The 115,343-nt window shown below is 37.5% G+C and carries 97 protein-coding genes, 1 other RNA gene and 2 pseudogenes (1 of these 100 running past the window's edge); 46 read left to right on the forward strand and 54 right to left on the reverse strand.

What is annotated here, in order from left to right; all coding sequences use genetic code 11:
* The coding region (locus tag ABID23_RS02440; RefSeq protein WP_354188985.1) for a pertactin-like passenger domain-containing protein at window positions 1-2,665 on the reverse strand (2,665 nt) is incomplete at its 3' end.
* 594 nt (window positions 2,666-3,259) lie between these two features.
* Between ABID23_RS02440 and ABID23_RS02445 the strand changes: the two genes are divergently transcribed.
* A complete protein-coding gene (locus ABID23_RS02445) occupies window positions 3,260-4,549 on the forward strand; it encodes an MFS transporter (protein WP_354188987.1) in 1,290 nt (429 codons plus the stop codon).
* Here ABID23_RS02445 and ABID23_RS02450 read toward each other — a convergent pair.
* The gene (locus ABID23_RS02450) at window positions 4,546-4,809 is read right to left on the reverse strand and encodes a hypothetical protein (protein WP_354189197.1); all 264 of its coding nucleotides are present in this window, start codon (window positions 4,807-4,809) and stop codon (window positions 4,546-4,548) included. The genes ABID23_RS02445 and ABID23_RS02450 overlap by 4 nt on opposite strands.
* A gap of 168 nt (window positions 4,810-4,977) precedes the next feature.
* Window positions 4,978-5,424 carry a DNA polymerase III subunit chi gene (locus ABID23_RS02455; protein WP_354188989.1) on the reverse strand — a complete coding sequence of 149 codons (447 nt, stop codon included), beginning with the start codon at window positions 5,422-5,424 and terminating at the stop codon, window positions 4,978-4,980.
* A gap of 366 nt (window positions 5,425-5,790) precedes the next feature.
* Between ABID23_RS02455 and lptF the strand changes: the two genes are divergently transcribed.
* The 6 genes from lptF (at window position 5,791) to rsmA (ending at window position 13,310) form a co-directional block, all read left to right on the forward strand.
* Entirely contained in the window at window positions 5,791-6,966 is a 1,176-nt protein-coding gene (gene lptF, locus ABID23_RS02460; RefSeq protein ID WP_354188991.1) for an LPS export ABC transporter permease LptF, read from the forward strand.
* Window positions 6,963-8,054, forward strand: coding sequence for an LPS export ABC transporter permease LptG (gene lptG, locus ABID23_RS02465; protein WP_354188993.1), 1,092 nt, complete (start codon window positions 6,963-6,965; stop codon window positions 8,052-8,054). The genes lptF and lptG overlap by 4 nt, the downstream gene beginning before the upstream one ends.
* On the forward strand, window positions 8,055-10,421 hold the full coding sequence (locus ABID23_RS02470; protein ID WP_354188995.1) for an LPS-assembly protein LptD: 2,367 nt from the start codon (window positions 8,055-8,057) through the stop codon (window positions 10,419-10,421).
* 98 nt (window positions 10,422-10,519) lie between these two features.
* Window positions 10,520-11,476, forward strand: a complete 957-nt coding sequence (locus ABID23_RS02475; protein ID WP_354188997.1) for a SurA N-terminal domain-containing protein — start codon at window positions 10,520-10,522, stop codon at window positions 11,474-11,476.
* Window positions 11,476-12,489 (forward strand): 4-hydroxythreonine-4-phosphate dehydrogenase PdxA, encoded by a 1,014-nt coding sequence (gene pdxA / locus ABID23_RS02480; protein ID WP_354188999.1) that lies wholly within the window; start codon window positions 11,476-11,478, stop codon window positions 12,487-12,489. Before ABID23_RS02475 ends, pdxA begins: the two co-directional genes overlap by 1 nt.
* Window positions 12,480-13,310, forward strand: coding sequence for a 16S rRNA (adenine(1518)-N(6)/adenine(1519)-N(6))-dimethyltransferase RsmA (rsmA, locus tag ABID23_RS02485; protein WP_354189001.1), 831 nt, complete (start codon window positions 12,480-12,482; stop codon window positions 13,308-13,310). Before pdxA ends, rsmA begins: the two co-directional genes overlap by 10 nt.
* 47 nt (window positions 13,311-13,357) lie before the next feature.
* Here the strand turns inward: rsmA and gmk are convergent, their stop codons facing one another.
* The 7 genes from gmk to ABID23_RS02520 form a co-directional block, all read right to left on the reverse strand.
* On the reverse strand, window positions 13,358-14,017 hold the full coding sequence (gmk, locus tag ABID23_RS02490; RefSeq protein WP_354189003.1) for a guanylate kinase: 660 nt from the start codon (window positions 14,015-14,017) through the stop codon (window positions 13,358-13,360).
* Between the two features lie 57 nt (window positions 14,018-14,074).
* Window positions 14,075-15,184, reverse strand: coding sequence for an endolytic transglycosylase MltG (mltG, locus tag ABID23_RS02495; protein ID WP_354189005.1), 1,110 nt, complete (start codon window positions 15,182-15,184; stop codon window positions 14,075-14,077).
* 110 nt (window positions 15,185-15,294) lie between these two features.
* Entirely contained in the window at window positions 15,295-16,557 is a 1,263-nt protein-coding gene (gene fabF / locus ABID23_RS02500; protein WP_354189007.1) for a beta-ketoacyl-ACP synthase II, read from the reverse strand.
* Between the two features lie 100 nt (window positions 16,558-16,657).
* Complete coding sequence (locus ABID23_RS02505; RefSeq protein ID WP_273759517.1) at window positions 16,658-16,894, reverse strand: acyl carrier protein; 237 nt, start codon at window positions 16,892-16,894, stop codon at window positions 16,658-16,660.
* Window positions 16,895-17,157: 263 nt separating this feature from the next.
* On the reverse strand, window positions 17,158-17,895 hold the full coding sequence (gene fabG, locus ABID23_RS02510; protein ID WP_354189010.1) for a 3-oxoacyl-[acyl-carrier-protein] reductase: 738 nt from the start codon (window positions 17,893-17,895) through the stop codon (window positions 17,158-17,160).
* 19 nt (window positions 17,896-17,914) lie between these two features.
* Window positions 17,915-18,859, reverse strand: a complete 945-nt coding sequence (gene fabD / locus ABID23_RS02515) for an ACP S-malonyltransferase (RefSeq protein ID WP_354189012.1) — start codon at window positions 18,857-18,859, stop codon at window positions 17,915-17,917.
* A gap of 68 nt (window positions 18,860-18,927) precedes the next feature.
* Window positions 18,928-19,515: an undecaprenyl-diphosphatase gene (locus tag ABID23_RS02520; protein ID WP_354189014.1), complete on the reverse strand. Its 588-nt coding sequence runs from the start codon at window positions 19,513-19,515 to the stop codon at window positions 18,928-18,930.
* Window positions 19,516-19,857: 342 nt separating this feature from the next.
* Between ABID23_RS02520 and rpsF the strand changes: the two genes are divergently transcribed.
* The 9 genes from rpsF (at window position 19,858) to ABID23_RS02565 (ending at window position 28,766) form a co-directional block, all read left to right on the forward strand.
* On the forward strand, window positions 19,858-20,265 hold the full coding sequence (gene rpsF, locus ABID23_RS02525; RefSeq protein WP_354189016.1) for a 30S ribosomal protein S6: 408 nt from the start codon (window positions 19,858-19,860) through the stop codon (window positions 20,263-20,265).
* Window positions 20,265-20,513: a 30S ribosomal protein S18 gene (rpsR, locus tag ABID23_RS02530; protein ID WP_354189018.1), complete on the forward strand. Its 249-nt coding sequence runs from the start codon at window positions 20,265-20,267 to the stop codon at window positions 20,511-20,513. The genes rpsF and rpsR overlap by 1 nt, the downstream gene beginning before the upstream one ends.
* A gap of 152 nt (window positions 20,514-20,665) precedes the next feature.
* Entirely contained in the window at window positions 20,666-21,646 is a 981-nt protein-coding gene (locus ABID23_RS02535) for a hypothetical protein (RefSeq protein ID WP_354189020.1), read from the forward strand.
* Between the two features lie 26 nt (window positions 21,647-21,672).
* Window positions 21,673-22,269, forward strand: coding sequence for a 50S ribosomal protein L9 (gene rplI / locus ABID23_RS02540; RefSeq protein WP_354189022.1), 597 nt, complete (start codon window positions 21,673-21,675; stop codon window positions 22,267-22,269).
* Window positions 22,270-22,853: 584 nt separating this feature from the next.
* Complete coding sequence (locus ABID23_RS02545; RefSeq protein WP_354189199.1) at window positions 22,854-24,344, forward strand: replicative DNA helicase; 1,491 nt, start codon at window positions 22,854-22,856, stop codon at window positions 24,342-24,344.
* A gap of 7 nt (window positions 24,345-24,351) precedes the next feature.
* Window positions 24,352-25,740: a DNA repair protein RadA gene (radA, locus tag ABID23_RS02550; protein WP_354189024.1), complete on the forward strand. Its 1,389-nt coding sequence runs from the start codon at window positions 24,352-24,354 to the stop codon at window positions 25,738-25,740.
* A 129-nt stretch (window positions 25,741-25,869) separates the two neighbouring features.
* On the forward strand, window positions 25,870-26,445 hold the full coding sequence (locus ABID23_RS02555; protein WP_354189026.1) for a CvpA family protein: 576 nt from the start codon (window positions 25,870-25,872) through the stop codon (window positions 26,443-26,445).
* 75 nt (window positions 26,446-26,520) lie between these two features.
* Window positions 26,521-28,014 carry an amidophosphoribosyltransferase gene (purF, locus tag ABID23_RS02560; protein ID WP_354189028.1) on the forward strand — a complete coding sequence of 498 codons (1,494 nt, stop codon included), beginning with the start codon at window positions 26,521-26,523 and terminating at the stop codon, window positions 28,012-28,014.
* A 2-nt stretch (window positions 28,015-28,016) separates the two neighbouring features.
* Window positions 28,017-28,766 carry an SDR family NAD(P)-dependent oxidoreductase gene (locus ABID23_RS02565; protein WP_354189030.1) on the forward strand — a complete coding sequence of 250 codons (750 nt, stop codon included), beginning with the start codon at window positions 28,017-28,019 and terminating at the stop codon, window positions 28,764-28,766.
* A gap of 832 nt (window positions 28,767-29,598) precedes the next feature.
* On the opposite strand, the gene pssA is transcribed toward ABID23_RS02565, so the two are convergent.
* The 5 genes from pssA to cysS all read right to left on the reverse strand — a co-directional run bounded on the left by pssA (window position 29,599) and on the right by cysS (window position 35,475).
* Complete coding sequence (gene pssA / locus ABID23_RS02570) at window positions 29,599-30,438, reverse strand: CDP-diacylglycerol--serine O-phosphatidyltransferase (protein ID WP_354189032.1); 840 nt, start codon at window positions 30,436-30,438, stop codon at window positions 29,599-29,601.
* 8 nt (window positions 30,439-30,446) lie between these two features.
* Window positions 30,447-31,145, reverse strand: coding sequence for a phosphatidylserine decarboxylase (locus ABID23_RS02575; protein ID WP_354189034.1), 699 nt, complete (start codon window positions 31,143-31,145; stop codon window positions 30,447-30,449).
* 105 nt (window positions 31,146-31,250) lie between these two features.
* On the reverse strand, window positions 31,251-33,134 hold the full coding sequence (locus tag ABID23_RS02580) for an ABCB family ABC transporter ATP-binding protein/permease (RefSeq protein ID WP_354189036.1): 1,884 nt from the start codon (window positions 33,132-33,134) through the stop codon (window positions 31,251-31,253).
* A 119-nt stretch (window positions 33,135-33,253) separates the two neighbouring features.
* Window positions 33,254-33,925: a DUF421 domain-containing protein gene (locus ABID23_RS02585; protein ID WP_354189037.1), complete on the reverse strand. Its 672-nt coding sequence runs from the start codon at window positions 33,923-33,925 to the stop codon at window positions 33,254-33,256.
* A 41-nt stretch (window positions 33,926-33,966) separates the two neighbouring features.
* Window positions 33,967-35,475, reverse strand: coding sequence for a cysteine--tRNA ligase (gene cysS, locus ABID23_RS02590; protein ID WP_354189038.1), 1,509 nt, complete (start codon window positions 35,473-35,475; stop codon window positions 33,967-33,969).
* A 459-nt stretch (window positions 35,476-35,934) separates the two neighbouring features.
* Between cysS and ABID23_RS02595 the strand changes: the two genes are divergently transcribed.
* Entirely contained in the window at window positions 35,935-36,384 is a 450-nt protein-coding gene (locus ABID23_RS02595) for a TIGR02301 family protein (protein WP_354189040.1), read from the forward strand.
* 115 nt (window positions 36,385-36,499) lie between these two features.
* Here the strand turns inward: ABID23_RS02595 and ABID23_RS02600 are convergent, their stop codons facing one another.
* Complete coding sequence (locus ABID23_RS02600; protein ID WP_354189042.1) at window positions 36,500-37,828, reverse strand: dihydroorotase; 1,329 nt, start codon at window positions 37,826-37,828, stop codon at window positions 36,500-36,502.
* Between the two features lie 63 nt (window positions 37,829-37,891).
* Between ABID23_RS02600 and ygfZ the strand changes: the two genes are divergently transcribed.
* On the forward strand, window positions 37,892-38,758 hold the full coding sequence (ygfZ, locus tag ABID23_RS02605; RefSeq protein ID WP_354189044.1) for a CAF17-like 4Fe-4S cluster assembly/insertion protein YgfZ: 867 nt from the start codon (window positions 37,892-37,894) through the stop codon (window positions 38,756-38,758).
* Entirely contained in the window at window positions 38,758-39,375 is a 618-nt protein-coding gene (locus ABID23_RS02610) for a YfbR-like 5'-deoxynucleotidase (protein WP_354189047.1), read from the forward strand. The genes ygfZ and ABID23_RS02610 overlap by 1 nt, the downstream gene beginning before the upstream one ends.
* A 364-nt stretch (window positions 39,376-39,739) precedes the next feature.
* Here ABID23_RS02610 and panB read toward each other — a convergent pair whose 3' ends face one another.
* From panB to rpoZ, 11 genes are all read right to left on the reverse strand, one after another.
* Entirely contained in the window at window positions 39,740-40,555 is an 816-nt protein-coding gene (gene panB, locus ABID23_RS02615) for a 3-methyl-2-oxobutanoate hydroxymethyltransferase (RefSeq protein ID WP_354189049.1), read from the reverse strand.
* Entirely contained in the window at window positions 40,552-41,412 is an 861-nt protein-coding gene (gene panC, locus ABID23_RS02620) for a pantoate--beta-alanine ligase (protein ID WP_354189051.1), read from the reverse strand. Before panC ends, panB begins: the two co-directional genes overlap by 4 nt.
* A 43-nt stretch (window positions 41,413-41,455) precedes the next feature.
* Complete coding sequence (recO, locus tag ABID23_RS02625) at window positions 41,456-42,187, reverse strand: DNA repair protein RecO (RefSeq protein WP_354189053.1); 732 nt, start codon at window positions 42,185-42,187, stop codon at window positions 41,456-41,458.
* Between the two features lies 1 nt (window position 42,188).
* Window positions 42,189-43,094: a GTPase Era gene (gene era / locus ABID23_RS02630; RefSeq protein WP_354189055.1), complete on the reverse strand. Its 906-nt coding sequence runs from the start codon at window positions 43,092-43,094 to the stop codon at window positions 42,189-42,191.
* Complete coding sequence (gene rnc, locus ABID23_RS02635; RefSeq protein WP_354189057.1) at window positions 43,078-43,791, reverse strand: ribonuclease III; 714 nt, start codon at window positions 43,789-43,791, stop codon at window positions 43,078-43,080. The genes era and rnc overlap by 17 nt, the downstream gene beginning before the upstream one ends.
* Window positions 43,772-44,584, reverse strand: coding sequence for a signal peptidase I (gene lepB, locus ABID23_RS02640; protein WP_354189059.1), 813 nt, complete (start codon window positions 44,582-44,584; stop codon window positions 43,772-43,774). The genes rnc and lepB overlap by 20 nt, the downstream gene beginning before the upstream one ends.
* Window positions 44,585-44,665: 81 nt before the next feature.
* On the reverse strand, window positions 44,666-45,067 hold the full coding sequence (gene acpS / locus ABID23_RS02645) for a holo-ACP synthase (protein ID WP_354189061.1): 402 nt from the start codon (window positions 45,065-45,067) through the stop codon (window positions 44,666-44,668).
* On the reverse strand, window positions 45,064-45,666 hold the full coding sequence (locus ABID23_RS02650) for a DUF2062 domain-containing protein (protein ID WP_354189063.1): 603 nt from the start codon (window positions 45,664-45,666) through the stop codon (window positions 45,064-45,066). Before ABID23_RS02650 ends, acpS begins: the two co-directional genes overlap by 4 nt.
* Window positions 45,667-45,762: 96 nt before the next feature.
* Window positions 45,763-46,341, reverse strand: coding sequence for an orotate phosphoribosyltransferase (gene pyrE, locus ABID23_RS02655; RefSeq protein WP_354189065.1), 579 nt, complete (start codon window positions 46,339-46,341; stop codon window positions 45,763-45,765).
* A gap of 16 nt (window positions 46,342-46,357) precedes the next feature.
* A complete protein-coding gene (locus ABID23_RS02660) occupies window positions 46,358-48,583 on the reverse strand; it encodes a RelA/SpoT family protein (protein WP_354189067.1) in 2,226 nt (741 codons plus the stop codon).
* Between the two features lie 118 nt (window positions 48,584-48,701).
* On the reverse strand, window positions 48,702-49,100 hold the full coding sequence (rpoZ, locus tag ABID23_RS02665; protein ID WP_354189069.1) for a DNA-directed RNA polymerase subunit omega: 399 nt from the start codon (window positions 49,098-49,100) through the stop codon (window positions 48,702-48,704).
* A gap of 566 nt (window positions 49,101-49,666) precedes the next feature.
* On the opposite strand from rpoZ, the gene ABID23_RS02670 reads away from it, so the two are divergent.
* Complete coding sequence (locus ABID23_RS02670) at window positions 49,667-50,335, forward strand: uracil-DNA glycosylase (RefSeq protein WP_354189071.1); 669 nt, start codon at window positions 49,667-49,669, stop codon at window positions 50,333-50,335.
* 43 nt (window positions 50,336-50,378) lie between these two features.
* Here the strand turns inward: ABID23_RS02670 and smpB are convergent, their stop codons facing one another.
* Both smpB and dapA read right to left on the reverse strand, forming a co-directional pair.
* Entirely contained in the window at window positions 50,379-50,855 is a 477-nt protein-coding gene (gene smpB / locus ABID23_RS02675) for an SsrA-binding protein SmpB (protein WP_354189073.1), read from the reverse strand.
* Between the two features lie 17 nt (window positions 50,856-50,872).
* Window positions 50,873-51,757 carry a 4-hydroxy-tetrahydrodipicolinate synthase gene (gene dapA / locus ABID23_RS02680; protein WP_354189075.1) on the reverse strand — a complete coding sequence of 295 codons (885 nt, stop codon included), beginning with the start codon at window positions 51,755-51,757 and terminating at the stop codon, window positions 50,873-50,875.
* A gap of 229 nt (window positions 51,758-51,986) precedes the next feature.
* Here dapA and ABID23_RS02685 point away from each other — a divergent pair, with 229 nt between their 5' ends.
* Window positions 51,987-54,068, forward strand: coding sequence for a lytic transglycosylase domain-containing protein (locus ABID23_RS02685; protein ID WP_354189077.1), 2,082 nt, complete (start codon window positions 51,987-51,989; stop codon window positions 54,066-54,068).
* A gap of 118 nt (window positions 54,069-54,186) precedes the next feature.
* Here the strand turns inward: ABID23_RS02685 and ABID23_RS02690 are convergent, their stop codons facing one another.
* A complete protein-coding gene (locus ABID23_RS02690) occupies window positions 54,187-54,960 on the reverse strand; it encodes an energy transducer TonB family protein (protein WP_354189079.1) in 774 nt (257 codons plus the stop codon).
* Between the two features lie 237 nt (window positions 54,961-55,197).
* Here ABID23_RS02690 and ABID23_RS02695 point away from each other — a divergent pair, with 237 nt between their 5' ends.
* The 5 genes from ABID23_RS02695 (at window position 55,198) to ABID23_RS02715 (ending at window position 61,491) form a co-directional block, all read left to right on the forward strand.
* Entirely contained in the window at window positions 55,198-57,375 is a 2,178-nt protein-coding gene (locus ABID23_RS02695; protein WP_354189081.1) for a TonB-dependent hemoglobin/transferrin/lactoferrin family receptor, read from the forward strand.
* A 260-nt stretch (window positions 57,376-57,635) separates the two neighbouring features.
* Window positions 57,636-58,679, forward strand: coding sequence for a hemin-degrading factor (locus tag ABID23_RS02700; RefSeq protein ID WP_354189083.1), 1,044 nt, complete (start codon window positions 57,636-57,638; stop codon window positions 58,677-58,679).
* Window positions 58,680-58,694: 15 nt separating this feature from the next.
* A complete protein-coding gene (locus tag ABID23_RS02705; RefSeq protein WP_354189085.1) occupies window positions 58,695-59,597 on the forward strand; it encodes a heme/hemin ABC transporter substrate-binding protein in 903 nt (300 codons plus the stop codon).
* Between the two features lie 5 nt (window positions 59,598-59,602).
* Window positions 59,603-60,700, forward strand: coding sequence for a FecCD family ABC transporter permease (locus ABID23_RS02710; RefSeq protein ID WP_354189087.1), 1,098 nt, complete (start codon window positions 59,603-59,605; stop codon window positions 60,698-60,700).
* Entirely contained in the window at window positions 60,697-61,491 is a 795-nt protein-coding gene (locus tag ABID23_RS02715) for a heme ABC transporter ATP-binding protein (protein WP_354189089.1), read from the forward strand. Before ABID23_RS02710 ends, ABID23_RS02715 begins: the two co-directional genes overlap by 4 nt.
* Before the next feature lie 1,607 nt (window positions 61,492-63,098).
* Here the strand turns inward: ABID23_RS02715 and ABID23_RS02720 are convergent.
* From ABID23_RS02720 to ABID23_RS02735, 4 genes are all read right to left on the reverse strand, one after another.
* Window positions 63,099-63,485, reverse strand: a complete 387-nt coding sequence (locus ABID23_RS02720; protein ID WP_354189091.1) for a hypothetical protein — start codon at window positions 63,483-63,485, stop codon at window positions 63,099-63,101.
* A gap of 27 nt (window positions 63,486-63,512) precedes the next feature.
* Window positions 63,513-63,743 carry a hypothetical protein gene (locus ABID23_RS02725; protein ID WP_354189093.1) on the reverse strand — a complete coding sequence of 77 codons (231 nt, stop codon included), beginning with the start codon at window positions 63,741-63,743 and terminating at the stop codon, window positions 63,513-63,515.
* A gap of 241 nt (window positions 63,744-63,984) precedes the next feature.
* A complete protein-coding gene (locus tag ABID23_RS02730) occupies window positions 63,985-64,122 on the reverse strand; it encodes a hypothetical protein (RefSeq protein ID WP_354189095.1) in 138 nt (45 codons plus the stop codon).
* On the reverse strand, window positions 64,115-64,360 hold the full coding sequence (locus ABID23_RS02735) for a hypothetical protein (RefSeq protein WP_354189097.1): 246 nt from the start codon (window positions 64,358-64,360) through the stop codon (window positions 64,115-64,117). The genes ABID23_RS02730 and ABID23_RS02735 overlap by 8 nt, the downstream gene beginning before the upstream one ends.
* A 2,379-nt stretch (window positions 64,361-66,739) precedes the next feature.
* On the opposite strand from ABID23_RS02735, the gene ABID23_RS02740 reads away from it, so the two are divergent.
* On the forward strand, window positions 66,740-68,140 hold the full coding sequence (locus ABID23_RS02740) for an amino acid permease (RefSeq protein WP_354189099.1): 1,401 nt from the start codon (window positions 66,740-66,742) through the stop codon (window positions 68,138-68,140).
* Window positions 68,141-69,230: 1,090 nt separating this feature from the next.
* Window positions 69,231-70,655: an amino acid permease gene (locus tag ABID23_RS02745; RefSeq protein WP_354189101.1), complete on the forward strand. Its 1,425-nt coding sequence runs from the start codon at window positions 69,231-69,233 to the stop codon at window positions 70,653-70,655.
* 82 nt (window positions 70,656-70,737) lie between these two features.
* Here ABID23_RS02745 and ilvC read toward each other — a convergent pair whose 3' ends face one another.
* The 3 genes from ilvC to ABID23_RS02760 form a co-directional block, all read right to left on the reverse strand.
* Window positions 70,738-71,757 (reverse strand): ketol-acid reductoisomerase, encoded by a 1,020-nt coding sequence (gene ilvC / locus ABID23_RS02750; protein ID WP_354189103.1) that lies wholly within the window; start codon window positions 71,755-71,757, stop codon window positions 70,738-70,740.
* A gap of 918 nt (window positions 71,758-72,675) precedes the next feature.
* The gene (locus tag ABID23_RS02755; RefSeq protein ID WP_354189105.1) at window positions 72,676-73,410 is read right to left on the reverse strand and encodes a pyridoxine 5'-phosphate synthase; all 735 of its coding nucleotides are present in this window, start codon (window positions 73,408-73,410) and stop codon (window positions 72,676-72,678) included.
* Between the two features lie 78 nt (window positions 73,411-73,488).
* Window positions 73,489-74,610: an ATP-dependent DNA helicase gene (locus ABID23_RS02760; protein ID WP_354189107.1), complete on the reverse strand. Its 1,122-nt coding sequence runs from the start codon at window positions 74,608-74,610 to the stop codon at window positions 73,489-73,491.
* A 44-nt stretch (window positions 74,611-74,654) separates the two neighbouring features.
* Between ABID23_RS02760 and ABID23_RS02765 the strand changes: the two are divergent.
* Window positions 74,655-74,974 (forward strand): annotated as a pseudogene (locus tag ABID23_RS02765) (integrase); the annotation flags it as partial.
* Window positions 74,975-75,464: 490 nt separating this feature from the next.
* Here ABID23_RS02765 and ABID23_RS02770 read toward each other — a convergent pair.
* The 3 genes from ABID23_RS02770 to ABID23_RS02780 are packed head-to-tail and all read right to left on the reverse strand — an operon-like array spanning window position 75,465 to window position 79,531.
* On the reverse strand, window positions 75,465-77,300 hold the full coding sequence (locus ABID23_RS02770; RefSeq protein WP_354189109.1) for an FAD/NAD(P)-binding protein: 1,836 nt from the start codon (window positions 77,298-77,300) through the stop codon (window positions 75,465-75,467).
* Window positions 77,272-78,441 (reverse strand): YbfB/YjiJ family MFS transporter, encoded by a 1,170-nt coding sequence (locus tag ABID23_RS02775; protein ID WP_354189111.1) that lies wholly within the window; start codon window positions 78,439-78,441, stop codon window positions 77,272-77,274. Before ABID23_RS02775 ends, ABID23_RS02770 begins: the two co-directional genes overlap by 29 nt.
* A 25-nt stretch (window positions 78,442-78,466) precedes the next feature.
* Window positions 78,467-79,531 carry an NAD(P)H-dependent flavin oxidoreductase gene (locus ABID23_RS02780; RefSeq protein ID WP_354189113.1) on the reverse strand — a complete coding sequence of 355 codons (1,065 nt, stop codon included), beginning with the start codon at window positions 79,529-79,531 and terminating at the stop codon, window positions 78,467-78,469.
* Window positions 79,532-80,329: 798 nt separating this feature from the next.
* On the opposite strand from ABID23_RS02780, the gene ABID23_RS02785 reads away from it, so the two are divergent.
* The 5 genes and pseudogenes from ABID23_RS02785 (at window position 80,330) to ABID23_RS02805 (ending at window position 83,584) form a co-directional block, all read left to right on the forward strand.
* Window positions 80,330-80,749, forward strand: coding sequence for a hypothetical protein (locus tag ABID23_RS02785; RefSeq protein ID WP_354189115.1), 420 nt, complete (start codon window positions 80,330-80,332; stop codon window positions 80,747-80,749).
* 229 nt (window positions 80,750-80,978) lie between these two features.
* Window positions 80,979-81,437 (forward strand): annotated as a pseudogene (locus ABID23_RS02790) (tyrosine-type recombinase/integrase); the annotation flags it as partial.
* A gap of 129 nt (window positions 81,438-81,566) precedes the next feature.
* Window positions 81,567-82,016 (forward strand): Rossmann-fold NAD(P)-binding domain-containing protein, encoded by a 450-nt coding sequence (locus tag ABID23_RS02795; protein WP_354189117.1) that lies wholly within the window; start codon window positions 81,567-81,569, stop codon window positions 82,014-82,016.
* A 92-nt stretch (window positions 82,017-82,108) separates the two neighbouring features.
* A complete protein-coding gene (locus ABID23_RS02800) occupies window positions 82,109-82,369 on the forward strand; it encodes an NAD(P)-dependent oxidoreductase (protein WP_354189201.1) in 261 nt (86 codons plus the stop codon).
* A gap of 297 nt (window positions 82,370-82,666) precedes the next feature.
* On the forward strand, window positions 82,667-83,584 hold the full coding sequence (locus tag ABID23_RS02805) for an MFS transporter (protein WP_354189204.1): 918 nt from the start codon (window positions 82,667-82,669) through the stop codon (window positions 83,582-83,584).
* 473 nt (window positions 83,585-84,057) lie between these two features.
* Here ABID23_RS02805 and ABID23_RS02810 read toward each other — a convergent pair whose 3' ends face one another.
* The 8 genes from ABID23_RS02810 to ABID23_RS02845 all read right to left on the reverse strand — a co-directional run bounded on the left by ABID23_RS02810 (window position 84,058) and on the right by ABID23_RS02845 (window position 93,751).
* Entirely contained in the window at window positions 84,058-84,402 is a 345-nt protein-coding gene (locus ABID23_RS02810; protein WP_354189119.1) for a hypothetical protein, read from the reverse strand.
* Between the two features lie 778 nt (window positions 84,403-85,180).
* Entirely contained in the window at window positions 85,181-86,980 is a 1,800-nt protein-coding gene (locus tag ABID23_RS02815; RefSeq protein ID WP_354189121.1) for an acetolactate synthase 3 large subunit, read from the reverse strand.
* Window positions 86,981-87,249: 269 nt separating this feature from the next.
* Complete coding sequence (miaA, locus tag ABID23_RS02820; protein WP_354189123.1) at window positions 87,250-88,125, reverse strand: tRNA (adenosine(37)-N6)-dimethylallyltransferase MiaA; 876 nt, start codon at window positions 88,123-88,125, stop codon at window positions 87,250-87,252.
* 459 nt (window positions 88,126-88,584) lie between these two features.
* On the reverse strand, window positions 88,585-90,099 hold the full coding sequence (locus tag ABID23_RS02825) for a Do family serine endopeptidase (RefSeq protein WP_354189125.1): 1,515 nt from the start codon (window positions 90,097-90,099) through the stop codon (window positions 88,585-88,587).
* 146 nt (window positions 90,100-90,245) lie between these two features.
* Window positions 90,246-91,187 carry a protease modulator HflC gene (gene hflC / locus ABID23_RS02830; RefSeq protein ID WP_354189127.1) on the reverse strand — a complete coding sequence of 314 codons (942 nt, stop codon included), beginning with the start codon at window positions 91,185-91,187 and terminating at the stop codon, window positions 90,246-90,248.
* A gap of 2 nt (window positions 91,188-91,189) precedes the next feature.
* The gene (gene hflK, locus ABID23_RS02835) at window positions 91,190-92,332 is read right to left on the reverse strand and encodes an FtsH protease activity modulator HflK (RefSeq protein WP_354189206.1); all 1,143 of its coding nucleotides are present in this window, start codon (window positions 92,330-92,332) and stop codon (window positions 91,190-91,192) included.
* 118 nt (window positions 92,333-92,450) lie between these two features.
* Window positions 92,451-92,960, reverse strand: coding sequence for a dihydrofolate reductase (locus ABID23_RS02840; RefSeq protein ID WP_354189129.1), 510 nt, complete (start codon window positions 92,958-92,960; stop codon window positions 92,451-92,453).
* Entirely contained in the window at window positions 92,957-93,751 is a 795-nt protein-coding gene (locus tag ABID23_RS02845) for a thymidylate synthase (protein WP_354189131.1), read from the reverse strand. Before ABID23_RS02845 ends, ABID23_RS02840 begins: the two co-directional genes overlap by 4 nt.
* Window positions 93,752-93,961: 210 nt before the next feature.
* Here ABID23_RS02845 and ABID23_RS02850 point away from each other — a divergent pair, with 210 nt between their 5' ends.
* The 4 genes from ABID23_RS02850 (at window position 93,962) to ABID23_RS02865 (ending at window position 100,625) form a co-directional block, all read left to right on the forward strand.
* On the forward strand, window positions 93,962-95,269 hold the full coding sequence (locus ABID23_RS02850; protein ID WP_354189133.1) for an MFS family transporter: 1,308 nt from the start codon (window positions 93,962-93,964) through the stop codon (window positions 95,267-95,269).
* Between the two features lie 639 nt (window positions 95,270-95,908).
* Entirely contained in the window at window positions 95,909-97,216 is a 1,308-nt protein-coding gene (locus tag ABID23_RS02855; protein WP_354189135.1) for an MFS family transporter, read from the forward strand.
* Between the two features lie 387 nt (window positions 97,217-97,603).
* Window positions 97,604-98,911 (forward strand): MFS family transporter, encoded by a 1,308-nt coding sequence (locus ABID23_RS02860; protein WP_354189137.1) that lies wholly within the window; start codon window positions 97,604-97,606, stop codon window positions 98,909-98,911.
* A 406-nt stretch (window positions 98,912-99,317) separates the two neighbouring features.
* Window positions 99,318-100,625: an MFS family transporter gene (locus ABID23_RS02865; protein ID WP_354189139.1), complete on the forward strand. Its 1,308-nt coding sequence runs from the start codon at window positions 99,318-99,320 to the stop codon at window positions 100,623-100,625.
* A 71-nt stretch (window positions 100,626-100,696) separates the two neighbouring features.
* Here ABID23_RS02865 and ABID23_RS02870 read toward each other — a convergent pair whose 3' ends face one another.
* Complete coding sequence (locus tag ABID23_RS02870) at window positions 100,697-101,002, reverse strand: DUF2853 family protein (protein WP_354189141.1); 306 nt, start codon at window positions 101,000-101,002, stop codon at window positions 100,697-100,699.
* Between the two features lie 96 nt (window positions 101,003-101,098).
* Between ABID23_RS02870 and ssrA the strand changes: the two genes are divergently transcribed.
* The 5 genes from ssrA to ABID23_RS02895 all read left to right on the forward strand — a co-directional run bounded on the left by ssrA (window position 101,099) and on the right by ABID23_RS02895 (window position 105,063).
* Window positions 101,099-101,455: a transfer-messenger RNA gene (gene ssrA, locus ABID23_RS02875) on the forward strand.
* Between the two features lie 172 nt (window positions 101,456-101,627).
* A complete protein-coding gene (locus ABID23_RS02880) occupies window positions 101,628-102,173 on the forward strand; it encodes an SspB family protein (RefSeq protein WP_354189143.1) in 546 nt (181 codons plus the stop codon).
* Between the two features lie 7 nt (window positions 102,174-102,180).
* Window positions 102,181-102,363, forward strand: a complete 183-nt coding sequence (locus ABID23_RS02885) for a DUF4169 family protein (protein WP_354189145.1) — start codon at window positions 102,181-102,183, stop codon at window positions 102,361-102,363.
* Between the two features lie 11 nt (window positions 102,364-102,374).
* Window positions 102,375-102,626: a ribbon-helix-helix domain-containing protein gene (locus ABID23_RS02890; RefSeq protein ID WP_354189147.1), complete on the forward strand. Its 252-nt coding sequence runs from the start codon at window positions 102,375-102,377 to the stop codon at window positions 102,624-102,626.
* Window positions 102,627-102,726: 100 nt separating this feature from the next.
* On the forward strand, window positions 102,727-105,063 hold the full coding sequence (locus ABID23_RS02895) for an ATP-dependent helicase (RefSeq protein WP_354189149.1): 2,337 nt from the start codon (window positions 102,727-102,729) through the stop codon (window positions 105,061-105,063).
* Window positions 105,064-105,119: 56 nt separating this feature from the next.
* Here ABID23_RS02895 and ABID23_RS02900 read toward each other — a convergent pair whose 3' ends face one another.
* Complete coding sequence (locus ABID23_RS02900; protein WP_354189151.1) at window positions 105,120-105,749, reverse strand: DapH/DapD/GlmU-related protein; 630 nt, start codon at window positions 105,747-105,749, stop codon at window positions 105,120-105,122.
* Window positions 105,750-105,887: 138 nt separating this feature from the next.
* Between ABID23_RS02900 and ABID23_RS02905 the strand changes: the two genes are divergently transcribed.
* Genes ABID23_RS02905 through ABID23_RS02915 form a run of 3 tightly spaced genes read left to right on the forward strand, consistent with a single transcriptional unit; the run spans window position 105,888 to window position 109,208 of the window.
* Window positions 105,888-106,469 (forward strand): SCO family protein, encoded by a 582-nt coding sequence (locus ABID23_RS02905; RefSeq protein ID WP_354189153.1) that lies wholly within the window; start codon window positions 105,888-105,890, stop codon window positions 106,467-106,469.
* 25 nt (window positions 106,470-106,494) lie between these two features.
* Window positions 106,495-107,364 carry a 50S ribosomal protein L11 methyltransferase gene (locus tag ABID23_RS02910; RefSeq protein ID WP_354189155.1) on the forward strand — a complete coding sequence of 290 codons (870 nt, stop codon included), beginning with the start codon at window positions 106,495-106,497 and terminating at the stop codon, window positions 107,362-107,364.
* Window positions 107,365-107,381: 17 nt separating this feature from the next.
* Window positions 107,382-109,208, forward strand: coding sequence for an aminopeptidase P family protein (locus tag ABID23_RS02915; protein ID WP_354189157.1), 1,827 nt, complete (start codon window positions 107,382-107,384; stop codon window positions 109,206-109,208).
* Window positions 109,209-109,668: 460 nt separating this feature from the next.
* Here ABID23_RS02915 and ligA read toward each other — a convergent pair whose 3' ends face one another.
* From ligA to lpxC, 4 genes are all read right to left on the reverse strand, one after another.
* Window positions 109,669-111,825 carry an NAD-dependent DNA ligase LigA gene (gene ligA / locus ABID23_RS02920; RefSeq protein WP_354189159.1) on the reverse strand — a complete coding sequence of 719 codons (2,157 nt, stop codon included), beginning with the start codon at window positions 111,823-111,825 and terminating at the stop codon, window positions 109,669-109,671.
* A gap of 111 nt (window positions 111,826-111,936) precedes the next feature.
* Window positions 111,937-113,598: a DNA repair protein RecN gene (recN, locus tag ABID23_RS02925; protein ID WP_354189161.1), complete on the reverse strand. Its 1,662-nt coding sequence runs from the start codon at window positions 113,596-113,598 to the stop codon at window positions 111,937-111,939.
* 6 nt (window positions 113,599-113,604) lie between these two features.
* Window positions 113,605-114,498: an outer membrane protein assembly factor BamD gene (locus ABID23_RS02930; protein WP_354189163.1), complete on the reverse strand. Its 894-nt coding sequence runs from the start codon at window positions 114,496-114,498 to the stop codon at window positions 113,605-113,607.
* A 167-nt stretch (window positions 114,499-114,665) separates the two neighbouring features.
* Window positions 114,666-115,343, reverse strand: the 3' portion of a protein-coding gene (gene lpxC / locus ABID23_RS02935) for a UDP-3-O-acyl-N-acetylglucosamine deacetylase (RefSeq protein ID WP_354189165.1). The gene runs 195 nt beyond the window's last position; the window shows 678 of its 873 coding nt (coding positions 196-873); its start codon lies off the right edge, out of view; it ends in the stop codon at window positions 114,666-114,668.

Below are 115,343 nucleotides of genomic sequence, written 5' to 3' on the forward strand. Positions count from 1 at the left end.
AAGGATGATTACCATCTTGATGTGAGATCTGCTGTACCGGAAGTACGGAAGGTGACGAAACAGAAACTTGCTGGTCCCCTCTCAAGTGCCGAGGTAGTCTGCCTCTGCGCGGTATATTATCATTGTAAACTGCAGACAAACACCAAATTTTTTTGCTCCCATCCTCATCATTTTTCTGCTTTAAACCATATATATAGGTTCCACCATCAACACCCCCAATTTTTACTCCAGAAAAGCTTTTTAAAGTAAAATTTGCTCCTCCACTTTGATCAACAATGAGATCTAGATCTGTTGAAGAAAGATCAGCAATTTCAATACCGGAATCGATAACACTTATTGTGTGATCTCCTGAACCATTCTGGATAAAAAGGTAATCACCTTTTCCTTCTGCAAGGCTGACATTAAAATCGAAATGCATACTGCCTGACAAATCATCAACATAAAGCTGAGAGTAGTACAAATCATTCCCAGAAGAAGTAAAAATAACCCTACCCACACCACTTAACTTTTGAATGTAAGAAATTTTATCATCAGAATCATCGGTAATAGCGTATAATCGTGCTTCTTCATCTTCTAAATCAATATCCTCTGCCATGGTATGATGATTTGTATATTGCGTATGTGAACTATCACCTCCAGCATAAAGATGAAGCATTCCCCAATTACCAACCTTTATTTTTCCTCCTAACACCGCGCCAGCAAAAACCCATGAATTGGCTTTCTCTTCAATCATGAGATTTTTTACAGTTGCACCAGAATGGACTTCTTGAGCAGCATGGCGATGTAAAATCACAACATCTGCCTCACCTCCTGCTAAAACACGCTGTATACCACCCGAAAAAACCTCAGTATTGAATGCTAAACCACCACTTTTTTCTAAGAAACTATCATCTTCCACAAACCATTTAGCAAGAGTTTGTACTCCTCCATCCATAACTTTTGTTCCTACAGCCATTCCATCATCATACACATTTTGCTGCCCCAGCGCGTCTCCTTGACCATAAACTTTCGTATTATAAGCACTGCTTCCCACGATCCCACCATTTACATAACTATCTCCAAAAATAGTTTGCTCACCACCATAGATCTCAGCATTTAACGCAGAACCTCCTCCCTCTACTCGCTGTATTCCATACTCATAAACGATAGCAGACTCTGAAATCCCTTGTTCTCCAACGACTTCAGAGCCACCATTGAGGATTGTCGTGTTTTTACTCAAACCACCTTCTTCAATATAGAGTATTCCAGTTCCTTCAACCGTATTGTTTATGGACCATTTAGGATTAACTGCTATATTATCATCACTGAGTGTAGAGTTTCGTAAAATAAATCGATCTTCATCCGCACGAAAATCATCTGCATAAAAACTGAAATCATTTGTATAAGAACTGATAATAGGATCTTGTAAAATTGTAGTCTCTTTTCCAAGAGCACCCGCTATAGTAGGTAATTGCGGACTAGATGGGGGAATAGGAATCTTCTTTTCTATGGCAACCAAATACCAAATTTTTCCGCCTTTATCATCTCTCTGCTTGAGATGATACATATAAGCTCCACCATCAACAATCTCGGCCATTTTACCAGAATGCTTTTTTAAAGCAAAATCCGCCTTTCCACTTTTATCCGTAATTAAGTCAACGCCATAGAAAGAAGAATTTGTAATTTCAGGACCAGAATCCATAACACTTATTGTATGATGGCCACTGCCGTTTTTTATAAGGAGATAATCACCGTATTGCTCTTTAAAATGAGCTCTAAAATTAAATTCTATACTTCCCGAAAGATCACCAACGTGAAGAAGAGAATAATATGAATTCACTTTACTAGGATCCGTAGGGATGTGCGTAGAAGTAAAAATAACAGTCCCATGGCCACTTAACGTCTGAATTGAAGTGCTTGAACCATCAGCTTTAGTGGCAACAGAACGTAATTGAGATTTTTTTCCATTTAAAATAATCTCTTCTACTGTCGTTTTATTTTCTTGACCCCCAGCGTAAAGTGAAATTTTCCCAGAACCATTAACCTTCACTGTTCCTTCTAATACCGCCCCAGCATAGACCAATGAAATAGCTTCATCATTAATCGTTAGAGTTTCCACATGCCCACCAGCATAAACTCTTTGAAGAGCACCACTTTCTAAAGTAACAGTGTTTGCTCTGCCTCCTGCAAAAACATTCTGAACTCCAGCAGCAAAAACTTTCGTATCAATGGCTAATCCCCCAGTATCTGCTAACCATGTATCAAGATTTTGTTCACCTCCACTCCTAACATTTGTGAATAAAGCGACTGCTTCATCATATACATTCTGTTGCCCTGAAGTTTCACCTTGTCCATAAACTTCAGAGTTATAAGCATAACTCCCCTCTCCTAAAATAAACTGTTCGCCACCATAAATTTTAGCATCCTCTGTCTGCCCTCCATACTCAACAGTTTGCAACCCATATTCACCAATAAGAGTCCCTTTTGAACTTTCTCCATTTTTGACAATTTCAACTTGACCGTTTTCAATGACAAAACTCTCTCTGCTTCTTTTTAACACCTCAATAATTTCTACCGGTGCAAGTAGTTTCTCTCCTTGTGAAGCAACTCCATCTGCATGAGCAATCTTTACAAGACTACCACTGATCATTAACGCCCAAAAATTTAATCCTAATTTGCATTGCATCGTCCACATCCCATGATAAAAAATTCCGCATATCGGAAAAACGCGCACACTAAAAACAATACACAACCTCTCATCATCTTATTTTTCAAAATAATCAATCATTGCTTACGGACTATTCAATGCTCTAATCCTCATGCATTAAGCACCGTCGTGTCTGTTTTTTGAACCAAATAGCAATCATAAATTGAAATATTGTTTTGGTACTCTTAATTTTGGTACTCTTAAAAAGTGTTCCAATTGCATCTATAAAAAGATGTTTTGAGTATTTTTCGATCGCAAACACTGATCTCAAAAATAAGATTGATTCCTGGAGTAGATTAAAACAGTGCCCAGATTTTACAAGAAATAGCACGAGCAAATTAATGAGGTTCTATCATTTGAAATTATTTTGATCTTTTGTAACACTTAGAATTCAAAAAATTTATTAAATATATTCAATATGGATAAATCTAAAGTGTAATTTTTCATACTTATCATGCCAAAATCATTGTTCTAATACATAAAAAGTATAATAATACCGACTCGACACTGGTTTGAAATTTTTATAATTATACGTAATTTGATTTGTTATCTACTGAAAGGGACATTTTGTTCATGTCTATAAACTCAGAAATACAAGATATAAGCAAACGAAATTCTCCTCGTCGAATTTTATTTGCAAGTCTTATTGGCCCAACAATTGAATATTTTGATTTTTATGTCTTTGGAACTGCCGCAGCTCTCATATTTCCTCATGTGTTTTTTCCAACGCAGAATGATCAACTTGCTATTCTACAATCTTTCTTGATCTTTGGAGCTGCTTTTTTTGCACGCCCCTTAGGGTCAATTGTTTTTGGGCATTTTGGAGATAAAGTTGGTCGAAAAGCAACCCTTATCGCTGCTCTTCTCACGATGGGGTTATCGACAGTTATTATTGGCTTTCTTCCCACTTATGAAACAGCTGGGTGGTGGGCACCTTTCTTTTTAACCCTATGCCGTATTGGACAGGGAATGGGATTAGGAGGAGAATGGGGAGGAGCTGTTCTGCTCGCCACCGAAAATGCTCCACCAGAAAAACGTGGTTGGTATGCGATGTTTCCTCAATTAGGCGTTCCAATCGGTTTATTTTTATCTATCTCTGTCTATTTAGCCTTGTTGCATTTCCTTGACCATGGTGAACTTTTATCATGGGGATGGCGCATTCCTTTTATTGCTTCGGTTGTTTTCATGCTTATAGGATTATGGGTTCGCCTTTCAATCAACGAAACAGTTGCATTTAGGAAAACGCTTGAGCGTAAAGAACGAGTTAAAGTTCCGATCATAGAGGTCTTTTTAAAATGCCCACGTATTTTATTTCTTGGCACATTTGCTGGTATGGCGACATTTGTTTTATTTTATTTAGTCACAGCATATTTGTTGAGTTATGCAACAAACCATTTGCACCTGTCGTTTTACCAAGCTCTCCAAGTAGAAGTCATTGGTGCTGTTTTCTGTGGAATTTTTACCGTCATAACCGGAAAACTTGCTGATCGTATTAGACGTAGAACTCTGATGATCTGGATCACAATAATTACTGGTATCTATTCCTTTACCATTCCTTATCTTCTAGAGTGTGGAATCTTAGGAATCCTAGCCATATCCATTATTGGCTTATCAATTATGGGAGTTGTATATAGTCCACTTGGTGCTGTTTTAGCTTCACCATACTCAACAGAAGTTCGATACACAGGCTCGTCTATAACTTTTAACTTATCCGGTATCGTTGGTGCATCTCTTGCTCCTTATATTTCAGAATATCTAGTACAGCATTTAGGGGCTTCTTCTCTCGGCTATTATTTGCTTCTAGCTTCTTTTATTTCATTAATTTGCTTTGTTGGATTTACGGATGATGAAATATCCAACTAAAACACAATAAAGAAGAATAAAACGAATACTGGCGGCAGAAATGCCGCCATTTTCAATTTAAAAGATATTGGTTGTGGTACACGCCACCATAATATTCCAGCAAATAGCGCACTTAAAAAAAAGAACAAAATATCTGCGATATTGCTCATATAAACAATAGGAAATATTTGTGATAATATATGTGTTGTTCCCAACCATGAAACGCACAAAAACGCTAACATCACAGCCCATAAAATAAGCAGAATTCGATCAATGATCATTACCATTGCCTTTCATTTTTTTGCACGCGAGACATATCTTTCGTCCTTCCCAAAAATCATCATGAAAAAACTTTCCCTCTTGGTTCTTCCACAATCAAAAGCGCTAAATTCACATTTCTTATCAATCCTATAAAATTCAAATTATAGATCTTATTTTATTACATTGCCTTAAATCTTCTTTTCCCAACTGCGATTTTCAGTCTGTTGCCAATAAGTTAAATTATGATTTTGCATTTTATATTTTTTCCACTGTGCACGAACAAGATTCAACTGCTCATCATTCCGTCCATCAAATATCACGACAAGCCGTTGATAAAAATCAATATCTGTACAAACTGCCCCCTCTATGAGAAAGCGTATTTTTGAATCATTCGGATTTTCCTGCCCTGTGGTAAGAAAGACAGGTTGAAAGTTTGGGTATTGATCACACTCAGTTCCATGTCCAATAAATGCTTCATCAGCATAAACCCATAAACGTGCATCTATAACATCACGTTGCTTTTCACTTACACATTGTATTATCATCCTACCAAAACGATCCAGAGCTCGCTCCACAAGTGTTGGCAAAATATCTTCAAAAGTCGACTGCGTTAAATGATAGAACAAAATATCCACTCTCTTAACCCTTATCTCTCCTTATAGAAAACAACCTATTTTATAAGGAGTTTATCGTCCTCTATATAAAAAATAATCATTCCTTTATTGAGAATAATGCATACTGCTTTTTTTAACTGTCTTAAAAGAAAAAATACATCATTATAAAGTTAGCAAAAATATTTTCGTTCATTTTTAGCTTCTCTGTAGACTAGCAGAGAAATCGAAATAAAATAAATTGAAGATCGCTCATAGCTTCTGCACGGTGTTTATTTGGTAAAAATGTGTATTATAGATAAAAATATTTTTTAGTTTTGGGTATATTTTTCATTTAAGACTGCCTAAAATATCTACCGTTTCGTTAAAGACTGAGTATGTGACCCTTTTATGCGTATTATTGAATGCTACATTTTAAAACGTGTTCTTATCTTGTTTAGTGCTGTCATGATTGCAGCCATTAGTATTAGTTGGACAGTGCAAATTCTTGCACGAATAAACTTTTTAACAACGAGTAGACAAACGCTCTTAACGGTCTTGCAGTTTTCACTCTCATTGGTTCCTTCTGTTGTTTCTCTTGTTATTCCATTTGCATTAGTCATTGCCATTACTAGCACCCTTTCCGCAATGAATAAAGACTCTGAGCTTGCAATCATCAGCTCTTCTGGCTTTCCAAAAAGAACCGTTTGGAAACCAATTCTTCTTCTTGCTCTTGTTGCATCATGTACTTCCTTTTATATAGCTAATTTTGTTGTTCCTCAGGCACGTCTTAATATGCGACAAATGCTCGCAAGCGCCCATTTTGACCTTATTAATCTTTTCATTAGCGAAGGAAGCTTTCAAAAACTCGCCAATAATCTTTATATAGAAATTGGTGAACGCAATCCCAACGGAAAACTCAGACGTCTTTTTATTGCCGACCAACGTGATCCTAAAACCGATCTTTTTTATTATGCAACGGATGCAAAAATAATGAACAGTAAAAATGGCAGTTTTCTCGTTTTAAGTAACGGTGAAATAGAAAGAGCTAATCATCAAAATGACAGCGTTTCAATCGTTCAGTTCAGTTCATATACCTTTAGCCTTGGTGAATTTATTCCTAATGATAAAACCCCCACACTGTATCCAAAAGATCGTTCTCTTTCTTATTTGCGAGCACCTGATCCAAAAGACCCCTACTATCAACGAAAACCTCTCCAATATAAAGCTGAATTTCATCGTAGACTTACAGAGTGGCTCTATCCAATTGTGTTTTCCTTAATTGCACTGGCAGCAGCAGGAGATACCCGTTCATACCGACAAGCACGCAACTCTGCAAACTTCTCTGCAATTGCTCTTTCTTTACTGGTGTATTGGATGGGATATTTTTTCGCAGAAAAAGCAAAAAGTGACCTTGCGTATGTGCCTCTCCTTTACCTAACCCCTGTAGGAATAGGTGCTTTTATTTCCTTCATGCTCTTAACAAATCGTCAAATTGCTATTCCTTCAAAACTTAATGAGCTTATTTTCATAGCTTCTCAAAAATTAATCAACAAATCTGCCTATCCCTCGGACAAGATATCATGATTGGTTGGACGCTTGGACGATACTTTTTTATACGCTATCTTAAAACAACCTGTTCTTTTTTCGGGGGTATTTTTATTCTTGCTCTGTTAATCGACTTTACAGAAAACTCTGGTCGTTTATCCCACTTTCCTCATTATACAGCAAAAGATGCCTTTCTTGTTTCCATTTTACGTATTCCTTTTATCATGCAGCAGCTCATTCCCTTTATTGCACTCTTTTCTGCAATGGTCATGCTGATCTCACTTAATCGAAAACTTGAACTCGTTGTAGCTCGTTCAATAGGTATATCTGCGTGGCAATTCCTTATGCCTGCTTGTCTTGGAGCTTTTCTTTTAGGGATATTTTCTATTTTTGTTGTGAATCCATTCGCTGCATGGGGATTTTCTCAAGCAGAAAAAATAGTAACAGAGTGGCGTAGCAATAATCCTCTCATATCTCTTCGTAACACACCTATCCCATGGTTAACGCAAATTACAGATTCGGGACGGACAACCATTGGTGCCAAATCTATCACAGAGAAAGGACTTTCTCTTATCGATGCAGTCTTTGTACAATATAATGACGATGCAACAGTTAAAAACTGGATTAACACGAGAAAAGCAACACTAACAGATAGCGCTTGGCTCCTAACAGATGGAATAATCTATAAAATAGGAAAACCTCCTGAAAAGTTTACCACATTTCAAATCAAAACCAATCTAAAACCTGAATTTTTAACTGAACGTTTAGTCAATCCTGCAACTGTTCCATTTTACCAACTGCCAAAGAAAATTATGATTGCACGTTCATTTGGTTACTCTGCCAATAATTTTGATATGTATTTACAATCTTTGATTGCATTACCTGCATTGCTTGTAGCAATGACTCTCATTGCAGCGATTGTATCTTTAAATTTCACACGCTTTGGACAATCTGGAATGTTGATTCTTAGTGGTGTACTTGCTGGTTTCATGCTTTATGTTATTTCTGTACTCGTTCAAGCATTTGGTGATGCCGGATATATTCCACCTATTATTGCCGCTTGGACACCCGTTGTTATTGCACTATTTGTAGGAATCTCTTTTTTACTTCATAAAGAGGATGGCTAAGTGAAAATATTAGTGAGTAAAAAAGTGTTTTTGACAAGATTAAGTGCCCTTGCCTTTAAAATTCTGATAGGATTTACCTTGAGTATGTCTTTGTCCTGTTTTGCACACGCAAAGAAACCTACTCTTCTTTCTCAAAACCGCATAAAAAATCCGGTAAATCCTCTCCTCCTTTCTGCAAATGAACTTATTTATAACCACGATGAAAATACTGTTTCTGCACAAGGAAATGTGAAAATCGAATATGATGGTAATAAGGTGTTTGCTCAAAAACTCACTTACAACCAAAAAACGGGACGAATTATCGCACAAGGAAATGTGGAAATTATTCAGAAAGATGGGAACAAAATTTATTCTGATCAAGCGGATATGACCAAAGACTTCGGTGAAGGATTCGTCAATGCCTTACGCATTGATACCGCCAACAATATCCATTTTGCCGCAGCAAATGCGACACGCAACAATAACCAAATAACAATTTTCAACGATGCCACCTACACCGCCTGTGAACCTTGTTCTTACAAACCAGATAGAGACGTTCTGTGGAAAATTAAAGCAAGAAAAATCATATGGAATAATACTACTAAAAAAATTCGATTTGAAAACAGCTCTTTTGACATTTTTGGAATGCCGATTCTACAACTTCCAACTTTTGAGCTCAATGATCCATCTGTAAAGCGTGCTAGTGGTCTTCTTGCTCCCCATTTTTTTTATACCGATTATCTGGGGTTGGGGATCAAAAATTCCTATTTCTGGAATCTCGCTCCCCATTATGATTTTACACTTTCTTCTACGCTCTATACGCAACAAGGACTTTTAACTGAAGGTGAGTGGCGTCAACGTTTTAAAACAGGCCGTTATAACATTCGTTTTGCCTATATATATCAAATGAAACCGCAAAACTTTGACGATGATACAATCGATGCACAACATAAAAATCGTTATATGCTAGCAACGAAGGGTGATTTTCGCATTAATTCACGTTGGACTTATGGATGGGATATTTTTGCACAATCTGATCGGCACTTTAGCCGTGCCTATAAACTTAAAAACTATAACAATCCTACTCAGCTTTCTCAGCTTTACTTGAATGGTCTTTCTGGAAAAAACCACTTTGATATGCGTTTCTACCATTTCAAAATTCAAAATTTACTCTTAAATGATCCTCATGAACGCCATTTGCGACAAGCATGGGTCCTTCCTCGTATTGATTATTTTTTCACAGTAGATGAACCAATTTATAAAGGAGAACTCACTTTTCATAGCAATATGCAATCAGTTTATCGTCGTCATAGTGACCTTATCTCCACCGACTGGAATGGGAAAAAATTCAAAACAGCTAGAATTTCTGGCATTGCTGGAAATAGTTTCCGTTTAACAAATGAGCTAGAGTGGAAAAGACGCTTCAGCATGCGCAATGGACTTATATTAGCTCCTCTTCTCTCTTTACGTGCTGATATTATTAAAACAAATGCGCATAAAAATGATACCAATCATATAATAAATATCTCCTCACATACTCCTCGTAATTCAACATTTCGTAGTATGGCAACAGCTGGTTTAGAGTTACGATACCCTCTCCTTATAAGATTAGAAAACTCTACCCATATTATAGAGCCAACCGCACAAATCTTTATACGCAATAATGAACACTATATTGGACAACTCCCTAATGAAGACGCGCAAAGCTTTATATTTGATGCGACTACTCTTTTTCAACGTAATAAATTCTCTGGCTATGATCGTGTCGAAGGAGGAACTAGAGCCAATATAGGTTTAAGATATTCCGGAAGTTTTAATAATAATTGGTCTTTCTATTGGCTTGTTGGACAATCTTTTCATCTCGCAGGAAAAAATTCCTTTGCAGAAAAAGATTATGTTAATGTAGGGACTCATTCAAGCCTCGAAGAAAAGTCTTCAGATTATGTTGCAATGATTGGCACAAACAATAAAAATGGTTTTTCTCTAGAGACTCGTGGGCGTTTTGATAAAAGAACAGGAAAAGTTCGCCGTAGTGAAATTGAAATATTAAAGAAATGGCAAAACTTTACGGCTGCTGTACAATATGCCTATATTGCAAGCCAACCAGATTATGAATATCCACAAGAACGCCAAGAAATTTCTTTTCAAACGGGTATAAAACTAGCTAACTACTGGTCTATTAATAGCAATGCTGGTTATGATTTGGTATCCAGTAAATTTACGAAACGAGGAATCAGCCTAAACTATGCCGATGAATGCTTTGGGCTTACATTTGGTTATCAGCAAATCACTGATCCGGGAAGAAAAACACCTTTGCTCAATTTTAATTTCTCTCTTTCACTACGCACAATTGCAGATATAGGAAAGAAAACAAACCAAAATTTATGAAGAGAATATATAGACAATTTAACTTATCATTGTTTTTATGAAAAAAAACGTATATCTAAGATAATTAACGGGAATTAATAAACAATGGGTCTACTCACATGAACAAATTGAAAAAGCGTATTTTTGCTTTATTTTGTATTGTACCTTTGAGTATAAGCAACCTAATTATAAATGAATCTTTCATTTCAAAAACCCTTGCACAAACTGTTATTGTTGTCACCGTCAATGGGCGTGCTATCACCAATTACGACATTAAAAGACGTGCTGCTTTTTTAAAACTACAACAAAAACCAGGAAATCTTGTCGCTCAAGCAAAAGAGGAACTTATCAATGAAGTCCTCCAAAATATTGAAGTAAAGCGTCGTAATATTGAGGTAAGCGATAGTGAAGTTGAGAGTGCTTTTGAAAATTTTGCAACACAAAATAATATGACCATTGATCAGCTTAACCAAATTCTGATTCAAAGTGATATTACAGTACAACACTTTAAGGACTACATTCGTGGGCAAATGGGATGGGGGCGTCTTGTTAATGCGCGTTATCAAGCTGAAATGGGTATGATTACTGAACAAGAAGCTGTACGTAGAATATTAAAAAATGGTGGTGTAAAGCCCTCAACCAATGAATATACACTACAGCGAATTGTTTTTGTTATTCCTCAGCGCCTTCGTTCAGAAATTTTTGACAGACGCAAAAGAGAAGCAAGCAATTTCCGTACTCACTTTCGTGGATGTGCAAATACCCGCAACCAAGCTAGAGGTATTTTAGATGTTACTGTTCGTAATTTAGGAAAATTCCTTGAACCCCAACTTCCTAGCGCGTGGACACAGGCTATCCTTGCAACACCTGCTGGGAAAATGACTCAATTGCAAGAAACATCTGATGGAATTGAAGCAATTGCTGTTTGTAAAATAAAAAGAGTTTCTAATGATTATGTGGCTCGTTTGATATTTTCTATTCAAGACAATCAACAAAAAAGCCCGCAAGCACTTGAAAAATTAAGCGAAAAATATCTAGAGGAATTACGTCGGGCAGCACGTATCCAATATTCATAATGACTGCACTTGTTGTTAGCAGTGGTGATCCTTCTGGAATTGGCCCTGAAATAGCACTAAAAGCGTGGAATTTGCGTATGATGCGTCAAGTTCCACCTTTTGTTTTGATCGCTGATCCAAACATTATGCGTTCCCGTGCTCGTTTTTTACAGATTGATATAGAGATAGAATCTGTTTCAATAAATAATGCAGTAAAAAACTTTCAAGCTGCTCTTCCTATAATACCATTAAAAAATCAACAAAGTGATCAACGAGGCTTACCTTCACCGCATAATGCTGCTGGAATCATTGAATCAATTGAACGTAGTGTTCAATTCATTCAAAGTGGTCATGCCTGTGCACTTGTTACCTGTCCTATTGCAAAAAAGAATCTCTATGATGCAGGATTTGAATTCCCAGGGCATACAGAATTTTTAGCCAACTTGGCATATAAAATCTCTAATAAATATTATCATCCCGTTATGATGTTATCAGGACCTCGATTAAAAACAGTACCGATTACTGTTCATATTCCATTCAAAGAAGTTCCCTCACACCTCACCCATCATTTAATTATTCAAACAGCACGCATTACTGAAAGTGATTTAAGAAAGCGATTTAGAATCACTTCACCGCGTCTTGCGGTTGCTGGACTTAATCCTCATGCTGGTGAAGAAGGCGCCATGGGAAAAGAAGATATTGAAATTATTATTCCTGCCATTGAATATCTTAAGAAAAAAGGTCTTAATATTGTAGGACCATTGCCTGCTGATACAATGTTTCATGAACAAGCAAGAAAGATGTATGATGCTGCCCTTTGTATGTATCATGACCAGGCTCTTATTCCTGTTAAAACATTGGACTTTGATACAACTGTTAATGTCACTTTAGGATTGCCCTTTATTCGAACTTCTCCAGATCACGGAACTGCTTTTGATATTGCTGATAAAGGGATCGCTTCTCCTGAAAGTTTTATTGCTGCTCTGAAACTTGCAAATCAACTTGCGGAAAATAGTGTGAACCTATGCCAATAGATGATTTACCACCTCTACGTCAGGTCATTGATACATACGGATTACAAGCTCAAAAATCCTTGGGTCAAAATTTTCTTTTCGATCTTAACTTAACCTCTAAAATTGCTCATAAAGCAGGAAATATAGAAGGAAAACCTGTTATTGAAGTAGGTCCTGGCCCTGGTGGGCTAACACGCGCCTTACTTGCAAAAGGTGCTATTGTTACAGCAATAGAGTATGATGAACGGTGCATACCTGCCCTCTTAGAGATAGAAAAACACTACCCGCAAAAATTAAAAATTATTTGTAATGATGCGCTAAAACAAGATTTTTCAAAACTCTTTGAAAATTTTTCAGAAAAACCACGTATTATTGCAAATCTTCCCTATAATATTGGAACACAGCTTTTACTAAATTGGCTCGTGGCTGAACCATGGCCTCCTTTTTATGAGTCAATGACATTAATGTTTCAGCGTGAAGTTGCTCAACGCATTACTGCACAGCCCAAATCTGCTCACTATGGACGTCTTAGTGTTTTAACTGGATGGCGTACCAGTGCTAAAATTGCTTTTGACGTGCCTCCCCAAGCCTTTATTCCCTCCCCGAAAATAACTTCTTCTGTTGTGCATATCATTCCACGAATGAAACCACTAACCTGTTCTGCACAAAAATTAAGCCTTGTAACAAAAACTGCCTTTGGACAAAGACGAAAAATGCTTCGTCAAAGTTTAAAAAATCTTGGAAGCGAAATGCTTTTAGAAAAAGCAAATATCGATGGAACACGCCGTGCTGAAACACTTTCAATTGCCGAATTTGTCGCTTTGGCTAATTTGCTAATTTAAAGAACATAGCTTTTTATTCATAAATGCTTATTCACAAGAATAAGGACTCAATCAATATTCTCAGTAATAAGTCCATCAATAAAAGGTTCAAGAAAAGAGCAGCGCTCACGTTTTACAGTTTCAGCTAAATAAATCGATTTAATAAGCGATATGGATTGATTTAGATCCTCATTAATGACAATATAGTCGTAAGAGCGCCAATGCTGCATTTCTGTTCGTGCATTTTTTAAGCGTAAGTTAATGATATCTTGGCTATCCTCTGCTCGGCGATGCAAACGGGAAACAAGCTCTTTCATCGATGGAGGGAGAATAAAAACAGATACCGTATCCCCTGGCATTTTTTTTTGAAGTTGCTCAGTCCCCTGATAATCAATGTCGAATAACATATCACGGCCAATACTCAAAACATTTTCAACAGTTTCACGTAAAGTTCCGTAATAATTTCCATGAACTTCTGCCCATTCAATAAATTCATCACTATCACGCCTGCATTCAAACTCTTTTTTTGAAATAAAATGATAATGAAATCCATCCACTTCACTAGGACGCTTTTGACGTGTTGTCATACTGATAGAAAGTTCTAATTGCTCTTCTTTCAAAAGTAACCGAGAAAGAGTGGATTTACCAGCTCCTGAAGGTGAAGAGAGAATCAATAAAAATCCACGACGTTGATTTCTTTTTTTAGTATCCTCAAAAAATGCCGTCATATTGTTCTACTTTTCTCCAAAACTTCAATAACACACTCTTTTCTACATCTTCTAAAATCAATGTGCTGCTTTGAATGCACGCCATTTACGAACATTCATATTATGCTCCTCTAAAGTTCTAGAAAAAACATGCCCTCCAGAACCATCAGCAACAAAATAGAGCACATCACTTTTTGGTGAATGCGCCACTGCTTTTAAAGAATCTCGCCCTGGGTTTGCAATAGCAGTTGGTGGTAAACCATCAATTTTATAAGTATTATATGGTGTTTCTTTCTCGAGATCTGAACGGTAAATTGCACGACCAGATGGCATACCTTTTCCACCAAAGAGACCATAAATAACCGTTGAATCAGCTTGAAGACGCATATGTTTTGCAAGACGATTATAAAACACCGCCGCAACTTTTGGTCTCTCTGATGCTATTCCTGTCTCTTTTTCAACGATCGATGCCAATATAACAAACTCATCGATGGTTTTTATTGGTAAATCCGTTGAGCGTGTCGCCCATATCGCATGGATTAGTTTTGTCTGTCCATCACGCAGTCTATTTATGATTTCTTTACGCGTTGTTCCTCGAATAAAACGGATAGTATCCGTCATCAAACTGCCTTCTGGAGGCAAAGTTTTTGGAAGATCTCCTGTCAAAACTTCATTAGCAGCTAACCGATCAAAGACTTGCTGAACTGTTAAACCTTCTGGTACTGTAAAGGTATATTCAATGGACTTTCCTTTTACAAGGATATCCATAATATCTCGCATCGAAGCATGCGCTGGGATTAAATATTCACCAGCCTTAAGGTGCGTTGTTTTTTTATGGTAACCAACCCCATAAATGAAAATACCAGATGAACGAATGAAACCGCGCTTTTCAAGTAATGCAGCAATTTCACGAATTCCTGTTCCAGGATCAATAAGGATAACTTGTTCCTCATCCGTCATCCCTTTCCCTTCAAAAATACTTTTTCCAATATAAAGGGGAATGCTTATGGCCAAAAGAATAACCACAACCAACATCAGAAAAAAATGACCTAAAATGACGAATGGATTACGTACGATCAACGACTTTTTTCGTTTTTTATGCACTAACATATCGTGATTATCTACTCTATGATCCGAAGAAGAATCATCTACGCCCTTCAATGGTTTTTCATTGTTCACATCGGACACAATTATCACCCTCAATAATTTTTAGATATGACAACTATAATCTCTCACTTAAGTTTTATATTTTTTCTCACAAAGTAGAAGACTCAAAAATAGAAAAGGGAAAGCGTCTATTATTCCCCAAAGCGTCGCATAACTAAAGATGCATTTGTTCCGCCAAACCCAAAGGAATTAGAAAGAATCGTATCAATCTTCCGTTCACGTGGTTTATGGGGAACAAGATCAATTTTCGTTTCAATTGATGGATTATCAAGATTAAGTGTTGCTGGCGCTATATTATCTCGTATAGCGAGTACACAAAAGATAGCCTCCGCTGCCCCTGCTGCACCCAATAAATGCCCAACAGATGACTTTGTTGATGACATGGACACTTGTGGTGCATAATTTCCTAAAACACGCTCAACAGCTGCCAACTCTATAACATCAGCCATTGTTGAAGTACCATGGGCGTTAATATAATCAAGTTCGCTTACATTCACTTGCGCACGCTTGAGAGCAGCTATCATACTACGTTGCGCACCCTCACCACTTTCTGAGGGTGCCGTAATGTGATAAGCATCGCCAGATAAACCATAGCCAATAACTTCAGCATAAATGCGAGCTCCCCGTTTTTTTGCATGTTCAAGCTCTTCTAAAACAACAATTGCAGCCCCCTCACCCATCACAAAGCCATCCCGATCTGCATCATAAGGACGTGATGCCCGTTCAGGATCATCATTACGACGCGTTGAAAGGGCTCTACATGCAGAAAAACCTGCAAGAGAGATTCGATTTATCGGAGACTCAGTGCCTCCTGCTACCATTACATCCGCATCACCAAATGCAATTAAACGCGCCGCATCACCAATTGCATGTGCTCCCGTTGAACAGGCTGTCACAACCGAATGATTAGGACCGCGCAAACTGTATTTAATAGACACATAACCAGAAGCAAGATTAATAAGACGTCCAGGAATAAAAAAAGGAGAAACACGGCGTGGGCCTTTATCACGAAGCGTATAACCAGCTTCTACAATACCCTCAATGCCACCAATACCTGAACCAATTAACACACCTGTGCAAATCTGATCTTCATCACTCTTAGGAAACCATTCAGCATCTGCAAGAGCTTGATCAGCAGCAGCCACTGCGTAAACAATAAATGCATCAACCTTACGTTGTTCTTTGGGATCCATATGCAAATCAGGGTTATATGTACCATCTGTTCCATCACCTAAAGGAATACGAGCGGCAATCTGGCACGGCAAATCAGACACATCAAATTCAGTAACACGCCGAACACCACTTTTTCCTTCAAGAAGTCGTTTCCAACTATATTCGACATCACCAGCTAATGGAGACACCAACCCTAAACCAGTAATAACAACACGTCTCATAATTTCTAACCTTGAACTGGAATCCATATTTCAGAGTCCTATTCAAAAGTAACCTCTGAAAATAAAGACAAAAGCATTATACACTTTTGTCTTTCAGTCATTACGCAGACGCTTTATCAATAAACTTTACTGCATCACCCACTGTGAAAATCGTTTCAGCAGCCTCATCTGGGATTTCCACGCCAAACTCTTCTTCAAAAGCCATCACGAGCTCAACCGTATCAAGGCTATCTGCTCCTAAATCATCGATAAAGCTTGCATTTTCTACTACTTTATCTGCACTCACCCCAAGATGCTCCACGATAATTTTCTTAACGCGTTCTACTGTATCACTCATGTTGAATTCCTCGAATTATATTATTTTCCTATAGTTTGGTTAGCTATATCGGACTATCTAATCAAGCAATGAATACATTGCTCTCAAGATTCTAGTAGCAATTTTAAATACCCTGTGGATATCCCCTAAAAAATGAACCAATCTGACATTCCGACATAAATTGATCAACCTACAATATTTACAGAAATGGATGCATCTTTCCACTTCATTGATATTATCTAAAATAATACGACTTATAAATCAATGTAGAATAAAGTAAATACTCAGATCATTGCCATTCCGCCATTGATATGAAGTGTTTGCCCGGTCATATACGCTGCTTCATCACTAGCCAAATAAACAGCTGCAAACGCTATTTCCTCTCCCATTCCCATACGCTTCATTGGAATTGAGGCCATAATATTTTCCTTTTGCTTTTCATTAAGCTTATCGGTCATAGCCGATTTAATAAATCCTGGAGCAATACAATTTACAGTGATGTTTCGTGAGGCAATTTCTTGCGCTAATGCTTTTGAAAAACCTATTAAACCAGCTTTTGCTGCACAGTAATTCGTTTGTCCAGGATTTCCAACAACACCAACTATTGATGTTATGTTAATAACCCTTCCATAGCGACGACGCATCATCGAATGTGTCAATTCACGAGTCAAAATAGAAGCAGCTGTTAGATTGACTTCTAAGACATCATCCCAATCTTTATCTTGCATCCGTACAAAAAGGCCATCTCGGGTGATTCCAGCATTGTTAACCAGAATATCAACACCATCCATTTCTTTTTCTGCTGTTTCAGCCAGTTTTTTTACAGATTCGCGCTCAGAAAGATTAGCTGGAAATACAAAAACATTTTTTCCCAAATCTTCAGCCATTTCTTTAAGCTTATTTTCACGCGTTCCATGAAGCCCAACAATAGCTCCTTGCGCGTGAAAGCAACGCACTATTGCCTCACCAATTCCTCCCGATGCTCCTGTCACAAGAGCTTTACGACCCTTTAATGAAAACATTTTTTAGACTCCTTATAGATTAAACGCCAAGCATCTGTAGTGCTTTTTCTATTTCCTCAATTGTTCCAATTGTTAATCCCTTTATATCCTTGTTAATACGGCGGGTTAAACCCGTTAACACTTTCCCAGAACCAACTTCAAAAAGTGTATCAACTCCATTTGCAGCGATCCACTCTATCGTTTCACGCCATCGCACTCTCCCTGTAACTTGCCGAACAAGAAGCATAGTAATCCGTTCTGGGTCATTTTCCGGTGCAACAGATACATTGGCGATAAGAGGAACAATAGGATTCGCTTTATTAACTGTCAAAAGTGCATTCTTCATGGCATCCGCAACGGGTTGCATTAAAGATGAATGAAAAGGAGCAGAGACAGGGAGAAGAATTACGCGTTTAGCCCCTTTTTGTGAAGCAATCTCCGCCGCTCTCTCAACCGCTTTTACCACACCTGAAATAACAATTTGTCCCCCTCCATTATCATTTGCAATCTGGCATACCCCATCCTCAGAAACAGTTTTACAAATTTCTTCCACATCTTGCTCATTCAAACCAATAAGTGCTGCCATAGCCCCTTCTCCAACAGCAACAGCAGCCTGCATGGCATTTCCACGAATACGTAAAAGCTTTGCCGTATCAGTAAGACTAAATGTACCAGCAGCACAAAGAGCCGAATACTCTCCCAGAGAATGCCCTGCAACAAACTTTACCTTTGATCCTATATCAAGGCCTAATTGTTCCATCACACGGATAATGGCCATGGATACCGCCATTAATGCTGGTTGGGCATTTGCTGTTAATGTCAAAACATCTGATGGCCCTTCAAAAATGATATCTGATAATTTCTCTCCTAAGGCATCATCAACTTCTTCAAAAACCAGCCGTGCAGCAGCAAACTGCTCTGTAAGTGCTTTGCCCATACCCACAATTTGGCTTCCCTGTCCTGGAAAAATAAAAGCTGCCACCATGTATCGACTCCTTAATTAAATTATTTTCTTTTGATCTTATTCCTTCATACGAATCAAGATAAAGTACCTTACTTAGAGAGTATATCTCTCTTAAAGTTATATTTTAATGGTGGGATTTGATATAAGAACTTAGGGAAATATGGTGCTATAAACTGAATAACACCCCACGCTGTCAAACAGCCCAAAACTATACCAGCTAAAATATCAAAAGGATAATGAACACCAACAAAAATACGCCCCCAACAAATCAAGCACAAAAAGACTAATGCAAACTTAGAAGAAACTCTATACCCATAAAAATAAAGTGTTGCCATATAAGATGCAATCGTTAAGGCGTGATTACTTGGGAAAGAAGCGGTTGCACGATGCTTTATTAGTGGTTTTATCAACTCTACAACAAATGGACGTGGATGAAAATAAATAAGGGAAATAAGATAACCTATAAAAAGGGACACACCAACGCTCACGCAAATGCTTAACGCTACATGTCGTTCCATATTTTTACCACAAAACCACAACACAAAAAGATGTAGTGGAATAATATAAATCAAAAACTTAGCGCAAAAAATGCTAAAAAAAACTAAGCCCCACCAAGATTGATGATGATTAACAAGCATTTCAAAAAGTGCAGCATCAACCTGGTTTAAAAAATCCATTACGGCTCTCCTTCATTTATAGCCTTATCTTTTTTGTAAGAAAGTGAAACGTATAAAAATATATCAAGGTTTGATAAAACAATATTTTTTATGCGCATCAACTTGCTATTTTTCAAGATAAGCTGTAAAGGTCAAATGTTTGTTACCGGTATTTAGCTGGAGGTTGAACGGAGGACTGAAAACAAACCAGTAGGAGACGCAATGTTTCCGGCCTCCTGTGTCTCCGCTCTCGGATGTCTCGAATTATAAACGCGTCCTTTCTTCTTTGGATCTCCAGAAAAGACAAGTCGCAGAGGCTTTGCGCTAAAACCAGTAAAACTTAATTGGAGAAAGGCAAAACTAATGGCTCTTTATGAACATGTGTTTCTTGCCCGACAGGATATTGCGCCACAGCAAGTTGATGAACTTTTGAATCTTTACAAAGGTGTCATTGAAGCGCATGGTGGAAAAGTTGGGCGTATAGAAAATTGGGGTTTACGTCCCCTCGCTTATCGTATTCGCAAAAATCGTAAAGCTTATTACGTACTGGTTAATATTGACGCTCCAGCCATAGCAATTGCTGAGGTTGAGCGTCAAATGCGAATTAATGAAGATATTTTACGTTACATGACTATTCGTGTGGAAAAACACGAAAAAGAAAAATCTGCTATGCTTTCACGTCTTGATCGTAATAGCCGTCTTGATCAAGGTGAAGAGGTTCCTCGCTCTCCGCGTCGTCAACGTGAAGATGCTATAGAAGGAGGAGAATAATGACCGATATGAATCAAACTGCAACACGTCGCCCTTTTCATCGTCGCCGCAAAACGTGCCCGTTTTCGGGTGCGAATGCTCCTAAAATTGACTATAAAGACGTCAAACTGTTGCAGCGTTACATTTCAGAACGTGGGAAAATTGTCCCTTCACGGATTACAGCTGTCAGTCAGAAAAAACAACGTGAACTGGCTAATGCCATTAAACGTGCTCGTTTTTTAGGTTTACTTCCATATCTTATTCGATAAAATACTAAAATCCTACTGAGGGAAGTTCATCCTCCCTCAGTTACTTTTCTCATATAGTTTAAAAAGATAGCTCATTATTAAGTCACAAATAAAAAATACTAAAAGTTGAGGCAGTGTCATGTCTCTAACTGCAGAGGGCAGGACAGCAATCAATGAAAAACTTTCATGTTTATAGGATAATGACTGGTGTTTTAGCAGGACTATTTTCTGTTGTGATAGCAATGGCAATTATCAGCGCTACGAATATTGCCCCCTATATCTCTCTTTTTCTGAGTTGCTTTCTCTCATTTCCAATTTTTATTGTTGCGTTTGGTCAAGGAACCCTTGCCAGCCTCATTGCTCTCATAAGTGCAACTATTGTTCTTGTTATAACCACTGATCTCTATACCGCTTTCGGCCTTATGCTGTTATTTTTTCTTCCTGCTGTCTATGCATCTTGGCTCCTTGGGCTCGCTCGCCCAATGCCAAAGGAAAATACACTGACATGGTACCCGTTATCATCGGTTATTTTTCATTTAACTAATTTTATTGCTATTATAGCAACTTTCATTGGATTTTATATTCAAAATAGCCCCTCCCCTCCCCTCATCGCACAAAACATCGCTGCAAATATAGCACAAGCTATGCAACAATCGCAATCACTTAAGGAAACTAATATAACTGCTTTTCATGAACTTTTAATGGCGCATGCAGCGACTTTAACCGCTATTGCCGTGACCACGTCTAGCTTGATTTTTCTTATCGGAAATCTTTATTTTTCAATGATCATAGCAAGACATATGAAGTGGTTGAGAAGACCCAGTGATGATTGGAGCCAAACTCTGCGCATTCCTATCTCTGGCATTTTTATTTTTGTTGTTGTTTGTATAGCATCAATGATTGAACTAAGCTCTCCTGTTAATCTGAGCACGCGCGTCTTTAGCACAGCATATACTGTCGTTATATCAATCAGCGGTCTCTCCTATCTCCATAATATCACGAAGGGCGTAAACGGTCGCACAATTATACTTTCTCTTGTTTATATTGCCATTTTGACCGTCGTTTTTGCTCCACCTGTTTCTTTTATGATGCTTTTAATGGGGATTTGGGCAGCTATTCAATACAATTTTCATTCACGCAAAAAACTTCATTAAATTTATTTTATTCGAAAGGAAAAACTATGGATATTATTCTACTTGAGCGCGTTCCTCGTCTTGGTCAGATGGGAGATATTGTCTCGGTTAAAGATGGTTATGCACGTAATTTTCTCTTACCTCAAGGTAAAGCTTTACGCGCAAATGAAATTAATAAAAAACATTTTGAAATACAGCGCGCGCAACTCGAAGCACGTAATCTTGAACGCAAAAATGAAGCACAAAAAGTTGCTGAAAAGCTTGATGGTCAATCATTTATTGCTGTTCGTTCAGCTGGTGAAACAGGACAACTTTACGGATCTGTATCAACACGTGATATTTCTGAAATTATAACAGATGAAGGATTTTCTATCGGACGTAATCAAATTGAACTAAAATATCCAATAAAAACTATTGGGCTCCATACGATTACTCTTAGCCTGCACCCTGAAGTTCAAATTTCTGTGACCATTAATGTTGCACGCTCTAGCAATGAGGCACAACGCCAAGCAGAAGGTGAAAACTTAACCTCTGCTGAAGCGATATATGATATTCAAGAAGAGTTAACAGAAGAGAATCAGGAAGAGTTATTGGCGGAAGAAAGTTCTGAAAAAGATAAAAACAGCATTAATGAAGAAGCTTAATTTTTATTTCCTTATCATTTAATATAGTAACATATGACAAAAATCTTAAGTACTTTAGACTTAAGATTTTTGTTATTAAAATAGTGAAATTTTTATAAAAAAATCACTATTTTATGTAAAAATATTCTAAAATAGAAATTATAAATACATTAGGAATAATTCTATACATTGTTAAAACAAAACTTAAACCTTATTAAATTTCCGCTTTTTGAATAGAAATATACTTATATAGACTGGTAAGTTTCTTACATACTTACTGCATTTGACATTATTCAAATTATAAAAACACAACATTATCCATATTGATATTGGAATCTCGTCAATCGACGACATCAAAATATAGCATTCTATTTTTTAATATTAAAAGTGCACTTTGAAAAAGTGTACATATTTTCTAACTTTTTCATGTTATAAAAATAAAATGTAAAGAAATAAGTCGCATATGAATAATTCACAGATGATAAATCAGAAACTGAAAACGACCTAAGAAATCGAAAGTGTAATTTTAAAGGGGTATTTTGTTCCTATCATTTTAATGTCCCCCTAAAGTAACTAAATATGGAGTTTTAGTGGAAAAAGCTGTTATGGAAGAAACAAGCATTGTTAATTTAAACTCTTCGCAAAAAGAAGCCTCTTCTTCTTTTCGACAACTTCCGTATAATATTGAAGCTGAACAAGCCTTGCTTGGAGCAACACTTGTTAACAATGATGCTTTCGATCGTGTTTCAGATTTTCTAAAACCAGAACATTTTTTTGAACCATTGCATCAAAAAATCTACGATGTATTGTCTCGTCTTATCAAAAAAGGAAAAGTTGCAGATCCAATTACTATAAAACCCTTTATCCCAGCTGATGAAAAAATTGGAGATATCACCGTATATAACTACCTTCTTCGTTTAGCAAAAGAAGCCGTAACAATTATTAATACCGAAGATTATGGACGCGTTATCTATGATCTTTTTATTCGACGTTCCTTAATTAATATTGGAAACCAAGTTGTCAATACAGCTTTTGAGGCTCCTGTAGAGCTTACACCAACTCAACAAATTGAAACTGTTGAAAAGCATTTGTTTGAACTAGCAGAAAAAGGGAAATACGGAGGTGGATTTGAAAATTTCAATGAAGCAATAAAAAAAGCTATTGCTATGGCAAGTGCTGCCAAAAAACGTTCTTCACACTTATCAGGGATAGCGACTCATATTAAAACACTTGATGAAAAAATGGGAGGATTACAACCCTCTGACTTAATTATCCTCGCTGGACGCCCTGGTATGGGAAAAACTTCATTAGCTACCAATATTGCTTTTAATATTGCCAATGCTTGCAATCGTAATGAAAAAACACAGGAAAACGAGGGAGGCATTGTTGGATTCTTCTCACTTGAAATGTCATCAGAACAACTTGCAACACGTATTATATCTGAACAAACAGAGGTTTCGTCTTCCGATATGCGGCGAGGAAATATTTCAGAAGAGCAATTTGCAAAAATCGTCCGTTCTATGAATCATTTACAAAAAGCACCGCTTTATATCGATCAAACTGGTGGTATATCAATCGGACAACTGGCTGCCCGTGCAAGGCGGCTCAAGCGACAACATGGTTTAGATGTCTTATTTATTGATTATATTCAACTTATGACAAGCAGTTCAAAACGTTCATCAGAAAATCGCGTTCAGGAAATTACAGAAATTACTACAGGGCTTAAAGCGTTAGCAAAAGAATTGAATATCCCTATTGTCGCTCTTTCACAACTTTCGCGTCAAGTGGAAAATAGGACAGATAAACGACCACAGCTCTCAGATTTACGTGAATCTGGTTCAATTGAGCAAGATGCTGACATCGTTCTTTTCGTGTATCGCGAAGAATATTATTTCAAAAATGAAGAGCCTAAATTAGGCACTCTTGAACATACAAAATGGCAAGATGAAATGGATAAAATTATGGGGAAAGCTGACGTTATTGTTGCAAAACAACGCCATGGACCAACAGGAACCGTTCACCTTGCCTTTCAATCTGATTTTACACGTTTTAGTGATTTGGCAGATAGTCATTATCTTCCAGAGCAGATTGGTTAAATCTGCCATGGCACGTAATCGACTTCAATTTATCTGCCAAAACTGTGGAACTGTCTATTCACGTTGGACAGGAAAATGTAGCTCTTGCGGCGAATGGAATTCTCTTATCGAAGAAAATGTAAATAGTGGAATCGGTACAGGTCCTATGAAAAATGTTCGTAAAGGCCGTGTTGTCAAACTTACGTCTCTTTCTGGAGATCTTCAAGATGCGCCACGTATTCATTCTGGTATTGCCGAGCTTGATCGTGTTACTGGTGGAGGCTTTGTCCGTGGATCGGCCCTCCTTGTTGGTGGAGACCCTGGTATTGGAAAATCGACATTGCTGACACAAACAGCAGCAGCATTATCACAACAGGGGTATAATGTCATCTATGTTTCAGGGGAAGAAGCTATTGCGCAAATCTGTTTACGTGCTCAAAGGCTTGGAGCTGCTCATACAAAAGTAAAGCTCGCCGCTGAAACCAATGTTGAAGATATTCTTGCAACTTTAAGTGAACATAAAAAACTTGATATGGTTATTATCGATTCCATTCAAACTTTATGGTCAGATGCTGCTGATTCGGCACCCGGTACCGTTACACAAGTGCGCATTGGTGCTCAAGAAATGATCCGTTTTGCAAAAAAAACAGGAGCCGCCGTTGTTCTTGTCGGCCATGTTACAAAAGATGGGCAAATTGCTGGTCCCAGAGTTGTCGAACATATGGTTGATGGTGTTCTCTATTTTGAAGGTGAAGGTGGACATCATTATCGTATCTTGAGAACTGTAAAAAATCGCTTTGGACCAACGGATGAAATTGGCGTTTTCGAAATGTCTGATAAAGGATTACAAGAAGTCATCAACCCATCTGAGCTCTTTCTGGGTGAGCGGAATGAAAAAGCACCAGGGTCTGCTGTTTTTGCAGGAATGGAAGGAACACGCCCAATATTAGTCGAAATTCAAGCGCTTGTTGCCCCCTCTTCACTTGGAACACCGCGGCGCGCTGTTGTAGGGTGGGATGGAAATCGTCTTTCAATGATTCTTGCTGTTTTAGAGGCTCATTGTGGTATCCGCTTTGGACAACACGATGTCTATCTTAACGTGGCAGGAGGCTATCGTATATCAGAACCAGCTGCAGACTTAGCTGTTGCATCAGCTTTGGTATCCTCTCTTGCAAACATTCCTCTTCCAATAGATTATGTCTATTTTGGTGAAATCAGCCTTTCAGGGGCAACCCGCGCTGTTGGACATTCAGCACAACGCATCAATGAGGCAAAAAAGCTTGGTTTTCAAGGAGCAATTCACCCTACCATAACAACAGAAATGGCAAAATTATCTCATTTTCAACAAAAAACATTCTCCGACCTTCCTGAATTGGTTGCCGCTATTACTTCAGGTAAAAAACGATCTACACTATAGATATAATAGTATAGAAAAAATCTATAAAATAAAAAATACCCTTGTTATAAGAATAAAAAATAGCATAACAAGAAATGCATTTGTATACGAACTTAAAAGAATAAAACTTTATCTATAAGGAACAAACAAATGATCATAACAACCCTTGATGGAATTGTCATAGCAGTCATTCTGTTATCCTCTTTTCTCGCTATGATCCGAGGTTTTTCACGCGAAGTATTATCCTTGATTTCTTGGGCAATAGCGGCTGTCGCCACACTCTTTTTATTCAAACCTGTATTACCCTTCTTTGAACACTATCTCTCTAATAAAATGATTGCATTGATCACAACGCTGGTCACAATCTTTGTTATTATTCTTATTATTACTTCAATCATTACAATGAAAATTTCCGATTTTATTATAGATAGTCGAATTGGTATCATTGATCGTATGGTTGGTTTTATATTTGGAGCACTCCGCGGTTTACTTATTGTCGTTATAGGCATATTACTTTTAAATGCTCTTATAAAACCTGAACACCAAGCTTATTGGTTAAAGAATGCGGTAACAAGGCCTTTCTTAGATTCGCTGGGACAGAAGGTTTGGGAAATACTCCCCAAAAATCTCGATACTGTTCTTGAAAAAACAGAAAGTTTTTTTAAAAAAGATGATGTTAGTAAACAGAATATACACTCTTATAAAAATAATCTGGAAAAATCATAGAGCGTTTGTTAGGAACGAAAGTTTCTGAATAATGGACATAAATATAATTATTTCCTATATCACAAGTGAAAGAATATGATGACAAAAAGCGATTTTTCCTGCCAAGCTATTTCACTGGATGACGATAACCTTCATGAGGAATGTGGTGTTTTTGGTATTCTTGGTCATGAAGATGCAGCCACATTAACAGCCCTTGGGCTTCATGCACTTCAGCATCGTGGGCAAGAAGCAGCAGGAATCGTTTCTTACCACAATAAAATGTTTCATCAGGAAAAGCATCTTGGTCTTGTTGGTGATCACTATACAAATCCTGCAACACTTGCTCGTTTACCAGGAAATCGTGCTATCGGACATACGCGCTATTCAACAACTGGAGAAATAGCATTACGCAACGTTCAACCTCTCTTTGCTGAATTAAAAGCCGGAGGTATTGCTATTGCCCATAACGGCAACCTTACCAATGGTCTTACGCTACGCCGTGAACTCATTGCTTCTGGTGCTATCTGTCAATCAACATCAGATTCAGAAGTTTTTCTTCATCTTATTGCACGCTCGCGTCATGAATCATCATCAGATCGTTTTGTTGATGCTATTCGGCAAGTGAAAGGTGGATATGCCATGTTGGCACTCACACGTACCAAACTTATTGCTGCACGCGATCCGACAGGTATTCGACCTCTTGTGATGGGTGAACTTGATGGAAAACCTATTTTTTGTTCTGAAACCTGTGCACTTGATATCATTGGTGCAAAATATATTCGTGATGTTCAAAATGGGGAAATTATTATATGTGAAATACAAAAAAATGGGGAAATTACTAAAAAAATTATAAAACCAGAAAACCAAAAACCAGAGAAGCTTTGCCTTTTTGAATATGTCTATTTTGCACGTCCTGATTCAATTGTTGGAGGACGAAATGTTTATACAGTCCGCAAAAATATGGGAATTCATTTAGCACAAGAGGCTCCTTGTGAAGGTGATGTCGTTGTTCCCGTTCCTGATGGTGGAACGCCTGCTGCTATTGGCTATGCACAAGAAATTGGAATTCCTTTTGAACTTGGCATTATTCGTAATCACTATGTTGGTCGCACCTTTATCGAACCCACACAACAAATTCGTGCTTTTGGTGTAAAGTTAAAACATTCTGCAAATCGTTCTGTCATAGAAGGAAAACGCGTTATTCTCGTTGATGATTCTATTGTGCGTGGGACAACATCCCTTAAAATTGTGCGAATGCTTCGCGATTCAGGAGCAAAAGAGGTCCATATGCGCATTTCGAGCCCTATGATTTTTTATCCAGATTTTTATGGCATTGATACACCTGATATTGAAAGCTTATTAGCTAATCAATATCCAGATTTAAAATCCATGTGTCATTATGTAGGCGCTGACTCATTAGAATTTCTTTCAACAGATGGCCTTTATATGGCCGTCTCAGGAGAAAAAAGAAATAACGCTGATCCACAATTTACTGACCATTACTTTACTGGAGATTATCCTACAACTCTGGTAGATCAAGACAATATACCCCAAATTCATCAATCATCTGTTCTTAAAACAAGAGATTAGTGATGGTAAAATTTGATTTTAGTCTTTTAGGTCGTGTTGCACTTGTTACCGGTGCTTCAAAAGGTATTGGTTACCATTTAGCACTAGAACTTGCTGCACGTGGTGCTCACATTATTGCTATCGCACGAACAGTTAGTGGACTTACTGAACTTGACAATCAAATTCGAGAAAAAGGTGCCCATGCGACGCTTGTTCCACTCGACTTACATCATATGGACAGCATTGATACTCTCAGCGTTTCTATTGCTGAACGCTGGAAAAAACTTGACATTATGGTTGCGAATGCAGGGATTCTTGGAACACTTTCACCAATAGCACATCTTGAAAAGACAGTATTTGAAGATGTTTTGCAAATGAACCTTATAAGCCAATGGCGCTTAATGAAAGCCGTTGAGCCCTTATTACGAAAATCTGATGCTGGACGAGCTCTTTTACTATCCTCAAGTGTTGCTCATGTTGCTCGTGCTTTCTGGGGACCTTATGCAGCTTCTAAAGCTGCTTTAGAAGCTCTTAGTCGTTGTTGGGCTGAAGAATTAAAGCAAACACCTATTAAAGTTAATTGCGTGGACCCTGGTGCAACACGCACTGCCATGCGTGCCCAAGCCATGCCTGGAGAAGACCCTCAAACCCTTCCTTCACCACAGGAAGTGGCTGCAAAGATAGTGCATCTGTGCTCACCTGATTTAAAAGAGACAGGCAGACTTTTTAATGTTCGTAAAAACAGATTCATGAACTATCATGCACCTGATTAAAATATCGATTTGCAAAAAACTATTATTTTGTAAATGAAATAGGAGTTCTGAGTATTGTAGTGCTATCTCTTCTCTTTCTATTGTTAAAAGCAGCCAATTGCTTAGATCGCGTGTAATAAAATTGCGTTAAGAAACAAGTAAAGGTGCCTGTCATGTGGTGTCCCAAAACAAGAACTGATGACATCTAAAAAAAGCTGATGTTCATACAACAACATGTTCATTTATATCTTTATAAGCATCCTAATGGTTACTATACAATGATTTTGATTATATAATTTATTGATTTGTATATATAAATGAGCATTGAAACATCCCTCCTTAATAAGATAGGCTGCTCTTATTTCAAACCTATTTATATTAAATCAATCACTTACATGTTACAAATAGGGCTGACGTGTAGCAAAAATGATATGAGAAAAATCAAAAATAGCCCTAATGAATCCACTTAATGCAAAGGTTATAGCGATATCCAATGTATTAAAACATAAAATAATGACATCCACTTGCTCTTTCACAAGCATAAAAATAGTGTGATTCTATAGCTTTTATGCCACAGCATTCACCAAAATGATATCGCAATATGAGCTTGAATACAGTAAGAGGTGTCTCATTAAAGCAGGCGAATGATTTATATCCTTCAAAGTCACCGTTTTGAAATAAGATTGGGCGCCACAAGAAAAATTCTCAAAAATAAATTTATGAATGATCCGCGCAATATTATACTCCTCCTCATAAACAGTGTGCTTCTATTATTCCTAGATACAGAAAAGAATAACCAATCTGAATTGAGTTTCTCTCCTCTTCCCCTCTCCTTAAAAACAGAATAAAAGCCTTATGATTCTGGGATAGTCTTATCGTTGGCCTTTTCGTCTTCTAAGGTAGCTCTTTTATGATAAGCTACAAAACTACAAGGAAGAAAGATCATATAGCCCACAGCTGTAACCAATAAGGTGTGCCACGTATAGGTTGCAAGAAAACCTACATAAATAACAACACCCAGCATAGCTGGTACGACGATATCACGCCTCAAATTTTGATCAATTGTTTTTGCATTCCACACCGGTAAACGACTCACCAAAAGAAAAGCAATAATCACAGTATAAAGACTGAAAAATAACGCCCAATTCCAGCTTGGCACCAAACCAAGAACCCCTAAATACATAGGTAATAAAAGCAACAATGCTCCTGCTGGCGCAGGAATACCAATAAAATAACTTTCTTTCCATTTTGGTAAATTGGCATTGTCCAACATAACGTTAAAACGTGCCAACCGCAAACAACAGGCAACACAATAAACAAGCGCCGCAACCCAACCCACTTGGTGAGCCTGTGTCAAAACAAAAGAGTAAACAATAAGTGCAGGTGCAACACCAAAATTAACCACATCAGCAAGAGAATCCATCTGCGCCCCAAAAGATGAACTTCCATCCATCAGACGAGCAATACGTCCATCAGTACCATCTAAAACAGCTGCCAATAGTACCATTAAAATAGCCGCTTCATAGCGATGCTCAAAAGCCAAACGAATACTGCTCATTCCTGCACAAATCGCCAAAATAGTAATAATATTAGGAATGACATATCGCATCGGTGTAGGCGAACGTCGCCGACTTGCAACATCATCATGCTGCCCCTCAGGGTTGAATGAAGAAAATAGCGAAAAAAATTTCATTGTTCGTCCTAATCAAATCTGAAGTCAATTGCAGCGCTCTTATCATCAAAAGAAGCCAAAACTGTTTCTCCCGCAACTGCTGTCTGTCCAACAGCAACACGCAGTCTCACCTCAGTTGGTATATAAATATCAAGCCGAGAACCAAAACGAATTAAACCAAATCGTTCTCCAGTTATAACGGCATCATTTTCTTTTGACCAACAAACAATACGGCGCGCAATCATCCCAGCTATCTGCACCACACCAATTTTACCATGTTTACTGTCAATCACTATCCCATTACGCTCATTAAACTGGCTCGCCTTATCAAGCTCAGCATTTATAAACCGACCTGGACGATACATAATCGATTCTATTGTACCACTTATAGGAATACGGTTGATATGGCATGAAAAAATATCCATAAACACAGAAATACGGATCATTTCTTGGTTCCCTAACCCCAATTCTTCAGGTGGAACACATGGTTCAACGAATGAAATACGTCCATCAGCAGGAGATATAATCCAATTTTCATCCAGAGGAATCACACGATCTGGATCACGAAAAAAATATATACACCACACTGTGAGAACAAGACCACACCAAAACAACGGCTCCCATATCCAGCCAAGAACCAGAGAAATAACAAAAAACGCTATAATGAAAGGGTAACCTTCTTTATGAATTGATACAAAGCTATTATGGACAGATTGTAGAATACTCATATAATTTCCTATTCATCGATATGATCTAAACAAGTCATAAATCTTTTTGTTCCTTCCCTCATTTTTTATATTTTCCATATAAAGCTTAAGCTTATTTTACGCAGCTTATTTTTTACGATTAACAACCCCTAGCTCGTCTTCTTCACGCATTTTACGTAATTTTTCTTCAGCTTGCGATGCTTCAAGTTGCTTGTTCCACATTGAAGCATATAAACCTTTCTTATGTAAAAGCTCTGCATGTGTTCCATTTTCAATAATACGACCATTTTTGAGAACCAAAACTTCATCAGCATTGATAACGGTAGAGAGACGATGAGCAATAATCAATGTCGTACGTCCACGACTAACGATATCCAATGCCTGTTGAATTTCCTGTTCCGTTGCCGTATCAAGTGCTGCTGTTGCCTCATCTAAAATAAGAAGTGGTGGGGCTTTTAACAGTGTTCGTGCAATAGCGACACGTTGCTTTTCACCACCTGATAGTTTTAGCCCCCGTTCACCTACCATAGATTGAAATCCTTCTGGAAGAGTCTCAATAAAATTTGATATTTGTGCCATTTTCGCAGCTTCGCGCATCTCTTCATCCTTAGCATTTGGACGTCCATAGCAAATGTTATATGCAATGGTATCATTAAATAATACTGTATCCTGCGGTACCATACCGATAGCTTCACGCAAACTCTTTTGCGTTATATCACGGATATCCTGTCCATCAATTGTGATGGCCCCAGCATCAACATCGTAAAACCGAAAAAGTAATCTAGAAATCGTTGATTTACCAGCGCCTGAGGGCCCAACAATTGCAACTGTTTTGCCCCCAGGAATTTCAAAATCAATATCTTTCAAAATCTGGCGAGATGGATCATAGGAAAATTTTACCTGATTAAACCGAATAGTGCCACTATTCACGACCAATGGTTTAGCATCTACTTTATCAACGATTTCTTGCTTAACATCTAAAACATCAAACATGGCTTCAATATCAGTTAAACCTTGTCGAACATCACGATAAATTGAACCAATAAAATTCAGTGGAATAGAAAGCTGCATTAAAAGCGCATTAATAAAAACAAAATCTCCTAAAGTTTGTGTCCCATGTAAAACCTCATAAGCTGACATCAACATTAAAATCATCATCCCAATACCAAAAATAAGGGACTGACCCAAATTAAGCCAGCTTAAGGATGTCCAAATCTTCGTTGCCTCTTTCTCATAATTAGCCATAGAATTATCAAATCGACATGCTTCTAAAGATTCATTACTAAAATACTTAACTGTTTCAAAATTCAAAAGAGAATCAACAGTGCGTGTATTCGCCTCAGTGTCTGCTGTATTCATTTTTTGTCGAATAGAAATCCGCCAATCGCTTGCCTTGATTGTAAACCAGCTGTATAAACCAACCGTTATTACAACTATAAGGAGATAATCCAATCCATAACTTATATAAAATACCAGTGCTGTTAAAATAAACTCTAAAACTGTTGGCACTGTATTGAGAATTGAAAACCTAACAATAGCTTCAATTCCCTTTGTCCCGCGCTCAATAACACGAGAAAGCCCCCCCATTCGTTTTTCCAAATGAAAGCGCAAAGATAATTCATGAATATGTATAAAGGTTTTATAAGCTAACTGACGAACAGCATGTTGACCAACCGTTGCAAAAAGAGAATCACGCAACTGATTAAAGCCAGCTTGGGCAATACGTGCAACATTATATGCCAAAACAAGCATAATAGGCGCAACCCAACTGGATGTTCCCCACGTAAAGAACTTAGAGCGTATATCAAGTGTATCAGTAGCATATTTAAAAAAATAGGGGACAGATATGAGAATCAGCTTAGCTATAACAAGATAAAAGATTGCCCACAGAACACGCATTTTGAGATCGCGGCGATCTGATGGCCACATATAAGGCCATAAATTATAAAGTGTGCGGAGAGTTTGTCCTGTATCTGATGACACAGTTTTTATCATTTCATTACGTTTCATAAAAGCCTTACTTTTTTGTTATCCCCTTAACAGGCATTATAATATTCCCCCTCTTGCCATATAAGATCATACTATCTTTTCTATACGCTTCCAATCAGCGTTCATACGGATTTTCAAGGTTAGACTGTTTTGGGAAAAGGAACAAGAAATAATCCCTTATATGGTTTATTATTTTGCTCTGTACGTTCATACCATTCTACCGCAAATAAACTCTCAACCTTTACCTGCTTCTTTTTTAATTCTTCTTGAAGCCAAGTTTTTGATTTACCAATCTCTTCAAGCCCCTTATCAACAAATTCTCCATTTTGTACTAAAATAACAGACTTTTTGCCCTCTTCCTTTTTGACAACGGAGCAATCACCATTGATTTCTAAATGAACAAAAGCCGCTTCATGTAAACTACAACCTTTAATTCGCAACATTGTAATAAAATCATTGACGCTAATACCCAAACTCTTAATTTTATCTATTCGGAAGACACCGTCTAAAACTAATGTAACATTTTGCCCTGTAACAAGACGACGAAAAAAAATTGAATAGCGTGCAAATACATTAAGAGATGTTACCAAAGCCTGCCAAATACACAAAACAACCAATAATCGGACACTACTAATATTCGGATTATAAATAACCCCTCCAATAATCCCCCCCATAACAAAGTTGCTGATTAAATCAATAGGGGTCATTTGACTAAGACTACCACGACCCGTCGTTCTTAAAATGAATAAAAAGGCAACAAGACCAACAGCTAACTTTAGTGCAATATATCCGTAATTATAGATGAGTTCCATCACATTCTCCCTTTTTTATGAGAGCTGCTAAAATACGAACTTTATAATCGTTTCACTTCCCATATCGTTATACGCTCACCAGTCTGTGGATCTTTTTTATCTTTTAAAATAATCCCCTCAGTTGCAAGCTCATCACGAATGATATCCGCAGCTGCCCACTCTTTATTATGGATATGCCGTAACCTTTCGACAATGCGTTGTTTAATAAATTTTGAATCAAGAGAAGTTTTTTTTGTAAATAATGGACAATCCACCTCTCGAATCCACTCTTGGCGTAATAACCCCAATAAACTCATCCCATTTGCAAGTGCTACAGCATCACCTATTTTGTAAAACTTTCGCAAAAAAGTAAATGCATTTGGAGTGTTAAGATCATCACTTAGTGCATCTATCAAAGTGGTATCAAGAGCTTCACTATTCTCCACACACCCCTTTTCACCACGGAGAAATTCGTACCAACGGTACAGCTCACCACTGGAATGGGCTAAACGCTCAGCTGTCCAATTTAATGGTTCTCGATAATGTGTTTGTAACATCGAAAAACGTGCAGATAAACCAGCCCAACTTTGCCTAATTTCACTTGAAAAAACATCATTCAGTTCAAAAAAATCACTCTCTAAAACAGAACGAATAGTGATAAAATTTCCAAGGCTTTTAGACATCTTTTTTCCTTCAACCTGTAAAAAACCATTATGCATCCAAAAATTAGCCATTCGTTCAGTTCCAAAAGCTGAACAACTTTGTGCTATTTCATTTTCATGATGAGGAAAAATCAAATCAAGTCCACCGCCGTGGATATCAAAAATATTTTCTAGTGGACCATCACAAGCCAAACCACCACCATAGGGCTCCAATAGTTTTGCCATTGACATAGCAGAACATTCAATATGCCAACCGGGGCGACCTAAAACAGGAATTCCTGCCGGCGATACCCATCCTGGTTCTCCCTCCGCAGATGGCTTCCACAAAACAAAATCCATTTCCTCCCTTTTATAAGCAGCAACATCGACACGCGCCCCTGCTCTCATTTCATCCAATGAACGTTTTGCAAATGTCCCATAATAAGGAGGTTTTTTTACGCTGTTTACAGAAAATAATATATGATTTTCTGCTTTATAAGCATGTCCCTTTTCAAGCAATCTTTCAATCAAAGAGCGCATTTCGTCTAAGTGATCCGTCGCGCGCGGTTGACTGGTTGGCAATAAACATCCAAGTGCTATTGTATCTTGCTGAAATTGAGAATATGTACGATCTGTCAAGCGACGAATAGCTTCATTAAGGGCTAATTTGGGATATTTGCAAGCTGCTCGTGCATTAATTTTGTCATCTACATCTGTAATATTACGCGCATATATAACATGGTCATTGCCATAAACATGACGCAATAAACGAAATAAAACATCAAAAACAATGACAGGACGTGCATTCCCTATATGGGCATAATCGTAAACGGTTGGGCCACAAACATAAAGACGTACTTTCGCCACATCTATTGGGGTAAAGTTTTCTTTTTTACGTGTCAGCGTGTTATAAAATCGCAGCTCTCTCATACATTATACTCCGTTAGCAGTCTTACTCACCGCTCTTTTAGATATATCCCACCCTAAATCATTGCATTTATGCTGTTTAAACCAGAATCTTTACGTATCTTACACAAAATTCCCACAGTCACCTATGGTATCTCATCTGTATCCAGCATCTGTTATAAAAACAATCCAGTTTGTTTGATTGAAATAAGAGTATCCTATAAATACCTACTTGACTCTTATGAAAAAATTATCACGGACAAAAATCTACGATGCGCGATATAGTGTTAATTTACATTACATACAGAAAATTTTAATTACGCAAAGCACCACTAGAATCTTCAATATTTCTATGACACTTTTCCGATTACCCTTTACGCCCTAAATTTTAGGATACACCCCTTATTGCTCATAGCACACAAACCATTCGATCTGTGGTTATAAATCATACAAAGATTTATGAAATAGGAAGCGAACACATAAATGCGTAATTTATTGATAAATAAAATTTTTTTAATATTTTTTTTAACAACTATACCAACTTTTGCACAACAACAACCACCCTATGAGGAAAAACTACTCCGACTCGCAGAAATTTTGGGATCCTTGCATTATCTACAAAATCTTTGCAGTATGCCAACAAACCAATGGTATGATTATATGCAAGCCCTGATTGAGTCAGAACAACCAAATCCAGAAAGACGCGCCTATTTTTATGAAGCATTTAATGAAGCGTATCGTGCTTTTTCAGCAAATTACCATCGTTGCACTCAAACAGCAATTGAAGCAAATCGAAGATATATTAAAGAAGGAAGAGTCTTATCTGAAAACTTTCTCATGCATTATAATAATCAACCGGAACAAAAATTATCAAACTTTCAAACTGATCATATTTTTAAAAGTGAAGCGATCAATAAATCATCTCAGTTATAAACTATGGCAATAGTTAAAGCACCACATCTCAGTATGCTTTTATTTTCTTATGACAAAATCACCTTAAACACCTTCTGTGTACATAAAATTATTTTATAAGGTCGTCATTGTTTGATTACGTTAAAGCTTCTAAAAATTTAACAGGCTCACCTTGCGAAGGTGTAACAATTTCGCCTTCCCACATGACGCGCATACCACGAACAATAGTGCCAACAGGCCAGCCTTTAACCTTCTTGCCATCATAAGGCGTCCAACCTGTACGTGAACCAATTAACGCATTCGTAATCATTTCTTCCCGTTTAAGATCAACAATTGTAAAATCAGCATCATATCCCACAGCAATACGCCCTTTGCAGCTTATACCAAAAATACGGCTGGGACCATGGGAAGTGAGATCAACAAAACGTTCAAGAGATATTTTCCCCGCATTGACATGTGTAAGCATAATGGCTGTTGTTGTTTGCACTCCTGTCATTCCTGAAGGTGAGGTAGGATAAGGTTGGAGTTTTTCTTCAAGCGTATGAGGAGCGTGATCAGAGCCTAAAACATCGACAATACCCTGCTGAACTCCATGCCAAAGAGACTCATAGTGTCGACTCTCACGAATTGGTGGGTTCATCTGAATCAATGTACCAAGCTGCTGATAATCATCAGCGGTTAAAGTTAAATGATGTGGCGTCACTTCAATCGTTGCGACATCTTTATGTTTTCTTAGAAAATCAATTTCCTCTGCCGTAGAAAGATGTAATACATGAATGCGTGCCTTCGTTTCATGTGCAATTTTTACCAAACGCTGGGTGCATTTTAATGCTGCAATCTCGTCACGCCAAACCGGATGTGACGATGCATCCCCTTCAACGCGCAATACTCTACGCTCTTTAAGCCTTGTCTCATCTTCAGAGTGAAAAGCTGCACGACGACGCGTATTCTTCAAAATAAGACGCACCCCCTCATCATTATCTACTAAAAGGTCACCAGTAGAAGACCCCATAAATACTTTAATACCCGCAGCACCAGGAAGTCTTTCTAATTCCCCCAACTCATGTGCATTTTCATGCGTTCCTCCAACCCAAAACGCGAAGTCACAATGCATCCGATGAAACCCACGTTTCACCTTATCCGATAAAGCTTCTTCTGTTACGGTTAATGGATTGGTGTTAGGCATTTCAAAAACTGCTGTAACTCCTCCCAAAACCGCAGAATAAGAACCACTTTCTAAATCTTCCTTATGTTCATTTCCTGGCTCACGAAAATGAACCTGACTATCGATAATTCCGGGCAAAATATGCAACCCCGTACAGTCAATCACTTCACCAGCGGATGTAGATCTCAAGTCACCAATTTCAGCAATACGACCATTTGTAATACCAATATCACGCTCAATACTTCCATCATGATTTACAACTATTGCGCCTTTTAAAATTGTATCAAATGTTTTAAACATGGCCGTGCTCCTCACATATCATTTTTTATTGATTATGTAACTTTGGGTAGAAAGGCAAGAATCATGGTTGAAAAACAAAATGCCATTCTTTTAAATAACCGTAAGGTTATTAGAATTACGGGTGAAGAAGCAACACATTTTTTGCAGACTCTTATCACAACAGATGTGACAAAAATCGATTCACAAGAAATTTTTCCTGGAGCTCTCCTTTCCCCACAGGGAAAAGTTATTGCTGATTTTCTTATAGGCAAAATAGATGACGGTTATCTGATTGATATTTCTGACTTTTTATCTGACACTTTCTACAAACGTCTACTCCTCTATAAACTGCATCGAAAAGTAGAAATTACACAACCATTACAAGATGTTGTTACAATTTATTGGAATCATGAATCAGATCCTTCAAATTTTGATTCAAGTTTTGTTGATAAACGCTTTCCACAAAAGGAAAAAATAATACGAATATATGGAAAAACACCTTTTTTTGCTTCAGAGTACCATGATGATTGGAATCGATTGCGTATTCGCTACGCAATTGCAGAAAGTGGTCAAGACTATGAAATAGGTAAAGTCTTTCCGCACGATATTAATTACGATCAAATCAATGGGCTGGCCTTTAACAAAGGGTGTTATATTGGACAAGAAATTGTTTCACGAATGCATCATCGCCGCGCAGCACGTCGCCGCATTTTAATCGTAAAAAGTCAGCATGAATTAACCCCAGGTTCTCACGTTGAGGCAGGGACAAAAGTACTGGGTGACTTGAGAACATGTACTGCAAACGAAGCTCTCGCTTTAATGCGTATTGACCATGTCAAAGATGCCATGGATAATAATATCCCATTTACAGTAAAAAATGTTCCTGTCACCATCAACATCGCAGAAAATATGAATTTTACTTTTCCTGAAAACACTGTGGAAATGCACTAATGGCTAAGGCTGAATTATCACAAAATGGAGAAGCACGCGCATGGCAAAGAATGCTCTCTGGCCGACGGCTTGATTTGCTGAATCCTTCTCCTTTTGATATTGAAATCGAAGATATTGCTCATGGACTTGCCCGCGTTGCACGTTGGAACGGTCAAACACAGGGAGAACATGCTTATTCTGTTGCACAACATTCACTTGTAGTAGAACAAATTTTTCGACAACTCTATCCTCAATCGCACAGTCGTGACTGCCTATATGCCCTTCTTCATGATGCACCAGAATATGTCATTGGTGATATCATTTCACCCTTTAAAGCTGTTATAGGCAAACAATATGAGATCATTGAAAAACGTATACAAGATGCTATTCATATGCGTTTTTCCCTTCTCGTTGATCCTTCTCAAAAGCTTTTAAAAAAAATCAAACAAGCCGACCGTATTGCTGCATTCTACGAAGCCATTACAGTTGCGGGATTTCATACAGAAGAGGCTCTTCGCTATTTTGGTTTTCCAAATAATATCTTACCCGATGAACTGGATTTGCAGCCCTATCCTACACAGAAAATTGAAAAGGCTTTCTTAACACGGTTTAGCATCCTTGATGCTCAGAGATCATAGCAATATACTCTATCATCATTCCTCATATTTTATTGTCTTTACCGAAAAAATAAGAAGTTTACACTCTTAACAATTATTTTAATATAACCATAAAAAATAAATTCTTTTCTTTTACCCATTGTTCTATAAAGATTTTTACTCTACCAATTTATTTTTATCGTAACGTGTCATCTCAGTTTAGCAAAAGCAGACATTATTGGGACATAGTCTCAATAAGAACTCAAAGAGCCTTTGTTTATTCTCTAAGGTAGTAAGAATCGCAGTCAGCATTGAATACAACGAAAAATACATGAACAAGCAAACACTCCGTATCCAAGAACGATAACAAATATTTGCCTTTTACGCTTTTTATATAAACTGGATTTTATTTTAGCTTGTAAACTTCGTTATCTGCTGGAAAACTACGAGCTATGACATCCTCTGCATAATTCTTAATCGCCAACTCCATCGCTTGTTCAAGAGTACCGTAACGACGAACAAATTTAGGAACATGTGCACCATAACCCAACATATCTTCCATCACCAACACTTGCCCATCACACTGATTGGATGCACCAATACCAATCGTTGGAATAGAAAGTTTTTTTGTAAGCTTCACCGCTAAAGGTTCAACAACCCCCTCCACAACAACAGCAAAAGCGCCTGCTTCTTCAATTGCTGCTCCATCAGCTTCAATTCTTTGCCAATCGCTTTCGTTGCGCCCTTGTGTCTTAAAACCACCAAAACGATTCACTGCCTGTGGAGTCAGACCAATATGCCCCATCACTGGAATGCCGCGTTCACACAAAAAATCTATTGTTTCTGCCATATAAACACCGCCTTCAAGCTTAACTGCACCACACCCTGTTTGTGCAAGAACACGTGATGCATTCAAAAAAGCTTGTTCTGGGCTTTCTTCATAAGAACCAAAAGGCATATCAACAACCACAAGTGCTCTTTTAGATCCACGTACGACAGCCTGCCCGTGCAAAATCATCATCTCTAAATTAACAGGAAGTGTTGTCTCAAATCCATATACAACCATACCAAGACTATCACCAACTAAAAGAAAGTCACAATATGGATCAGCAATTCGTGCAGTATAAGCCTGATAAGCTGTGAGAGAAACGATCGGCTCTTGCCCTTTTCTTGATCGTATTTCAGAAGTGGTTATACGCTTTATAGTTTTATGAACACTCATTTTCCAGCTTTCTCTTGTAATATATATTGATCGATAAGTCTCACCTCACCAAAACGAACAGTAAGGAGTAAAACTGCAGGTTTATCCAATTTTCCTTTGACCTCGCATAAAGTTTCCATATCTCGTAAATCGACTGCTTCAATAATCGCGCGTGGCTCTTTCTGTAAAATATCACGAACCGTTTTGCATAATTTATCAACCGACCGTTCACCTTTATGGTAAAGTTTCTCAGCAGCTTTCCCACTTTCAGGAATAATTTTGGCAGCTTTACGGTCTTCTAATGTTAAAGACTGATTGCGTGAAGAGTGCGCAACACCATCTGCTTCACGTAGAATAGGAACTCCAACAATCTTAACAGGAAAAGCTAAATCTTCAACCATACGCCGAATAATTACAATTTGTTGAAAATCCTTTTCTCCAAAAAAAGCCTTATCTGGCTGAACAATATTAAAAAGCTTAGCAACAACACTCGTTACACCACAAAAATGCCCTGGACGTAACTTTCCAATTAAAATACGCGACAATTTTTCCACTTTTACGATCGTCTCATTTCCCGATGGCCACATCTCTTCTACAGAAGGCGCAAAAACATATTCAACACCGGCTTTTTTTAATAAAGCACAATCGCCCATCAAGTCTCTTGGATATTGATTAAAGTCCTCATCAGGACCAAATTGCTTTGGATTAACAAAAATAGAAACCAATACTCGGTCACATACTCGCCTTGCTTTCTGGACTAATGCAAGGTGCCCTTCATGCAATGCCCCCATAGTAGGAACAAAACCAATTGAAAACCCTAAATGTCTTTCTTCCGCAAGATATTGGCGTACTTCAGTAATTGTTTTTAAAATTTGCATTTTCAAATTCTTATCATTATTTTGTACATTAAGAAATTCATACTTATGTACGGGAGCGTTGCTCAAATAACTGTATAAAGTTCATGCGCACCGATGGTTGTCTTATAGCACGTGGCTCCCAAACATGACGCATTAAAAAGAAACCTGTTAAAGTAAAACCATTTATGATGTCACGAAAACTTGTAGGACGTGTCTCTCTTTTCACAAGAAATTGTGGTAGAGTTAAAAGTTTTTTTTTCCAAGGATATCCTGCTTCCTCGCACACAGCTCGTCCTGATTTGGGTGACACATAATAAAGTTTTTCTTGACGACCTGTTGCAGCACAATGAGATAAATCAAGACCAAAACCAATTTCTTCAAGAAGCCGCATTTCAAAACGTACAAGCAGTTCTGCGATGACCGGTAGTTCATCAAAGTTTTGCATAAAAAGATGTAGCATATCATATAAAATGGGGTGTGGATCACGCTCAGGAAGAAGACGCAAATGAAATGCTATTAATTGTAAAGCATAAAGCGCTTCTGGTAAAATGATTAAACGTGCTGCATACAAATGAAGTGCTTCAAGGCGAAAAAGTCCTAAATGTTCGTCTAAACGTGCCCACCATTCAGCTTCAACAAAATTCCCAGGTTGAAGAAGAGCTGCCATACGACGCGAACGCCCTCCTTTTACTACTCCCATATAACGGCCATGCTGACGTGTCATAACCTCAAGAATAACACTTGTTTCACCATATTGGCGTGTACCAAGGATAATAGCTTGTTCTTTCCATTTCATTTTATTTTAGAAAATCCAACCCCATTTCGCGGTAACGTTCTGGATCACACTCCCAATTATCACGCACTTTTACAAAAAGAAAAAGATGAACTTTCTGATCCATGACTTCCATTAACTCCTTACGTGATGCCTGTCCAATCGCTTTAATGGTATCGCCTTTTGCTCCTAAAACAATTTTTTTCTGGCTATCACGCTCTACGTAAATAACTTGATTGATTTTAACAGAACCATCTGAACGCTCTTCCCAACTTTCTGTTTCAACTGTCGAAGAATAAGGCAGCTCATCGTGAAGACGAAGAAAAAGCTTTTCCCGTGTAATTTCAGCTGCAAGATGGCGCATAGGCATATCCGAAATTTGATCCTCTGGATAATACCATGGCCCCTCCTGCATCATTGAACTCAATCCATGAAGCAAATCTTTACAGCCAGAGCCGTTTAAAGCAGAAATCATAAATGTCTGCAAAAATCTCACGCGTTCATTAATCTCTGCTGTTAACGCCAGAAGAGATTCTTTCGCAATTGTATCAATTTTATTAAGGACAAGAATCTTATCTTGTTTCATATCTTTTACAATGTCTAACATTGCGTAAACATCGCTTGAAAGACCGCTTTGAGTGTCAACCAAAACAAGCAAAACATCAGCACTCTTAGCGCTTCCCCAAGCTGCAGATACCATCGCACGTTCTAATCGCTTTCGGGGATGAAAAACACCTGGTGCATCAAGAAACACAATTTGTGTATTATTATGAATAACAATACCACGTATTACAGTTCGTGTTGTTTGTACCTTATGCGTTACAATTGAAACTTTTGTTCCCACTAACTGATTCACTAACGTCGACTTTCCGGCGTTTGGCATTCCAATAAGCGCAACAAAACCAGAACGCGTCTTAATCACTTGATTCATGATTATTTTCCATTGTTTTCCATATACCTTCTCGTCGTAAAATTTTCTCAGCGGCCATTCTTTCAGCATATCTCTTAGAGCTGCCCTGCCCAATTTCTGGAGCAAAACCGGAAATACTTACTTCTACCATAAAAATAGGATCATGATCTGGACCAGAACGCTTTATAACACGATAATGTGGCTGTATATTCCCCTGTATATGTGCCCATTCTTGTAACTCTGTCTTAGCATCACGCCGAGCCGCATCCATTTGTTTTGCCAAACCTTGCCAATATCTTTGGATAAAAGGACGAACACTTTTTAATCCTCCATCCAGATACATCACAGCAATCAAAGCTTCTAAAACGTCAGCATGCATATTGATCAGTCGACGCCCTTCGAAATTTTTCATCTCAAAACCAACACGGGTCATCTTAGGCAACCCCATCTCTCGCGCAATCTGGGAACATGTCTGCGCATTGACTAAACCGTTTAAGCGTACCGATAACTCACCTTCGCTTGCCTGCGGAAAAAGTTGATACAGCATTTCTGCAATTAAAAGCCCCAGAACACGATCACCTAGAAATTCAAGCCGTTCATAATCTCCCTGTTCTGAATTTTGTACACTCGAATGTGTTAATGCCCTTTTTAACCTTTCTTCATCTTTAAAATGATGACCTGTTAGCTTTTCAAGCTGATCAATCACTGAACGCTTCATCACTGTTTCCTTGCTTGAGAAGTGGTAGATCATGAACAGTATTAATCAAAGAAAATAAACGCTGCCAACGCACATCAAATGGCCACCGCCAAATCTGCCAAGCACTTGAACCATTCCGAATAGAGAAAAAAATCACACTTGCCCGACCAATAAGATTTTCTTCTGGAACATAACCTACATCTAAACGGCTATCATCTGAATTGTCACGATTATCACCCATCATGAAATAATGTCCCGCGGGCACTTCAAAAACTTTTGTGTCATCAACTTCTGGGATAAAAGCTAAATCAAGTGTATCGTAGCTCACACCATTAGGCATTGTCTCGCGGTAAACAGAAACTGGATTATGAACTTCCGTTATATCAGGATCATTAACTTTCCCCATAAATTGACGTGAAACAGCAACATCGTTAATATAAAGGACACTTTGACGAACTTGTATACGGTCACCTGGTAAACCAACAACACGTTTTATATAATCAATATTTGGATCGCTTGGTAAACGAAAAACCACCACATCTCCACGCTGAGGCTGAGAAGCAAAAATACGGCCCGAAAAAATAGGAGGAGAAAAGGGGATGGAAAAATGAGAATATCCATATGCATATTTAGAAACGAATAGATAATCACCCACAAGTAAAGTGGGACGCATTGAACCGGAAGGAATACTGAAAGGCTGAAAAAAAAGTGTCCGAATAAGCGCCGCTAAAAACAGAGCTTGTATTAGAACAAGAATAAGTTCAAGAATTCCACCTTTTTCTTCTTTTTTATGCATTTTCTCTTTCTGGATCATTACAGACACCCTTCCAATCACAGCTATAATTCACTTTTTATTATAATATTCAAATAACAAAGGCACAATCTCTCACAATATTTATCCACGTGGTAGCGCTTCAATAATAACAAATGCTTGAGCCCAAGGAAAATCATCTGTTATAGTAAGGTGAATGACAGCTTCATAATGAGAAGGCAACAATTTTTGTAATTGCATTTGTGCACAACCTGTTAATTTCATGATTGGTTTCCCAGATGGGAAATTAATCACTCCCATATCTTTCCAGCTTACTCCATAGGCAATTCCTGTCCCCAAAGCCTTAGCGCACGCTTCTTTGGCAGCAAATCTTTTGGCATAAGAAGAAGATCTCTTTTGCAAACCTTCAGATTTACTTTTCTCAATATCGGTAAAAATACGTTGAACAAAACGGTCACCATAACGAACCAGCATTCTCTCAATTCGTCGTATATCAACCAGATCATTTCCAAGACCAATGATCATAAGATATCACCTGTTTTTTTTGTATCGTAAATTCTTTTTTTTACAATTCTCTGATATCGCTTTCGCTGAAAACGAGCGATTGCTCTGTAAACACCTATATAAGACAAACCACCAAACATAAAACCTAAAAGGGTCCCCCCTAAAATCATCGGTCTCATGATCGAATCCCACGTCCCCTTAAAAAGTAGAGATATATTTGATAATGTCAAACCATTAAATAGAGCGCGAATTTGCATAAGAGAAATCTCATTTACATTACTAAAAAGCGATAAACAGAAATACCCCACCTTATAATCAGCCATAACAATCAAAAGAAATGTAAGTGGGTTAGAAAAAATCGTCCCAATGATTGCGGCTGCAAAATTTGCACGCAACAACCAAGAAAGAAATATTGCTAAAACAATATGCATTCCAAAGAGAGGTGAACAAGCTAAAAAAATACCTATTGCAAATCCCAATGCCACTTTATGCGGCGTTGCGGATATACGCAAAATACGTTTACGTATGTAACGAAATGAACGAGAAAAGGAACGACGTGGCCACAACCACAATCGCATGCGTTTTACAAAACCCACTGGTTCTCGACGACGAAAAAGCATATGATTCTCAATACACATCTTGTAAAAATGAAGTAGTCCGCATAACTTAGATTAATTATTGGAAATTTTCACATAAAACAAAAAATTAAAAGATAATTAAATATTTCGACTTCCTGGCTTGATTGCTGGAATTTTGGCGAGTTCGGCAGGAAGTGCATCACTTTCATAGGACTCTATCTCATATTGAGCAAGTGCAATCAACGGAACACTAACATCAATCTTACCACCGGAACGATCAAGAATACACGCGCTTGCCACCACTTCTGCTCCTGCTGCAACCATAGCCTCAATCGTCTCACGAATAGAAAGACCTGTGGTCACAATATCTTCAACAATCACAACACGTGCTCCCTTCTTAACTTCAAAACGACGCAACTCAAATACACCATTGACACGCTCTACCCACAAAGAAGGAACATCAAGATGACGTGAAGTTTCATAGGAAGGAATAAGACCACCAATTGCAGGTCCAACAACATAATCAATTTTTCCTTCAACAGATTTTTTAATTTTTTCAGCCAGTCCACGACATAACTTTTCTGTCAAGTCAGCATACATAAATACTTTTGCTTTCTGCATATAAATTGCACTATGACGCCCTGACGTTAAAATAAAATGTCCTTCCAAAATTGCATCTGCTTGCTTAAAAATAGTAATCACATCTTGTGTATTCATCAAAAAACCTCTCTTTTTATCCATGAACTCGCTTCACTGCACTCACTGAGCCTGCTTCTTTTAGCTGAGAAAAAATACGATTTAAATGTTTTAAATCCCAAACTTCCAAATCAATTGTAATTTCTGTAAAATCTGGTGCGGTATGAATGAACGATAAATTTTGAATATTCGCATCATTGGCAGAAATCACTTGGGTAATTTCTGCCAATGAACCAGGACTATTAACAGCTAAAATATTAACACGCGCAGGAAAACGTTCATTCATTTTTGCATCGATATCCCAGCGAACATCAATCCACCGTTCTGGCTGATCATCATAAGCCATTAAAGCCGAAGACTGTATTGGATAAATAACGATTCCTGCTCCTGGTTGCATAATACCAACAATCCGATCTCCTGGAACCGCCCCTTCAGGAGAAAATCGTACAGGAACATCACCACAGGTTCCTCGAATAGGTAATGCTTTGGACGAATGACTGTCTGTCATTGCACTCTTTTCATTTTCTGGAACTCTAAAAATCATACCTTGAGCATTCTCAATATTAAACCACCCCTCTTCCCCAGATTTAAAAGAAGACTTTTGTACAATACGGTGATCTTGATAATCAGGATAAACTGCCTTTATTACATCAGCAGAAAGCAACTCACCACGTCCAACAGCAGCTAAAACATCTTCAACATCTTTACGTGCCAAACGGGGCAACACTTGTTTAAGAGCATCTTTTGAAAATTGTTTACCCATATATTCAAATGAACGCTCAAGTATACGATATCCCAAGCCCGAATATTGTTTACGCACCGCTGCGCGGGTTGCTCGACGAATAGCTGAACGTGCTTTTCCTGTTACAACAAGAAACTCCCACGCGGCTGGTGGAACTTGAACTTGTGAACGTATAATATCAACTTCGTCACCATTTTTTAATTTTGTCATTAAAGGCATAATACGACCATTGATTTTTACTCCCACACAAGAATCACCAATATCAGTATGCACAGCATAAGCAAAGTCAATAGGAGTTGCCCCTTTGGGAAAAGCAATCAGTCGACCTTTTGGAGTGAAACAAAAAACTTGATCTTGAAAAAGTTCAAGCTTTGTGTGTTCTAAAAACTCTTCTGGATTATCTCCACCTGACAAGGATTGAATCGTTTGACGTAACCATGCGTAAGCATTGGTTTCATTTGATAACTTTGAAGTCGAACAATTGGAACCATGATCCTTGTAAATGGAGTGTGCAGCAACCCCATATTCAGCAACTTCATCCATAGCAGCAGTTCTAATCTGTAGCTCAACACGTTGCCTTGAAGGGCCAACAATCGTTGTATGAATAGAACGATAATCATTCTGTTTTGGTATAGAAATATAATCTTTGAAACGACCAGGTACCATTGGCCACGTTGTATGAATGATACCAAGAGCACGATAACAATCATTTACCGTCTCAACAATAACACGAAATCCAAAAATATCAGATAATTGTTCAAAAGATAAAGCTTTACTCTCCATCTTGCGAAAAACTGAATAGGATTTCTTTTGACGACTCTTAACGTATGCTTTAATGCCGTGCTCGAAGAAAAGTTTTGTTAATTCATTTTCAATCCTAGAAAGCAAATCACGGTTGCGTTTCGATAACTCAGAAAGCCGATTGGTAATTGTACGATGACCTTCTGGATTGAGATACAAAAAAGAGAGATCTTCTAATTCTTCACGCATATCCTGCATACCCATACGGCCTGCAAGTGGCGCATAGATATCCATTGTTTCCTCAGCAATGCGCCGGCGTTTATCATCACGCATAACATCGAGGGTGCGCATGTTATGAAGACGGTCAGCAAGTTTAACTAAAAGGACACGAACATCCTCAGAAATAGCAATAAGAAGTTTACGAAGATTCTCCGCTTGGACTGCTTTCTTAGATACAAGATCAAGCTTATTAAGCTTTGTCAACCCTTCAACTAATTTACCAATTTCAGACCCAAAAAGCTGATCAATCTCTGCACGTGTAGCGCTTGTATCCTCAATTGTATCATGCAAAAGAGCAACTGCAATCGTCGCCTCATCCAGTCGCATATCTATCAAAATAGCGGCAACCTCTAGAGGATGAGAAAAATAAAGTTCTCCTGAAGCACGCCTTTGATGTTCATGCTTTCGCATCGCATAATCATAGGCTCTATTCAACAAAGCTTCATCTACGTCAGGCTTGTAACGTCGAATACGCCCAACAAGCTCATTCTGACGCATCATACGAACACACCCTTTATCTTTTCACAAACCTAAACCTTATGGAACATAGAACATTTCATCAATTAAAAAAAACTCCAACGTGATAATATATCTTCTCCCACGACATAGATAGCTTTAATTAATAATCATCACCTTTCTCTGGAACAACCAAACCTTCAATACCTGCTAAAAGCTCTTCTTCCGAGATATGATCAAATGAACCACCTTCTTCTTCTGTTGATGCTCCAAAAACAGTTTCAGTTTCACCGGAATGCGTAATAAACTCTTTTGCCATTTCTGGCTCATCCACTTCCACATGCTTTTGCAACGAATGAATAAGATCTTCCTTTAAATCAGCAGGAGATAACGTTTCTTCTGCTATTTCACGCAAAGCAACAACTGGATTTTTATCATTATCACGATCAACTGTAATCTGCGCACCCTGTGAAATCTGACGCGCCCGATGCCCAGCTAAAAGTACCAATTCAAAGCGGTTATCGACTTTATCAATACAATCTTCTACCGTTACGCGGGCCATTTATAACTCTTTCTTAAAATATTAAAAAACGTTTTTGTAAAGTGAAAGTATATACAGTAAACAAAGTAAAACACAAGAAAAACAATGCAATCTTTCATACTTTTTGCTTAAAGAAATCATTAAAAATGCCTTAGAAATTTTATAAAAAGCACATCACTCATTTAAGCCCCCCATTAATATAACTTTTAAAATACAGAGATCCCTCAATTTTTAAATCAAACAGAACAACAAACTTATCTGTTCAATTGACTCCCCGTTTTGAAAAATTCATTAAAAACTATACTGACCATGCAAATTTATCAAAAGTCCTTTTTTATAATAATAGCCTCATACATGTTTTCAAATAACCTGTTTATTGGAAATCATAAACTTGTTCCATTCAATATCATACTCTTTCCTTATTTTATTTATCGGAATAAATTATTGCATAATGATCATTCTTCAAAAACAATCGGCAATATTTTCATGTTAAGCTGTGTTATTAAATCATTTATTTGTATCCATTATAATTGTTATAAAACTATAACCCATCACATACACCATGAAAAAATGACGAATGTCTCCCCATGAATAGCCAATTAATATCATTTTGCCCAGAACCACCACAAAGTTGTAATTTATGCCCACGTCTCAATAAATTCATCTCTGACTGGCGTATAAAAGAACCAAGCTGGTATAATGCACCGGTCCATCCATTCTTCCCCTATAAAGGTGCAGCCACAACACGCCTGCTCATTGTTGGTCTTGCACCTGGACTACGTGGAGCAAATAGAACCGGACGTCCATTCACTGGTGATTATGCGGGACACTTGCTTTATTCCACTTTAAAAAAGTTTGGTTTTGCTCAAGGTAATTTTGAAGAAAGAGCAGACGACAGTCTTGAATTAATCGACACAACGGTTGTTAACGCAGTTCGTTGTGTTCCACCTGAAAACAAGCCGACTGGTACAGAAATTAATACTTGCCGAACTTTCTTTTCACCTCTTTTAACCAATCTTCCAAAACTTAAAGCTGTTATTACTCTTGGCACCATTGCGCATCATTCAACACTGCGTGCCCTCAATGCAAAAGTTATCGCTCACCCTTTTGGACACGGGGAAATAAACAACATCGGTAGATTACGCATCTTTTCAAGCTATCACTGCTCACGTTATAATACCAATACCGGTCGCTTAACAGATACCATGTTCCATCAGATTTTCGAATCAGCAAAAATATACCTTGATCAATGCTGAAAACTCTCTATCTGCTCTATGAGAAAGCACATGAAGATCACCCTCATCCATATTTTTTTAAAAGTCTTGCTTTTTCGCGCCCCCAATCACGCTTTTTTTCCGTTTCGCGCTTATCGTGAAGCTTTTTCCCACGTGCCAGAGCAATTTCTAACTTGGCACGCCCTTTTTCATTAAAATAAAGTTTGAGAGGAACAAGTGTCATCCCTTCACGAGAAGTCGCGTTAAAAAAACGTGCCATTTCACGTTTTGAAATTAATAACTTACGTAAACGACGTGGCTCATGATTAAAACGATTGGCTTGGGTATATTCAGGAATATAGCTATTCACTAACCATAGCTCTCCATTTTCAAAGCTTGCATAACTTTCAGAAATATTTGCATGATTAGAACGCAAAGACTTTACCTCAGCCCCCTGAAGGACCAAACCAGCCTCAAGACTATTGAGGATTTCATAATTAAAACGGACCTTGCGATTGTCAACAACTATTTTTCGTACTGGTACATTCTTCTTTTTATTCATAGCTACATTATATCGTTTTACTCTTTAAGAAGACCTGCATGCTGCAATGCTGCATCAATTGCCTTTTTTGTTGTATCTGCTAAAGAAACAATCGGCGAGCGAACAATATCACGACAAAAACCTAACTTTGCAGCAGCATATTTGATTCCTGCAGGATTTGGCTCAATAAACACCGCACGATTGAGCGGCATCAAACGGTCATTTAATTCCAATGCAGTTTTATAATCTCCACGCAAACAAGCAGCATACAGCTCTGTACAGAGTTTTGGAGCAACATTGGATGAAACCGAAATACACCCCACACCTCCATGTGCATTAAAACCTAATGCTGTACAATCATCACCGGAAAGCTGCACAAAATCCTTACCACACTTTTCACGCTGTTCACTCACACGCTCAATTTTGCTCGTTGCATCCTTAACACCAATGATATTTTTAAAATCCCGACAAAGATCTCTCATCGTTTCCACAGTCATATCGATAACAGAACGGCCAGGAATATTATAAATTATAATAGGTATCGAAATGGCTTTCGCAATAGAGGAAAAGTGTTTGTATAAACCAGATTGATTAGGCTTGTTATAATAAGGAGTGACAACCAAAACAGCATCTGCTCCTGCTTTTTGTGCGTGTTGCGCAAGCTCTACAGCTTCATTGGTGCTATTGGACCCCGCCCCTGCAACAACAGGAACACGCTTAGCAACCTGATCAACACATAATTCTATAACTCTCTTATGTTCTTCATGGCTTAAAGTCGGTGACTCACCTGTTGTCCCAACAGGACTTACACCATTAATACCTTGTTCAATCTGCCACTCAACAAAATTGCAAAATGTTTTCTCATCAATAGCGCCCTTATCATCAAACGGTGTGATAAGCGCGGTCACAGCTCCCTTGAGCATGATAAACTCCCTATAATGTTCTCTTTATTTAATGGTCATTATAAATAACCAATAACAAAGCATAATCTTGCTCTAATATTGAAGCAAGATGAATTTCACAATACCCCTTACAGATTTAACCTGCCGCCTCCATTTTCAAAGCATAAGGCTCTATTAACCCGATTTTCACGCTTCTGTTTTACAAGTTCTTAACTGTTTCCAATAAGTAAAGTCTCAAGGTCTTTTCTCCATGCGTGCATTCTCTTCTTCTCCTATTTTAAAAACCTCTACCGTACTTATACTGGCAAAAACATTTTTGTTTTCAAGTGCCTATGCACAAACACCCCCTTTACGCGGAAAAGTACCAATTCCTTTGGCACGTCCAACCTCCCTTACCACCAGTAAAGAGGCCCATCTCCCTCTTAGACAATTTCATACCACCCCTACATTTAAGCAACTTAAAGCGGGGTTAGATGCACTTTTAAACAACAATATTGCAACAACAATAAGCCTTCGTAATTCAATGGAAAAGAATAGCCTCGATCGCCACATTCTGACATGGGCAATCGGTATATCAAATCAAAATAATATTCCCAGTTCTGAAATATTTCACGCCATTAATGAACTGAAAGGGTGGCCAGGCGTCGTCACTATGCAACGCAATGCTGAACGTGCTTTTATTAATGAAACCAATTTAGCACACTTAATCATCCAAAAGTTTTCCCATCACCCCCCCCTTACAGTCGAAGGTATGGCTCTATTTTCTAAAGCACTTATCGCAACGAAACAAACCAATCGTGCTCGACAGATCATCGCACCATGGTGGCATAAAACGAAACTCAATGCAAAAGAAGAAGAGCTGGTTCTTCAAAATGCAAGCGCTGCATTAAAACCTATTGATCATCTGAAACGCATGAAATTTATGCTTTATGCGCACCGTTTTGATTCAGCTAAGCGGGCTGCAAAATTAGCGCATGCTCAATCCCTTTGCAATGCATTTATTGCTGTCGAAAAAAATGATCCTAAAGCCGCACAAAAATTACACACTGTGAAAAGATCATGGAGAAACGATCCTCTTTTACAGTTTGCGCGAATTCGTCACCTGCGTCGAACAGAACAATATAGCGCAGCAGCAACACTCATGATGAAAACACCAAAAGAAACACTCCATCTTATGGATCCGCAGACATTATGGGTAGAAAAACGTGCACTATCTCGTGAAATGCTCGATTTAAGAAAACCTAGAGTTGCTTATCAACTCGTTGCCACACACATTGGCTTGACACCTTCATTAGCGGTGGATGCTGAATTTCACGCAGGTTGGTATGCATTACGGTTTCTTCATGACCCTCAATTGGCGATGCACCATTTTTCACGCATTCCCCAATTGTCTTCCGCTCCTCTTTCTGTATCCCGTGGATATTATTGGATGGGACGAGCAGCAGAAAACTTAGGAGATCATAAAGCTTCTCAAAATTACTTTCACCGTGCAGCGCACTTTGGTACAACGTATTATGGTCAATTAGCCGCATCACACATAAACAAGAAAAAGCTTGAAATCTCCTTTCCAAAACCAACTCTCAAAGAGAGACAACATTTTAATGCACGAGAAACTATTAAAGTCATTCAACGCCTTGAAGCAGCTGGCTATACTGATTTTGCTAAGTTTTTTTATAGAGAACTGGGGAAAAAAATAGAAAGCCCTGGTGAATTAGCTCTTCTGGCTGTTATGGCAGAAAAAAATGGTGATTATTATACCAGCCTAAAAATCGGAAAAACTGCTGTTTTCCAAGGTAAAAATGTTGGTGCCCTTTCTCACCCACTCGGGGCTATACCAGCCTCTACTCATATCCCTAAAGCAAAAAAAGCACTTATCTATGCCATCGCGCGCCAAGAAAGTGAATTTAATCCAACGGCTATATCAAAAGCAGGCGCGCAAGGTATACTCCAATTACTGCCGACAACAGCCAAAACACTTGCAAAAAAGCACTCAATGACATGGTCACCCAAAAAACTGGGCAGTGATGTCAGTTATAATGCGACCTTAGGAGCTCATTTTTTGAATGAACAATTAGAACGTTTTAATGGATCTTATATATTGACTCTTATTGGTTATAATGCAGGTCCGCGTCGTGTTGATGAATGGATAAAACGTTATGGCGACCCTCGAGAACAATCCCTTGATAAAGTCATTGATTGGATTGAACGTATCCCTTATACAGAAACACGTAATTATGTGATGCGTGTCATGGAAAATTATGAAGTTTACAAGGCAAGGCTCATTGGAACAACAGACATAAAAACTGACCTTCTCTCCAAGAACTGGAGATAATGTGGTCCCGTTCCACTCCCGAAATCATTTATTCCATTTTATCAACGAATAAATCATAATATTACAGAAATGATAAGGATAAAAAATAGATGACTATTACCCTAAAAACATACGAGAACTAACTAAATATCAGTGACACCCTTATAATCTTGTTCACTTTTGACGGTGGTGGTGGCGGAAAAGAGCTCAAACGTTGAAGTACTGCCATCGCTAATCGATCAAGTTCTGGATTACCAGCAGATACAACAACACGACGAGAAAAAATACTCCCCTGCTCATGCACCCTAAATTCTAACTTTACTGTTCCCTTTGCACGACTGATACGCTGTCCAACAACATATTTTTTTTGCATCTCTAATTGTGCTTGTACCTTTGCTAGCCATTCTACTAATAATGTATCTTCCAGTGCAGCTGCATCACCACCATGACTCGTCACTAATGAACGCACTGCCTTTACACGAGGCGGTTTTACGACAGACTTTGGCATCGGTAGCGGTGCTTTATGTTCTACTTTTTGAGGAAGTGTTTTCTTCAAAGTTTGGACAACTGAAAAATCATCTTTTTCTATATGAGGTTGTATCTCTTCCGATTGAAGTTCATCGACTGATTCCAATATCTGTGATACCTGCTCTGAAAAATCAGGCTGTAATACTTCTGGCTCTGTATTCAAATTTAATAAGTCTGTATCGATCTCCAGAGAATCTGTGTCTGCATCTGAATGCATCACCTCTTTTACAAATATGGACGTAATCGCCGGTGAGAGCATCCCATTATGAACACCAATAGTGTTATAGAAATAAAACTGTGCTCCCAATGCTACGTGCAAAAAGAAAGCACAAATAAATGCGCCAACCCAAAGAGCTAATAACCGCCTCATATCTGTAAGAATCATGATCTCTTCCACCGCTATTCTAAACTTAATACTGGTGTTAATTTCATTAAAACAAGCTATTTTTAAATTGCAACTTTTTTCTTGACTGATTTTGTCATGTTTAATATGATTTTTCGGTGGTTTTGTGCTTGGTCTAAACCGCTGCTTGACTGGTGATTTCTAGTCAGTGTGTCAAGTATTTCTAAATATAAATTTCAAGTTAGAGAGGGGATATTTAAGAAAAGGTTATGATGTGTTATGCGAATAAGACGAGAAAATATCCATAAGAGCTGCATTATTTTAAGTGCAGTCTCGGTTTGTATCCCTTCATTTGTTTTTGCACAAAACAGCAATAAAGATGCTGTGACTGAGCTTAAACCAATTGTCATTAAAGGAAAAAAAATAGAAGATGCTTCAGGGGCAGTCACTATTCTGACTGATCGGCAAACTGCTAAGGATATTGATGAAAAACAAATAAGTGACGTTCATGATGTTAGTCGTCTTAATCCGTTTGTCGCTTATAACTCACTCAATAACAGTTTCGTGGTTCGTGGTTTAAATGCAAATCGCGTTCTTACAACAATGGATGGTATTACTCTTCCATGGTTTGATGATATATTGCGGGGTAATGGTGGAAACACGACTTTTGATTTTAATGCACTTTCCACGTTTGACATTATTCAAGGGTCGGATTCTAGCCTTTATGGATCTGGTGCCTTAGGGGGAGTTGTTGCTTTACGTACCCTTAATCCTGAAGACCTTATTGCTGAAGGCAAAAAATGGGGGGGACTAATAAAAGGTGGGTACCATTCTGTTAATAACAGTTGGCGTGTAGATCAAGCAATTGCAGCACGTGCACAACAAACATTTTTACTTTTTCAAGGATCTCATGTAGAAGGCCATGAACGAAAAAATATGGGAACTGTAGGGGGATATGAGGAACGCACACGCAAAAACCCTTCTCGTTTTGACACCAATAATTTTCTCTTTAAAATTCATCAATATTTGAGTGATAACCACCGTATTGGTTTTACTGCAGAACGTTTTGCTCATAATAGCAACACGCATTCATTGGATGCGTCTAAAAGATATGCTCCAGGTTCCGTTTATGATAAAGATCATAAAAACCGTGAGCGTCTTTCTCTTTCTTATAATTATAATGGTGATGGAGATGCTATTCTCAATGCATTTCATGGGCAGATTTATTGGCAAAGGCAGTCAGATCGTTACATTATGACTGGCTTTCGTGTAGCCGCACCTAAAGGAGATTATTTAAGAAATAATTTTTTGCGTAATAACAGTTATGGTTTTAACGCTCATGCTCTTAAAAAAGGTTATACTGGTGCTATAGCCCATACATTAAAATTTGCCACAAACGTTTCATCATCTAAATTTCATCACTATTTGTTAGGTAAAGATAATTGTCATTTGCCAGAAAATGCACGCGGGTGCCTGTTTGTCCCCGCTAATCGATCTGATTCACCAGATACCAATAGTTACAGTTTTGGTTTTGCTTTCGAAGATGAAATTGGCTTGGCTGATAACCATTTCCGTATAACACCTGGGGCTCGTTATGATTGGTACAAATATGTTCCTCAAAAAACCTCTGCTTATGAAAAAGCCCTCATTTCTGATAAATTTCCTCCAGAAAGAAATGGTTCACGTTTCTCTCCTAAATTACGCATGGAGTGGGATATCCATAATCAAGTGACATTCTATGCTCAATGGGCACAAGCTTTTCGTGCACCGCGTGTTTCAGAACTTTATGTCTCTTATATCAAACCCTCTGCTTATTATTCGAAGGGAAATCCTGATCTGAAAGCAGAAACAAGCAATGGTTATGATTTTGGGATACAATATGGAAATGTAAATTTTGGTGGTTCTTTTAACGCCTTTATTAACCAGTATAAGAATTTTATAGATACCATAGATAAAGGACCATCAGAAGAATTCAGATTTGCACGTCGGCATTATGTGAATCGTTCACGCGTACGAATTTTTGGTTTTGAATCAAAGGCGCATTGGATGCTGAAAAACGGTTTTCATAGTCATGTTGCTCTTGCCTATTCACAAGGAAAAGACCTTAATAAAAATCAATATCTTGACTCCATTCCACCTTTAAAAGCGATACTCGGTCTAGGATATGCGAAAGAGGCTTGGGGTGCTGATATTATGCTTACTTTAGCAGCTAAACATGACAAAGTTGCTGAGGAGAATGACTACAAAAAAGTTCCAGGATACCGTGTCGTTGATATGACAGGGTGGTGGAAGCCATTTGGTGAAAGAGGACCTGTTTTAAGAGCTGGTGTTTATAACCTTTTCAATGAAAAATATTGGAATGTATCAGATCTTCCTTCAGGTAAAAGCTCAACACCAAAGGATTACTACAGTCAGCCTGGTCGTAATTTTAAAGTGTCATTCGTGCAAAAGTTTTAGTTACTTCTGTTAAGCCATGAGGCCAATGGAAAACTATATCGATAAAAGGAAGGATTATTGTGTTTTTGTCTTCATTGTTCTTTAAATTGTAAAGATTTGAAAGAAAAGCTTTAATTGTTCTCGATTTATCGATTTTGGGTTGTTTTGCTGTTGATAACAGAGGGCTTATTTGTAAAGGATTGAATCATTCATTTAGAGTGGTTCAATCTAGCGCTTTAAAATTTTGAAGGTTAACTTCTAACATAATGTAAGGAAAGTCCATGTCATATACGGCCGAAATGATTATTCGTTTGCGTGAAGAAAAAAAAGAAATGCGGAACCGCGATTTTGCGGTCTCTATTGGCATATCTGAAGCAGAACTTATTGCTGCCTATTGTACTGTTGGAAAAGCAAAAAGATTACTGATTGATATTGCGACTCTTCTAGAACATGCTCCCCAGCTTGGAACCGTTATGGCGTTAACACGCAATGAATATGCTGTTCACGAAATGACAGGATGTTTTGAAAAAACTGTTCACAACCAACACGTCCCGATTACACTTGGTGAAATTGATTTGCGTATCTTTGCAAAGCAATGGAAATTTGGATTTGAACATGACGTTGTTATTCTTGGTAAACCTGCCAAAAGTCTGCAGTTCTTTGATCAACATGGTATTGCTATTTTAAAAGTTTATTCTAAAGATACTACGAATATGGAAAAATGGGGGCAACTTGTTGAAAAGCTCCTTCATGATGACCAATCATCTGTTCTTAAGATTCTCCCTGCTTCTGTCCCAGCCCAATGTGATATTACAAAATTGGATATTGAACAATTCCGAGATCGTTGGCGGAAAATGACAGATGTGCACCAACTTCATGAAATCATTTCTGAGTTTAAAATTAACCGACACGATGCTGTGAAGTGTGCTGGCCATGAATTTGCGAATAAATTAAAAATAGAAACAATTGAAATGATGCTCAACCAAGCTGCGCAGCAAGAAATTCCGATCATGTGCTTTGTTGGAAATAAAGGATGTATTCAAATTTTTACTGGGCAAGTAAAAAATATTAAGCAGATGGGACCATGGCTTAATGTTCTTGACCATAAATTTGACCTGCATTTACTCATTCCTGGTATTGATAGCGTATGGTGTGTCCGCAAACCGACAAACGATGGTTATGTTAGTTCTCTTGAAGTTTTCGATAAAAATGGTGAAATGATCGTTCAATTCTTTGGTGTGCGAAAGGAAGGTCAAAAAGAACGTAAGGATTGGCGCTCATTACTAGATAGTCTTCCTTCCTATCAAGAAGCAGTGGTCGCTTAGAAAGGTAAATCGAGTATGATCGCACTTTTTTTGCGTACGTTATTGAACATTTTTTTTGTTCCCATACTGCTTTTTTCTGTTGTTTTTTCTCAATTGGTTAAAGCTGAACCTACAACACACTTTTCTGAAAATGCACGAATTGTCTCTATTGGCGGTTCTCTTACAGAAATTGTTTATGCATTAGGCGCTCAAAATCAACTTATTGCCCGTGATAGTACAAGCGTTTACCCGCGAGAAGCACTCAAACTTCCTGTACTTGGATATATGCGTGCTCTTTCACCTGAAGGTGTTTTATCACTTGCTCCTGAAGGTATATTGCTCGTTGAAGGAAGTGGTCCTGCTTCAACAATTGATATTCTTAAAAAAACTTCGATTCCTATTGTAATTGTGCCAGAAAATTATTCTCGTGAAAGTGTAATAGAAAAGATTCGTATTGTTGGAAAAGCTATTCACCGTGAAGCACAAGCGGCTGCCTTAATTCAAAAATTAAGTCGTGACTTTGTAGACAACGATGCACTTTTAGCCAAAATAACAAAACCAAAGCGCGTCCTTTTTGTTTTATCTGTACAAAATGGACGTGTTATGGCCTCTGGCACAGATACAGCTGCCGATGGTATGATAAAGCTTTCAGGTGGAATTAATGCCATAACCGATTATAAAGGATACAAACTGCTCAATGGTGAGGCATTACTAAAGTCAAACCCTGATGTTATTTTACTTATAAAGCATGGTGAGAAATCCACGAACATTGAAAAAATTTTAGCTATACCGGCAGTTCGAGCGACAAATGCAGCCAAAAATCATGCCATTAAACAAATGGATGCAATGTATCTTTTAGGTTTTGGTCCACGTACTGCAGACGCATCGAGGGAACTTATTAATATTCTTTATGGTGCGAACCAAAACGGTAAGAGCTAATAAAAATGGTAGATCGTACATCCGCAATTCTTGCACCAGAAACAAAAGAAAATAAAAAAATGAAACGTGCAAATTTGAGAAAGGTTGTACTGCTCTGTCTTGTTATATTTCTTATATTCAGTGTTTTTTGTGGAATTTTGAATGGTGCTTCAACTGTTTCTTTTTTTGACTTTACTCATCTGATGTTTACACAAGACTTTTCAGTGAGTAGTAAGACACGTGATTACTTGGTGCTCGTCGACATTAGACTTCCTCGTGTTATTTTAGGCTTATTGGTTGGATCATCTTTAGCTGTCTCTGGCGTTCTTATGCAGGGACTTTTTCGTAACCCTCTTGCAGATCCTGGAATTGTAGGCGTATCAGCGGGTGCTGGTCTTGGTGCTGTTTTAACTATTGTTGTTGGCATTGCCTTTCCTGCTTCTTTAGCACCTTTTTTAGAGCCTTATAAAGTTATCATCGGTGCCTTTTTGGGTGGTCTTTTATCGACAATTATTCTTTATATAATAGCAACACATCATAGCTTTACCTCTATTGCAACAATGCTTCTTGCAGGTATTGCTCTTGGTGCCTTAAGCGGTGCAGTTGTTGGCACATTGATTTTTATCGCGAATGACCAACAGTTACGCGATATCACTTTTTGGAGTCTTGGTTCTCTTGCAGGTGCCACATGGTTAAAAATTTGGCTTATTCTACCTTTTATTTGTGTTGGTATTATTTTTGCACCTCTTTTATCGCGTGCACTCAATGCTTTGACTCTCGGAGAGGCTGTTGCTGGTCATATTGGTTTTCATATTCAACGCATTAAAAATATTGCTATTTTTCTTGTTGCCCTTATGTGTGGTAGTGCAGTTGCTGTTAGCGGTGGTATTGGTTTTATTGGTATTATTGTTCCACATATTTTACGTCAGTTGATTGGTCCAGATCATCGTTATCTCATTCCTTGTTCTGCTCTCTTGGGGGCTGCATTGCTTATTATTGCTGACACCTTTGCACGTTTAATTGTTTCTCCTGCAGAGTTACCAATTGGAATTGTTACTGCTCTTTTTGGAGCACCTTTTTTCCTGTGGATCCTTATATGCAAAAGAGGAGCGAACTTTTCATGATTGAAGCAGTTAATGTGTGCGTTCAACGCGGAAAAAAACAAATTCTAAATCAGTTAAATCTTCACGCTAAGACTGGTGAGCTGACCATTATTATTGGTCCTAATGGATCTGGAAAAAGTACTTTCATCAAAGCACTGAGTGGGGAAATTCCTTACAGTGGGAAAATGACCTTAAATGATCATGATGTTAACCAAACAAAAAATGATGAAATGGCAAAGATGCGTGCGGTTCTCCCTCAATCAACGGTGTTGGTATTTCCCTTTCTCGTTCACGAAGTTATAGAACTGGGTCTTTCTGTAAATCGGTTTACTATTGCAAAAAACGAATTACAAAATCTTACTCAAAAAGCTTTAGAACGTGTTGGACTTTCTGGCTATGACAATCGGTATTATCATCAATTGTCAGGGGGAGAACAAGCTAGAGTGCAGTTTGCGCGTGTACTTTGCCAAATCTGGGATCCGGTTTATAATGGAACGCCTCGTTGGATGATATTAGATGAACCTATCGCTAGTCTTGATATTCAACATCAACTTGTTGTTATGGATATTGCCAAAAACTTTGCCCAGTGTGGTGGTGGTGTTCTTGCTATCCTTCATGATCTCAATCTTGCTTCACATTATGCAGATAAAATAATATTGTTAAAGCAAGGAGAAATTTATTGTAAAGGAGACGCTTCTAGCGTTTTAACAACGCAAAATCTGCGTGATGTTTATCACTGTGCTTTGGTTGTTTCTGAATTACCCAAAACAGATGTTCCATTTATACTGCCTCAAACAGCATCCTGCTTATAAAGTAGCGTATTTTCAAAAACTCTTTTTAAATCAAAGCATGATGGTGTATGTTAAAATAAAATACGTACAGAAGTCGTTTTATTTTTTAATGAAATCTTTTCTAGACCGTCATACTCTATGTTCTAAAGCGAACTAATCTCCCCAAAAAAATTGAAAAAGAAAGAGCGTAATTCTTGAAAACCTTTAAGATTTTGTGTAACGAAAATGTTTAAATTCTTAATCTTTTCTATTTATGGCTTCCATAAAAATTGTGCCTCTACTCTTATCATTTCGACTTTTCTGAAAGCAACGTAAGAAATATACAAAAATCCCTTTATAATAAGAAAAGTATCCCCAAACATATACTCTATTGTCGATGTCTAATTTAAGTATTTTATAGGAATCTTATATTTCTCTCATCTAGAGTAAATTTATGCATCATTCTATCGCATTGTTTTCTTAAATTTTTATACCAGACTACAACAACAATACCATCCACACAATTTCCGGTAATAAAGAAATATGGTACCCATAAACGAACTTGGTTTTTCCTTCGATCTTCCTCGAAAATTCAGAGTTTTTTCTTCAATATGCCTGAACGTGGTTTTCAAAACTTTATAGGTTATGGCAGCTATAGCGCCTATATTTTTCGCTTTTTTGAGAAATCTTAGGTGCAAAAACCAATTCGAAAAACAATATGCCTCACACTAAACTTTATACGTAAAAAAATATACCTATTTCTCTCTTTTCCTACTGAAAAAAACCTATTACCAAACTACAAGAGATTATCTTCGATGAAATGATATAAATAAGAGTTCACTGAGATTAATTCTCAATATATCATATTATTGAATAATAAACTTTACAGCCCTATAACTCCCCTGTTTTTACAAAAAACTGAACTCATTTTCTCTCAAAATTACATTTAAAAAGAAACATTTAAGCCGTACTCAGCTGCAAAAAATTTTGCCTTTTCAAACAATCCTTCTGAATAAATATTTGCCAACAGTTTATTATGATTGCTCTTCTCTCAATGCAAATAAAAATCTATGTAATAAGCTTGTTCTGGTAAAAAGTTGACTTTAATTAACTCATCTGAAGGCTGACATCGCTGCACCGTTAAAACTTCCAGTAAAAATGAATATAAGATTATCTGTTTTCACATTAATTGAAGTAGCTAGACGTCATCGTGATGCGTCTTGAACTGTCAAATTTAAAGTAAAATCATCTAAAAGCTTCAAAAGCGATTGCTGTATTTCAAGACTATTATCTTTTTCTCGATCTGGGGAGTTCATTTATTAAATTCATCTAAATAGATAATATCCGTCTCAGTATCAGTGAGATCACCAGATACAGCACGAAATATCGCTTCAAACATGAAGGTTCTTTGCCGCTGCAACCAACTTCTGATAGAGTTTTACAATCAATGGTTATCATAACTCTATTTGAAATTTCGTTGATGAAACAAGCCAAATGCGTTTTACCCACACCAGATTCAACCGATATTAAAAAATATCTTGGTTTTCCCCACACAATGTACTCATTCAAAATTAATGTTATAAATATTTGTATAAGCTTTTTATTTATACCATATTCAAAAAAGAACTGACGTCGTCATTGAATATTATTCATGCAATATTCTTTTTTATTGCTAAACCTTTTAAGCAAATTGATAACCCCTGTAAAATAAATAAAAGTGCGCAAAAACCTGCAAATATACACAAACCGTATAATATAGAAAATGAAAAAAAGTTTGCCGCATATAAAAGCATAATAGAGAATAAAGCTGTTATGATGCGCACACTGGCATCGCCTGCCAAAATCACCTCAGCTAAATCATCAGGAGGTGTGACAGCTTGACCAATTGTTATCCCCGATACCCTAAAATAAAATTGCCCAACACCTAATAAAAAGCCCATAATATAAAGAGAATATTGGGTAAAATTCAAATATAAAACAGACAAAATTGCTATTATGGCAAAAGCCGGTACACCCCATACGAAAAAGCGAATCAAAGATGGAAACTTCCGTAAATAATAAGATCAAATGAAACCATTGGTTACAAAGCCCAACACCAACAAAGAAAAAATAGAATTTTGAATGGATGTAAATTTTATATTATTTGATGTTATAGATACAAGAACAAGCGGCAATAAAGCAATAGCCCCTGTGTAGAGAGCGTTATTCAAAATACGATTAATCGTCAAAAAACGTAAAGCAGAAATCCGCCACAAACATCTAAAACCAATCCCATACGCTCTTTGGTCTAACATTTTCGACGATTCTTCTATTCTGCTTATTTTTTGTACAGAATTTATATGAAACCATAAGCTAGCATTTAAAAGATATATAAGTACAACAAAAGCTATAGCTATTTCATGCCCAAAATGCACAATAAGAAAGACAATAAACCAGTGCAAATAATTTGGCTATAAAACCCAATAATAAAACCTTAATAGCGCGCTAACACATTCCCCAAATATAAGCCCACAATTCCAATTGCAATTAAATTAACTACATTTTTAAAGTAGCAGATGCTTTTCCTGTTGTATCTTGCAATTGTAACAAAGAAAGGTCGATAGATAATACGCCACTTGCACAGAAACTTGTCAAACTTCCAATCAAAATCATAAGAAAAATAGAACTACGCAACACTTTTCTCACTTCCAGATAAAGCGTTAAGCCATTTTGTACTTTCCTCCATCGTTAAATTTGGCTCAACACCCAATCCGAACCTTTCATAAAATTTGAGTTTCGATGTGTTGCGAATATTTATTTTTTGTAAGCTATCTATCGGCATGAATTCTATACTAGGGGAAATGGTGCTCACAGATTGAGATAAATAATAGGAAACGGCTCTCCAATACATATTACTACGATTTCTTGCCACATAATTTTCCAAGAAATATTTGGGGTAAAAACCATCTAAAATATGTTTTAAACAACAGTATAACCGATAACAAATATGAACAGAATCCGCTTCACACACGGGAAAAGGAAAAATATTTTTACCTCTCATGATATTATAAAAACCCTTAGCAAGCAGATCTTCTCAATTAAATTCAGCCACAACAAGATCGGTCTCCAACTTTTACCCAACATGAGACAAAGCTAGCCGCACTTATAAAGTTCCAATAACCTCTCAATCAGATTCTGGATACGCTTTTTTAAAACTCTCTGTCCAATCTACTCCTGTAATCCTTAAATAATTGCCCCACTTCCTTTGAATGAACAAGAGATAATTCTAAACTCATATCATTCAAAATTTTTGAACTTTTTCCCTTCTCTCTATTCTAATCTGATACTTCTAACATCATCACGGAAACTAAAGAGTTTTTAGATATTTCAACTTTTACTAAACTTGATAATAATGTATTAGAATTTCTCCCTCCCACTGTTTCCAACAATTATTTTATCATCATAATAAACGCTCAAAAAACAATCTTTGAATTTTCTAATCTCTAGCGAAAAAATGAGTGACAGTCCTCCTTACTAAAAGAGACATGCCCGCTGCCTTTAGCTTTGTGATTATCAAATAATATATTCCGCTACAATTTGCCTTTTGACTTTAAAATAAATACTCTTTTTTTGATCTAGTAAGCTATTATAATCAAATATTCCTATCTGCTCTAAAAATAAGCTCTTCTTCTCCCGATTCTGCAAGTAACGACTATACAATCCTCCAAGAAAAGGCATAATCTCAACACCGTCACCCTGAAAATTTATACGCATACACCGCATTATAGGAAATACCATGTATTTTTAAGACTTTATGAATAACTCTTCTGATGGGATTAATTGATCAAAAAATTGAAAAGCGAATGAAACAAATTTTATCTTTCCCCCTCGGAGCTCCACTATTTTTTTAAGTTTTAGTGCAAATTTTTCTCTATTTAACACAACCTTTTCACATGCTTTAACCGACGGATTAATATCTAGATTTGCCTGTATTATACATTTTAATTCATCAATAAATCACTTAATTTACCAATATATCCCCCCTCCTCTACCTTAGACTCATAACATACCTTTAATTTTCTGTTTTTGTGGCAAGCCACCCGCACGATCTCTTATCTTAGTTTCAGCGCGCTCAACAGACTTAATCACATCCAAAGATATATTGTAAAGATACATCCAAAAGCACTTTTTTCCTATTACCACTCTTTGAGAAATAATATCGTGTCAGATCATCTTACAAAATTGTTTTAAGGCATTTTGAAAAGGTTACTAAGCTTTCACAGACTTTTAAAAAGCTTCAAAAGCTCTTAAATGTCTTTCGAAGATTACTTTGAACATAATCTTCATTTCACTGTCAGATTTTGATTTTTACAATTTTTCATTTTTTTAACCTTCCCATGTCAAAATCCAATTCGATAAACAATCCATTTAATGATAAAAAACTATAAAGAAGTATCATCTACTTCTACCTCATTGCGCCTCTTCCCATTTAGTAAAAGATCGACTCTCGAGCGATAGAGATGATAATGCATAGTCGATTCTTTAAAAGATCAGCTCGACATTCAATTTTAAGCCGTAGTTAGAAGAAAAATTATAACAATTCACTATAATGTTTTGTGATAATGGGTAAGTTATTTGAGAAATGATCTTTTTCTTCCTGTTTCTTGCGTAAAATAATTTCCAAATTAAGAAATCGTGCAACGGTAATCAAGTTTCCCATTTGAAGCTCTCAACGTCCATGTTTCTAACTATACACCACATTCTGTGTGATACTTAAGGTCCACGTAACATTCATAAGAATCATCCCCTTATTGATGCGCAATTATATAATGATTTTTATAATTTTGTAATGATTAATCAGCTTCATTTCTTTTATACCAGAAGATGATTCCAGAGGAACTGCTTCGATTAATAATACTTGAAGGCGCTTTTCATTTTTAACAGCAAATAAAAATTTCTATCCACGATAACTCTTTATTTATATAGATGAAGATCTGATTATATACTCTGCTAACCGTTTTTTGCGATTATTGAAGACGATTTTTAAAAATATAATAATGACTTAAGCTTTTTTATGAGTCACTTATCAAGTATTCTAACTATAATTTAAAGCTTTATATCCAAATATCTACTGCCCTACCCCATAAAAAAGTACATTTCCTTCGTTTATATACTCTTCCCACTTATCCACATAAAGTCATGAAAAGCGTTTTTTCCCTTTACTCTTCATTTATATCATGCTTCGATACAAAAGAGTATTTTTTCAGTTTAATTTTGAATCGTGAATAATTAAAAGGGAACTTCGCAAAAGATGAGCTATAAGCAAAACTCAAAGAATAATTCTCAGGAAAAACTAAAACGTGGACTAGATAACCGACACATACAGCTTATAGCCATCGGTGGCGCTATTGGAACCGGTCTCTTTATGGGGTCAGGAAAAACAATTAGCGTAGCAGGCCCTTCAATCTTACTTGTTTATGCTATCATTGGTTGTGCTCTTTACCTTGTCATGCGCGCCATGGGAGAGTTATTACTTTCTAATACACAATATCGCTCTCTTGTTGATTTCTCAACGGACCTTCTAGGTCCAGGAATTGCCTTTTTCATCGGTTGGAATTATTGGTTAAGTTGGGTTGTAACTGGAGCTGCAGATATTATTGCAATCATTGGTTATATGCACTTTTGGTGGCCAGATCTCAATCCATGGATTATCGTTTTTTCTTGTGTTATTTTCTTTTTGGCCTTTAATCTCTTCGCCGTAAAACTGTTCGGTGAACTTGAATTTTGGTTTGGTCTCATCAAAGTGATAGCGATTTTGGCGTTAATCATTGTTGGACTTTATATGATCACTACAGGATTTACCTCTCCCAATGGGACTGTTGCTTCCTTCAGTCACGTATGGAACGATGGAAATATCTTTCCTCGAGGAATAGCCGGTTTTTTTCACGGGTTTCAAATCGCTATTTTTTCTTTCATTGGTATAGAAATTGCTGGAACAGCTGCTGCTGAAGTCAAAGAGCCTAAAAAGATTCTACCAAAAGCAATTAATTCTATACCTGTTCGTATTGTACTTTTTTATATCCTTTCTCTTGTTGTGATTATGTCCGTCACACCTTGGGATCAAATTGTTCCAGGTCAAAGTCCCTTTGTTTTGATGTTTTGGATGGCTGGCATTCCGATAGCTGCCGGTTTGATTAACTTTGTTGTTCTTACATCGGCTGCATCTTCAGCAAACAGTGGTATTTTTGCTACGAGCCGCATGATATATGGTTTGGCAACACAAAAAGGAGCCCCTAAAATTTTAGGAAAACTTTCTAGCCATCGTGTTCCAGCGAATGCTCTTCTTTTTTCTTGCTTATGCATCTTATTAGGATACACGATTTCATCACGCTCTGAGACCATCATGAGTGCTTTTACAATTGTATCCAGCCTTTCAGTCATTGCACTTATATTTGTATGGTCTGTAATTTTGATCAGCTATATTGTTTACCGATATAACCGTCCCACACTGCATGCAGAATCCGTTTATAAAATGCCTGGAGGCGTTGTAATGTGTTTGGCTGTTTTGATTTTCTTTGCTTTTATTCTCTATGTGCTCACATTAGAACCTGATACTTTCATAGCCTTAAAGTATTCTATATTGTGGTTTATTTTCTTAGGTGTAACCTATTGTCTCTTTGTAAGAAAGCACTCCGTTAAAAATAAGGAATAAGCCGATCCATGAAAAAAATACATAAAAAGGAGGATAAAAATTGCTCCTTTTTGTGTATAAAATGTAAACTCTTAATTTCGTCTGCACGCTAGTAGTACCCTTTATCAACCAAAGCGTAAAATTTTATCCTTCCACTATAAAACGTTTTTTCAAATTCTTTCTGAAATTAAAAATGTACATCTCGCAACCACAAAAAATACAATCTAAGAAAAATCTGCTTATAAAATACTGAAGAAACAGAGGTTTATGAAAAGATTTCTTACATAAATAAAAACCATCCAAATATTTTATTGATAAAATTATAGCGTCATAAAAAATAAATAATCACAATCAATAGAGCTCTTTTCTATTTTAAAGAAACTCCCTCTTTTGGCTTAAACCATATTGCCCTGTCGTTTTTCTCGTAAAATCTTTAATGCCCCTCCTCTGCAGAAGAAAAATATTATAGATATAACTCCATTTTCCATAAGTTTGAAATATAATCTATAGTAAAATAAAAACGTATATAATTTTTATTAAATTTTTATTTATAATAAAAAGTTATACTGATTAGTCATACTCTATGCAAAGTAACAGAACCTGTACACTTAAATTGATAATATCTTTTTTAATGAGGATTAGAGCTTAATTCTTTATCTTTATTCAAATCTATAACGACAACTTTCCGTGAAAAAAACATTCATTTTTTTACCACGAAGAATTTTTTCTTGAAATAAAATAATAACTTTATCTTTTTTATAAGAATCCTTCTTATAATATTCAAAACAATGATCACTCTTGCTATACGGAAAAAATATAACTCCTTTATAATAGATTGGTAGCTAAGAAAGTTTATCTCATCATTATGTACTCTCTTATCAAACACAACATCCATAATTAAAATATTAAAATGCTACATCAAATTTTTATTACATTATTTTTGAAATAATAATAGTCCCTTTTCATCAATTTCACGCACCTTATTCTCGTTCATATGAACGCATAAAAAATATTTTTTCCCTTTACACCTCAATCATATCATGTTTCGATATAAGAGATTACCTTTTTTAGTGTAATTTTATCTTAAACAACTGAGGGGAACGTTCCAAAAATGAATAAACAAAATTCAAAAAAAAGTCCTAAAAAGAAGAAAAAATTACAACGAGGACTAGATAATCGCCATGTACAGCTCATAGCTCTTGGTGGAGCTATTGGGACAGGTCTTTTTATGGGATCAGGAAAAACAATCAGTGTTGCGGGGCCTTCAATTCTGCTGGTTTACGCTATTATTGGTTGTTCTCTATATTTTGTAATGCGTTCTATGGGAGAGTTATTGCTTTCTAATACACAATATCGCTCTTTTATTGATTTCTCAACTGATCTGCTGGGACCAAGTGTTGGATTTTTTGTTGGTTGGACATACTGGTTATGTTGGATTGTAACCGGAACCGCAGAAATTATTGCTATTGTCAATTATACGCAGTTTTGGTGGCCAGAACTCAATACGTGGATTCCCGCGCTAGTCGGTCTTATGTTCTTTTTAATATTAAATCTTGTCGCTGTTAAATTATTTGGAGAACTTGAGTTCTGGTTTGGTCTTGTTAAAATCGTAGCAATTTTAACATTAATCGCTATGGGAGGATATATGATCATCACCGGTTTTATCTCACCCAATGGCACAGTTGCCTCCCTTACCCATGTATGGAATAATGGAAACCTTTTCCCACAAGGAGCAGAAGGTTTTTTTGCTGGATTTCAAATTGTTATTTTTGCTTTTGTTGGTATCGAACTCGCTGGCACAGCTGCAGCTGAAGTAAAAGAACCTCAAGTAACCTTGCCAAAAGCCGTTAACTCAATACCAGTTCGTATTGTATTCTTTTATATCTTTTCCCTTATTGTGATTATGTCTGTCACTCCTTGGGATCAAATTAGTCCAGAAAAAAGCCCATTTGTAAAAATGTATGCACTTGTTGGTATTCCAATTGCTGCTGGTTTAATGAACTTTGTGGTTCTTACAGCTGCTGCATCTGCAGCAAATAGTGGAATTTTTTCCACCAGCCGCATGGTATATGGTTTGGCAACACAAAAAGGAGCTCCTAAATTTTTAGGAAAACTGTCTAGTAACCACGTTCCAGCCAACGCACTCCTTCTTTCTTGTTTATGTATCTTATTAGGTTATGCGATTTTACCCTCGCCCCAAAATAATGTCATAGGTGCTTTTACAATTGTGACCACAATCGCTTCTATTTTATTTATATTTATATGGTCTATAATTTTGATCAGCTATATTGTCTATCGTCATAAGCGTCCTCTCCAGCATGCTGTGTCCTCTTATAAAATGCCAGGAGGGGTTCTTATGTGTTGGGCTATTTTAATATTTTTTGCGTTTATTATTTATTTATTGTCACGACAACCCGACACTGCAATAGCTTTAAAATATACTCCAGCATGGTTTGTATTTTTAGCAATTATGTACATTCTTTTTGGAAGAAAGAACTTTCAGACTCAAAAATCTGAAAATAAAGCAGATACATAAAAAACATATAAAAAAGGGTAACGTAAGTTACCCTTTTTACATATAAAACACAAAACTTTTTATGGAGTGTCTCATATAAACTTCAATTACGTTCTTTATCAACCAAAGCATTGGACTTTATCCAAGGCATCATAGAGCGAAGTTTTTTACCAACCTCTTCAATAGGATGGCTATCATTTAAACGTCGCATCGTTTTAAAATGAGCAGCACCACCTTTGTATTCTTTAATCCAATTTGATGTAAATTTACCTGTTTGAATATCCTTCAGAATACGTCTCATTTCCGCCCTTGTTTCATCTGTAATCACGCGTGGACCAGACAAATATTCACCCCATTCTGCTGTATTTGAAATAGAGTAATTCACATTTGCAATACCACCTTCATACATGAGGTCAACAATCAATTTCACCTCATGTAAACATTCAAAATAAGCCATTTCAGGTGCATAACCTGCTTCTGTTAATGTTTCATAGCCTGCTCGAATAAGCTCAACAAGCCCTCCACAAAGAACAGCTTGCTCACCAAAAAGATCGGTTTCACACTCTTCTTTAAATGTTGTTTCAATCACCCCAGCACGTCCACCACCAAGACCACATGCATAAGACAAGGTTATATCATGAGCATTCCCTGAAAAATCTTGTGCAATCGCAATCAAGCAAGGAACACCACAGCCACGTTGGTATTCATGACGCACAATATGCCCTGGACCTTTAGGAGCAATCATCACAACATCAACTGTTTTTTTAGGTTCAATTAAGCCGAAGTGAATACTCAAACCATGCGCAAAAGCAATTGCAGCACCATCACGTAAATGATCATGAATATGCTCTTTATAAATATCAGCTTGCAATTCATCTGGTGTTGCCATCATAATGAAATCTGCCCACTTAGCTGCTTCAGCAACACTTATCACCTCAAAACCGTCCGCCTTAGCTTTTTTGGCTGTTGCCGACCCTGGACGCAAAGCAATCTGCAAACTTTGAGCACCGGAATCTTTCAAATTTAAAGCATGCGCACGTCCTTGTGAACCATAACCGATAATGGCTATTTTTTTCTCTTTAATCAAATCAACATTTGCATCACGATCATAATAAACACGCATAAGAATACTCCCTTCTCTATATATTTAAGATTATTCCCTAAAAAATATAAAATCACTTACTTTACAAATATACCGCAAGTAATAAAATTATTTATTGTAGTAATAATATAATTTATACTATAAATACATAAATATAGCCACAAAACTCTTTCAAAATATACTCACATCAAAAATATAATTAATTTGCTTCTTAAAAAATAATACCCTTAAATAACAAATATCTTAACTACGATATTTATTATTTTTCTTTGTAATAGAGCATTGTATATTAAAATTAAGGTGCACCATATATTTTTTAACATGGAGCAAATTAAAATAGATAGCAAGAAAAATTACAAACAAAAAGAAACGTTTTTATACATGAGTGCAAAAAATGACTCTTTCTTTCTCATGGCGAAAACATTGTTTGTTCACCTTTTAACTTCAATAGCCCTGTTATATGCAATATCTCGTATTTACGGAAAAAACTCACCATAAAAGGATTAGAGAAAAATCTATATAGTGCAACCTGACCAAATATTCACCTATTTTAAAATTCTCCGACCCACCGCTATCTAAAAATCATAAAATTCTTGTATTTTTTAGTATGACCTCTTCATCCTCTCTGATCACTCAAAATTTAAAAATTTTTCTTCAAAAAATTTCTAAAACTACAAAAAGCCTTATACGACTAATGAAGTATCAGGTTCTCTTTCCACTTTTTAGGAGACTTCAAAAACTATAAAACTTTATCTCCACACTTCCTCTCGAAAAGCTCATCTCATAAAAAACTGCTATTTTTCAAGTGGAATGTGATACTCCATAATTCATATCGTGCGCCAATGTTATTTGCTCTAATACAGATAAAATTGTTTTTTTGAGATAGAGCAAATAGAATTCCGTAATAATGTATTTTTCAAATTACACAAAGAAAAAGAACTACCCCAATAACCGGATAAAACGCTGAACAGTTTCACGCATTCCATATTCTAATGCATCAGCAATAAGCCCATGACCAATGGATACTTCATCAATCCAAGGAATAGAACTGATAAGAGCAGGAAGATTCGTAACTGTCAAATCATGCCCTGCATTAACCCCCAGCTGTAGCTCTTTTGCTTTTCTTGCTGCTAAAACAAGTTTATTGAGCTCTTGATCCTGTTTTGTTTTATCCTCCAACGCACCACCATAAGGTCCAGTATAGAACTCCACACGATCAGCACCCATTGCCTTAGCAATCTCAAGACCATCAACAACAGGGTCAGCGAATAACGATACACGAATTTTTTTTGCTTTTAAGCGCTGAATAATAGAAACTAAAAATTTTTCATGACGCGCGAAATCCCAACCATGATCAGAAGTAGACTGAGTAGGCTCATCAGGAACAAGAGTAATCTGATCAGCATATTTTTCTGCTATATCTAAAAATGAATTGCTTGGATAACCCTCAATATTAAATTCAGCCTTAGGAAATGTATTGTTAATTAAACAATGTATATCTGGCAAATCAGCAAAACGAATATGCCTTTCATCCGGTCGTGGATGAACTGTCAAACCAGAAGCGCCAGCTTTAAGAGCTATGTGCCCAATATTCTTAATATTGGGCCACGGAAGATTACGCCGATTGCGCAAAACAGCAACAGCATTAAGATTAACCGAAAGTTTTACTGCCATATGCGCTCCCATTTTCATATATAATACTAATGCTAAAGAAATAAATTTGCCATTCTAATCCTAGAGAATAAAGTTTTCCTATCGAACAATTGTTAAACGCTCTGCCGCACGCGTAATTCCTGTATAAAGCCAACGGGCATACATATCACGAAATGCAAAACTTTCATCAAACAAAACCACATTGTCCCATTGAGATCCTTGTGCTTTATGAACAGTGAGTGCGTATCCATAATCAAAGTCATCATATCTTTTTTTTAATGCCCATGAAATTTCATTATCAGGATTTTCAAACACCGCCTTTAAAAGCTTAATCTTGGCCACTCCACGTTCGCTCTCTTCTGGTTTTACAAGAAGACTAATACCTGGTTTAACAGTCTCCTTATGTGAAGTCATTACTTTCCATAAGGACCCATTTAGTAAGCCTTTAGCAGGATCATTGCGCAAACATACAAGCTTATCTCCCGCTTGTGGATACTCTGCTGTAAACCCTTTTAACGCACGCAAACGTTTATTATAAAGATGGCGTGTTCGGTTAATTCCTACCAGCACCTGATCAGAATCCAAAACCAACTGCTGACCCACTTCTTTGCGTGTAATAACGCACGCTTTTCCGTAATCACCATAAGCAATATCGCGCCCTTCGCGCACATCCATAGCCAACCGAACAATCGGATTATCACGTGCTTGGCGATGAATTTCTGAAAGAAGAAAATCCGGTGCACCATTGGAAAAAAATCCACCTCCTGATATGGGAGGCAATTGACCTGGATCACCAAGAACAAGAATTGGTGTTTGAAAACTCATTAAGTCACGCGCCAATTGTTCATCCACCATCGAACACTCATCAACAATGATCAGTTTAGCATGAGCAGCAGCACTTCTCCGATTAAGTGTAAATGTCGGTGCAATAGACTTTTTTCCTGTGATTTCATCAGAAACCTCTTCTTCTCCACGTGGACAATAAATGAGTGAATGAATAGTGCAAGCATTACTTGCACCTTTAGAACGTAAAACCTGTGCGGCCTTACCGGTAAACGCAGCAAACTGAACAGAACCATCAACTGTTTCTGCAAAGTAGCGTGCAAGCGTCGTCTTCCCTGTTCCTGCATAGCCAAAGAGACGAAAAATTGGAGAACGCCCCTCCTTCAACCACGCAGCAACAGCCTTCAATGCACTATCCTGTTCCCGTGAAAACTGCATAGTTTACCAAAATAAGATTCGCATAAAAAGAGCAAGCATTTTGAAAACAACGTCATAAAAAACAACGCTTACCAGCTATGAGTTGGAGAGATGTGCCGGCTTTTTATAAAATACTTTGTCAAAAAACAACTCTAATACAACTGGCTTTGCGTTTACTTATTCTTACAGGGAGTCACACACCCCTTTACGTCATATTCATAAAAATCAAGTTGATAGAGATATCTGGACTATTCCTGCTGAGAATATGAAAGGAAAGCGTGATACAATAAAAGAATTTCGTATCCCCTTATTAATAGAAGAATGAGAAATTTTAAAACAAGCGTATTTACTCTCTCGCAATGATTTCTTTTTTCCTGGAACAGGATAAAGTAGAAATGCTTAGTAATGGTGTGCACTCTATTCAAATTAAGAGTGAGACTTACAATGTTGCGACAACCCTACGGTGATTTATGAGAGGCATTTTTCCACCTCTCTTCTCTAGTGTCTCCATACACCACCCCTTGTGGTACACAAGCAAGCGAATAAAATTAATTCATTAGCTGAATATTAACCTCACGTAGTTTCCTTTAGTTTAACCAACGTTCAGTATGCTTCTCACATGTGGTTTCACTTCAAGAATCGCTCCCATATTCATGTTTATGAATATGGAAGCGAAACTTCTATCTTTTTCGTCTCAATCGGGATATCCTCACACACAAACAGTTACCCGTTCTTGTAACAGTTTCTTAAATTTATCGACAAATCACTTCTTTTCACCGATCATCAACATAAGAGTTACCCAAAACACGCTGCCGAATATCCTACCATGCTTAAATGTTTACTTAACCCTCTAAACGCTTTTTGAGGGACTAAATTTACTGAGATGTGACATAATTCACTTCTATTTCATTAAACATCTGCTGGATACATTTATCCGAATCCAATAAAAAGCGAGAGTTCACACCTGGCCGTGGCAAAACAAAGGTAAAAAAACAAGGACCTTCAACCGGATTGCCCAAAGACCACACATTTTTTCTTACACCTCCATTGAGATCAATAATGTTATAATTTCTATCAATGTTCAAACCACCAGTATGATAGTCTCCATTTACATATTCTGTAAGAAAACCCTTATTAAAGAGGTTTCTGATTAATGGTGAGCACTCAAGATTTATATCAAATGGATCTATCCTGGCTTGGATAACAACATCTGCGACCTGAGTCGTTATTTCTTCTAAGAAATTACCAACAATACGGAAAACAGAATTTTTCTCGTCAATTTCTAAAATAGGTGCGGGACCAAGATCTATGCGAAGTAAACCACTATCGATTAAAGCAAGTAACTGCCTGTTCCGCACTAAAGGCGGACCGACAGCTATACGATTCATAATAGGGACAAACTCGCTTACAAAACGAGCGTGCGACTCTGGTGTCAAACCACCCCATTCAACACAATAGCGCATGGTATCACGCACATCTCTCAAGACATCCGCTGCTGCTTTGACACTGCCAGAAATATTTCCTGCGTAAGCATTTTTGAGATCATTTTCCAAAAATTCATAGATATAGCGTTTATAATCAACAGCATTTTTGAATATAACGCCTTGCAAGGGATATAATATTTCGTCAATTTTCCTAAAATCTTCATAGTCAATGCGCGCTGTCTTCCCCACAGCATGATAGTATGCCCTCAACATTTCCTTTTTCAAGACTGGAAGAACATCTTCAAAAAAATCAAATTTCTTTTTTTCCTGTCGCAGAGATTTGAAGTAATCTAATGTAAAGAATTCAGCTGTATAAGCCTCAGAGACCCCTTTCTCATTTATGGCTCTAGAAGAAAATGGAAGTCCTTGTCTTGAGAAGAGACTGATGACGGGCTCTCGCCCCGATGGTATATATTCCAAGCGGCCTCTGTTTTCTTTATATCGGCCTCCTCTTCCAACAGTTAGCTCGGCTATAACATCATGCGCCGTTAGCCCCATACCCTGCACCAGCACTCGAGCGTCAGGGCTAACACTTTCTATCATGGATAAAGGATAAGGAGATCTTATAAATCCCAAGTTAGGGTTTTTATGCTTATTTGAAGAAACAAAATCTATTTTTTGTTGCTCATTTTCTGTGAGTACATTAGTACCATGCCCCGTAGTCATAAATATAAATTCAAAGGACTGCTTATAATCTCCATCTACCACAACAATAAATTCACGCTCTGATAATGGCTTAATATCAATCACATGAGATCTGATAATGGACACATCTACATTACGCGGTCTGTTTGCTGTCAATAGATCTACAACGAATTGTAAATAGTTCCCTAATTCAGCACGTGACAGATAGTCATTATCATCTATAGGTGCTCCAACATCTGAATCTTCAGCCATATGATAGAAGTTAGAACCTATTTTACGGATACCTGCATCTTTAGCCCATTGAGCAAATGATGGTCCTTTGGTATATGGCCCAGAAACTTCACAAGTTTTATCTAAGAACATAGTCATTTGCGATGCAACTGTATTGACTAATAGATAATCCGCTTGTCTTGGTGAATGAGATCCACAACCATGTTCATTGGGATCAAATATTGTCAGATTTATATGCACACTACTTATATAACGACGAGCATAGGCATTTATCCTCTCATAAAAACTAATGCCACGCGCCCCAAAACCGATGATAGCACAATTAATGGTTTTTTTTCTGTTTGTAGCCATAGTGTCCTTCCTGTATAAACCACACACATAGAATAAAAAGAAGAAATGACGAAATAGAGAATATTAGGATATAATCCTCTATTATATAAAAAAGCCAAGTAAACATATACGCAGCTATTACTTGTGATAAGGCGAAGACTGACACCGCTCTGCTCCAGATAATCTGTTGAATTTGTGGATCAGATGAGGATAACTCTCCTATTAAACCAAGATATAAGGGCACAATGCCAGGGGTAGCAGCCCCCATAATAAGAGCCGATAGTAACAACGCGATCTTCAAATCAGGGAACAATAGAAATAGAAACGAGGCAAATAATTGCACAAAATTCATCAAAAAGATCACTGAGCGATACGATGTTTTCTTGGCTGCTATGCCCAATATTATGGCTCCTAAAAACGCACTAAAGGCATAAACTAGCCAAATGATAGAAGCAAAATAGGTTGATGGTATTGTGCGAAGCAAAACAAAATTCACAAGAAACAATATATATGGCATCAACGCTGCAGCGTTGATGCCATATGTTAGATATATGAAATAATCTATTCGCTTAGACTTATACGACTTTTTAATATGGTCAAAATTCGTGTTGGGTATAAACCGATAGGTTATTATAAAAAATATAAAAGTGATTAAAAAAAGTGTCCCCCAATAATAATATACTTTAATACTTGCTATCATAGGTGTAAACAAAGCAGACATTAGCAAGCCTAGCCCCACTCCTGAAAACATTATGCCACCAGAACGAGCACGTTTTTTGGGATCTATAGCCGATAACAAAGTCGGAGCAGCCACAGCTGTTAAGACCCCGCCCGACAAGCCTACAATAAAACGCCATATCATGAACCACAAGCTTCCATATGGATAACAACAGCATAAGAAAGACAGACCGCTCATGAAGAATGCTAATCTCAATACATATCTTGGAGAAGTGAGGCGTAAAATATAAGGCGATGAAAAAGCACCAATGAAGTAACCTAAAAAATTTGCAGAACCTACCCAAAAAATATGATTTTCATCAAGCCAACCTTGGCTTATAAGATAAGGTGTTGCGGGCGTATAAGCAAAGCGTGATAAACCTATGCCAACCAAGGATGCCGCAAATCCACTCAATACGTACTTGACCGTTTTATTCATTGTCATATTAGCTTTTTAGATTCATTTTTTATTAGCCCTGTGTATAATGAGCATACTCTTTTTCTAACTCTGCGATAATTTGTGCTGCTGGAATAAAACGCGCCAAGAAAGCACTTTGCCCCACCCAAAAAGGGCCTATATCAATATCTCCTCGCAAGAGCATATTTTTTTGCAGCTGCTTGAAGGCATCATAACTGTAAGGATACTCCGGAATATCCTTATCAGTAATACTCATCGCCCATTGAACAAACGGCGTCACTATTGACCGCGCTGGTCGCCCAGAAATAGCTCGCGTCAAAACAGTTGGTATGGTTTTACCAGACTTCAAAAGATTTTTATGACAATGACTTGCACCGCTTTCGCTACAACCTATAAAGGCACTCCCTAATTGTACTCCTTGAGCACCCAAGAGCATAACGCTCGCTATATCAGCCCCAGTCATTATACCGCCCGCAGCAATTATAGGAAGTGACAAGTGCTGGGCCAAAAGCCGAGTCAAAACGTGCGTTGACAACTTCTCATCGAATTGTGAAAGATTAAATTGTCCTCTGTGTCCTCCTGCCTCAAAGCCTTGAGCGATTATTGCATCCAACCCCTTGGCTGCAATTTCTTTCCCCTCCTCAAGACAAGTTGCAGTAGCCATAAGTTTGGCACCGGTCTGTCGAAAGATATCAATGACATCATCATCAGGGACACCAAAATGAAAACTAATAATATCAGGAGCTTGTGCAGCGACAGCGATAGCTAAAGCCTTATTATTTTTAATAGAGGCGTATATATTCTTAAGAGGAGTATTTAGAATCGTTTCCCCGCCTAAAAAATGATCGTTTAACTTAGTTCGCCAATGAGAATCTTTTGCTTTATCCACACGCAAAAAAGGATCATGACAGAAAAGATTAATATTAAACGGACGATCAGTTAGTGATTTCGTTTTTTGAATTAACAAAACTGCTTCATCCGGCCCCAATCCGCCAATAGCTACCGAACCAACCGCACCAGAATTAGATACGGCAGCCGCCATCTCAGGCGTCGATACACCAGCCATAGGCGCTTGTATTATTAAAGAGCGTATATTTTTAGGTAATGTAGCTAACACAATAGCCCTCAAAATTGATGGTTTGGAAATTCATCACCTATAATGCTTTTGAGACTATAGATGGGAAGTACGAATAAAAACACCACCTACTCTCGCTCCACACCGCTTAGTAGCAAGAAAATTAAAGCTTCGTTCATTTTCATATCCAGCGGCGATATATATAAAAAAATGTACGATTGCAACAATCCATTATCATGATAAATTATGATATATACAGTTTTTCTATAACCTTAAATCTACTTCATTAGGTTTGTCGTGATATATCTTATTTGTTCAGAACAGTAGGTGGAAAACTATGAGCAGTTTTTTTGATGAAAGTATTATAATTTCAAGAAAAACAAAGAGCACCAAGTCACTGTAAAGATCACTCCATCCTTGAGTTCTGTAAACGGTATTTTGTATGTCATCTTAGCCTGCAAAACTTTATAGTACTAAAACCAATCAACCCGTGTGCTAACACCGATAAAGTTTAAACATTTTCGCCATTATTGGTATAGAAATAAGCTGGAGTTTGAGTGGAACCTTGATTGTATGCAGAAAGCTTTTGAGTACGGCAGCAAGAATCTGAAAGTTATCAGAACACTAGAAAATGAGACATCTCACACAAAACTGACTAAACTTTATCAAGCAATTCTGGAGCTTTTTTCAAACCATTTATTCTTTCGACAAGCTATCATTCTATTATTGATTATGGCTATGCTATCAAAACTGATGAGGATTTTTCTGATACTATTGATGAAACATAAACTGAGAAGCTTTTGCACCAAGAAGTGATTATTATAGAACATGCTGTTCCTTATGGGTAAAGAAGGTGATCTTGGTGGCTATATCGAAAATGAAAGCAACTTATCTTATAAGAATAATTGCTGGGTAGCTGGAAATGCTAAAGTTTATGGTGACCAAAAATTTACAGAGCTTCAGAAGTTCTGTGGTAACAGTCATCTCACAACAAGTGAGAGGCAATACATCATGTATAAATATGAAATTAAGCCTACTCTATGTGCTTGGTTGGTTGCCAGAAATACTCGCAATCTAGATGAACTTTATATCACTATCTCTGGATATAAAAATGAGCCCTATGTAGATACCATAATTTCTAAAGACATAATGCATAACTTTTTAGGTGGAAACAATTTTAACACAATAATATCAAATAACTTCTTAGGATTTTCATATTCATACGAATTTAACCGTTTGCGTGCACTGCATTTGAAATGACATTACTAAATTCAGATGAACTTTTTTTAATAACGCTTTATTCTGATCATTGCGCATACATAAAATGCATTCTCATTGATCGGACTGCGCAACCTGTAAAGACAAAATCTTAACACAAAAAAACAACCATTTTTAACAAATGCGTGATTCACGAAACGGGTGAATTGCATCTCAATGTAAGGAGAACAGATATGGCACCACGCCCAGCCACCATAACACAGCCTGCTATTACACGAGCTTGCGTCATGGTGATGCTGTTCGCATTGGTTGGAATGATGTAAAAAATAACATCATTCATATCAAAACAGAGAAAAGTAAATTCCAAACAGATGTTTTTCTTCCCATTTTATCGGAATTAGTAAAAACACTTAAAGCTGTTCCTATTGGAGAAGAAACATTGATCTATAGTAAAATGAATCAAAGATTTACCAAAGAAAGTTTTGGGAATGCCTTTAGAGAAGCTTGTAAGGCAGCTGGAATTAAAAAATCAGCGTATGAATTGAGAAAACTAGCAGCAACAAGTGCCGCTAATTCAGAGGCAACAGTCTCACAACTCAAAGCAATTTTTGGCTGAACAAGTGACGCTATGGCATCTCTCTACACAAAGAGCGCAGACCGTAAAAAAAAACTCGCTCTTGAAGCTATAAAAAGCTTCAAAAAGATGAGGGATAGAGGCAAAAAAATGTAATAGAATCGATAATGAATAAGTCCTTAACTATTAATATAACTTATTGCCTTAATTATTATTAAGTATCCCATATGAGAATCAAAAAGCCACCCATTACAGTCTATTATAAAATTAATAAAAGCGCATGAAGTGCTGGTTATAAATAATTTAGCTAAAAATTTAGAAGATAAGCCCAAAGAGATAGATACTCTTATCTTAATCAGAGAGCAGACTATCGTTGATAAACATCTTCTTCTGAAACTGCCAAATTTAAAATTAATCTGCCAAACAACCCCTATAGGTTCACATATTGATATAGAACCTTGTAGAAACCTAGAAAATGAAATATTAGGTGGCGCTAGCAATCCAACGTCTACTGCTGAACTTGTGTTGCTCTTAATTATATCTGCACATAGAAAGCTCTGTAAATCTGTATCTGATATGAAAAAAGGACGATGGCAAATAACATTTGGGGTTGAGCGTATTGGTGAAATGGCTTCTCAATATGCTCAAGCTTTTAGTATGTCCATTTTGGGTTATGGGAGCAAGCGTTTAACGCAAAAAGTAAAAAATTTCAGTTATTATTTTACGCATTCATAAGATGAAATTTTTACACGTCCTGACATATATCCATAGATTTACGTTTAAGTGATAAAACCAGAGAAATCATTCAATGAAGTGATCTATTGAACATGAAACCCCATGCTCTTTTTTTCTGCACAGCGCGTTCAACTTCTGTTGAAAAAGAGACGATAGAAAAAATACTAAATTTGGAAAATTCAACTTACTTTGCACTGAACGTTTATGACAACGAGCCAGTATATGAGAATAAATTATTGCAATCAGATAGAGCTCTTTGCACACCGCATCTGGGCTCTATGACTGGAGCAAACAGTGAGAATTATTTTGAAAAAGGTTCTCGAAATATAATGTCTTTTATGAAGAGTGCTTAATGCCGACTGAACTAATGTTTTTAAAATTTATCTTATATCGCTAGCATATAAAATTTGCATGACACATAATAGCTTACTCTCTTAAATTAAGCATTTCTCTTAGCTTTCATATTAATAAGAATTCTCCAATCATATTGACAGATTTTTATGTAATCAGCATAAAACACCCAATTTATTGTTGCAATATTAGAAAAAGCTACTTTATTGGAATCCACTTTAATTGGAGGGGGAATAGTGAGCAATAATAAATTTATAGAAAAAAATTATTATAAATGAATCGTCTTACTTGTTGCCGCTATCGCTCAAGTATCAGCTTGCTTCTTTGTTCAAGGGATTGGTCCTTTAGCTGAATTTTTTAAGCAAGATTTCTCGCTTAATGACTCTCAGATAGGTTTGCTGTCTTCAGCAGCGCAGTTTCTATCTATTATTGGGTTACTTGTAGCGGGCGAATTACTAGACAAGTTTAACGAACGCTATATTGTTGGAATTGGCGCGATCGGCGTTTCTGTTGCTCTTTTGTTGGGAGCAATCGCAGATAACTATATTTCCCTTTTGGTTTGTTTGCTCATTGTAGGGGGATTTTACAGTTCTGCTCAACCTGGTGGTGCTAAATCTGTTTCTTCATGGTTTGCCACAATCGCAGCGTGGATTTGCAATGGGAATAAGGCAGGCAGGACTACCATTAGGTGGGGTGGGGCATTAGCTGGGATAGTTCTTCCTGCTAGTGCGCTTGTATATGGCATACAAGGTGCATTTTTGGTCGATGCCATAGTTTCTTTTTTAGGTGGATGTATATTTATTATTTTTTATCACTCACCAGCAAAAGTTGTAGCTATCGTTCCAGAAAGCAGGGCAAGAGCTTCGTTCTATGCAAATGTAAGATCTCGTCTTGCGATGTTGGCTGCACCGCATATGAAGAATATTATTTTTTCAGGCGTTTCACTTGTGATCGTTCAATATGTTTTAATCATTTTTATAACGATTTATTTTTATAGAATCTATCACCTATCTTTAGATAAAAGTGCTTATTTATTTTTTGTCTCACAAGCTGCTGGTGCCTTAGGAAGAATTATTTTAGCAACGTGGAGTGATCATTGTAGAAAAGGACGATTTTTTCCTGTCTTGTTTTGCATGATTGCAGTCGTTTTTGGATTTTTAATATTAATTTTGGGCATTAGTGGATCCATAATTTATTTAACTATTTTATCTGCTTAGCTAGTTTTTTTTGGATTGGGATGGTATGACCCTTGGGTTGCTTATATTGTAGACTCTTCACCAAAAGAAAGCGTTGGCTTTTCTCTGGGGTTAGCAATGTCTGTAAACCAAATAGCAATCATTACTGCTCCACCATTATTTGGATTAATCCAAGATTTTACAGATACCTATTTACTAACATGGCTGATTTTAATTTTAATGATTGTTTTTTCAATTTTCTTAATAAAAAAGTAGGGAGATGTCATTGAGAAGGAAATTATAACGATAAATGAAAATACTTTTGAGTTGAGCAATATTGAAAGAGACAAACTCTGGAAGACTCTAGACCATGTTATCCACTTATCATAGCTTTCCCCCTAAAAATCCAACCAACCCGCTTTTTAAAAACAAAAAACATTACTTCTTAAGGCAGTGCATCTCGTATAGTACGAGATGTTTTCTTCATAATATTTAAGAGCCTCTATCTCTATTGACTATCTAATAGAACACAATTTCCATTCAGTACCCATGCGAGTCTTCGGATCAATATCCGAATAAGTAAACCTCGGATTTGTCACTCTAAAAAGATTAAGTATATACATAAAAGCAGGATAATCATTCTTCATAATTGTAAAGCTGTTACTTGTCTGAAGAGCAATAAACATTCCAAGAATATCTCTCCCTGCTGATCCAACATTCTGTGGTTGTACAAGTTTTTTCACTAGCGCATCTTTCCTAAGCCCCCAACCATTCCCCACTGGCAGTGCATTAGCTGTTATTGGAGATAATATCGAAGAAAAGAGAGAAAATAAAGCTACAGCTAAAACAATATGTTTCATGAGATAAATTCCTTAAAATAATTAAACTTAAAAAGGTTCTTGCTATAAAATAAAACATAGACACATTTTAGCTATAACTTTCAACAAATAAACTATATTTTTTGCTTATCAGATTCAGTCGTTAAATTGTTAGCATCTACCATGGCTAGGTATTCTTTATAAAAAATACCTAAGATTTATGTGATAGCAACTGAATATAATCGGATTGGTTCGTCAAAGGTATTTTGATAGGAGATTATCATTTCTAAAAAATTTGAAAATTAGATTGAATATTATCACAAGAAGATAGCTGTAGAGAAAATGCAGATTTAACACTCTTTATCGATATGAAACGCCATATAATAGCAAATGACTTTTTCGGTATTTCAATCATTAAGTCCATATTCAGTAATTTTAACTGAAATAGATATTGTTAAGAAACATGTGATGTTTTTTAGAGCCCTTAATAAAATATCAAGTGATAAACGAAAAGCATAGTTTATAAAGAAATTTAAAAGATAGTTTGCTTTATGAGACAACCGATTGTCTAAAAGATACAACAAAATAGCTATTAATGTGAACATATGAATTAAAAAATAAACATCGGGTACAAATAAATTCAAATGTGATTAGCCTCACAACTCATAATGGATAAAAAAATGAACACCATGTCTTTAAACAAAGAATGAAAATCATAAAATGCGCTCTCAGGATAATAGACACTCTCCACAAAGAAGAGACGAGACAGAGATGAAGACTTCATCATCACCATCCCTCATTATTTGGTTAACATATTACTTTATACTAAAATCTGTCCTTCAGCAGAAATAGCATTTGCAACGGCTTCATCATTTGCTTCATCAGGCAATAGCATATCATTATGCGCACAACCAGATGGAATCATAGGAAAACAATTTTCTAAATTATCAACACGACAATCGAAAAGAACTGGCTTGTTACACTCAATCATTTGCTGAATTTTATCATCAAGTTCATCCGGCCTTGAACAACAAATACCAACAACTCCGTAAGCTTGTGCCAATTTTACAAAATCAGGCATTGATTCTGTATAAGAATGAGAAAGACGATTGCCATGCAGCAATTGTTGCCACTGGCGGACCATACCCATATATTGATTATTTAAAATAAAAACTTTCACTGGTGTATTATGTTGAACAGCTGTCGCAAGTTCTTGAATACTCATCTGAATTGAAGCATCACCAGAAATACACAAAACAAGTGCTTCAGGATGTGCTATTTGAACACCAATAGCAGCAGGAAGTCCATATCCCATAGTTCCAAGTCCACCAGAAGTCATCCAATGTTTTGCCTCATCAAAGCGATAATACTGTGCAGCCCACATCTGGTGTTGTCCAACATCCGTTGTAACATAAGCACGCATATCTTTGGTAAGTGCATAAAGCCGTTCAAGCGCATATTGCGGCATAATAGTATCTTTTTTTTCCGTATATGCCAATGAGTTCCGTGCTTTCCAGCGATTAATTTGCGCCCACCATGCATCACGACTTTCGCGCTTCAATGTTGGTTTTTGCATATGCAAGTGTCGATTGATACTTGCTAAAATATCAGCCACATCACCAGCAAGTGGAACATCTACTTTTATGATCTTATTGATAGAAGAAGGATCAATATCAATATGAATAATACGTGCATGCGGTGCAAATGCATCAAGCCGCCCAGTGATACGGTCATCAAACCGTGCCCCAACAGCTAACATAACATCACAATCATGCATGGCCATATTCGCTTCATAGATTCCATGCATCCCAAGCATTCCAAGCCAGTTTCTGCTAGAAGCAGGATAAGCACCAAGTCCCATGAGTGTTGACGTAATTGGAAAATCTCCCAATTGAACCAAATCACGCAAAAGCTGTACAGCTTGCATCCCCGATGAAATAACCCCACCACCAGAATAAATAACAGGACGTTTTGCTTCTGCTAAAAGAGAAACAGCAAATTCAATAGCCTCAGTATTCTCTTTCAACTGTGGATAAGAAAGCATAGATGACGAAGTTTGAGGTGCCCTATACCCCCCCAAAGCAAATTGAATATCCTTAGGAATATCAATCAAAACTGGCCCTGGACGTCCTGATCTAGCAATAGAGAAAGCTTCATGAATGATTGTCGCAAGTTCATTTACATCTTTAACCAAACAATTATATTTCGTACAAGACTTTGTAATACTGACGGTATCAGCCTCTTGAAAAGCATTTGTTCCAATCACAGTTGTCGGCACCTGACCAGAGAAACAAACAAGAGGAATAGAATCCATGAGTGCATCTTGCAAAGGTGTCACAGCGTTTGTTGCCCCAGGTCCAGAAGTCACAAGCATAACGCCCACCTTTCCTGTACTCCTAGCATAACCTTCAGCGGCATGCCCTGCCGCTTGTTCATGACGTACCAAAATATGCTGTATCTCATCTTGTTGATAGAGAACATCAAAAATAGGAAGGACGGCGCCACCAGGATAACCGAAAATGTGTGTAACGCCTTGGTCCCTAAGAGCTTGAACCACCATCTCAGCTCCCGACATCACTTTTTCGTTCATGCTCTCTTGTATTTTTGGATGATGTATCATTTTTCCTACTCGCCTATTTTATGTTTATGGCACAAAAAAAGCTCCTTAAAGGAGCCTATAAAAAAAGCCCCCGAAGGAGCACACTACATGCAAAGAGTATACACTGCACGCCCCCCCTTGTTCTAACATAAGACCATATAGAAGAATATCTCTTCAAAATAAGCTTTAATTCTATTAATATTATGCGTCAATAAAAAAATGTCTTGCTGAAAACTTTCCATTTATAGTATCTTCACTTTCCTTAAACTGTTCCAAATTTTCTCAGATCCTTATTCAGAAATGAGTTTCCACTCAGCATCAAATTGATGACGGAACCACGTCATTTGTCTTTTTGCATACCTTCTTGTTTGCATTTTCACCTTTTCAAGAGCATGCTCAAAACCGATGTGTCCATTCAAATAAGCAATAAACTCAGCTATACCAATCGCTTTCACCGCTGGTAATAAAGGTGAAAGCTTCAACTTTTTCATCATAACCACCTCTTCTAAAGCTCCCTTTTCAACCATAGAGTCTAACCGCTTATGAATGCGTTTATAAAGCTGTTGACGTGGTGGAATAAGAAGGATTTTTTCTAAACAATTTGAAGTAATTAAAGGCGTTGTTTTTTGCTCATGCCACCAACTTAGCTTCTTACCCGTTGCCTCGTAAACCTCCAAAGCACGGACGATACGTTGTCCATCTTGAGAAGAAATTTTTTCAGCAAAAACAGTATCAATCTGCGACAACTGACGATAAAGACTCTCAACCCCCTCTGTATCAAGCCGACCTCGCCATCTTTCCCGCACATCATCAGGAATAGAAGGAATTTCCACCATGCCTTCTAAAAGAGCACGAAAATAAAGTCCCGTTCCACCAACAAAAATAAGTGACTTTGTCGTAAATATATTTAAAATGTTTTCAACATCACGTGACCATTGTCCCACAGAATAATTCAAAGAAGGACTCACGTAACCATAAAGATAGTGTGGAACAATCGCAGTGTCAGTTTCTGTTGGTCGAGCCGTCAAAATGTTTAAAACATCATAAACCTGCATTGAATCTGTATTAATGATGATAGCATCTTTTTTTTGAGCCATTTGCACAGCAAGCTTGGACTTTCCACTTGCTGTTGGACCCGCGATTAATGTAATCGTCCTGTGTGTCATCAATCGAGCTTCCTATACCCATCAGTCAACATCCCATTGCAACATACATAGCTTACCTCGAAGGACTTATATTTCCTCTACCTTACCATAGAGTAGACCCTTCAAATAAAACCTCTGTAATAAACAAAAAGAAAACACTTGCTTCCTTTGATAAATAAAAACGAATATAAAAATAACAAAAGAATTTTATTTATTCCTGCTATTTATTATTCAATAACAAAACATAACCGTAAAAACTCTTTCAAATGAGAACATCTTAAACAAACGTATTTTTTCATCACCATATATAAAATAATCTTCAGCTTAACCTACATCGCAAAAGAGCTTTGCCTTTTTACATAAAAATAAACGGCATTCTCACTTATGATAAGCATATGCCCAATATCTTCTACAAACAAACTCTCTTTTTACGTTTATTTTTTATCAACCACAGAGCAAAATACAGTAATATCTAGAAAGTTATTCCATTGGAATCGTCACAACACGTAATTCCCCATCTGGTCGTGCAATAACGCACAAAGCATTTTTGCGTCCAGCTTCACGTAATTTATGGATACGTTTTTTAGCATCCTCAATAGTTGTGACAGAGCTCTGATTAATCTCAACGATTACTTCACCTGTACGAATACGCTTTTTATCTGCCGCACCATTTTGTACAATAGACGTTACAACCAATCCCTGAAGTTTATTATCAGTAATTGAATAATGATGACGCAAATCCTCTGTAAGTTCAGACAATGTCATTCCCATAAATTGCATTGTCATGCTTTTGGTTAAAGCATTGTTTTCTTCATTTTCAGATTTTTCTTCTGTATTTTCATTTGTATCTGTTTCAATCAAACGTCCAAGTTTAACTGTTACTATTTTTTTCTTCCCATCCCGTAAAACAGTAACATCAACCACCTTTCCTTCCGGACTTTCCGCTACTAAACGCGGCAAATCACGCGCATGCTTAATTTCTATATCCCCAAAGGAAAGAATAACGTCTCCTGTCTGTAGCTGACTATTGTCTACATCCGTTTGTTCCATTTTACCAGCAATCAACGCTCCCACAGCGTGATCTAGTTTTAAACTTTTTGCAATATCTTCTGTCACTGGTTGAATACGAATAGCCAACCAACCACGTCTTATTTCTCCAAAATCACGCAATTGATTAATCACAGAAAGAGCCATATCTGATGGTATAGCAAAACCAATACCAATAGACCCTCCAGAAGGCGAAATAATAGCCGTATTAATCCCAATCACCCTACCACTTCTATCAAATAACGGACCACCAGAATTTCCTCGGTTAATCGCTGCATCGGTCTGAATAAAATTATCATAAGGACCAGCATTAAGATCGCGATTGCGTGCAGAAATAATACCAACCGTAACACTTCCACCAAAACCATAAGGGTTGCCAATTGCCATAACCCAATCACCAATACGCGTCTTTTCAGAATCACCAAAACGTACTGCTTTTAACTTTTTACTTCCTGCATCTACTTGAAGTAGTGCTAAATCAGTCTTACTATCCTTTCCAAGCAATTTCGCTTTCAATTTTGAACCATCGGTAAAGTTAACTTCAATATCATCAGCATCAACGATAACATGGTAATTTGTAACAATAAGCCCTTTTTGGGCATCAATCACAAAACCAGATCCTAAAGAATGTACCTTTTGAAATTGACTGTCCTTTTGTCCATCTTTGGGGGTAAAAAAATCACTGAAATATTCTTGTAATAATGAATCCTTTGGTATAGTGGGCACTGAAACATTTTCATCTTGTTCAGTCCCATCAACAGTCTGTGCTATGGAAATATTCACGACCGTCTCCAAAAGTTCAGAAGCCAAGTCCGGAATAGGTATATCTTTCGTCTCTTCCCCCCAAGAGAAAGAAACTGGTCCTGATAAAAATAGGATCACACAGACCACAAATCTTGTGACAAATAACTTCAAAGACGTATTTTTATCTACGACATTTTTACCCATAACATGCCTTTAACAAAACGCTGTAAAGAACCGCACTCAATTTACCTATAAAAAATCAATACGGGCCAACACTCTACCATTCTTACTATAAAAAGAAGATAACAACAAATCACACACCTCACACAAAAGTGTATAGATTCAGTTCGCTATTGTCTTTCTTCTCCTCCAATTTTTAAATCATTTCTAGCAAAACCTGCATTGGTTGATGAATTTTTTTTCTTTTCCTGCAATGGATTACGGAAATAGAAAAAGAAATCTTCATTTGGCGAAATCACCATTGGAACACGCTCCAGATTTTTATATTGTTCCATTGCTAACCAAAAATCGTAAAAAGATGGATTAGCCTCCCTTGCACCCAGTAAAAGGCGGATACTTTCAGCTTGTCCCTCACCACGAGTAATTTCAGCATCACGCTTTGCAGCTGCTACAATCTCTTCATATTCACGATTAGCTTCAGCTACAATACGATCTCGTTCCTGTTGCCCACGAGCACGAATATTTTCGGCCGCTGCCTCACGTTCAGCTGCCATTTGCCGATAAACATCTTCTGAGACAGCATCTGTTAAATCCGTTTTGCGAATACGGACATCAACAATCGTAATACCTAACGAACCTGCATCCACAGAAAACTGCCGCTGCACTTCAGCCATCATTGCACCCCGCTCGTCAGACAAAGCCGCTCTAAATTCTCGCTTCCCATAAACAGCACGCAAAGCATCAATAAAGCGCGGTGCAAGATTTTCACGCGCAGCAATTTGCGGACGCCCTGAAGCAATACGCTGCAAAAATAATTTTGGATCCGTAATGCGGTAAATAAAAAACGCATCCACTTCGTAATAAGCACCACCACGTACTTGTACAGATTGTGTAGGGACATCATAACGCAACAACCGATTATCAACAACGATCATCTTATCCATAAAAGGTACTTTAAAATAGATCCCAGGATCAGATTCAACCTTAACAATTTGCCCAAAACGCTTAATTGCCACTTGTTGACGAGGATAGACAATAAAAATAGACATCCACAAAACTATCAAAAGAAGTATTATGGTACTAACAACAAACAAGAAACGAGATTGCTGCATAATTATCGTCCTCCATAAATGCGAGAATCCAACAGTGGTGTGGAATGTGTTGTTGCTTTTTTAGCTTTTTCTGGTGAGTTGCTACGCAGCAATTCGTTCAGAGGTAAATACGGCACCGCAGGAGAGTTTACTTGATCAAAAAGCAATTTATTGGGTGAAGAAAGAATATGTCCCATCGTCTCCATATAAATACGATAACGTGTAGCCTCTGGTGAAATTGCAGCCTCACGCGCTATAGCCTGAAAACGTTCAGCACGCCCCCTTGCCTCTTCAATCATTTGTGCTTTGTCACCCTTTGCGATTTCCCGTGTGCGTGAGGCTTCACCGTTTGCTAAACCAATCTTCGTAAAACGCACACGATTTCCTTCTTCAATCATGCGCCCACGTTCCTGCTCCGCCTGCTGAACAGAATTAAATGCAGCTGCAACTTTCGTAGGAGGTGCAGCTTCACTAATCGACACACGGCTTATTTCAACACCCAGTTGATATTTATCCACAGTCAATTGGATAATTTTTCTCACGTCATTAGCAACTTCTTCTTTTTTATCACGCAAAACATCATCAACAGGCCTTGAACCAATAACCTCACGCATCGCACTTTCAGCAACTTGACGAACTGTTCCTTCTTGATCATTCACATTGAATAAAAACTGACTCGGACGTGAAATCCGATAATAAACAGAAAAGTTAACATTAACAATATTTTGATCACTCGAAAGCATCAAACCTTCACTCTGTTGTGCCTGACCAGACTGCCCACCAATTGCGATATTTTTTTCTGTTAAAGGCACCTTTAGATAAGTTTCAATTGGCCAAAAATGAAAATGCAAACCATCACTGACAATTCCTTCTTTAGGAACCCCAAAGCGCAACTCTACCGCTTGTTCATTCTGTTGAACAATATAAAGTGACTGATAGAGCCAAAAAATAACAGCAAGCAGAAACAACAGAGCAAATAACCCACTACCACCAACTTGTTTAAACTGATCCTGCCCTCTCCGAAAAATATCATCAAGATTGGGACCATTACCACCACTATTCCCACCAGAACCAAAAAGGTTCTTAGCCGATGTTTTTTTATCCCCACCGAGTTTATTTTTATCGCCACTCCACGGGCCACCACCATTTTGATTTGTCCAGGGCATCATCACCTCTTTAACTGAATATCATTAGCTACACACCAACCGCCCACTTGACTTATAGTGCGGCTCTTATCTGATTACAATGTAACGAACAGGTTCTTTCCACTTAAAATTACGACGATTATTTCCGTTCGTAAACTACAAAGCGTGTGGAATGACTGTCTTTATCCCCTTCTGGAATATATTGTGTTTGTACAATAGTCCACTTTTCTTTATCAAAAACCGGAAAAAAACTATCACCCTTCATGGAAGCTAAAACTTCTGTCAGAAATATTTTATCGGCAATATGCAACCCCTGTTCAAAAATTTCTCCCCCACCAATAATGAAAATTTCATCGACACCATCTTGAGAAGCCACCTTTTTCGCAAGAGAACAGGCTTGAGATAACGAGTGAGCAATCACAGCGTCCTCAGTTTTAAATGTACAATTGCGTGTAATAACAATATTTGTGCGCTCTGGTAAAGAACGCCCAAGAGAATCCCAAGTTTTTCTCCCCATAATAATAGGCTTACCAAAAGTTAAAGTCTTAAAGCGCTGCAAATCCGTTGATAAACGCCAAGGCATCGCACCTTCATGACCAATAACACCATTTTCTGCAACCGCGGCAATTAAACAAATTTGAAAAGTCATACAGCTACCGGCGCCTTAATATGTGGTTGCGCTTCATAATTCAGCAATTCAAAATCCTCAAATTTAAAAGCAAAAAGATCTTTCACCTCTGGATTTATATGCATAAGCGGCAAAGCATTAGGTATACGAGACAATTGATTTCGAGCCTGTTCAAAATGATTAGAATAAAGATGCGCATCACCCAAAGTGTGGACAAAGTCACCAACTTTAAGATCACACACCTGTGCGACCATCATTGTTAACAGCGCATAAGAAGCAATATTAAATGGAACACCTAAGAAAATATCAGCCGAACGTTGATAAAGCTGGCAGGATAATTTACCATTAGCCACGTAAAATTGAAAAAAACAATGACAAGGTGGCAGAGCCATCTCTTCTATCAACGCAGGGTTCCATGCCGACACAATCAAACGACGGGAATCAGGGGTTTTCTTTATCATCGTCAAAAGATTACTGATTTGGTCAATATGCTGCCCATCCGGAGCGGGCCAAGAACGCCACTGATAACCATAAATAGGACCTAGATCCCCTTTTTCATCAGCCCATTCATCCCAAATTGACACACCATGTTTCTTCAACCATGCGATATTGGTATCTCCATTAAGAAACCATAAAAGCTCATAAATGATCGAACGTAAGTGTAGTTTTTTTGTTGTCAACAACGGAAAGCCAGCTTGTAAATCAAATCGCATTTGATACCCAAAAACCGACCGCGTTCCCACACCAGTACGATCTGCACGATCAACGCCCTGATTTAAAACATAAGATAAAAGCTCAAGGTAGGTTTTCATACAAACATTATGACCGATTCTGTCCGTTATAGAAAATATAAACTATAAAATTTATAAAAAATATAATTTAATTCTCTTCTCAAGCATCTTGAACAAGAAATGATCATGATCCAATTAAATTTTTGACGCAAATAACAAAATATTATAGACAGCTCTCGATAAAATAAATACAGGAGCAATAAATATACAGCTAATAAAAGGGACAAATCTATGGAGAATAAAGAAACTTTCGCACAAAACGATACAAGAAAACGTGTTCTCTCTATTATATCTAGTGCATCAGGTAATCTGGTAGAATGGTATGATTTTTATGTGTATTCTTTTACATCTATTTATTTTGCATCACAGTTTTTTCCTTCCGATGGAGATGTTGTTACAGAACTTTTAAAATCTTCTGCTGTTTTTTTTATAGGTTTTCTTATGCGTCCAATTGGAGGGTGGCTTTTTGGATTTATCGCTGATCGTTATGGACGTAAACGTTCTTTACTTATTTCTGTTTTTATGATGTGTGGTGGCTCTTTTCTCATTGCTTTACTGCCTACCTATGAAACAATTGGTGTAGCTGCAGCAGTTTTGCTCGTTTTACTGCGTATGATTCAAGGTCTCTCAGTTGGTGGTGAATATGGTACAACAGCAACTTATATGAGCGAAGTTGCACTTAAAAATCGTCGTGGTTTTTTTAGCTCTTTTCAATATGCCACACTCATTGGTGGTCAACTTCTTGCAAGTTTGGTTATGTTTATTCTAGCATTCTATTTAACAGAGGATCAGTTAAAAGCGTGGGGCTGGCGCATTCCTTTTGCAATTGGTGGATTAGGAGCAATTGTTGCCATCTATCTCCGTCGCTCCCTTCATGAAACCACAACGCAAGAAACGCGTTCTAAAGAAAAATCCGGTAGCCTTAAAGAACTTCTACGTCATCACAGAAAGTCTTTCTTTTTAGTGATCGGTTTTACAGCTGGAGGATCACTCACATTCTATACTTGCACAACTTATATGCAGAAATATCTCATCACAACAGCGGGATTTGATAAACACACTGCAACAACAATCATGACTATTGCTCTCTTTACGTTCATGTTAATCCAACCCATATTTGGCTCTCTCGCCGATAAAATTGGTACAAAAGCTTCACTGCTTATTTGGAGTACTTTATCCATCCTCTTTACCGTCCCTGCACTCAATGTCATTAGTAACGCCGATAGTACATGGATTGCACTCCTTACAGTTATTGGAATGCTCTGTATTATAAGTTTTTATACATCTGTCTCTGGTATCGTAAAAGCAGAAATGTTTCCTGCTTCAATACGTGCAATGGGAGTTGGCCTCTCTTATGCTATTGCCAATGCATTATTTGGTGGCTCCGCTGAATATGTAGCACTTGGATTAAAAAATAGAGGATATGAATCGACCTTTTATTTTTATATAACCGGCATGATGATCATTGCATTTATCGCAATTCTCTTGATGCCAGATGCCCGAAAAAAGGGATATCTGCAAGGAGATGACATTAATTAACCCAATTGCGTTTAATAAAAAGCCCAAAATGTTGGGCTTTTTATGCCTGCCGTTAAAAAATTGAATATCAACTGTAAACGTTCATTTCTCGTGCTCTATAATGGTGTAAAGAAGCATTTTTTCTTCTTTTAATGTGCGTTATGAGAAGTCAATAACTTCCTATTATAAAGGAATAAGCCTTTTTCTCTTTATTGGAAGCAATGCACTTAAATCAAAAAATATTTGATTTATTTTAACATCCTCCTCTATCTTTTTATTAAATCTACGTAGAAACTCATAATACTTAAGAAATATAACAATATACAATAAAAAAACATATTAAAAAATATGCAAATAAATATCAAATTATTTAACGTATACACATAAACTATATTTAGCACCGTATAAGGCGTTACACTTTTTAGTGAATATAATAGTAATATTTTCTGCATAAAGTACCCACAATACATTAATAATAAAATAATTATATAATACGTAAATTATACATTTTTAATATATATCTCTATTTATACGTTACACTATAAACAAAATAAATTATTTTACAGCTTTTTCATGAGGATTTATTATTATAATAATTGCGTTTTTATTATAAATAAATACTGGAAAAACTTAAATATAGATCCAAAAGGGAAATACTTCATGAAAAGCGAAACAAATCTATCAAAACATGATACAAGAAAGCGTATCTTTGCTATCATATCTAGTGCATCAGGAAATCTCGTGGAATGGTATGATTTTTATGTTTATTCATTTGCGTCCATTTATTTTGCATCACAATTCTTTCCTGCAGATGATGATATTGTGTCTCAACTATTGAAAACTGCAGGAATCTTTTTTATCGGTTTTCTGATGCGCCCTATTGGAGCATGGCTCTTTGGGCATATTGCAGATCGTTATGGACGCAAACGCTCCATGCTCATATCTGTTTTTATGATGTGTGGTGGCTCCTTTCTCATCGCCCTACTTCCTACCTATGAAACTTTGGGCATCACAGCAGCAGTTCTTTTGCTTCTCGTCCGAATGATACAAGGGCTTTCAGTCGGTGGAGAATATGGTACGGCAGCAACTTATATGAGTGAAGTTGCCCCTAAAAAGCATCGTGGTCTTTTTGCTTCTTTCCAATATGCCACAACCATTACGGGGCAGCTTCTCGCTAGCTTTATTATATTTATTCTAGAGCTTTACCTTACTGAAGGGCAGTTAAAAGCATGGGGCTGGCGTATTCCTTTTGTGATTGGTGGAATAGGAGCAATTGTTGCGATTTACCTGCGTCGCTCTCTCCACGAAACAACGACCAAAGAAAGCCGCTCTCAAAAACATACAGGGAGTCTAAGAGAACTTCTACGCAATCACAAAAAAGCATTCTTTTTGGTTATTGGTTTTACAGCTGGAGGATCGCTTACATTCTATACATACACTACTTATATGCAAAAATATCTGATCACAACAACTGGATTTGATAAACATACTGTTACAATGATCATGACCCCCGCGCTCTTTATTTTTGTCTTACTTCAACCTATATTTGGTTTTCTTGCTGACAAAATTCAAGCAAGAGCATCTCTTATCGCTTGGAGTATTTTGTCCATCATCTGCACAATTCCTGCCCTTAGAATCATTGGTAGCACGAACGATACTTGGGTTGCATTCTTCACTATTATAGGAATGCTCTGCATTATGAGTCTTTATACCTCTATCGCCGGTATCATAAAAGCAGAACTGTTTCCTGCTACAATCCGAGCAATAGGCGTTGGGCTTGCTTTTGCTATTGGAAATGCTTTATTTGGTGGCTCTGCTGAATATGTCGCACTTATGTTAAAAAATATAGGACATGAATCGATCTTTTACTTTTACATAATCTTTATGATGATCATTGCGCTCATTTCTATCCTTCTGATGCCGGATATAAACAAAGGGGGATATCTGAAAGATAATGAAACTCTTTGATTTCCGACATGAAGTATAAAAAGCCCAAATATTTGGGCTTTTTTTCATTCTGCAAAAAATTAGTTTTGATATCATTTAAACTCTGTGAAATTTATTGCATTCTTTAGAAATACAGCCATCAAAACAGTACAGCTTTTTCTTTTTCCTCAAAACATTCTTTATGCGATATTTGCTACGATGAATTTAGTCACTTTTTCATTAACACTTAAAATATCATAAACGCATCTTTCAACATGTTCCCTAAAGCTAATATAGCAATTTTTATTCTGCTATAAAATAACTAAAATAAATCGTTTTAACTCATTTGCATGAGGAGTCATTTTTGTATAGTTGATTTTTATCAAAACAAATCGTAATCATTTTAAATCGATAAAAGGGGAATACTTCATGAACAGCGAAACAGCTCTCGTAGAACATGATACAAGAAAGCGTATCTTTGCTATCATATCCAGCGCATCAGGAAATCTTGTCGAATGGTATGATTTTTATGTCTACTCATTTGCATCAATTTATTTTGCATCACAATTCTTTCCTTCAGATGATGATATTGTGTCTCAACTATTAAAAGTCGCAGGAATCTTTTTTATCGGTTTTCTGATGCGTCCCATTGGAGCATGGCTGTTTGGATTTATTGCGGATCGTTATGGGCGCAAACGCTCCATGCTTATATCTATTTTTATGATGTGTGGTGGTTCCTTTCTTGTCGCCATACTGCCTACTTACGAAACTCTGGGCATCACAGCACCAGTTCTTCTCCTTTTAGTCCGAATGATGCAAGGACTTTCAGCTGGTGGTGAATATGGTACAGCAGCAACTTATATGAGTGAAGTTGCTCCTAAAAAACATCGTGGTCTCTTTGCTTCTTTTCAATATGCTACACTTATTACGGGGCAACTTCTCGCAAGTTTTATCATTTTTATTTTAGCACTCTACCTTACGGAAGACCAGTTAAAATCGTGGGGCTGGCGAATTCCTTTTGTCATTGGCGGATTTGGAGCAATAATTTCAATTTATTTACGTCACCTACTCCACGAAACAACAACTAAGGAAAGCCGCTCTCAAAAACATACGGGGAGTCTGAGAGAACTGCTACGCAATCATAAAAAAGCATTCTTTTTGGTTATTGGTTTTACAGCTGGAGGATCGCTTACATTTTATACATATACCACTTATATGCAAAAATATCTGATCACGACCACCGGATTTGATAAACACACTGCAACAACAATAATGACTGCGGCTCTCTTTATTTTTGTCCTACTTCAACCCATATTTGGATCGCTCGCTGATAAAATTGGAGCAAAAGCTTTTCTTATTATCTGGAGCTCTTTATCCATTATCTGCACAATTCCTGCACTCAGAATTATTGGTGGCACAAACGATACTTGGGTTGCCTTCTTCGCCATTATAGGAATGCTCTGTATTATGAGTCTTTATACATCTATTGCCGGTATCATCAAAGCAGAATTGTTCCCTGCCTCAATCCGAGCGATAGGCGTTGGTCTCGCTTATGCCATAGGAAATGCACTCTTTGGAGGTTCTGCTGAATATGTCGCACTTGAATTTAAAAAGATCGGATATGAATCCGTCTTCTCTTTTTACATCATTTTTATGATGATCATTGCTTTCATCTCTATTCTCCTTATGCCTAATATAAACAAAGGAGGATATTTGAAAGAAAATGAAACCCTTTAAGTTTCTGGACTAAAAAGAAAAAGCCCAATTATTTGGGCTTTTTTTCATTCTGCAAAAAATCAGTTTTGATATTTCTTAAGCTTTCATAAAATTGGTTTAGCTTGTCTGGCAACAAAATAACAAAAAGCCATATGATCCTTTCTGCAAACTCTAGAGATTGTATCTACAGTTATTGAAATAATTTTTTGAGTAACTTTCTCACAAAAACCGAAGATATCACAATTGCATTTTTATACACTCCCCCCTCAAGTCCTATATAACAATTCTTGCTTTACGACAAAGATACCCCAAATAAGTTATCTAAAATAGTTTTCATAAGAAATTATCACTATACAATTAAGTTTTTATGATACAAAAGCTAAATAAATTTAAAGAACAATAATTATAGATAAAAGGGGAATACTTCATGAGGAGTGAAACAACTCTAGTAGAACATGATACGAGAAAACGTGTTTTTGCTATCATATCTAGCGCATCAGGAAATCTCGTCGAATGGTATGATTTTTATGTTTACTCATTTGCATCAATTTATTTTGCATCACAATTCTTTCCTTCAGATGATGATATTGTAACTCAACTATTAAAAACCGCAGGAATCTTTTTTATCGGTTTTCTTATGCGCCCTATTGGAGCGTGGCTCTTTGGACATATTGCTGATCGTTATGGGCGAAAACGCTCCATGCTCATATCTATATTTATGATGTGTGGCGGATCTTTCCTCATCGCCATACTTCCCACCTATGAAACATTAGGCATAACAGCAGCAATTCTTCTCCTTTTAATCCGAATGATGCAAGGGCTTTCAGCCGGTGGTGAATATGGTACGGCAGCAACTTATATGAGTGAGGTTTCTCTTAAAAACCATCGTGGTTTCTTTGCTTCTTTCCAATCTGCTACCCTCATCACGGGTCAACTTCTGGCTAGTTTTATCATATTTATTTTAGCACTTTATCTTAACGAAGATCAGTTAAAATCATGGGGCTGGCGCATTCCTTTTGTGATTGGTGGAATAGGAGCAATTGTTGCAATTTATCTACGCCGTTCACTCCATGAAACAACAACGAAGGAAAGCCGCTCTCAAAAACATACAGGGAGTCTTAAGGAACTTTTCACAAATCATAAAAAAGCCTTTTTTTCGATAGCTTTATTTGCATCGGGGGGATCTCTCACTTTTTATACCTGTACAACTTATATGCAGAAATATCTGATCACAACAACTGGATTTGATAAACACACTGCAACAACAATAATGACTGCCGCTCTCTTTATTTTTATCCTCTTCCAACCTCTAGCAGGTATTCTCGCCGATAAAATTGGAACAAAAACCTTACTCATCATCTGGAGTATACTCTCTACTATTTTTACATTTCCTGGACTTTTTATTGTCGGCAACACGCATAGTGCATGGATTGCTTTATCAACCATTATTGGAATGCTTTGTATTATGAGTATGTATACATCTATCTCTGGTGTTGTAAAATCAGCAATGTTTCCTGCTTCCGTACGAGCACTCGGAGTGAGTCTTGCGCATGCTATGGGCAATGCAATATTTGGCGGCTCTGCTGAATATGTTGCACTTGGATTAAAAAATATGGGGCATGAATCAGTCTTTTATTTTTATGTTACCGGTGTGATGATTATTGCATTTATTGCGCTTCTCTTCGTACCGAGTATGCGTAAAGGAGGCTATCTCCAAGATAGTGAAACCCTTTAACTTCTTCCATGAAATATAAAAAAGCCCAACTCTTTGGGCTTTTTTACTCTTGTATGACTTTTTAATATTGTTTAAACTTTATTAAGCTTGTTTAAATATTTAGCTAGCAGATAATAAAACGTTAGGCGACTTTTTCTACGATCCCCAGACATCATCTCTGCAACTTTTAAAACAGCTGTTTTAGCACTCTGCTCATCAACACTTAAGACATCTTGTGCCCATTTTTCAACGCGTTCTAACTCTTTTGGATCTGATACCGAAACGAGTGATGCATCCTGCTTTTGCATCACCAAAGCCAAGCGACGGCTAAGCCGTTCTACTGCTGCTTCATCAGGATTCTGATCATATAATTTAATATCTTCTAGATTATTTTTCATTCTGCTCCACCTCCTCTTTTAAGAATGAGCGGACATACTTTACAACCGCATCATATAACTTCATAAATAATTAGAGGACTAAAAATATTAACAACCCCCCTTTTCCAAAGACCATTCTTCATCTATATTTATAGAGCTGGTTTACCAGCTATGGTAATAAATGGACGGTGAAATAAACCTATTGGACCCGGGGGCGGTACCCGGCGCCTCCACCAAAGTATAATCTCTATTGATCATATTTTGGTGGGGGCGAAATAGGATCGACAAAGGCGTAAAGATCGCTCTTTTACTCGGCATTGTACCACCGTTATCGGACTAAATGAGTAGTTGCAAATGACAACTATGCGGAAGCACGTCTCGCCGCTTAAGGTGGTGTGAATGTTTCAAATTTAGCCTTAAACCGTCGCAGGTTTAAGCGGGGTTCGGAGGCACCTGGCAACAGAAGCCTTCACTTTTATAAACATTACTGATTGATCTTTTAGACATTGTTTATCACAAACTTTCGTCTTCTCGTTCAACGAATTTAGGTGCATAGTAGACAAAATATTGCTAGCTTAAAATGACATTCTATTGCACAATATCATACATATTCATCTACTACGTAAAATAAAAGGAATAAGTTTCGATGATTCAAGATCAAATCCGTTACGATATCCTCGTTCAGGAGGCACTTCGCGGAGTTATCCGTAAAGTTTTATCGGAAGTTGCCAAAGCAGGTCTTCCAGGAAGTCATCATTTTTTTATTACTTTTTTGACAAATGCTCCGGGCGTCAAAATCTCTTCTCGACTTAAAAGTCGTTACCCAGAACAAATGACAATCGTATTACAACACCAATTTAGAGATTTAAGCGTTTCAGAAACGGCCTTTGAAGTAACACTTTCCTTTCAAGAAATTACCGAAAAGCTCGTAGTTCCTTTTACATCTGTTCAAGTATTTTATGACCCCGTGGCCTCATTTGAAGCAGCATTTGACTTGCCCTCAAATCTTACCTCTCAAGAAAATGAAAAGCCGGAAAATACCTCATCCACCCCTCTCAAGCTATCGAACAAACCACAAAAAGAAAATACAATTGCAAAGGAGCCAAACCTTAATATGAACCAGGAACCCTCAAATAATGATACTAAACCAAGTGCTGATGTTGTCTCCTTGGATTCTTTTCGAAAAAAATAAGCTCGTCATGACTGAACTCATCAACCTTCGTCAATTTCGGAAGAAACAAAAGCGTACGGAGAAGTCTAATCGCGCAGATGAAAATCGCTACCGTTTTGGACGAACAAAAGCTGAAAAGCTTTTCGAACAAAAAGCATCTTTAAAAGTACAAAAGTTTCTTGATCAAAATCGTTTATGCAATGACGAATAAGGATCAAAACAATGCACGAAAATAATTTTATCGACTGGTCAAAGGCAGTTCCTCAAAAAATATCTGTTCGGATTGATGGACATGCAACGAGTGTATCTTTAGAACAACCTTTTCTAGATATTCTCAAAACTCTAGCAAGCAAAAAAGGACAATCTTTAGCCTCTATAATCACCGATATTGATAGCAAACGACCACAGAAAGTGAAACTTTCAGCTTCATTACGTGTTTACGCGCTTCAAACTGTTCTCACTCAACGCCTTTAGTATTTGTTTTTTTATTCAACAGAAGATATTATTCGCTTTTTAAAGAAAAGGATTTTTATCTCTGGTGTTCAAGTGAAAAAAATACTAAACACAAAGCATAATGAATAATTTTCGCGACCACATACCATTCTTTGAAAAAAATGCCTCTCCTCTCCATCATGAAAAGAGTTCTGAGCCTACTCATCACACTATAACAATAAACAAACAAACAAAGTGTAATACCGATTATTTAGAACAACTCAATCCTGAACAACGACAGGCCGTTATGAATACAGAAGGGCCTCTTTTAGTTCTTGCAGGTGCTGGTACTGGAAAGACGCGTGTTTTAACAACCCGTATTTCACATATTTTACGCTCTGGGCTTGCCTCACCTCAGCAAATACTTGCTGTAACTTTCACCAACAAAGCCGCACGCGAAATGAAAATGCGTATTGGTGAACTTATCGGTGAGACTGTTGAAGGTATGCCTTGGCTTGGAACTTTTCATTCCACTGGTGCAAAAATTTTGCGTCGTCACGCCGAACTTGTTCATTTAAAAAGAAATTTTACAATTCTTGATAGTGATGATGTTATCCGACTTTTAAAACAGCTTATTCAAGCTGAAGGATTGGATGATAAACGTTGGCCTGCACGTAACTTTGCAATGATGATTGATTCTTGGAAAAATCAAGGGCTTTCACCAGAACGTATTCCAGAAAGTGATGTTCATTCCTTTGGCAATGGCATGGGACGCAAACTTTATCAAAATTATCAAAGTAGATTAACAAGCCTTAACGCTTGTGATTTTGGTGATCTTCTCCTTCACCCTATTTCTATCTTCCAAAACAATCCAGATGTCCTTAACGAATATCACTCCAAATTTCGCTATATTCTTGTTGATGAATATCAAGACACAAATATAGCACAATATCTTTGGCTTCGCCTTTTGGCACAACAGCCTAAAGGACAGCATATCAACCTTTGTTGTGTTGGTGATGATGATCAATCTATTTATGGATGGCGTGGAGCTCAAGTCGATAACATTCTACGTTTCGAAAAAGATTTTTCTCCCGCAAACATTATTCGTTTAGAACGCAATTATCGCTCAACATCACATATTCTCAAAACCGCTTCTTATCTTATCTCTCATAACAAAGGAAGACTTGGGAAAACACTTTTTTCTGATCAAGTGAATATTGAAGAAGAAAAGGTGAAAATTCATACTGCATGGGATTCGGGAGAAGAAGCACGTGCCATTGGAGAAGAAATTGAACAAGCGCAACGCGTTGGTCGTTCATTAAATCATATGGCAATATTGGTGCGCGCATCGTTTCAAATGCGTGAATTTGAAGAACGCTTTGTAACACTTGGTCTTAATTACCGTGTCATTGGTGGTCCACGCTTTTATGAACGAATGGAAATACGTGATGCCATGGCTTATTTACGCGTTGTTGTACAACCAGAAGATGATTTGGCTTTTGAACGCATTATCAACACCCCCAAACGCGGCTTAGGAGAAGCAACCATGCGTACTCTTTATGAAAGTGCACGTGCACGCTCTATTCCTCTCTTTTCTGCCGCTGCAGCAATCATTGAAACAGATGAGTTAAAACCTAAAGCACGTAGTGCTTTACGGGGTGTTGTTGAAGACTTCCGCCGTTGGCAAAATATGCTGCAATGCACTCCTCATAAAGAGCTTGCCGAAATCATTCTTGATGATTCAGGTTATACAACCATGTGGTTAAAAGACCGCTCACCAGAAGCACCAACACGATTAGAAAATCTTAAAGAAATGATCCGCTCTATGGAACAGTTTGAAAGTCTTCATAGCTTTTTAGAGCATGTTGCACTGGTGATGGATACCGAAAATAATGACAATACCGATGCCGTCAATATAATGACTCTTCATTCCGCCAAAGGACTTGAATTTGAAACAGTTTTTCTGCCTGGTTGGGAAGAAGGACTCTTTCCCCACCAACGTTCAATGGATGAAGGTGGTAATTCAGGATTAGAAGAAGAACGACGTCTGGCTTATGTCGGACTGACAAGAGCCAAAAAACACCTCCATATATGGTTTGTATCCAACCGAAAAGTTCACGGACTTTGGCAATCAACGCTCCCCTCACGTTTTCTGGATGAGTTACCAGAAGAACATATCGAAATTGTACAAAGCGAAACATCTTATGGTGGTTATGGAAAACCACACTTTAAACATCACAATCCCTTTTATAATGATTACGCAACACCAGGATGGAAGCGTGGACAAAAAAATATTGAAGGGAAAATCATCACTCAATCAATTTCTGAAGCACCATCAAATTTTTCAATCCATGATCGGATTTTTCATATAAAGTTTGGTTATGGTCATATTACAGCGATAGATGACCATAAATTGACCATTATGTTTGAAAAAGCAGGAGAAAAGCGTGTACTCGACAATTTTGTCAAAAAGGCCTAATCAATATAATAGAAACATCTTACCTCAAAAGTCATCTTTTTATTTGAATCTGAATATTATTTCCATTTGTGAATAAAGGCTTCAATTGGTAAGATTTTCATGTCAGACAATGCGTTGTAAATTTTATCCAGCGGCCAATCCCACCAAGCCATCTCTAAAAGTGTTTGAATGACATGATCAGAAAAGCGCATCCGTAATGGTTTTGCAGGAATGCCAGCAACAATCGTATAGGGTGCAACATCTTTTGTTATCACAGCATTCGCACCAATGATAGCGCCATGCCCAATTGTGACCCCAGGCATAATAACTGCACCGTACCCAATCCATACATCATGCCCAATAAAAACACGTTTCGCACAACGCTTTTCACGGAAAGAATGATCTAACGCTATATAGCGGAAATATTCGTTAGGACGATATGTTATTTTATGTGTTGAAAGCCGTTCGACAGGATGTTCTAATGCATTCAGACATACATGAGGCGCAATAGAACAAAAGCGCCCGATATCACTGTAAATCGCTTCGCTGTGACGTTCAAAATAAGAAAAGTCTCCAACCGTTACATCACGCAAAACCACCTGCTCATTAATTTCCACATAGCGCCCTAATTTACAGCCGTGCAAGCGCGCTGTCGTATTGATACGAGGCTCACTCTTACGGAATCGAAGATCTTTCTCAATATCCATTTATCTTTCACCAATTGTTTTATTTTTCAAAAATAATATAAAAGGCAATAACAACTCGATGAACAAAAACAAACACAAAGATTGCAAAGTGAACCCGCCAATGTTACAATTCTTCCGTTCATCTAAGAGAGAAAAACTATGAAAAATGTAATACGCATCTTTGGGCTAACAGTCATATTTCTTGCGGGTGTTTTTATTTACGATGCACTCAAAAATAAGCCTTTGGGTGATCACTTTACACTCATAGATTCTAATGGAAAAACCATCACTGAAGCTGATATTAGAAGTAAACCTTCAGCCATTTTCTTTGGCTTCACGATGTGCCCAGAGAGTTGTCCTACCACACTCCTCAATCTTGATCGATGGTTAACAGCTCTTGGTCCAGAAGCTGATGAATTAGGTGTATGGTTTGTTACTGTTGATCCTGAGCGTGATACACCAGAAGTTCTCCATGAATATCTTAGTAATTTTACCAATAAAATTATTGGTATCAGTGGAGACCCTGAAAAAGTTCATAAAATGGTAAATTCTTTTAATATCGTTGCTGAAAAAGTACCGGGCACGGATGGAAACTACACTTATAATCATACAGCAGCGATTTTTTTACTCAAAAAAGGTGGAAAGCTGGCTGATGTTATCCCTTATGAAACAACAGAGAATGATACTGAATTAAAAGACAGTATTGCTATTAAACAACTAAAAAAACTCGTCTCTCACTAGACAGCCGGTCAAAAGAAGGAAGAGAATGTCACAGCAAATTCGTCTATATTGTACGGCTTCAAGAAATGAAGCAGAGCAGCTTTATGCTCTTATGGAAGCAATCTTTGACGAAGAAGGATACCCCCTTGCACTTGCAGAAATAGATGAAAAAAATGCACTCTATGAAATTTCACTGTATGTCGATAAAGAAAAACAAGAACAGGTTTCAAAACGTTTTGCACAAATCATTTCTATAGATCCTGATGACGTTAACTATGAAGTTTTACCCGATATTGATTGGGTTAAACAAAGCCTTGAAAGACTAACACCTGTACGTGCTGGTCCTTTTTTTCTACATGGAAGCCATAACCGAAACGAAGTGCCACAAGGTGCTTTGCCTATCGAAATTGAAGCGAGTCAGGCTTTTGGCACCGGACATCACGGAACAACGGCTGGTTGTCTGGAAATGATTGCCAAGGTCATGCACAATGAAGATCCCCAAAATGCTCTTGATCTTGGTACCGGAAGCGGTGTCCTCGCCATTGGCATTGCAATGCTTAAACCTATTTCTGTACTTGCATCCGATATTGATCCCATCGCTATTCAAGTTGCACAACACAATATCGAACTCAATAGCGTAAAAGAATATATCACAGCTGTTACAGCAACAGGTTTTTCCCACCATCAAATTGCATCGCGAGCTCCCTTTGATCTCATCGTTGCTAATATTCTTGCCAACCCACTTATTGAACTTGCACAAGAAGTGGTACAAGCACTTCAAAAAGATGGATCGCTCATACTTTCTGGAATTCTTGAAGAACAACATGACCATGTACGAGAAGCTTATGTAAAACAAGGTCTAAAACATATTGAAACGTACCATCGTCAAGGATGGGTTACGGTACATCTCAAATAAATGAAAGGGGCGTTTTTATGTATCAATCTTTTGAAGAGACCGCAAATCCCACTCATGCTCTCGAGCGCATTGCCTCTCTTCGTAAAGAGCTTAATCGTCTTGGATTAGATGGCTTTCTTGTTCCACGCAATGACGAACACCAAGGAGAATATGTTCCCCCACATGCTCAACGCCTTAGCTGGCTTACAGGCTTTACAGGTTCATCAGGTATCGCACTTATTTTAAAGCATAAGGCCATTATATTCACAGATGGGCGGTATAAGCTCCAAGTTCGCCAACAAACCGATCCTCATATTTTTGAGTACGAAGATCTCGTAACCTATCCGCCTTCACAATGGCTTGAAAAAAATGGGCAAGATCTTGCCATTGGCTTTGATCCATGGCTTCACACCATCGCCGCTACAGATACATTAAAAAAATCATTAGAAATAAAAGCAGATGGAAAGCTTGTCGCTGTTCAACAAAATCCTATTGATCTTATCTGGCATGATCAACCCCCATTACCGCAATCTGCCTTATCGCTTCATCCTCTCAAATATGCAGGATGCGATAGTGATGAAAAGTTAACATTGATTCAACAAAGTATTGAACAAGCCCATGCAGATGCTTTTATTTTTACAGACCCCTCCTCTATTGCATGGATATTCAATATCCGTGGTCATGATGTTTCTAACACGCCTTTTGCCCTTTGTTTTGCTCTTATTCCGATCACAGAGTCCCCTATCTTATTCATTAATAGTCAAAAATTGAATATCGAACAAAAGCAATATCTGGAACGCTATGCAAAATTATATGAACCAGAACAACTTATCCAAACGATTAAAGATTATGTTCAAAAAGGAACAATATTTGCCTTAGATCCGCGGCTAACGTGTGAAAAATTACGTGCTGTTATTGAAGAGCAAGGAAGCTCTTTCATTAAGCTGACAGACCCTGCTTCTCTTCCACGTGCCATTAAAAACAGCACAGAACTCAATGGTGCACGCAAAGCACATTTGCGCGATGGCGTCGCTCTAACCCGCTTTTTTTCTTGGTTAGAAAGACAAAAACCGGATACACTGAATGAAATTTCTACTGCTCAAAAGTTAGAAGAATTTCGTATAACAACAGCAAAAGAAATGGGAGAAAAACTTGAAGATCTCTCTTTTGATACAATTTCAGCAGCAGGAGGAAATGGTGCGATTGTTCATTATCGTGTAACGACTAAGACAAATAAAAAACTCAAAGCTGGTGAGCTTTATCTTGTTGATTCAGGGGGGCAATACCGTGATGGTACAACAGATGTCACGCGCACAGTGGCAATTGGAGATATTGGAGAAGAAGAAAAACGCTGTTTCACTCTTGTCCTCAAGGGCATGATTTCTCTCTCGACTGCACGTTTTCCAAAAGGGACACGTGGGCAAGATATTGATGTTCTAGCACGCATCTCTTTATGGAAAGCGGGCTTTGATTATGCCCATGGGACAGGTCATGGTGTTGGATCTTATCTCTCTGTACATGAGGGACCGCAAAATCTTTCGCGTTATGGGTGTCAAGAATTATTCCCTGGAATGATTATTTCTAATGAACCTGGATATTATCGCGAAGGTGCTTTTGGTATCCGCATTGAAAATTTACTTATTGTAAAACCAGCGCAAAATATAAATGGTGGCGATATAGAAATGCTTTCGTTTGAAACACTCACCCATTGTCCCATTGATAGAAAGCTTATTCTCCCAGAACTCTTAACACAAGAAGAACGGCAATGGCTCAATGATTATCATGCACATGTTTATCAGGTTAATGCACCTTACTTAAATGAAGAAGATAAAAAATGGGCAAGAGCAGCAACAATGCCTCTTTAGGTTAATGATACAACTTTTTATTCTTTCTACCTCACCTCTTAAAAAAGAGGCGTCTATATCGCTAAAGAATATAAGAGATTGTTCTCCATGTTAACTGTTTTTCTGCAAAAATGAAAAGTCATAGTAACTCAAAAAATGAAATTTATATCTTGTATAAAAGTACCAATCATAGAATATTTAAGAAACTATTGCGAGCTACTGCTTTTAAGAATAGCATCAACTATTGTATTGCCAATTTGCAATATTGCCACCACTGCTTGAATTAGTAAGGTTATCCACACACTTTTTCTTCTTGTAACATACAAATAAATGGCTTTTTAGAACTCTGAATAAGAGAATTTACGATAAAAAATACTGCTTTATTTATCACATTAGCCCGAAATAAAAAAGCGTACGTATTTTATAAATCAAATTATTATATCTAAAAGTATATTCATCATTCTTGAAGACAGCTTAAAGATTACATCTTCTCAACCAACTGTACCCAAGCCTCTTCATCGATAACCTCAACGCCTAATTCTTTAGCTTTAGCTAATTTCGATCCCGCTCCAGCTCCAACAACAAGAAGATCAGTTTTTTTAGAAAGAGAACTAGAGCTCTTTGCACCTAATCGTTCTGCTAACGCTTTTGCCTCATCACGTGACATATGTGCCAAAGTTCCTGTAAAAACAACAATCTTTCCTGCAACCGGTGAAGAAAAAGGTGCCATGACAGGTTTTTCATCGAGAAGTGTGACTTCCTCAAGTAAGGCAGATAAAACTTCATGGTTATGCGCTTCTTGATAAAAATCAATAATTGCAGCCCCGACCTGTGGTCCAATCCCTTCAATGCTCGTAAGCTCTACCCAAGCATCATTGCCCTCTCCATTCTCCTTATCACAAGATATAGCTGCTGCCATTACCGCAGTTTCAAAAGCTGTATAATTTTGATAAGCACGTGCAAGACGCCGTGCATTCACCTCTCCGACATGACGAATTCCCAATGCAAATAAAAAACGACTTAAAGAAATTTCTCGACGTGCATTAATGGCATCATACAATTTACGAACTGAAACAATGCCAAAACCTTCCATATTTTCTAAACGTACCAAGGACTTTTCTTGACGACGCTGCAAAGTAAAAATATCAGCTGGTGTATGAATACAAAGAGCTTTATCTTGAGCATGAAAGAAAAACTCCACCTGCTTCTTTCCTAGCCCTTCAATATCAAAGGCATTGCGTGCAACAAAATGACGAATACGCTCAATCGCTTGTGCAGGACAAATAAGCCCACCTGTACATCGACGTATAGCTTCTCCGGCTTCACGAACAGCATGACTTCCACAAGCTGGACAAATATGAGGAAAGACAAAAGCAGAAGAATCTTTTGGGCGCTTTTCACAAATTATATCAACAATTTGAGGAATGACATCACCAGCACGTTGTACAATCACTGTATCACCCACACGAATATCACGCCCTTCACGGATAGGCTCCCCTTTATGACCAATTCCCTTAATATAATCCTCATTATGCAAACTTGCATTGGTCACCACCACACCCCCAACTGTAATAGGAGCAAGTCGTGCAACAGGAGTTAATGCTCCAGTGCGCCCCACTTGAATATCAATGCCTTCCAACAGTGCCATAGCTTTTTCTGCCGGAAATTTATGTGCAATAGCCCAACGCGGTGAACGAGAAACAAACCCTAAACGTGTTTGAAACATCAAATTATTCACCTTATAAACAATGCCATCAATATCATAGCTTAAGGAATGGCGGCGTTCTTCAATATCGTGATAATACGAAATAATCTCTCCTATACTCTTAAAGACTTTTGTTAATGGATTGATAACAAAACCATATTCTTCTAGTTTTCTCATCATTTCCATTTGACTTTCTGCAAATATTTCACTCACTTCACCACAAGCATAAGCAAAAAACTGAAGTTTTCTGCTGGCTGTTATTCGTGAATCAAGCTGACGGAGAGAACCAGCTGCAGCATTCCTAGGGTTAGCAAAAGTCAACTTGCCTTTTTCCTGTTGGCTCGTATTAAGTGCTTGAAAATCTTCCCGCCCCATATAAACTTCACCACGAACTTCAATAATATCTGGAAACTTTCCTTGCAATTTTTTTGGAATATCAGAAATTGTTCGTGCATTTGCTGTTACATTTTCACCAACATATCCATCACCACGCGTTGCAGCACATACAAGATATCCCTTTTCATAGCGCAAAGACAAAGATAAACCATCAATCTTCGGCTCAGCTGTTATTTCCAATGCTTGTGTTTCAGAAATCCGTAAAAAACGGCGAATACGCTCAACAAATTCACCAACATCTGCAGCACTAAAAGCATTATCAAGTGAAAGCATTGGTTGTGTGTGAACAGACTTTTCAAACTTTTCAGAAACCGGTGCACCAACTTTGTATGAAGGTGAATCTGCGCGAATGAGTTCAGGAAAAAGAGCTTCAATTTCTGCATTTCGTCGGCGCAAAGCGTCATACTCTGCATCAGAAATTTCAGGTTGGTCATGACGATTATACAGGATATCATGACGCGCAATTTCTTTTGCCAACCACTCTAATTCATTTTGTGCTTCAAGAAGTGTCAGTTCTTTAATATTATTCTTGCTCATAAAATCTATTCCAAATGGTGGGCTATGGAGTTATAAGAATGCCAACTTTCTCTCACGCAGTGAATTCAAATAAATTCGTGCCCATTCATATTTTTGCTTAGTCAAGTCTCTTTATGTGAGAAGCTTTTGAGCAGCAGCTCGCGCTTCTTTAGTGATCTGCTCCCCTGCCAACATGCGCGCAATTTCTTCTGCACGCTCATGCTCTTCCATTTTATGAACAGCTGTAACAAAACAACTTTTATCACCACTTTCAACCTTTGAAATAAGAAAGTGACTGTGCGCTTTTGATGCAACTTGGGGTGCATGTGTAATAGCAAACACCTGAACATTTTCTGATAAAAGCTGCAATCGTTGTCCAATGGCAGCAGCAACTGCTCCCCCCACTCCAGTATCAATTTCATCAAAAATGAGCGTAGGTGCTGATCCGAAATCGGACAAAACAACCTTTAAGGCCAACAAAAAACGAGATAACTCACCACCAGAGGCAACATTCAGCATTGGTCCAGCACGTGTTCCAGGATTAGTCCGGACCCAATATTCAATACGGTCTATTCCCTCTGCACTGCGTTTTTCAGCATTCGTTTGCATTTCAACGATAAACTCGGCCTTTTCCAATTTCAATGCTGGCAATTCAGCCATAACGCTTTCAGATAAATGCTTTGCTACTTCTCGACGTTTTACCGACAATGCCTGTGCTAATGCATCATAATTTTTCTGTGCTTGCTTTGCCTCTTCTTCAAAACATTTTAATGTCTTCTGGGCTTCCTCAAACTCAGCAAGTTCAATTTCCATTTTATCATGTAATTGAATCAATTCATCCGCAGAAACATTGTATTTACGCGCAAAACCGCGAAGAGCAAAAAGACGTTCCTCTATTCGCTCCAACTCTGTAGGTTCAAAGTCCAAAGCACGCATTGCTACCTCAATGCCGTCTTGTGCCGTTGCAAGCGCATGGAGTGCCTCATCAATAGATTTTACAACAGGAGTTATGAGCGCCTGCGCCTCGGGAATTTTGCGTTCTAAACGCCTCACTAAATTGGAAAGAACTGGAATTGGCGATTTTTGACCACTTAAAAGATCATCAGCTTCCTTAATATCCGTCGCTATTTTTTCTAATTTTAGCATATCTGCACGACGAAGAGAGAGCGCTTCCTCTTCACCGACTTGAAAATCAAGCTTTTCAAGTTCTTCCAAACATGACCGGAGATAATCAGACTCACGCTCCGCATCCTCAACTTTAATACGCTGTTTTTGCAAACGTTCTTCATATTCATGCCATACCCGATAACACCGACGTAAATTTTCTACATCATCTTCGAGTCCACCAAAAGCATCGAGTAACTGACGATGTGTTGCAACATCCACAAGCGCACGATCATCATGTTGCCCATGGATTTCAACCAGCATACGGCCAACTTTACGCATCAATGCAACACTCGCTACCTGATCATTGATAAAAACGCGACTACGGCCATCACCTGATTGCACACGCCGTAAAATGATATCGCCTTCATCATCAAAACCATTCTCACGAATAAGTTGGCGCACAGGATGTGAAACAGGAACATCAAAGACAGCAATCACTTGCCCTTGCACTGCACCATGACGCACAAGCGAAGCATCACCTCGCCCACCAAGAGCCAATGATAAAGCATCAAGTAAAATAGATTTGCCAGCACCCGTTTCACCAGTTAAAACCGACAAACCCGCCGTAAAATAAATATCGAGCGTTTCGATCAAAACAATATTATGAATCGAAAGCTGTACCAGCATATAAAATCAACGAACCTTATTCTTACCACCACTTAAAGCATTTGAAATCCAAGAAGATTTATGCTCATGCGGCGATACCCCACTCTTTTGTAATAAGTTATAAGAAAATTTATACCACTCACTTTTAGGATAATTACGCCCTAAAATAGCTGCTGCTGTCTGCGCTTCCGCTGTTAAACCAAGAGCAAGATTAACTTCCGTTAAACGGAAAAGCGCTTCCTCAATTTGATTGGTATCGGAATACTCCTCAACCACTGTACGAAACCTTCGGCTCGCCGCAAGATAACGTCGACCTTCTTCATAATAACGGCCAATCTGCATCTCTTTACCAGCCAACTGTTCTCGTCCAAAGCGTATTTTCGCTTTAGCATCAGCAACATATTCAGAGTTTGGATAACGCTCTATGAGAAGCTGCATCGCTGCGATAGCGCGTTCCGTATCACGTTGATCCCGTGTAACATCAGGAATTCGACGAAAAGAAGAAAGACCAATAATATAATAAGCATAAGCAGAATCATCTGCCCCCGGATAAAGAGTAATATAGCGCTGAGCCATACTAATTGAATCATCATACTTGCCTAAGCGATAATTTGTAAAAGCACCCATCACTAAGGATTTACGCCCCCAATCCGTATAAGCATACTGCTTCTCAATTGTCAGAAACTTTTTTGATGCATCTGCAAGGCGTCCACTCTCAAGACTAGCAAGCGCTTGATTATATAAAACATCTGGTGGATCTATTTTTAAAACATATGCAGATGGATCAAGAGTATTTTTCTCTTTAAACAAACATCCCGCTAACATACAAGTGCTCCCCAAAAGCACCACCCCTAATACCCTGTACACAATGTCAGATTTTCTATATGCTATATTTTCAATACACACATGAGATTTTGTCATAGTTCTTCCGGCCTCCAGAGCATGTCACCTTGTAGCAAAAATTATTTATTAAGAGTTTTTATCTATACCACTTTCAAATCCATTAAACAATCTCGTGATGCAGATCAATCATCCCCTTAAAAATCAAACAAATTACAGAAAATTTTTTAGTTTTTCTTGCACCCTCACTATAAATAACTCTTCTCATAACACGATTCGTCGGCCAAAATAGCTTTCACCAATTGTGAATTAATTTTATGCCCACCACAATAGGAACGAAATAAACCAATAAAAGGTGCACTAAGCAAAGCAGTATCGCCAATTGCATCAAGCGTTTTATGCCGCACAAATTCATCCTGCCAATAAAGACCATCTGGATTCATGACTTTATTATTAAAATCAATAACAAGAGAATTCTCTAAAGAGGCACCCATCCCTTTTCCAGAATTCCGTAATTTTTCTACATCTTTGAGAAAACCAAAAGTACGCGCACGCGACAAATCATCTCGAAATCCCTTTGTCGTGAGATCAAAACTCAAATACTGTTGACCAATAGCAGGAGAGGGAAAAGAAATAGTTATATCAAAACAACGCCCATCAAACGGTAAAAACTCTGCAATACTACTCCCCTCTTCAACCCGCAGGGGCTTTTTTATAATGAAATAAGAACGCAATGCATCCTGCTCTACAATGCCAACCTCTTCAAAGGCTTGGCAATAATGCCAAGAGGAACCATCCAAAATAGGCATCTCATGACTCGATACTTCAATAATAAGATTATCTAAATTATAAGCAACAATCGCAGCCATTAAATGCTCAATCGTTTCAATTTTTATATCTCCATCCCCAAGTGCCGTTGATAACTC

This window comes from Bartonella silvatica (assembly GCF_040545155.1).
Taxonomy (GTDB): Bacteria; Pseudomonadota; Alphaproteobacteria; order Rhizobiales; family Rhizobiaceae; genus Bartonella; species Bartonella silvatica.

What these genes read in the sequence shown, in the direction of transcription:
- ABID23_RS02670 (WP_354189071.1), top strand. Translation starts at nt 49,667, where the DNA reads ATGAATAGCCAATTAATATCATTTTGCCCAGAACCACCACAAAGTTGT.
- ABID23_RS02610 (WP_354189047.1), top strand. Translation starts at nt 38,758, where the DNA reads ATGGCTAAGGCTGAATTATCACAAAATGGAGAAGCACGCGCATGGCAA.
- pssA (WP_354189032.1), bottom strand. Translation starts at nt 30,438, where the DNA reads ATGAAATTTTTTTCGCTATTTTCTTCATTCAACCCTGAGGGGCAGCAT.
- ABID23_RS02770 (WP_354189109.1), bottom strand. Translation starts at nt 77,300, where the DNA reads ATGGCTACAAACAGAAAAAAAACCATTAATTGTGCTATCATCGGTTTT.
- ABID23_RS02800 (WP_354189201.1), top strand. Translation starts at nt 82,109, where the DNA reads ATGAAACCCCATGCTCTTTTTTTCTGCACAGCGCGTTCAACTTCTGTT.
- ABID23_RS02910 (WP_354189155.1), top strand. Translation starts at nt 106,495, where the DNA reads ATGTCACAGCAAATTCGTCTATATTGTACGGCTTCAAGAAATGAAGCA.
- ABID23_RS02575 (WP_354189034.1), bottom strand. Translation starts at nt 31,145, where the DNA reads ATGAGTATTCTACAATCTGTCCATAATAGCTTTGTATCAATTCATAAA.
- ABID23_RS02595 (WP_354189040.1), top strand. Translation starts at nt 35,935, where the DNA reads ATGCGTAATTTATTGATAAATAAAATTTTTTTAATATTTTTTTTAACA.
- rplI (WP_354189022.1), top strand. Translation starts at nt 21,673, where the DNA reads ATGGATATTATTCTACTTGAGCGCGTTCCTCGTCTTGGTCAGATGGGA.
- ligA (WP_354189159.1), bottom strand. Translation starts at nt 111,825, where the DNA reads ATGAGCAAGAATAATATTAAAGAACTGACACTTCTTGAAGCACAAAAT.
- rpsR (WP_354189018.1), top strand. Translation starts at nt 20,265, where the DNA reads ATGACCGATATGAATCAAACTGCAACACGTCGCCCTTTTCATCGTCGC.
- recN (WP_354189161.1), bottom strand. Translation starts at nt 113,598, where the DNA reads ATGCTGGTACAGCTTTCGATTCATAATATTGTTTTGATCGAAACGCTC.
- ABID23_RS02865 (WP_354189139.1), top strand. Translation starts at nt 99,318, where the DNA reads ATGAGGAGTGAAACAACTCTAGTAGAACATGATACGAGAAAACGTGTT.
- ABID23_RS02755 (WP_354189105.1), bottom strand. Translation starts at nt 73,410, where the DNA reads ATGGCAGTAAAACTTTCGGTTAATCTTAATGCTGTTGCTGTTTTGCGC.
- ABID23_RS02870 (WP_354189141.1), bottom strand. Translation starts at nt 101,002, where the DNA reads ATGAAAAATAATCTAGAAGATATTAAATTATATGATCAGAATCCTGAT.
- ABID23_RS02715 (WP_354189089.1), top strand. Translation starts at nt 60,697, where the DNA reads ATGATTGAAGCAGTTAATGTGTGCGTTCAACGCGGAAAAAAACAAATT.
- ABID23_RS02660 (WP_354189067.1), bottom strand. Translation starts at nt 48,583, where the DNA reads ATGATGCGTCAGAATGAGCTTGTTGGGCGTATTCGACGTTACAAGCCT.
- dapA (WP_354189075.1), bottom strand. Translation starts at nt 51,757, where the DNA reads ATGCTCAAGGGAGCTGTGACCGCGCTTATCACACCGTTTGATGATAAG.
- miaA (WP_354189123.1), bottom strand. Translation starts at nt 88,125, where the DNA reads ATGACACACAGGACGATTACATTAATCGCGGGTCCAACAGCAAGTGGA.
- ABID23_RS02565 (WP_354189030.1), top strand. Translation starts at nt 28,017, where the DNA reads ATGGTAAAATTTGATTTTAGTCTTTTAGGTCGTGTTGCACTTGTTACC.
- panC (WP_354189051.1), bottom strand. Translation starts at nt 41,412, where the DNA reads ATGCAAATTTTAAAAACAATTACTGAAGTACGCCAATATCTTGCGGAA.
- ABID23_RS02845 (WP_354189131.1), bottom strand. Translation starts at nt 93,751, where the DNA reads ATGAAAACCTACCTTGAGCTTTTATCTTATGTTTTAAATCAGGGCGTT.
- fabG (WP_354189010.1), bottom strand. Translation starts at nt 17,895, where the DNA reads ATGTTTTCATTAAAGGGTCGTAAAGCTCTTGTGACAGGAGCATCGGGA.
- ABID23_RS02840 (WP_354189129.1), bottom strand. Translation starts at nt 92,960, where the DNA reads ATGACTTTTCAAATTTGTTTAATTGCCGCGGTTGCAGAAAATGGTGTT.
- rpoZ (WP_354189069.1), bottom strand. Translation starts at nt 49,100, where the DNA reads ATGGCCCGCGTAACGGTAGAAGATTGTATTGATAAAGTCGATAACCGC.
- ABID23_RS02905 (WP_354189153.1), top strand. Translation starts at nt 105,888, where the DNA reads ATGAAAAATGTAATACGCATCTTTGGGCTAACAGTCATATTTCTTGCG.
- lptF (WP_354188991.1), top strand. Translation starts at nt 5,791, where the DNA reads ATGCGTATTATTGAATGCTACATTTTAAAACGTGTTCTTATCTTGTTT.
- ABID23_RS02505 (WP_273759517.1), bottom strand. Translation starts at nt 16,894, where the DNA reads ATGAGTGATACAGTAGAACGCGTTAAGAAAATTATCGTGGAGCATCTT.
- ABID23_RS02855 (WP_354189135.1), top strand. Translation starts at nt 95,909, where the DNA reads ATGAAAAGCGAAACAAATCTATCAAAACATGATACAAGAAAGCGTATC.
- ABID23_RS02895 (WP_354189149.1), top strand. Translation starts at nt 102,727, where the DNA reads ATGAATAATTTTCGCGACCACATACCATTCTTTGAAAAAAATGCCTCT.
- ABID23_RS02815 (WP_354189121.1), bottom strand. Translation starts at nt 86,980, where the DNA reads ATGATACATCATCCAAAAATACAAGAGAGCATGAACGAAAAAGTGATG.
- ABID23_RS02825 (WP_354189125.1), bottom strand. Translation starts at nt 90,099, where the DNA reads ATGGGTAAAAATGTCGTAGATAAAAATACGTCTTTGAAGTTATTTGTC.
- pyrE (WP_354189065.1), bottom strand. Translation starts at nt 46,341, where the DNA reads ATGAATACACAAGATGTGATTACTATTTTTAAGCAAGCAGATGCAATT.
- ABID23_RS02725 (WP_354189093.1), bottom strand. Translation starts at nt 63,743, where the DNA reads ATGTTAGACCAAAGAGCGTATGGGATTGGTTTTAGATGTTTGTGGCGG.
- ygfZ (WP_354189044.1), top strand. Translation starts at nt 37,892, where the DNA reads ATGGTTGAAAAACAAAATGCCATTCTTTTAAATAACCGTAAGGTTATT.
- ABID23_RS02555 (WP_354189026.1), top strand. Translation starts at nt 25,870, where the DNA reads ATGATCATAACAACCCTTGATGGAATTGTCATAGCAGTCATTCTGTTA.
- ABID23_RS02475 (WP_354188997.1), top strand. Translation starts at nt 10,520, where the DNA reads ATGAACAAATTGAAAAAGCGTATTTTTGCTTTATTTTGTATTGTACCT.
- rpsF (WP_354189016.1), top strand. Translation starts at nt 19,858, where the DNA reads ATGGCTCTTTATGAACATGTGTTTCTTGCCCGACAGGATATTGCGCCA.
- cysS (WP_354189038.1), bottom strand. Translation starts at nt 35,475, where the DNA reads ATGAGAGAGCTGCGATTTTATAACACGCTGACACGTAAAAAAGAAAAC.
- ABID23_RS02695 (WP_354189081.1), top strand. Translation starts at nt 55,198, where the DNA reads ATGCGAATAAGACGAGAAAATATCCATAAGAGCTGCATTATTTTAAGT.
- ABID23_RS02700 (WP_354189083.1), top strand. Translation starts at nt 57,636, where the DNA reads ATGTCATATACGGCCGAAATGATTATTCGTTTGCGTGAAGAAAAAAAA.
- ABID23_RS02810 (WP_354189119.1), bottom strand. Translation starts at nt 84,402, where the DNA reads ATGAAACATATTGTTTTAGCTGTAGCTTTATTTTCTCTCTTTTCTTCG.
- ABID23_RS02890 (WP_354189147.1), top strand. Translation starts at nt 102,375, where the DNA reads ATGCACGAAAATAATTTTATCGACTGGTCAAAGGCAGTTCCTCAAAAA.
- lepB (WP_354189059.1), bottom strand. Translation starts at nt 44,584, where the DNA reads ATGATCCAGAAAGAGAAAATGCATAAAAAAGAAGAAAAAGGTGGAATT.
- ABID23_RS02690 (WP_354189079.1), bottom strand. Translation starts at nt 54,960, where the DNA reads ATGATTCTTACAGATATGAGGCGGTTATTAGCTCTTTGGGTTGGCGCA.
- ABID23_RS02685 (WP_354189077.1), top strand. Translation starts at nt 51,987, where the DNA reads ATGCGTGCATTCTCTTCTTCTCCTATTTTAAAAACCTCTACCGTACTT.
- era (WP_354189055.1), bottom strand. Translation starts at nt 43,094, where the DNA reads ATGAATCAAGTGATTAAGACGCGTTCTGGTTTTGTTGCGCTTATTGGA.
- ABID23_RS02760 (WP_354189107.1), bottom strand. Translation starts at nt 74,610, where the DNA reads ATGCAGTTTTCACGGGAACAGGATAGTGCATTGAAGGCTGTTGCTGCG.
- ABID23_RS02915 (WP_354189157.1), top strand. Translation starts at nt 107,382, where the DNA reads ATGTATCAATCTTTTGAAGAGACCGCAAATCCCACTCATGCTCTCGAG.
- ABID23_RS02850 (WP_354189133.1), top strand. Translation starts at nt 93,962, where the DNA reads ATGGAGAATAAAGAAACTTTCGCACAAAACGATACAAGAAAACGTGTT.
- ABID23_RS02580 (WP_354189036.1), bottom strand. Translation starts at nt 33,134, where the DNA reads ATGAAACGTAATGAAATGATAAAAACTGTGTCATCAGATACAGGACAA.
- ABID23_RS02860 (WP_354189137.1), top strand. Translation starts at nt 97,604, where the DNA reads ATGAACAGCGAAACAGCTCTCGTAGAACATGATACAAGAAAGCGTATC.
- ABID23_RS02450 (WP_354189197.1), bottom strand. Translation starts at nt 4,809, where the DNA reads ATGATCATTGATCGAATTCTGCTTATTTTATGGGCTGTGATGTTAGCG.
- hflK (WP_354189206.1), bottom strand. Translation starts at nt 92,332, where the DNA reads ATGCCCTGGACAAATCAAAATGGTGGTGGCCCGTGGAGTGGCGATAAA.
- ABID23_RS02880 (WP_354189143.1), top strand. Translation starts at nt 101,628, where the DNA reads ATGATTCAAGATCAAATCCGTTACGATATCCTCGTTCAGGAGGCACTT.
- radA (WP_354189024.1), top strand. Translation starts at nt 24,352, where the DNA reads ATGGCACGTAATCGACTTCAATTTATCTGCCAAAACTGTGGAACTGTC.
- gmk (WP_354189003.1), bottom strand. Translation starts at nt 14,017, where the DNA reads ATGACGGCATTTTTTGAGGATACTAAAAAAAGAAATCAACGTCGTGGA.
- ABID23_RS02600 (WP_354189042.1), bottom strand. Translation starts at nt 37,828, where the DNA reads ATGTTTAAAACATTTGATACAATTTTAAAAGGCGCAATAGTTGTAAAT.
- ABID23_RS02745 (WP_354189101.1), top strand. Translation starts at nt 69,231, where the DNA reads ATGAATAAACAAAATTCAAAAAAAAGTCCTAAAAAGAAGAAAAAATTA.
- recO (WP_354189053.1), bottom strand. Translation starts at nt 42,187, where the DNA reads ATGAAATGGAAAGAACAAGCTATTATCCTTGGTACACGCCAATATGGT.
- ilvC (WP_354189103.1), bottom strand. Translation starts at nt 71,757, where the DNA reads ATGCGTGTTTATTATGATCGTGATGCAAATGTTGATTTGATTAAAGAG.
- ABID23_RS02900 (WP_354189151.1), bottom strand. Translation starts at nt 105,749, where the DNA reads ATGGATATTGAGAAAGATCTTCGATTCCGTAAGAGTGAGCCTCGTATC.
- ABID23_RS02785 (WP_354189115.1), top strand. Translation starts at nt 80,330, where the DNA reads ATGGGTAAAGAAGGTGATCTTGGTGGCTATATCGAAAATGAAAGCAAC.
- ABID23_RS02650 (WP_354189063.1), bottom strand. Translation starts at nt 45,666, where the DNA reads ATGCTTTTTCGTCGTCGAGAACCAGTGGGTTTTGTAAAACGCATGCGA.
- hflC (WP_354189127.1), bottom strand. Translation starts at nt 91,187, where the DNA reads ATGCAGCAATCTCGTTTCTTGTTTGTTGTTAGTACCATAATACTTCTT.
- fabD (WP_354189012.1), bottom strand. Translation starts at nt 18,859, where the DNA reads ATGGTGGCAGCTTTTATTTTTCCAGGACAGGGAAGCCAAATTGTGGGT.
- ABID23_RS02585 (WP_354189037.1), bottom strand. Translation starts at nt 33,925, where the DNA reads ATGGAACTCATCTATAATTACGGATATATTGCACTAAAGTTAGCTGTT.
- ABID23_RS02740 (WP_354189099.1), top strand. Translation starts at nt 66,740, where the DNA reads ATGAGCTATAAGCAAAACTCAAAGAATAATTCTCAGGAAAAACTAAAA.
- lptG (WP_354188993.1), top strand. Translation starts at nt 6,963, where the DNA reads ATGATTGGTTGGACGCTTGGACGATACTTTTTTATACGCTATCTTAAA.
- ABID23_RS02520 (WP_354189014.1), bottom strand. Translation starts at nt 19,515, where the DNA reads ATGGATTTTTTAAACCAGGTTGATGCTGCACTTTTTGAAATGCTTGTT.
- ABID23_RS02545 (WP_354189199.1), top strand. Translation starts at nt 22,854, where the DNA reads ATGGAAGAAACAAGCATTGTTAATTTAAACTCTTCGCAAAAAGAAGCC.
- pdxA (WP_354188999.1), top strand. Translation starts at nt 11,476, where the DNA reads ATGACTGCACTTGTTGTTAGCAGTGGTGATCCTTCTGGAATTGGCCCT.
- purF (WP_354189028.1), top strand. Translation starts at nt 26,521, where the DNA reads ATGATGACAAAAAGCGATTTTTCCTGCCAAGCTATTTCACTGGATGAC.
- ABID23_RS02885 (WP_354189145.1), top strand. Translation starts at nt 102,181, where the DNA reads ATGACTGAACTCATCAACCTTCGTCAATTTCGGAAGAAACAAAAGCGT.
- smpB (WP_354189073.1), bottom strand. Translation starts at nt 50,855, where the DNA reads ATGAATAAAAAGAAGAATGTACCAGTACGAAAAATAGTTGTTGACAAT.
- rnc (WP_354189057.1), bottom strand. Translation starts at nt 43,791, where the DNA reads ATGAAGCGTTCAGTGATTGATCAGCTTGAAAAGCTAACAGGTCATCAT.
- fabF (WP_354189007.1), bottom strand. Translation starts at nt 16,557, where the DNA reads ATGAGACGTGTTGTTATTACTGGTTTAGGGTTGGTGTCTCCATTAGCT.
- ABID23_RS02445 (WP_354188987.1), top strand. Translation starts at nt 3,260, where the DNA reads ATGTCTATAAACTCAGAAATACAAGATATAAGCAAACGAAATTCTCCT.
- rsmA (WP_354189001.1), top strand. Translation starts at nt 12,480, where the DNA reads ATGCCAATAGATGATTTACCACCTCTACGTCAGGTCATTGATACATAC.
- panB (WP_354189049.1), bottom strand. Translation starts at nt 40,555, where the DNA reads ATGAGTGTTCATAAAACTATAAAGCGTATAACCACTTCTGAAATACGA.
- ABID23_RS02705 (WP_354189085.1), top strand. Translation starts at nt 58,695, where the DNA reads ATGATCGCACTTTTTTTGCGTACGTTATTGAACATTTTTTTTGTTCCC.
- acpS (WP_354189061.1), bottom strand. Translation starts at nt 45,067, where the DNA reads ATGATCATTGGTCTTGGAAATGATCTGGTTGATATACGACGAATTGAG.
- ABID23_RS02710 (WP_354189087.1), top strand. Translation starts at nt 59,603, where the DNA reads ATGGTAGATCGTACATCCGCAATTCTTGCACCAGAAACAAAAGAAAAT.
- ABID23_RS02930 (WP_354189163.1), bottom strand. Translation starts at nt 114,498, where the DNA reads ATGACAAAATCTCATGTGTGTATTGAAAATATAGCATATAGAAAATCT.
- ABID23_RS02775 (WP_354189111.1), bottom strand. Translation starts at nt 78,441, where the DNA reads ATGACAATGAATAAAACGGTCAAGTACGTATTGAGTGGATTTGCGGCA.
- ABID23_RS02535 (WP_354189020.1), top strand. Translation starts at nt 20,666, where the DNA reads ATGAAAAACTTTCATGTTTATAGGATAATGACTGGTGTTTTAGCAGGA.